Here is a 115,343-nt window from a genome sequence, read left to right as displayed (position 1 = left end):
ACGACAACCATGCACCATCTGTCATTCTGTTGACCTCCACTATATCTCTATAGCTTTGCAGAAGATGTCAAGAGTGGGTAAGGTTCTACGCGTATCTTCAAATTAAACCACATGCTCCACCGCTTGTGCGGATCCCCGTCAATTCCTTTAAGTTTCACTCTTGCGAGCATACTACTCAGGCGGATGATTTAATGCGTTAGCTGTGCCGATAGATTCTCTATCAGCTAATCATCATCGTTTACAGCGTGGACTACCAGGGTATCTAATCCTGTTTGCTCCCCACGCTTTCGTCTCTCAGTGTCAATATGTACCCAGTTAGCTGCCTTCGCCATGTTGGTGTTCTTCCTAATATCTACGCATTTCACCGCTTCACTAGGAATTCCGCTAACCTCTATACAATTCTAGCATGCCAGTATCCAACGCGATTTGGGGTTGAGCCCCAAGTTTTGACGCCAGACTTAACACACAACCTACAGACGCTTTACGCCCAATAATTCCGGATAACGCTTGCAACCTATGTATTACCGCGGCTGCTGGCACATAGTTAGCCGTTGCTTTCTGACAAGGTACCGTCAAGATATTATCTTTTCTTATAATATTTTTTCTTCCCTTATAACAGCAGTTTACAACCCGAAGGCCTTCATCCTGCACGCTGTGTCGCTCCATCAGGCTTTCGCCCATTGTGGAAAATTCCCTACTGCTGCCTCCCGTAGGAGTCTGGGCCGTATCTCAGTCCCAGTGTGGCGGATCAGTCTCTCAACCCCGCTAAACATCATCGCCTTGGTAGGCCTTTACCCTACCAACTAGCTAATGTTCCGCACCCCGATCTTTTAGTGAAACTTTGAAGTTCCTTTTATTTAAATTTCATGTGAAATAAAAAAGTATCCGGCATTAGCGATAATTTCTCACCGTTATTCCAAACTAAAAGGTACGTTAAGTACGTGTTACTCACCCATTCGCCGCTAAGTTCTAAAAGAACTCCGCTCGACATGCATGTATTAGGCACACAGCCAGCGTTCATCCTGAGCCAGGATCAAACTCTTGAAAAAATTGACTGTCATGTTTTTGTATATATCTAGTTTTCAAAGAACTTTTTTTGTTTGCTTGAATATTATAACACTAAAAATTTTTTTCAAAATATTTTTTTTAATTTTTATTCTTTCATTTTAAAATTCGTTAATAACATCTCTTATTATAATTAATAATAAAAAATATTTTAAAAGTTAGCACATAGCTAACTTTTAAAATATTAAACTATACCTTTTAATTTTAAAGTTTTTAGTCCTTTTGCACTAACTCTTAAAGTTACTTTTCTTCCATCTAAAACAACTCTGATTTTTTGTAAGTTAACATTAAATTTTCTTTTTGAAGCATTCATTGCATGAGAACGTGTATTTCCTGTTAATGGACCTACACCTGTTACTTGACATCTTCTAGCCATATATAAACTCCTTAGTTAAGTTACTTACGAATTTTTAATTCTTCAGTAACTTTTTTATATTCTTCAAAATTTGATTCTTTTAGGTGTTTTAATAAAACTTTACGTTGAGCAATTTTTGCTAAAAAGCCTCTTCTAGAGTGGTTGTCTTTTGGGTTGTTTAAAAAGTGTGGTTTTAATGATTCGATATCTTCTGTTAATATTGCAATTTGAACAGAAGAATTACCGGTGTCTTTTGAGTTTTTACCGAATTTATTTATTAATTCAGCTTTTCTTGCTTTTGAAACCATAATTTCTCCTTATATTAAAATTAATTATGTTTTAACCGAGCATAAATAATATTATTTAAACCCAGATTAAAATTTATGTTTGCAAATTATTGCTATAAAATTTTAACAAAAAATAATTATTTACATAATTCTTTTTTAATCTCTAAAATATCTTCTTTGTTTATTGAATCTTCATCATTTGTGTAAATAAATCTTATTTCTTTGACAATTTCTAAAATTACTTCACTGAATATATTTTCAAATGTATATATTGATGCATCATCAATTAAACTTATATTGAATCTGTCATTTTTATTTTTATGCATTAATATATTAAAACCGAAATCTTTATAATATAAATTGCAAAAATATATGCCAGAAGGAATATTAATTAAGTTACTTGGATAAATTATTTGATTCTTATTTAATTCACATGTTAAATAATAATTAAAAGGACAAATACTATTTATGAAATTAAAATGTCCGTTATATAAGGCTTCTCTAATTAGTTTAGTACTTATTTTTACATCATTAATTTTGTAAATATCAGAAATATAAACATTGGAGTTTTTTAAAATATTCTTTATATCATCAGAGGTTCATTTCCCTTGATATCCAAATTTAAAGTCTTTACCTACACTTATATTAATTGATTTATTTTGTGATAATTTTGCTAAAAATTCATTTCCAGTTAAGTTTTTTATTCTTGAAAAATTTAATTCAACTATTCCATCTATATCTAATTCACCAAAAGTATGATATCTATCAATATCATTCATATAAATATTATTATCATACTTAATTGGATAATCATTCATAGTAAAAGTGACTATAAACTTTCTTCCTACTTTATCTTTAATTTGCTTATATAGTTGGTAATGTCCAAGATGAAAACTTTCAAAAGAACCTATTATAAATGAATCATTTTCTTGGGTAATGAATTCATCAAAATCATAAATTATTAAATCGTTCATTAAATTAATTTTAATTCTTTTAATTTAAAAAATGCTCCATCATATTCACAATCCATTGCTACTTCTTTTGCAACACTTTTTATTTTTTCGTTAGCTCTTTGCATTGCAATACCATAATATGCATCACGAATCATTTCAAAATCATTAGAACTATCACCAAAAGCAATTAAATTATCCATTGATAAGTTTAAATGTGAACATAAGTTTTTTAATGTTGATGATTTATTTACATTCATAGGAGTGATAAAAAAACCACCTGACCATCTTGCAGAAATCTCCATTTTAAAGTTATTTTCTTTAATATAAGTTTCCATTTTATACGATAAGTCTCTTACATTTGTTGTATTTATTGTAATGATATATAAATCAGTATTGCTTAGTAATGCTTCATCATAATTTTTATAATTTTCTTCAAATGGTTTAATAAATCAAGAGTTTAAAGGAGTTTGTGGTGACTTATAAACTTTATTAAAATCAGTTATTAAAAATCCTTTTATTTCACTTGAAAATGAATCATATAATTTAACTACTTCATCTTTATTTAAAGTATTTTTAAAAAGAAATTTCTTATTTTGGTTATCTCAAACAAAAGAACCATTAGCACCTATAAAATAATCAACAGGCTCAAGCTGGTCTAAAAAATCACCAATTGTAGCAAATTCTCTAGCAGTAGAAATAACTGTTGTTATACCATTATTTTTTAATAAACCAAACATTTTTCTTGTGTTGTTTGAAAATTTCAAACTGCCGTTTGGTAAAATAGTTCCATCAACATCAAATGCTGCAATTTTTATTATATCTTTAAGTTGTTTCATACTAACCTTTCATTAAATACTTTCTTTGGATAAAAAATATTATCTTTAACTATTCCAACACAACAAACTTCTTTTGTTATTGGATTTAATAAGAAAACTAATTCATTTTTAGTTTTTATTTTGATACTTTGTCCGTTCATTATTATTTTTGCTTGTTCTTTATTTATAAAATACATTTCAATATCAAATAAATCATTTAAAGAAATTGCTTGATATTCTTTTTCTTTTAAATCATCAAGCAAAACATTTCCAACACCCGTTCTTTTTAAAGAACTCATGGCACTTACTGTGTTTAGTTCTAGAGAAATATCATATAATAAAGTTCTTATATATGTTCCTTCTGATACATTAAATTTAATAATATATTCTTGTTTTTCATAATCAAAATTTAATAATTCATATTCTAAAACTTTGATTTTTTGTTCTTTGATTGAAAATTCTTTATTTTCCCTTGCTAAATCATATGCTCTTTGACCATTTATTTTTTTAGCACTATATTTAGGAGGTATTTGTGTAGTTCTAGAACATACTAATTCAATTGCTTTTTTGAGTTGTTCTATAGATACTTTTTTGTTTTCTTGATAAGTTAAATTACCTGTTATATCTAGGGTTTCTGAGTTTCAATGCAATTTAGAAGTTGCTATATAGACTTTGTTTTTATTTGCTATATACTCTAATAACTTTGTATCATAATCTGTTGCAATTATCATTAAACCAGATGCTAAAGGATCTAAAATACCGGTATGTCCTACTTTATTAACCTTTAGTTCTTTACCTAGCTGTCTAATTGTTTCATTAGAAAATGCATTAGTTTCTTTGTGGTATTTATAAAACATATTATTATTAGTTTAACATTTTATAAATTTTATTTTACTACAATAAAATAAAAAAATTAAAATGTTATAATAAGCACAATTATGACAAACAATATTAATATTAAACAACCGATTATAATTTTTTCAGGACCAAGCGGAGTTGGAAAAGGTACTATTGAAAAACTTTTATTTAATTTTAAGGAGTTAAATTTAGCTTTATCATGTTCTGCAACCACAAGAAAACCAAGACCTGGTGAAATAAATGGTAAAGACTATCATTTTTTAGATGTTGATACATTTAGAGATAAAATTAAAAAATATAAATTTATAGAATTTTCTTATCATCTAAATAACTATTATGGAACTTTGTATTCAGAGTTAGAAAAAATACATCAAAATAAACAAATACCAATTTTAGAAATAGAAACAACTGGTGCAAAACAAATAATAAGTAAATTTTCTGTCCAAGAATTACAAGAAAAATATAATCTGATTACAATTTTTGTTTGTCCTCCTTCTATTGAAGATTTAAAATCTCGAATTATTGCAAGAGGTTCAGAAGATAATGAAACCCTAAAAGATAGATTAAAAAAAGCTGAAACAGAATTAATGGATTCAATAATTTTTAAATATCGTATTACTAATGACTTACCAGAAAGAGCTGCTCAAGAAATAAGAAATATATTACACAATGAATTAGGAATAAAAAATTAGTTTTTGCTAATTTATTTTTTAATATGGAATTAGACAAAAATAACATTTTAAAAAATTCTGAAGTTTATAAAAATTACGAAATTATAAAAAACTTGGGGAAAGGTGGAATGTCCTATGTTTTTTTAATAAAAAATATAAAGGCTAATAAATTATATACACTTAAATATCGTAATTTAGATCATAACGAAAACAATAAAACGAAGTTCTTTGATGAAATACAAATATTAAAAGAATTAAATATAAGAAATATTCCACAAATAATTGAATATGTCTTTAATGACAATGAACAATTTTTTATATTTGATTATATAGAAGGTATATCATTAAGTCAGTATATTCACAAAAATAAAAATATAAATATTGATTTAGCAAATCATTTTATGCTTCAACTATTAAAAATAATAAATAATTTGCATAAAAATAAAATTATTCATAGAGATATAAAGAGTCAAAATATTTTAATTTCAAAAAATTATGAATTACATTTAATTGATTTTGGTATTTCAATGCATAATGGAAGTAAAATAACTTCAAATACTAAAATAAATTGTTCTCCTTATTATACAGCTCCTGAATATAGTAATCAAGAAATAGTTATTTCTCCCTCTCTCGATATATATGCATTAGGTATTTTGTATTTTGAATTATTAACGGGATTTTTACCTTTTCAAGGTAAAAATGAAATAGAAACTATTTTAATGCATATTGAAAACGAATTTCCTAATATAAAAAAAATTAATAAAGAAATACCTGATTCGATTCTTTATATAATAAACAAAGCTACACAAAAACTTCCGAACAATAGATATAAAAATATAAATGAATTTTATGAAGATATTTCCAATTCATTACAAATAAAAAATAATGCTTATAGAGTTAGTTATGATAATAAAAAAATAAGAAGTGTTTCTAAATTAATTTGAATTATTTTTACATTAATTTTATTACTATTAATTTTTTTATTAACATTTATCATCATATTCAAAGTAAAAGGTATTATATAATGGAACAAATATATAAAATTTTTTCAATAGTATCAGGAAGATACTTAATTAAAAATAATGAAAATGAACAATGAGTTTATGCAGCAGGTAAGCTAAGATATCAAGAACAAACTCCTTTAGTTGGTGATGATATAATCTTAAAAAATAATACTATAACTAAAATATTAGACAGAAAAAATAGTTTTATTAGACCTAAAGTAGCAAATATTGATCAAATATTTATTTTTATGTCTATTAAAGAACCAAATTTTCTATCATATTTAGTTGATAAATATATGTCTATTATAGAAAACAAAAACATTATTCCTATATTATGCATAACTAAAACTGATTTAGATACAAATCAAGCAAAAGAATGAGAAACTCAATACAAAAATATGGGGTATGAAGTTGTTTTAATAAATAATGAAAATCCTTCATATATTCAAAAAATAAATAAATTAATGACTAATAAATATAGTGTTTTTATGGGTCAAAGTGGTGTTGGTAAAACTACTACCTTAAATATCTTAGGAAATTTAAATTATCAAACTCAAGAAATATCTAAATCACTTGGTCGAGGAAAACATACTACAAGGACAACATATATAACTAAAATTAATCAAGGTTGATTAATTGATACACCTGGATTTTCTTCTTTTGATTTAAATATTTCTAAATTAGAATTAGCTCAAAGTTTTAAAGTATTTAATGAATTATCAAAATTATGTAAATTTAGAAGTTGTTTACATTTAGAAGAAGAAACCAAAGATTGTGCTATTAAACAAAAGATTGATACAAAGGAAATTCCTTTGTTTAGATATCAAAATTATGTAAAATTACTTACAGAAATACAAAATGAAAGGAAATAAAATTCTTATGAAAAAATTTGTAACTCCCAGTTTGTTAAATGTTAAACCTGAAGATAGATTAGAATTAGCAAATACACTAATTGATGCAGGAATAAGTTGAATTCATTATGATGTAATGGATGGTGAATTTGTACCAAATACAGCAATTAAAGTTCAAGAAATAGAAAATATATCAAAAAACGGAGAAAAACACCTTAAGGATGCTCACTTAATGGTGACCAATCCATATGATTATGTAGAAAAATTATCTGATATTGTAGATATTATTACCTTCCACTATGAAGCAATACAAGATAATTTTGATAAATTTGAACAATTCTTAAATAATACACAACACGATTTAAAAATTGGTTTAGCTATAAAACCAGATACTTCTGTTGAACAAATTGAAAGATTTTTAGATAAACTTGCATTAGTTTTAGTTATGTCAGTTGAACCAGGGCAAGGAGGACAAAAATTTATGCCAATTGCACTTGAAAAAATAAGAAAATTAAAATTAATCAGACAAAGAGATTCTCTAACTTTCTTAATTCAAGTAGATGGTGGAATCAATGATCAAACTGGACCGGAATGTTTTAAAAAAGGTGCAGATGCTTGTGTTGCAGGAACCTTCCTCGTGTCAAATCCAACAAAAGAAAGAATAGAAAGTATTTTCGGTAATAAATAAAATATTAAATTTAAATCAGTATTATTTAATACTGATTTTTATATAATATAAATAAGTTTAAATTTTATAAATTTAAAACTGTTAAAGGAGCTGAATGTTAGATATTAAATATATTTTAAATAATGAAAATAAAGTTAAGGAAAAATTAAGAAACAGAGGGTTTAACATTAATATATATAATGAATTTGTTGAATTAGCAAAAAAACGTGGACAAATGATGTTCAATGCTCAAAATAAAAAAGCTGAGTTAACTCAATTAACTAAATCTTTTCAAACTTATAAAAATGATTTACAAAAAATAAATGAAATTAAAGAGCAAATTAAAATAATTAAAGAGCAAGAAGCATCATTAAACAAGGAAGCAGATTTACTAAATCAAAAAATTAATGAAATTCTCATATCTATCCCTAATTTACCACTAAACGAAATTCCAGTAGGAGAAAACGAAAATGAAAATCAAGTAATTTTTGAAAAACCTAATTTAGGTAGAGGGTTAGTTTCAAATGTCTTACCTCATTATGAAATAGCACAAAAACTTGATATTATCGATTTTGATAGAGCTACCAAGTTATCTGGTTCTAGATATATAATTTATAAAAAACAAGGGTCAAAATTAGTTAGAGCTTTGATTAATTTTATGTTAGACTTACATATTTCAAAAGGTTATACAGAATTTCATACCCCTGTTATTGTTAAAGATAATATTTTATTTGGTACTGGTCAATTACCTAAATTCAAAGAAGACTTATATAAAATTAATGATTCGAATGAATATTTAATTCCTACTGCCGAAGTTACATTAACTAATTATCATAATAATGAAATAGTTGATTTAAATTTACCATTTAAAGCAACATCATACACTGAGTGTTTTAGATCAGAAGCTGGAAGTTCTGGAAAAGATACTAAAGGTATTTTAAGACAGCATCAATTCAAAAAAATAGAATTAGTTAAAATTACAAATAAAGAGGATTCTATTAAAGAATATGAATTAATGGTCCAAGATGCTCAAGATGTTTTAGAAAAATTAGAAATTCCATACCGTAGTCTTCTTTTGTGTACTGGTGATATGGGATTCTCTGCGCAAAAAACTATTGACTTGGAATTATGATTACCTTCAGAACAACGTTTTAGAGAAGTATCAAGTATTAGTTATGTTGGAGATTTTCAAGCTCGTAGAGCAATGATTAGATATAGAAATAATGAAGGTAAAACAGAATATGCATATACAATGAATGGATCTGGTTTAGCTGTAGATAGAGTTATAGCTGCTATTTTAGAAATATATCAAAATCAAGACGGAAGTATTTCAATACCAAAAGTTTTAATACCATATATGAATGGAGTAAAAGAAATTAAATAATGAATAAAAATAATTGAGTTTTTGCTTTTGATTTAGATGGTACTTTATTACAAAGAAATAATAAAGCAAATGAATATACTTTAGATGTATTAAAAAAATCTAAAGAAAGTGGAAATATTAATATAGTAGCAACTGGTAGAGGTGTAGCTAAAACATTACCTTTATTAGATTCTAAAGCAATTGACCATATGGATTATTTAGTATGTTCAAATGGTACTGTAATTTATGATGTAAAAAATCAAAAATCTATTACATTAAACTCTTTAGATAAAAATGTTTTTGACATAATGAAAAATATTGCCCAAGAAAAGAAATTAATAATTGCAATAGATACAAATTCAGTCAATGCAACTTCATTGCCAAAAAATAAATTACCAGAATGATTAAATGATGTAGATATAATGGATATGAATATCCTAAATTTAATGTCTTTAGATGAACTAACAACTTTAGTTCATCATCCAGATACTAAATTAACACAAATTGCATTTAGAAATCCGTTAAAAGATGCTATCAATAATACTGAACTAGTAAGAAAATTAATTAGTAATTATCCATCGGAAGTTTATTTAACAAATTCTATTTATACAGATATAAATCCTAAAAATACTTCTAAATACAATGCAGTTAAATATATTCTAGATTTATTAAATAAAACTAATGAAAACTTAATTTCTTTTGGTGATAGTGGGAATGATTTAGAATTAATCAAAAATTCTAAAATAGGAATTGCTATGGGAAATGCTACAAATGATGCAAAAAGTATTGCAAAGTACATAATTAGCGATCATAATTCAGATACTATCGGAAAATTCATTCAAAAAGTCTTAGACAATAAAATTAATTTAGATTAAATAAACAGAAAACAACTTTAAAAAAACCTTGTTTTCTGTTTTTATATTATATTTTGCTTTAATCTCATTATTAATAATTTAAAATATAAATAATTTAATAAATAGGAGAATAAGATATGGAAAATAAATCAGAATTATTAGCAAAATTTAAAGATTTATTAGATGAAATTTCATCTAAACAATTAAACAAAGACCAAAAAGAATTAGCATATGAAATATTATCTAAATTTCCTGATAATAAATTGGAATATGTATTCCAATTTATCTGTCAAAGAATCAAAACAGGATTTAGATTTGATATAGCTCCAGAAGCTAATTCGAAAGTAATTGGTATTTTACAAAAAGATCAATCAATGAGTTTTGAATTAAATCCAAATAGATCAAATCAAAACTCATTGATTATCAGTGAAAATTATGATGCATTAAAGAATTTAATAGTAATCGAGAGAGAGAGAGAGAGAGCAGGGTTAGAATATAAATATGATTTAATCTATATCGATCCTCCTTATAATACCGAATCATCAAAAGATGATGGAAATTCAATTGCAGATGATAAAGAAACTATCAAAGCAAATAAATTTATTTATCGTGATAAATATTCTCGTAATGGTTGATTAAACTTAATGAACGAACGTTTAAGATTAGCAAGACAACTTCTCAAAGATGATGGAGTTATTTTTGTATCAATTGATGATGCAGAACAAGCATATTTAAAAGTATTAATGGATGAAATTTTTGGTGAAGAGAATTTTGTGAGTTGTATTGTAAACAAGAAAGGAGGGGGAAAGTCTGATTCTAAATTTTTATCTAACAAAAAAGAATACATTTTAGTTTATGCAATTAATATAAATAATTTAGAATTCAGAAAACAATCCTCGCCTATTGAAAATTACAAATATGAAGATAATAAAGGCAAATATTCTTTAATAGGATTTGACAGGCAAGGATTAGATTATACAAAATCACTTGACTACCCTATTGAAGCCCCTGATGGAACATTTATTTATCCAGGAAAAAGTTATGAAAAGTATATAGAAAGAAATAATGGTAATTTTCAAGAAAAGGATTGGCGTTGAACTTTAAGCAAAAAAGAATATAATGATAGATTACAAAAAGAAGAAATAGTTTTTCTTAAAAAAAAAGGTGAATGAAGAGTTTATTATAAATCATACTATGAGGGAAAATCTTTCCCTTATTCAGATTTATTAACAGATTTTCAAAATACAAACGGTGCTAACGAACTTAAAAGTATTTTTAAAACAAGAGTTTTTCCTTATCCTAAACCGGTGAATTTAATTAAATTTTTACTTAATTTAAAAATTAATAAAAGAATTAGAATCCTAGACTTTTTTGCTGGAAGCGGTACAACCGGTCATGCTGTTTTAGACTTAAATAAACAAGATGGTGGAAATCGAACTTTTACATTAATTACTAATAATGAAAATAATATAGCACAAAATATAACATATGAACGTTTATATCGAATTAATCAAGGAAAAGGTACAGAAAATCAAGCTTTTCCTTGATTAAAAAATAATGAACCTTATTTAAATAATTTAAATGTATATAAAATAAATTATTATAATGTTGATTTATTTAATAACAAAAAGAATATCGATCAATTAATTCAGTTATTAACTGAATTATTAATAGATTTTGGATTAAATAAAGAACAAATCCAAAATCTTAAAGAAATAGATTTATTAACTGATTTAAGTTCATTAAAACCTCTGATAAAGGATGAAGATGGAACTAACTAAAGCACAAAATTCAGCAGTCTCTAAATTAGTTGATTTTACTTGAAATAAATTAATTACTCATAAAAAAGATTCATTATATTTCAAAGCACCAACTGGTTCTGGAAAAACCTTTATGATCTTAAATTACATTGATAAATTAATTGATTTATCTAAATATGAAAATAACTTAGATTTAGTTTTTGTTATTGCTACATTATCATCTGCTGAATTACCTAAACAAATGGAAGAAAGTTTTTTAGAATATAAGTATTATATTAATAATACAGATTTAAATATCCAAAGAATTGAATCTCCATCTAATACTAAGAAAAATACAAAAGTAGAAAAAAATTATCAATTCTTTGCTGAAAAAAACAATGTTTATATTATGGGTGGAGCTTCTTTTAAAAAGAATTCAATTTTACGAGAAGAACAAGCAATTGAATCTTTTTTAAATGAAATCAAACAAAAAGATTATAAATTAATTTATATTCGTGATGAAGCTCATATTGGTGGAAATATCATTAAAAACAAAGATGAAGTAAAATTTGAACAACAAATGCAAGATAATGCAGATTTTGTTTTAAAAATGACAGCAACTCCATCTTATGATGGAATGATAGTAGAATTATCTGAAAAAGAATTAGAATCAGATAAAGTTAAATTATTAAAATCAAATAAACAATATAATCTAAATTTAGAATCTAATAAAGATTATGATAATGAATCGATATTAAAACTTGCTTGTCAAGAATTTAAACTAATCAAACAACATTATAATGATCATATTAATGAAAAAGGATTAATTGGAATTAATCCTGCAATGTTAATTCAAGTAGACAATGATAGTCAAAACGAATTAAAAAATCAAGAATTCAATCAACAAATTAATCAAATTATCAATATCTTAGAAGAAAACGGATTAACTTGAGTTAAATATTTTGATTCAAAAGATAAAAATACAAATATTAGAACAAAAGATAATTGAACTCTAAGAGATATATCTAAAAATACTTCACCAGTGGATGTTATTATCTTTAAAATAGGTCCATCAATAGGATGAAATATCCCTAGAGCTTGTATGTTAGTACAACTTAGAAATATTTCATCTAAAAACTTAAGTATCCAAACAATAGGTAGAATTAAAAGAAATCCTAATCCTGGTTTTGACTTTAGTATAAACTCAATTTCTAATAATTATTATATTTATAGTAATTTAAATGTGATTGATAATAATACCACTACTGCTATAATCAAACAAAAATACGTTCAAGAAGAATTTCCGTTTGGTTATTTACAAAGCAATTCTCATTCTGTCCAAGAAGGAATTATTGATATACAAACATATGAACAAAAAGTAATTGAATTTTTAAACAAAAAGTTTAAAAATTCTGTTAATGAATTTATCTATAAATCATTTTTTAATAATTCATATGATGAATATCAACATAAATATCAAAAGAATAATTTTATTTCTTTTGAAAGCCAATCATATGGAACAGCTAACTTTATAACTTCTAAAATCATAAATATAATAGATTTACAAATATATTTAAATAAATTAAAAAACAAACACAAAAAATACTTTACAAAGAATATAAATGATTATTTAAACAATTTATTTAGTCAAATGAATAAACATATGTCTAAACAATGATTCGATTATTTAGTTTATAAAAACTTAACAAATGATTTTAAAAGTATTTATCAACAAATAATCATAAATCAAATTAATAATCAAACTACACAATATAAAATTGATTTCAATAAAAATCTTCCAATTAATATTTTTATTGAAGATAAAGATGACAAAAATATTGTTAAAACAGATGAATACTTTGTTTATCAAGATTTAAGCAAATCTGATATATCAAATTTTTATTTAGATTCATTAGCGGAAAAAATGTTTGTTGATAAACTAAAGATTTATAATGAAATATTGAAAATTAAATTATGGTCTAAAAATCCATTACCAGATGGTATTTCATTTCAATACTTAGACGATAATTATGAAACTCATAATTCATATCCTGATTTTATTATTAAACATAATAATCATTATATTTATCTAGAAGTTAAAACATATAAAAATGATATTGATGAAAATAAAACAAAAACTTTATATGAACAATATAAAAAATATACTGAATCATTAAATGATAAGAAATACAAATTAACAATGTTAATTTGTTTAGTAGATAATTCTACTACAAATCTATATTTTGCAGGAAGCAGTTCAATTCCTGAATTAAATGAGAAATTATCAAATGTATTAGACAATCAAAATCATATTCATGATAAGATAAAAAGTAATTTTGTTAATAGTTTGAATGATATATTTAAGTATTAGAGTAGTAAAAAAATAAAAAACTATTAAATAAATTGAATTATTATTAGTATAAATGTTTTTATAAAAATTTTCTAGTATAAAAAGTTTTGAATTTTGTAATATAAACTACTCTACATAAAACTATATAAATTATGATATAAAAATTAATTAATGTCGCCTTATAAAGGCAATAGTTATTTATTTTAATTGTGTTTAAATAAAAGAATATAATTATAATATTAACAATAAAAACAAAATAAAAAAGAAGTTAAAATTCTCATTATAAAATCAATTTATAATATTTAAAACATACGGTTTCTTTTATTGATTTTATAATAAACAAGATAATTTTAATGAAGTGGAGGTAGCACTTACTTATGTTATTAATTAAAAAATTCAAAAAACTTGCTTTTATTTTAGTTCCTGTTTGCACTCTATTACCTATTAGTTTAGTAAGTTGCTCAAAAGATGATAAAAAAGAAGATTATTTATATTTTAATTCAGATAAAAATGTTTTAACAATTGAAGGTAAATTGTTCAATATAAATTTAGAATCTGACAGAGATGTATTTAAAACTTCTGAATGAAAATTTATTAAAAATCAAAATGAATTACAAGATTTAATAAATTCATTTAACTATGATATAAATAAATTCAGCGAAAGTAAATTATTAAAAGAAATAAAATCCTTAGATTTTTCTCAAAAAAGTATACTTTTTATACCTAATATTTTAAAAAGACACTCTATGTTTGCTGGATATAAAAAATACAAAGGTTGAAATATTAAATCATTCAACCAAACAAATAATTCAATTAAAGTTATTTTTGAATTTTCAGAACCCGCAAATTCAAATGTAGGTAATGATAGTGTTTGGGAACAATGAAAACATTACTTCCTAGTTTTAGATAAAATTAATTCTGAAAATGAAATATCATTAAGTTTTGAAAATATTAACTAAGAGAATAAATTATAAATAATACTAAAAGAAGAACGCAACAATAATTTTGAAATGTTCTTCTTTTTAAAAAGGAAGTGTAGTTAATTTTGTGTAAATTCTCTTAATAGCAAATATTTAATTTAAAATATTTATATTAGGAGATTTTTTATGCAAAAGAAAAATACATTTAATCTTGATACTGAAAAATTATATAATCAGTATAAACCAAAGACTATTGAAGACGTTCAAGAAATTCTTAAGTCTCAAACTAAAGATTTAATTGAAAAAATTTTACAAGAAGAGATGAAAAATTATCTTGGTTATGATAGATATGAACATGAAAAAGCAATTAAAGATAATTACAGAAACGGTTCATATGATAAAAAAGTTAGATCACAATTTGGTGATATAAATTTAAAAATACCAAGAGATAGAAATGCTGAGTTTGAACCACAAGTAGTTCCAAAATTTCAATATGATATTTCTTTTATTGAAGGTGCAGTAATTAAACTTTATAGCAGCGGTATGTCCACAAGAGATATTTCTTCAACATTACATGAAATTTATGGTATTGATGTTGAACCATCATTTGTAAGTAGAATAACAGATAAAATAATGCCACAAATAATTGAGTGAAGAAACAGACCATTAGAAAAAGAATATGCTATGGTTTTTATAGATGGGATTAGATTTAAAGTTAAAGAAGAAAATAGATTGGTTGAAAAATCTGTTTATATAGTTATGGGTTATACACTTGAAGGACAAAAAGATGTCTTAGGTTTTTGAATAGGTGAATCTGAAAGTGCAAAATACTGAATGCAAGTACTAAATGACCTTAAATTAAGGGGTGTACAAGAAATTTTTATTATTTCAAGTGATAACTTAACAGGTATATCAAATGCTATTAAAGCAGTTTTTCCTAAAACCCAAATACAAAAATGTGTAGTTCACCAAATCAGAAACTCAGTTAAATTTGTTAATTACAAAGACTTAAAAGAGTTTACAAAAGATATGAAAAATATTTATCAGGCAAATAATATTGATGAAGCAACAAGATTTTTACAAATTTTTGAAGATAAGTGAAAAGATAAATATATGTATGCCATTAAAAGTTGAAGAGATAATTTTGAAGAATTAGTTACATTTTTTAATTTCCCAAAAGAAATAAGAAAGTTAATTTATACAACTAATATTATTGAAAACCTTAATAGAAACATAAGAAAAATTACTAAAACAAAAACTTCTTTTCCAACAGAAGAATCACTTATGAAATCAGTATATTTTGCTATAAATAATCAACTTGCAAAATGAGATAAAATTACTCCAAACTGAGGACAAATCTTAAGTCAATTATTAATAATATTTAAAGAAAACAACTAAAAATTGTTTTTAAAATTAAAGTTTTTTGTCTTACTTTTTTTTCAAAAAAGTAAGGTCTCCCTTGATTGCAATCAAGGGACGGAAGGGTTAAAAAAACAAAAACCAAACAAAATGTCAAAAAAACGGAAATGACATTCCGTCTTTTTGACATTTTGTTTGGTTTTTTCTGTTATATTAGAACCAGATTTGTGTTTTACTATCACTTTTCTCTTACTTTAAAAAGTAAGTTAAAGAGAATTTACAGAAAATATAATACAGTCCCTTTAAAAATTTACTTCCTTAATAACAAATAATTTAAAAATAAATTTTCTAGAATGTTGTTCTTTGTAGTTTCTGGATTAGTTAAAATAAAAAGTTGGTTTCCTCTGTTTTACATTGTATTTCATTTGGTTTATATAAACTTCAGAAATATAATTTTAGCAACAAAAAATCACAATCATTTTCAGATTGTGATTTTCATTATTCTTCTACAACTTCTGCTGTTTCTTCGTTATTAGAATTAGATGTATTTGATTGACTAGTTGCATTTTGTTGTGCTGCATAATTAGCGAAATTACGCATTAAATTTTCTACTTCATCTAATTTTGTTTTTAGAGTTTGAATATCTTTTTTATCAATTAACTCTTGTAATTCTTTAACCATTTTATCAGTTTCTTCTTTAGATTTTTCATCTAGTTTATCACCTTGTTCAGCTTTACCTTTATTAATTTGATCTATTAAACTTTCTGCCCTTACTATTGTTTCTACTTCTTCTTTTCGTTTTGAATCTGCTTCTTTATTTGCTTCTGCTTCTTTAATCATTCTTTGAATTTCTTCTTCAGAAAGTTTTGAAGAATTAGAAATTGTTATTTTAGCATCTTTATTTGTTTTTAAGTCTTTAGCAGTAACTGTTGTAATACCATTAACATCAATCGAGAATGAAACTTCAATTTGTGGTTCACCTCTTCTTGCTGGTTCAATACCACCTAAATTAAATTGTCCTAGTGTTTTATTATCATTTGCCATTTGTCTTTCACCTTGAACAACTTTAATTGTTACTTCAGTTTGATTATCAGCTGCAGTTGAAAATATTTGACTCTTTGTTACTGGTATTGTTGTATTTCTTGCTATTAAAGGAGTTGATATTCCTCCAAATGTTTCTATTCCTAGTGTTAAAGGAGTTACATCTAATAATAAAATATCATCAATATCACCTGCTAAAACTGCACCTTGAATTGCTGCTCCAATTGAAACAACTTCATCTGGGTTAATTGAACGATTAGGTTCTTTGTTTAATGTTCTTTTTACCATATCTTGAACAGCTGGCATTCTTGTAGAACCACCAACTAAAAGAACTTCATGTAAATCAGCAGCTGTAATTTTTGCTTCTCTTAATGCATCTTCAATTGGTTTTCTTGTTCTATCTAATAAGTGTGAAGTCATATCTTCAAATTCACTACGTTTTAATTCTAGTTCAACATTAATTGGCCCATCTGGTGTTACAGCTAAAAATGGTAAATTAATAGTTGCTACAGATTGACTTGATAAATCGATTTTAGCTTTTTCTGCTGCTTCTTTCAATCTGTTTTTAGCCATTTTATCATTTTCTACATCATATGAATATTGAGATTTAATTTTTTTAGACATTCATTTTACAATTTCATTATCTCAATCATCTCCACCTAAATGGTTATCCCCACTTGTAGAAAGTACTTCAAATGTTCCGTCTTCTAACTCAAGAACTGAAACATCAAAAGTTCCTCCTCCTAAGTCATATACTAAAACCTTCATTGATTTATCTGTTTTTTCTAAACCGAAGGCTAATGCTGCTGCTGTTGGTTCATTGATAATTCTTAAAACATCTAAACCAGCAATCTTACCTGCTATTTTAGTTGCTTCACGCTGAGCATTATCAAAGTATGCAGGAACAGTTATAACTGCTTTATCAACTTTTTTTCCTAACTTAGCTTCTGCATATTCTTTCATATATGAAAGAATCATTGCTGAAACTTCTTCTGGTTTATATTCTTTATTATTTGCTTTAACTGTTTTATTAGTTCCAATTAATCTTTTAATAGAAACAATAGTATTTGGGTTTGTTTCTACTTGACGTTTTGCTGCATCACCTACTATTATTTCTGAATTTTTAAATGATACAACTGATGGTGTAGTTCTTTTTCCATTTGGATTTTCTAATACTACTGGATTTTTTCCTTCGATTATAGAAACAACTGAATTTGTTGTTCCTAAATCTATTCCTAAAATAATTTCTTTTGCCATTTTTTCTCCTTAATATTTTTTCTTATAAATTTATTATAACACAATTTAGCAATTAACAAATTTAATTGCTAAATTTTTTTGTCAGGATTACTTTTGCTGGTGTGATTAATCTTCCATTTAATTTTATTCCATAACTTACTACTTTTTTAATAATATTATTTGTATTATCTTCAATAAAATCTATTACTTCTTGAACATCAGGATTAAATTCTGATTCCAAGTCAGGTTTAATTAATTCAACATTATGATTATTAAATACATTTTCGAATTGTTGTAAAACAATATTGAAACCTAAATTATAATTTTTAACTTCTTGAGACGTTGAATTACTTCCCGCATTAACTGCCATAGTTAAATTATTAAAAGGCATCATAAAATCCTCTAAAAAATTTTGCAATGCAAATTGTTTAATAGTTTCTTTTTCTTTCTGAAGTTTTTCAAATAGTAATTCTTTTTCTTTATCTATTGTTTCTTGTGCTTTCTTTGTTATTTCTTGAGCTTTGGTCTTGAATTCCTGAACTTGTTTAAAAATTTCATATTCCTTAATAGATATTTTTTCTCTTAAAGAATTTAATTCATTTTCTTTGTTTTCTATTTCTTTTTCTAATTCTTGTATCTTATTGTTATCATTTAGTGTTTCTTCTTCTAGAATTACTAAATTCTTTATTATTACTTTTGCCGATTTACCAGCTAGTTCTTTATTTTCATGATGTTTAGGATAAATATATGAAACTTCCATTTCTTCTTTATATTTTCTTCCTATCAAGAAATTTTCAAAAGTATCTATGTATGAGTTGTTGCCAAGAATTAATTCTAAGTCTTCTTTTTTATAATCTAAAATTAGTTCATTATCTAAATATAATTCAAAGTCTCCTTTAATTTTTGTTCCTTTTTGTAATTTTTTTACATTAAACATTATTTCTTACCTTTCTTTAATATCATTTCTAAAACATTTAATGCTGTTTTCATTTTGTCATAATCAGTTGCTGATGTACTTAAAATCGATATTTCTGTTGTATTAGATTTACTTTCTATTTTTTTTGACATATAAGTTCTTGATGAATCAATAGAAATTTTAAGATTTTGTTGTTCATCTGCTGTTTCTTCTAATTTTTCTCAAACAGAAAAATTCTCAATTAAGTTCAACATTTCACTTAAAGACTTTCTATCTATTTCTTCTTTTAAAATCAAGTTGTTTTTTCCATAAACCTTATTTTGCATATATATTTTTAGTTTTTCATTAAAAACTTGACTAATAAAGGAATTAATAACATCTTGATAATTTTTTACTTCTTGAGCCAATACTTCTGCTAGTGTATAAATAAACTTAGGTATTTGTTCTAAATCTATATCAAGCAATCTTTCATTAAATATACGTATTGCTATCCTTAAATCTTGTAATTTTATACCTTGTGAAATATTCATAATTTTTGAATACACATCACCAGTAGATACAACTAATACAACTGTTACTTTAGTTTCATCTAATGGAACTAGTTGAATATTTTTTAACTTAACTGAACTTTTAGTTACAATTGTAAAGTCTGTCATTTCTGTTATAACTTTAACTGCTTGTTCTACTGTTAAATCTATATCATCATTTTTTCTTGATAATTTAGCATTTAACTGAGTTAAAAACTTCTGTTCATAAGTTATACTTAAATAATTAGCATAATAATTTAGTCCCTTAGGTGTGGGTATGCGACCACTTGAAAAGTGAGGTTTTGTTAAAAAATCTTTCTTCTCGAGATTAGTCATTATATATCGAACTTTGGCAGAAGAGAAAGTAATTTCTTCTGGATAAGTCTTAATTAAAGTTTCACTGCTTACAGATTCACCTTTTTGAGTATATATTAATACAGTATATTTTAAAACTTTTTCTTCATCGACTTTTAACAACTCTCTTTTCATAAGATAATTTTAGCATAAAAGAAAAAAATTAGCAATTCTTTTTTTTAATTGCTAATTTTTGTTAACCGCTTTTGATTACTAAATTAAGACATGTATTTCATAATTCTGGAGTTTTTATTTTTTGAATAGAAGTTGTGTTTAAAAATCTAATTGCTGAATGCACTAACACTAATAAAGCTTCATTTGAATTGTTAAAATGATTCCTTTTAGTCTCTAATTTTTGTGGACTTCTTAAATAAAAGTAAAGACATTTTTTAACTATGCTTTTATAATAAAGTTTAATAGATATTTTTCTTCATAATAAAGTACTAGATATATAGTCTTTAAATCTTATATGTTGTTCTTCATAATCTTTTTTTCTTTTATGTTTTACAACTATATAAGAATTTTCAACATCAAAATCCTTTATTCTATCCAAATTAAAATCTTGTATTTCATTTGTTGTTAAATATGAATTTATTTTTGATATATATCAAAAATAATAATTGAATAAAATGACAGGAACTAAAAAGACAACTAAAGATAAATAAATTCAAAAATGATAAAGTAAAAAAATATTATCTGTTTTTTCTAAAATATCAACATTGTTAAAATCATAAATTGATATACTTTTAGTTCCAATTAAAATTAATAAAAGAAAGGGTGGAATTAGTAAAAAAGATAAAATTAAAGAATTAATTAACATTCATTTTTTAGTAGTTTTATAAATAATATTTTTTAAATAAAACTTTCTTACTAAAAACGCATCTTTAATAAATTTAATACTTATAATTATTAAAATAGCAAATAATGCTACTGATAAAGTTTCATACATTATATTCCTTAAATTAAATATTAATTTGAATGGTTTTCTTTATCTATTAATTTTTTAGCATCATCTAATTTAACGCTAAAGACTGATGTAACACCTCTTGTTTGCATTGTTGCACCTATTATTGCATCTACTCTAGACATTGTACCTGGTCTATGTGTAATTACTAAAAATTGTGTTTTAGATTTTAATTCTTGAAGATATTCTGCAAAACGAACAACGTTAGCTTCGTCTAATGCTGCTTCTACTTCGTCTAGAATACATAAAGGTAAAGGTCTTGCTCTTAGAATAGCAAATAATAAAGAAATAGCAATTAATGACTTTTCTCCACCTGAAAATAGTTTTAAGTTTTTAATACTTTTTCCTGGAGGTTGAGCAAAAATACTAATTCCACTTTCTAATATATTTTTTGGGTCTACAAATTCTACTTTTGCAGTTCCTCCACCAAACATTGATGAAAACACTTTATGCATTTCTTGATTAACATCATCTACTATATTAGTTAATCTCATTGTAATTTTGTTATCCAATTCATCAATAGCTTGTTTTAATATCTCAATTGCTTGGTAAACTTCATCCTTATTAGCAACATGTTCATCATATCTTTTTTGAACTTCATTTAATTCTTCAATTGAATTTAAGTCTACACTTCCTAATTGATCTATTTCTCTTCTTAGGTCTTTAACGATTTCTCGAGCTTGTGAAAGTGAAATAGTTAATGGGAAATGTTCTTTTGCATATTCTAAAGTTAATTGATAATGTTCACCAAGTCTTTCTTTGTGTTTTTCTAATTTATTTTGTGTTTTATTAAATAAATTTGTTTTTTCAAAGAATGAAGTATTTAAAGCGTTAGATAATTCTACTAATTTATCTTTTTGTTCATCTAAAACACTTAAATCTGCTTCTACTGATTCTTTGATTGCTAAATTTGATTGAATGTCATATTTAACTACACTTAAGTCTCTTCTTAGTTCAGCTATTTTATCTTCTGATAATGAAGAATCTGATATATTAAAATCTTTATTATGTTCTTTTGATAAAGATATATCAGTTTTAAATTTAGTAATTTTGTTTTGAGCACTTTTTAATTCTGATAAGGTTGTCATTACTCTTGAATCATAATTAGAAAACATTACTCTATCATTTTTTATAGTTTGTTCATAATTTGAAAGTGATTTTCTTAGTTGATGAAGAACATTTTCTAACCCTGGTTTTTCAGCATTTAGTTCATCAATATGTGCCTGAATACCTAAAATATTACTAATTTCTGCTTCTCCACCAACCATTATTCCACCAGTTCTTATAACATTTCCATCTAAAGAAACTATCATATATCTATTTTCTAGTGTTTTAGATAATTCTGCTGCTGACTGAATATCTTTTACTATTAAAATATTTCCAAGTAAATAATCATTTAAAATTTGATGTCTTTCGTCTATTGAAACTAATTCACTAGCAATTCCTACAAAAGAACGATGATTTTTTGCAATCATTAAATAATCATCACGAACAAATTTTGGTTTAAGCGAAGATAAAGGAATAAATGTTGCTCTACCACTTTCATTTTTCTTGAGATATTCAATTCCTTTGATTGCAACATCCTGATTTTGAACAACTATATTTTGGGAAGCATGTTTTAGAATAGTTTCAATTGCTATTGCATATTCTCTAGGAACACTAAACAATTCTGAAACTAGACCTATATATCCTTTAAATAAAACTTTATTTTGAACTATAGATGCAGTTCCTCTTGACAAATTAGTATCATGTCTTAACTTCTGTTTAAGATGTTCTAAACGTCCATTTAATTTATGCAAACGTGCACTAAGTTCATTTATTTTTCTATTAGTTTCATTTACTTGTTGTTCTGCTAATTTAATTTTATCTTCAGTTTCTTTTCTTTTGTTTTCTGATTCTGTTAATGATTCTTGCAAGTATTTTTCTTTAGATTCTCATGTTTGTAATTCTAAAATTATGGCTTGAATTCTTTCTTGTTCTGAAACTATAGATTGACCAGAAATAATTAAATTACGACGAATTCTTTCTTCATTCACTGAATCTTCCATATTTTTTAATAAAGATTCAATACCTTCTTTTTTACCATTTGCTTTTGATATTTTTGAATTTAATTCTTTTAAAGATTCTCTTTTTTGATGAATTTGTTCTTTGATAGTTTCTATTTCTCTTGAATATGAATCTTTAGTTTCTTGAACTCCTTCTAGTTCATTGCTAAGTTGTTCATATAATTCTGTATTTGATTCAATTTCATGTGCTAAATAACCTATCTCAACAGTTTTTAGTTCATCAAACATTGCTTTATATTTCAAAGCTTTTTCTGCTTTAGTTTTTAAAGGAATTAATTGTTTTTCAAGTTCTTTAACAATGGTTTCTACTGTTTTTAAAGAAGATTCAGAATTAATTAATTTTCTTTCTGATTCTGCTCTTCTAAGTTTATATTTTGAAACACCAGCTGCTTCTTCAAAAATTAATCTTCTATCTTCATCATTTGAATTTGCTATATCAGAAACTGTTCCTTGGGAGATTATAGCTAAAGAACTTTTTCCAATCCCTGTTTCCATTGCTAAAACTTTAATATCTTTGTGTCTACATTTTTCACCATTTAAAAAATATTCATTAGTTCCTTTTCCTCTTTCTAATAAACGAGAAATAACAACCAAATCAGTATCAATTGAGCATAATCTATCTCTATTATCAAAAGTTAATGTAACTTGAGCTTTATTCATTGGTTGAACGGTTTTAGAACCAGAAAAAATAACGTCTTCCATTGTATCACCACGTAATTCTTTAGAACTTTGTTCACCTAGAACTCATCTAATGGCATCATTAATATTACTTTTTCCTGAACCATTAGGTCCAACAATTCCAACTACACCACCATCAAAACGTAGTGTAATAGGTTCTGCAAATGATTTAAAACCTAATGCTTCTAATTTGATTAATTTCATTTTATTCTCCTTTCTTTATGTGTTTTTCTAATGCTTGTTTTGCTGCATTTGTTTCTGCTTCTTTTTTGGAATTTCCTATACCTTCACCATAGAGAATTCCACTATGATATACTTTTGCATAAAACTTCTTGTCTTCTATTTCTTCTAGAACATAATGTACACTATTTTTAGTCATACTTTGAAAATGTTCTTGCAATTCTGTTTTAGGGTCTTTATGAGTACTAAAATTATCTATAATATCTTTTTCGAGATTTGGATTTAATAGATGATCATAAATAAATTGAATTGCTCTATTTGTTCCTTGATCATAACAAATTGCTCCAACCATTGATTCAAAAATATCTGCTTGAACCTTAGGTGAGTTAATAACATCTTCCTTCATTTGTCCTGGTCCTGTTTTTAACAAAGGTAATAAATTTAATTTTTTTGATACTTCAGAAAGAGTTTCTGTTTGTACAGCAGAAGCTTTTCAACGAGATAGTTCACCTTGACTATGATTTGGCATTTTTTTAAATGCAGTTCATGCAGTTACAAAAGCCAATAATGAATCACCAAGAAATTCTAAGCGTTCATAGTTTAAAAGTTTTGTTTTATCTTTGATATTATAAGACTTATGAGTTGTAGCTAATATATATGTTTGTAAGTTTTTAGGCGTAATATTTTCTTTTTTTAAAAATTCTAATAATCTTTGATTATGATTCATTAATTGCACCTTTCAGTTTTTTTAATAAATCCTTATCAATAGCATCAGACATTTGTATTAATGCATTATAAATAGCTATTTCATCAGCAGAACCATGGATTTTAAGTGCTAAAGCATTAACTCCAATAACTCATGCATTTGCAACTGTTCTAAAATCTAGTTTTTTAGATATCTTTTTAAATGATTTTTTTAAAAGTAATGCGCCTATTTTTGATAAGAAACTATTCTTTATTTCTCTTTTTAGTTCATTTTTAAAACTTACAATTGCCCCTTCATAACTTTTAATAACTAAATTTCCACCATAACCATCTATGACAGCAACATCGATATTTCCTTCTAATAAATTTCTGGTTTCAGAAAAACCTATGTAATTTAAGTTACTATTTTTCAAAAGTTCACTTGCTTGTCTAACTATTTCTGAACCTTTATATTCTTCTGTTCCGATATTTAAAAGAGAAATTTTTGGTTCTTTTGTATTAAAAATGGTTTTGTGAAAAATATCACCTAGTCTTGCTCATTCAACTAAATATTCGGGTTTTACTTCTATGTTGGCTCCTACATCTAACAAAATCATTTTAGAACCATTTAAACAATTTACAATAGGCATAAATGCAGGACGCGAAATATTTTCTATTCTTTTGGTTTTAAAAGTAAGTGAACTTATGTATGTTCCTGAATCACCACCAGAAATTATTCCATGAGCATTATTTTCTTTTAAGTATTCTATTGCTTGATTTATTGAAATATTTTCTTTTAATGTTTCCCTAATATTTCTTGGGTTACTTGGTTTTAAATCATTTTGTATTATTTTAATGTTATTAGGAAGATTTGAGATATTTTTATTTTTAAAGTCTCCGATTAGAACTACATTAACATTTTTTTTGTTTATAACAAAATCAAGAGTTCCTTTTAATACTACATCTACACCTAAATCAAGTCCGTTTGCATCAAAAACAATTGTTTTTTGCATTACTCAACTCCTATTAAAAATTGATAATTTGGTTGATTTCCTTCAATTACTTCAATTTCAACTTCATAATGAGATTCAATATAATTAGTTAGTGATTCTACATCAAAAGAATTAGCATTATCACCATAAAAAATTGTTATTACTTGACTTGATTTTTCTACCATTTTATCAATTAAAGTTTTATATGTTTCTTCTATTTCAGAATTAGATGTAATAATTTTTCCGTCTACTATACCTAAATAATCATTATTTTTAATTTTAATATTGTTTAATTTGGTATCTCGAACTGCTTGTGTTATTTCTCCTGTTTTTATTTCAGTAATTGCATCTAACATTAATTCATTATTTTCTTCTTGTGATAATTCAGAATTAAAATTAAAGATAGCAGCTAGTCCTTGTATTTGAGTTTTAGTAGGAATTACTATAATGTTTTTATCTGTTATAACTTGGGCTGCTTGTTGAGCTACTAAAATGATGTTTGAGTTGTTTGGTAAAATGAAAACTGTCTTAGCTTTAACCTTATTTATTGCATTAATTAAATCTTGTGCAGATGGATTTTGTGTTTGACCAGATTCAACTACATAATCACAACCCAAATCCTTCATTCTTTGAATGATACCTGAACCTAAATTACATGAAATAATTCCACACTCATTTAAGTCTTCTTCATTTGCTATAACTTTTGCTTTGGAATTATTTGCTTGTAAAGTCATATTTTCTGATTTTATTTTTATGAATTCACCATATTTTTGAGATACATTTAAAAAATCACCTGGAGTAATTGTATGTCCGTGAACCTTTAATAAGTTGTCATCAGATACAATAACTAATGAATTAGAAATTTTCTCTAATTCATTAGAAAACATTTGTTTATCAAATTTATCTGGTTCTGTTAAATCGATTAATACTTCAGTACAATAACCAAATTCACCAGAATATACCTCAGTATCACTTAAGAAAACTGAAACTTCATCGCTTTTATCTTTCTTTTGAACAAAATTACCTTTTAAATACTCATAAAAACCTACAAAAATTGTGTATAAACCTTCACCACCAGAATCTGTTACACCTACTTCTCTAAGTGTTTTTAGTTTGTTAGGAGTTTCATCACAACTTTTACGAGAAAATTCAACGACTTTTTTTCAGAAATCTATTAATGAAACATCTGTCTTATCTTTAAATTCATTTGATAATTTTTCTGATGTTTCTCTAATTACTGTTAGAATAGTTCCTTCTACTGGAGTGAATACAGATTTATAAGCGCGTTCTGTTGCTAGATTAAATGCTTCTAGTAATTCTGGTAATGTTAAATATTCTTTGTTTGAACAACCTAAAGAAAATCCTTTAAAAATCTGGCTTAAAATAACTCCTGAATTACCCCTTGCTTCATACATCATATTTAATGCTAACTCTTTTGTAATTTCACCTATTGACAAATCTTTTTTTTGTTCGAGTTTAGATATAGCTTGTGATATAGTTGAAGACATATTAGTTCCTGTATCACCATCTGGAACAGGGAAAACGTTTAATGCATCTATTTTATTTTTTGCATTCACTAATGAATTTGATCCAGATAAGATACCTAAATAAAAATCATTAGTATTTAAGAAAACTTTTGACATTATTTAACTCCTTTTACTATAATTGTCAATTTATTTAAATTACAATCAATTTTCTTAAGTTCATATGCTAATCTTTGGTGAAATTCAGCTACAACTCCTTTAACAGGGATATCTAGTAAAAGGGTCACTGTAATGAAAAAATCATAACCATCTTTATTTTTCATTACACTAACTCTTTCTTTTTCTATTATTTCACTTTGATTTAAGATAGTGTTATCAAGTTTTGATAAATTATGTATTTCTTTAATCCCAGGGATAGATTTAGCAATATTCAAAAATAAATCTAAAATTTGTGTTTGTTCCATAATAACCTCAATTTATTGATAAACTTTTTAAATTATACCAAATTCATTATATTATATATATTGCTATAAATTATTATAATTTAAATATGGTGAGTTTGATTAATGGGATTGTTTTAGAAATACATCAAACCGGAGAAAATGATTTCTTAGTTTCTTTTTTTACTTCCAATGGCTTATTAACTTTATATACTCAAGGTCTAAATAAACAGACATCTAAGAACCGCAATAACTTACAAATAGGTTCAATTGTTGAAATTGAATATTTTAAAGCTAGACTAAAAGATAAAATTGGAAGAATGAAAAAGGTAAACCTTTTAGTTAACATTTCTCTAATTGATATTAAAATTAACTTATTTGTAAGTGATATAGTTAAATTATTTAAAAATATAAATCAAAAAAATCATTTATATAATGAGTACTTAACTCATATAAAAAAAATAAATCAAGATAATGTCGATTTATTTTTAGCTTATTTTTATGCTCAAGCCACTACTTATTTTGGTGTCCAACCTAGTTTTAATAAATGTAGAACTTGTTTTTCTAATAGGAATTTAGTTGACTTTTCAATTATAGAAGGTGGTTTTATTTGTTCTAAGCATTCAAATATTATATATAAATCAAATGATGAATTAATTTTGTTTTGATCTCTATATTTTAATATAGATAAACTTCTTATGAACGGATATTTTAATCAAATCAATACATGAATAAATGAACTAAAGTATTTGATTAAAAATGCTGGATATTATGTATAAAAAAACAAAGTACTTTGTTTGAAGTACCTTGTTTTTTTATTTTATGATAGGTTCTTGTGAAGCATTTATAACATCTTTAAAATCAGCTCCACTATTTGCTAAAACATAAGCAGAAAATCCATTTTCAATTAATGCTCCTTTTGAAACAAAAATTTCTTTGTCTGTTATCATTGAACAAACTGATTCAGCAGATAAGGTAGCAGAACCTAAATCAGAAAAAATTATAACTTCTTTGATTTCTTTATAACTATTAATCAAGTCCATTAATGCAATAGGATCTGTACCTAGTTCTGAACCACCATTTATCCCACCAATTGATTGTAAAATAATATATTCATTATTTATTGGAAGCATTTTTTGAAAATAATCTTTAATAGTAGATGCTAATTTTTCATAATGTGAAATTATTATAAATAGTTTTTGCATTATAAATTATTGATTATGTTTTTTAAAATTATATAACTTGAATAAGAACCTGGATCAATTGTTCCTGTTGATCTTTCTTTTAAATACGATGCTCTTCCTTTTGTTGCAATCATATCTTTGGTTTTTTGAGCACAATCAAAAATAAAATTAATTAAATTATTTTTTATATCTAAATTTATTTCATTAATATTAACTAAATAATCATTTATTGGTTTTCAAACGTCAAACATTGTTTTTTCATTTTCTTTAACTTTACCCAACATAGTTAGAGTATTAACAAAATTTTGAACAAGTATTTTTAACTCTTTTAAAGTAAATGATTGGCTTTCTTTTATATTGTTTGCTGTATTCATAAAACACATTCCATATAAAGGGCCAGATGCTCCACCTACTTTAGACATTAAGGTTCTCCCAATTAAACTAATGTAGTTTGATAAACTTAAATTAGTATGATCTAGTTTAGCTACTTCATTAAACCCACGAGACATATTTACACCATGATCTCCATCACCTACTGATTGGTCTAATTCAGATAGTCAATTTTGATTTTCATTGATTTCTTTACTTATTTCTTTAATAGCATCAATAAACTTTTGATATTCTATTTTCAATTTCTTACCTCTGTTGGAAAGTCTAATAATTCTTTTAATTCATTATCTAATTTTAATAATGAAATTGACATTCCTTGCATTTCTAGTGAGGTCATAAAATTACCCACATGAGAACTGTAAATTTTAATATTTTTAGATTCTAAATAATTATGAATATCATTAGTAGCAATGAATAATTCCATTTCAGGTGTACCACCTAAGCCATTAACCATTAATGCTACTTCTGAGTTATTATAATCATAATCTTTTAAAATTAAATCTAGCATTTCTTTAACTATTTCTTTAGATGGTTTTATTTCTTCTCTTTTAACTCCAGGTTCACCATGGATACCTAAACCAAATTCTATTTCTTTTTCACCTAAAGTAAATGATTTTTTACCTGTAGTTGGAATATAAATAGAGTTAAGAGAAATACCGAAACTATGAACATTTTTTATAACTTTTTCTGCTATATTTTTTACTTCTGATAATGATGCGCCTTTATCCGCTAAAGCTCCTGCAATTTTATGAACAAAAACTGTACCTGCTATTCCTCTTCTTCCTATTGTTCAAGTTGAATTTTCTACTGCTACATCATCATCAACTAAAACTGTTTCAACATTTTTACCATTTGCTTGTGCTAACTGTTGAGCTATTTCAAAATTTAATTTATCACCTGTGTAGTTTTTAATAATTAAAAGGGTACCTTTTTGTGAATCTACCGCATTTATTGCTGCTTCTACTTGGTCTGGAGTTGGTGATGTAAAAACTTCGCCTGCTATTGCTCCTGATAACATTCCTTTTCCTACAAATCCCATATGTGCAGGTTCATGACCTGAACCACCACCTGAAATTAAAGCAACTTTTGATTTATCAAAATCTTTATTGTAAATAACATTGAAATCTCGATATTGCTTTACTTTTTTATTTGTTTTAACAATACCTTGTATCATTTCTTGTACGATATTTTCTGTTTTGTTTATAATTTTCTTCATATTTTCCTTATATTAATGAAAATAATCCTATTAATAACCCTCCTGTTAATGGTGCTAAAACCGGTATTCATGAATAACTTCAATTTCCACCTACAAATTCTTGTTTTCTGTTTTTCATTAATAATCTTTCTGTTAAATAATAAATAACTCTTGGTCCGAAATCCCTAGCAGGATTAATAGCATATCCAGTTGAAGAACCTAAAGATGCACCAATTGCAATAACTATTAAAGTAACAGGAATTGGTCCAAATGTAGCTAAACTCGAAACATTACTTCCTTTAGAAAAAGCTAATACTAATCCAACTAATAGCATTGTTCCAACTAATTCATATGCAAAATTAAATACTGAGGCTTTTTCTTTTCCTGAATATGCTGGACCTGTACAATGAGAACCACGTACACTTCCTAAATCTGTTTCTTGAATGTGTTTTCAATTAATGAAGTTTAATATAATTTGACCTGACATTGCTCCTAAAAGTTGCACAGGAATATAAACTAATTTAAGAGGATCATTAAATTTCGATGCTACTAAATCAAAAACTGTAACTGCTGGATTTAAGTGAGCAGAACCTCCTAGTGATTGCGAAACAATAACACCAGCAAAAACTGCTAGTCCTCAACCTAAAATAATTACAACTCATTTTCCTGGTTGATTTCCAAACATTCTCTTCCCTGAAACGCTATATACTACACCATTACCAAGTAAAATTAGTACTAATGTTCCTAAGAATTCAGATAAAATATCTAGTCTTTCTAATCCCATAATTATCCTTATTTTATATCTTTTGTTCAATTAAGTGTTTTTTGTACTGCTGTATCTCAACCTTTAATTAAGGTATCAATTTCATTTTGATTTAATTGTGGTTTAAATACTTTGTCAGTTTTATTAATTTTTTTAATTTCTTCAATATCTTTTCAATATCCAACTGCCAAGCCAGCTAAATATGAAGCACCAAGTGCAGTAGTTTCTATATTAAATGGTCTTTCAACTTTTAGATTTGAAATAGATGATTGGAATTGCATTAAATAATTAGATCTAGATGCTCCTCCATCTACTTTTAATAAAATAATTGGTTTTTCTAAATCTTTTTCCATTGCCTTAAGCAAGTCATTTGATTGATATGCAATCGAATCTAATGTTGCTTTAATGATGTGTTCTCTTTTTGTTCCCCTTTCTAAACCAAATATAGCTCCGCGTGAATATGAATCTCAATATGGTGCTCCTAGACCTGTAAATGATGGAACAACATAAACTCTTTGATCATCATCCACCAATGAAGCAAAGAAATCTGATTCAGCTGAGTTATATAAAATTCTTAATGAATCTCTTAATCATTGAATTGCAGCACCTGCAATGAACACTGATCCTTCTAGAGCATAAACTGTTTTTTCTTGTCCTATTTTTCATGCAATAGTAGTTAATAATTTATTTTTTGAATTAACTGGTTTTGTACCTGTGTTTACTAATGTAAAACATCCTGTTCCATAAGTATTTTTTACCATACCTACTTCTGTACACAACTGTCCAAATAAAGCAGATTGTTGATCACCTGCTATCCCTGTAATTGGAACTTCACCAGTTGCTTTATTCGATCAGTGATGAGGTGATACAATTCCGAAATGTCCTGATGAAGGTTTTACTTCTGGAAGAATTTCTCTTGGTATTTCTAATAATTCTAATATTTCTTTGTCTCAATCTAATGTATGAATATTAAATAGCATTGTTCTTGAAGCGTTTGAAACATCAGTTGCATGAACTTGACCATCTGTTAATTTTCACATCAATCATGTGTCAATAGTTCCTGCTAATAATCTGCCTTCTTTTAATTTTTCTTGCGCTTCAGGAATATTTTTTAATATTCAACGAATTTTTGTACCACTGAAATAAGGGTTAATTATTAGTCCTGTTTTTTCTCTAAATTTTTCTGAATAACCTTTTGCTATTAAAGTTTCACAATAATCTGTTGTTCTTCTGTCTTGTCAAACAATGGCATTATAAACTGGTAAACCAGTTTCTTTATCTCATAAAACTACTGTTTCTCTTTGGTTTGTAATACCTAATGCTGCTATATCTACAGATTTTATTTTGGCTTTATGTTTTGCACTTTGCATTGTTGATAATTGAACATTTCAAATTTCTAATGGATCATGTTCAACTCAACCTGATTGTGGAAAGTGTTGTGTAAATTCTGTTTGACTACTTGCTTCAATATTTCCATTGTAATCTACTACCAATGTTCTACAAGAAGTAGTTCCTGAATCTAAAGTTATAATGTATTTATCTTTCATTTTGACCTTCTATCGTTTTGATTCAAATTTATAATTGCTTATTTGAGCATAAACTATTTCGTCATTAAGATATTCTTTAAATTTCTTTTGATTTCTTAACGTTCACAAAATTAAAGGCATTCCAATTTGTTTATATCTATTTTTATCTTTATCATATAAAACTGTTCATGGATTTAAATATTGACAAATAGATTTCATTTCCTCAATTGAAACTTCTTTAAATTGAGTTTCTGTTCAAAATAAAAATGCTAATTGATATTTAGAACTTAGTTTTCTCATATTACGAAGTGATTGAAAATTAAATGAAGAAAAAACTATCTTAGAAAAATATTTTTCACCGTATTTTAATGATAATTTATGTAATTCTTCTTCAATTCCTTTATATTCTTTTTGATCTGTTTTGATTTCTACATTAATCAATTTATATAAATCTAAATATTTATCTAAAAATTCTTCTAATGTAAGAATAGTCTGTTTTTTAACTTTATATTTAAAAAATAAACTATGATCATCTTTTTTAAGATCGTTTAATGTACTAAATTCAATTTCTTTATTAGTTAAAGCTGTTCTATTAGTTGTTTCATCATGGATAATAACTAATTTTTTATCCTTAGTTAAATGAACATCTAATTCAACACCATCAAAATTATATTGATATGCCATTTCAAATGCTAAATCTGTGTTTTCTGGAGCAATACCTGAATAACCTCTGTGAGCTAAAATTAATTGTTTAGGCATTTTCTAGTGTTCTCCATCTGTAATTTGTTTTACCTAATTTTTTAAGTTCTTTAGTATTAGCAATATGAACTGCTAGACCAGCTAATAAACCTACTAGAGCAATTGATAAAGTTATTAATAAAATAATTTGATATCCTGTAATCGAAGTATTTGTTGCACCTTCAGGAGTATACGCTTTACCTACTGCTCCTGTTACATTGTATAATCATGCATCTGTTGAAAAACCAATAAATGATAAAACTGCCACTGATGATGCATATGAATTTTTTTCTATATGTATTTCTCCTACTTGTGCATATCTTAAAGTAACCATTCCTCAAGATAGAACTCCAGCTAAGATATATAATGTAGAACTTAATACAATTAATGTAATATTTTGACTTTCTGGTAAATAACCAAGTAAGATAATTGCACCAACAATAATAATTCCTATACCAAGTATAATAATTAAGAACAATACATATGATCTAAATTTATCTGCTCATCTTCCAACAAATGTTGATACAGCAGTTCTTAGAGCATATGTTCTTACTCCTCCAATTATAGTAACTAAAATTGCAGGAGCTAAATATGCATTTTGAAGAAGTTGTAATAAGTAATATGCAAAAACACTTTGGAAAGTATACATACCCATTACAAAGATAGATAAAGCTCATAATTTTCAATTTTTAAGTGCTTTATACACTTGTAAAACTGACTTTTTGATTCTTTGAAATGTCAATTTCTCTGTATTTTTTTCCATTTGTTTTTCTGGGACACCAAACAATACTAAAAATGATGTTGCAACTAAAAATCCTGCTATTAAGAAAGCATATGTAGCAAATGGGATTGTTGATGATTCTTTAGATACTGTAGGGAATCAAACATCTTTTACTAATAATCCTAATACAAAGATTAAGAAAAATCCGATAATACCATTAGAAGTTCCTTGAATCCCATATGCAAGACCTTGGTTTTCTTTAGTTGTTTGTTGAGAAACTAATTTTCATAATGGAGTTCAGAACACTAATGTTGAACTAACTCCTCATAATCCTCAAATTATTGCATATTGAATGAATAATGAATCTGGTGATTGAGTTGATGAATATAAGATATTAAATCCAAATCATATTGTTATAATACCTGTTGAAAACACAGCAATAAATAACAATCATTTGGAACTAAATTTATTTGCTAAGAACCCCCCCGGTAATTGAGTAATTAAAGTTACTCATCCTATAATAGAAGTCAATGTTGCAACTTGATCTTCACGGATATTTAAATAAGTATGTAAATTTGGAATAATATTTTTAATATAGTAAGGTGCAGCGATAACAAAAACATCTGCTGCAGCCAATATAATTAATGCTATTATTTGTTTCCAAGTTAAACCTTTTAATTTTTCAATCATAATTCTCCTTAGAATCTAACTTTATATTTTGGATTATAATTAGATTTCTTTTCTAATTTTAATCCTGCTTCTTCTACTAATTTAGCAATTTCTATTGCAATTGCTGGTGCTGATGCAATTGCTGGTGATTGCATTCCTGCTGCATTAATAAATGCTTTATTATCTTTTGCACTACGGATAACAAAGTCATTTGTTTCTATATCAATTGGACGTGAACCAGCAAGTGTGATTTCTGTTTTTTCAAGTCTTATTGAAGGAATAATTTCTTTTCCAATTTGCCCAATATAATCAAATTTTTCTTTAGTTACTAATCTGGTATCTTCTTTTGGAACTCCTTCTTCAGCGGTTGGTCCAACTAACACACGACCATCTAACATTGGTGCTACAATAACACCTTTACCGTGGATTGTAGGAACTTTAAAGCAAATTGAATTAACAATACCTGCTTCTGTTCTTGATAAAATACGATATTCACCACGTCTAGTAGTTTGTTTAAAATCACCATATCCTGCTTTTTCTGCTAAAACATCTGCATAATGTCCAGCGGCATTGATGATTACAGTTGAATAAATTTTTTGTCCATCTCCTAATGTAATTTCAAATTCATTGTTTGAGTATTTAATATCAACTACATTTGAATTATTTCTAACTTCTGTTCCATTTTGTTCACTAGCTCCTAAGAAAGCATATGTTGCTCTAACAGGATCAATGGCTCAAGAACTTGTACATAATAGTGCCCCTAGCACTTTTGGATTTACATTAGGTTCTTTTTTAAGAACTTCTTCTTTAGTAATTACTTTAAGAAATTCTTTTGGAACTTTGTTAATTAATCCTCTTTCGTATAACATATGTACATGTTTCATTTCTTCTTCATTAAAAGCAAGTATCAATGAATCTACTTGAACTTTAGGAAAATCTAAATCTTTAAAGATTTTAGTTCTTCATAGTTCATTACCTAAAACATTTAGTTTTGCTTCAATTTTTCCAGGATCAGGATCAAAACCACCGTGAATTGCTCCAGAGTTTCCTTTAGATGTTTCATCAGCGAAAACTGGGTTTTTTTCTAATAATAAAGTTTTTAATTTATATTGAGATAGTTCGTAAGCTATACTAGCTCCAATGATACCACCACCAATAATAGTTACATCATATTTCTGTTTCACAATAATTCTCCTTAATTAAATTTTGTGCTTAATAATTATAAATAAATTTAAGGTTGACCAAGAAAATAGGGGGGGTAGGTTCTTGAAAAGAATAAAAAAATATGGAAAAAAAGTATTTTTTCCATATTTTTTATATTTGGGAAATTATTCCATATGTTATTCCATAAAATTAATTACTTATATAATTGATTTATATAAATAATGAAGAAATTCGTCTACCTGAACTAGTTGTTGTCTTTGGTTTGAAGTTTTTTAATACTTCTTTGTCCAGCGCTTCTTTTACAGATGATTTTAATACTTCATAAATAAACGGAGGTTTAGGATCATTAACTCTTACAAATCATAGTTCTCCTATGTATTCTTGGACTCCATTATAGTATTTATGTTGATTTCCTTTTCAAAAATCACTTCCGTAAAATTCATGTGTTAATAATAATTTTGCTTTTGCTTCTTCATTCAATTTAATCGATGTAACTAATTCTTTAAGATCTAAATCATCTAAATATTCTTTAAATTCTGCAGATAATTTTGGATTATTTTTATATTCTTCAATTAACTCATTTAATGAAGCCTCTAATACTAATGGATATTCATCAAATAATTTGTTATTTACTTGATAGCCTCTTTCTTTTTTATCAACTAAAGAAGTAAAGGCATTATTAAATCTAATATATAATTCTTCCTCTGAAACATTAAGACCTAAAAGTTCATTGCTTGATTTTAAGTAATCATCTAAAAATTTAATTGCTTGTTTGTATTCATCTTTTAAATTTTTGGTTGATTTATCAAAGATATCATTATATTTTGCTAAATTATTATATGAATATATTGAATTATTAAGTGGGTTGTTTATTTTTGGTAAAACTAAATTATCTACTTCTCCTGTTTTTAAATCTCCATCCATTGGTTTTGGTTCAGGTGTTGGACTTGTTTCTGGAGGTGTTTGTGTGTCATCAGAAGGATTTTTAATAGGTGTATCAACTTCTGTAATAGGTTTTTTGCTTCCTGATTCAGATGTATAGCCACACGAAATTGCACCAAACATTGCAAAACCACTAATAAATAAACTTATTAATCTTTTTTTCATATATTTTCTCCTTTTTTGCATTAATTATATATATATATATATAAAAATCAAAATAAAATTTTTAAAAATAATAAAAAACTATGTTTGTTTAGTTAAATTTAGTATTTTTTGTATACTTTTGTTTAATTGAAAAATTAGTATTTTTTGAATGCAGAAGAAAAAAATATTTTTGGTTCTTTTAGTTTCTATCTTAATATTAAAATTATTTAAATAAAAATCATAATACAAGAAAGTAATATATTCATTTTGATTTTTGTCTTTAATTATTAATTTTAAAAATGTATGGTCATATATTGTATTTAAATCTATATTAATACTTTCTTCTATATAAAAAAATTTATTTAAAATTTTTTGAGACTTAAATAAATGAATAAGTTGATTATTTTTCTTGTATTCGAATTTTGTTGAATAATTTTTAACTATGTATTTATTCATATATTTTTTCATCTTTAAAAACTTATAATCTAATAAATTATTATTGTTTTTATATGAACTCAAAATAAAACAAAAGTTTAAAACAAATTGAACATTATTAAAAGACAAATATTTATCTATTTCAGATGAAAAGAATTTATTTTGATTTGCTAAGAGAACTTCATTAGTTTTTAAGTTATTTAAAAAATCATAAGGAATATTGAAGTTATTGAGTAAATTTAAGATGCTACTTGAAGTGTAATGTGGGATAAAAATTTTATTCCTTTCTAATACTTGATTTTGCTTTCATGTTAAATAATAATAATTAATATATAGATAAGTTAACTCTTCATCTTTTATTAAAATAAATTTGTTTTTTATTTTTAAATAAATTGATAATTGATTAAATTTATCAATATATATTAATAAATCATATTTATTTAAGTTGTAATTTAATCATTTAAAATAAATTCATAAATATTTTTTGATCTTTGTTTCTCATTTAAATTTTTGAATATTTCTTTTTACTAAATAACCAAATTTTCTCAGCAAATTTAATAAGATATATTCTGATTTTGGATCTTCTATTGTTATTTTTATATTCAAAACATCTTGCTTAAATTCTGATTTGGTTATATGATTATTATTTTTATTGATATAATAATTTAAAAATTTATCTATATTAAGTTGAATTGAATCTTTATTTTCTGATAACTTGATTTCTTTATCAAAATTATGTGATTTGTTTATTAATTCATTTATTTTTTCTTTTGATAATAATCCATCTTTATTGTATATTTTTAAATAATATTTATTATTTATCTCATTTTTATATAAGTAAATTGCTAAATCCAAATCCATATCTGATAATGTATTTAAAACTATAAAATCATTAACATATGAAATGTTATACTCAAAAACTTTAATATTGTTTTTATTAAAAAACTTTTTAAGCAAAATAATTTTTTCTAAATCTATGTTATTATCTTTTCCTAAAAATATTTGTTTTTTTCTTTTATTTATATTTTCAGATAAATAAATGTCTATTAATATTATTAAATAGTATATGTTAAAAGAATTTAACTCATAAATATTATTATTTAAAAATTCAATACCATCAAATGTTATTCTAGGATTTTCTAAATTTAATAAATTATCATTAATTTTTAATAAAAATTCCTTATATGTTAAATGAATTAGATTCTGATCATAATAAAAGGAATATCAGTTTTTTAATTGATTTTCACTTAATTTCATTAATTAATTATATTATTTTATAGTTCTAAAAAGCGAAAAATAAAAATTAATAATTTATAATGTTCTATGCATATTTTCTTAAAATTATTATATATAATAATAATTATGAAAAAACTAGGAATAATTGTTGATTCTTTTTCAGGATTAACACAAGAACAAGCAAATGAAAAAGGTTATAGATTTTTACCTTTAAGAATAGAAATAGATGGTGTTTTTTATGAAGATGGGAAAGAAATAGATTCTCAAGATTTATTAAAAAAACTGACTACAGAAGCTAAAGTTAAAACTTCATTACCAAATTACAACCTAATAGTTCAAACAATTGAAGAAACATCAAATGAATATGATGATGTTATTTATTTAGGTGTTTCAAAAGAATTATCAAACACTTTTTCACAATTTATTAGTGTTGCATCTGAAAAAAATAATGTTTATGCAATGGAAAATCATTTATTTGGTAACCAAATAATAAGAGTTGTAGAATATTTTAAAAAATTATATGAAAATGGTGCAAGTATAAATGAATTATATTCAAAGTTAAATGATATAAATGAAACATCTAGAACATTTATTGTTCCTAAAAATTTACAATTTATAGTAAATGGTGGTAGATTATCAGGATTAAAGAAATTTATTCTATCTTACTTAAAAATGTTCCCTATTCTTTCTTATGACTTAGAAGGGAAAGTAAAATCTATTTCAATTAAAAAAACATTCAAACAAGCAGTTTATAAAGCATTTGATTTAGTCAATGATTTTATCGAAGAAATAAAATCATATAACAAAGAAGCAAATGTATATGTTGATTTAGTATCAGGAATTGATAATGAAGTAAATAACTTGATTACATCTGATGAATTTATCAAACCTACTTCTAAAATAAATACACCTGCATCAATAGCTGCACACACAGGCCCTGAGGCCTTTGCTGTTTCTGTGATGTTAGAATTAGATAAATAATATGAAGATAAAAAAAAGAAAAGACAATAAAAAGAATGAAATAGATCAACACTATACTTCAATGTTTGATTCGATAATTCAAGAAAACACCTTACCTCCAGAGGCATTAAAAACATATAAAAAAAATACTAAAATATATGTTATTTCTATTATTTCAGTTATTTTAATTTTAATTCTTCTTGGAATACTAATATGACAAATTATTATAGTTAATTAGAACATTTTTTATGTTCTAATTTTTTATTTAATAAATTTGAACAAAAATCAAAATAATGTGGTATTATATATTAGCGTGGTCGCGTAGCTCAGATGGACAGAGCACGAGCCTTCTAAGCTTGTGGTCAGAGGTTCGAATCCTCTCGTGATCGCCATTTTTTTATACCCTTTTTTAATATATAATTTAAACAATATGAATCAAATTAATTTAAAACGTAAAGAATCACAAGTTCATCAATTAGTAGCAAGCATAATTCAAAATAACTTAACAAACGTTAATATTATTGATCCTGTTGTAATGGATGTCAAATTATCCTCAGATTTATCAGTTTTAAAAGTGTATGTTAATTTATCAGAAAATGTACAAAAAGGTATCATTGCATTAAATAGTTCAGCAAGTTATGTTCGTAAAATACTTGCAAAATCACTAAATTGAAGAAAAGTTCCTGAAGTAAGGTTTTTTATAGATGAAGTATCTGCAACAGGTTCTGCAATTGATGCAATATTAAGGAAAATAAAAGAAGAAAACTAGAGCAAAATATTTTGTTCTAGTTTTCTTGTGTTAAATTTTTTATAAATTTTTATATCTAACAGATTTAGTAAAATCATATTTATCTATAAAATCTATTGTTTGATTTAAAACCTTTTCATCATTAATATCATTTGTATTAATAATATAGTAAGGAATATTATATTTATTTACTAAAAATAAAAATAATTCTTTATATGAAGAGTGTAATCTTTTGAAATAATCTTCATTCATCTCAAAATTATCTATTTCAATCTTTCTTCCTCTACTTAGTATTCTACTTTTAATAGTATCAAAATCAGCATCTAAGAAGATTGCTAAATCAGGGTTATCATTTAAATTAATAATATGTTCGAATAAAGCATTAAATGCTTGTGTATATCTATATGGTTTTTTTTCTAATGTAACAAGTGCAAAAATATAATGCTCTAAGTTAAACCTATCTAGAAACATATAGTGTTCTTTATGATTTCTATCTTTTAAAAATAATTTCTCTTTTTTAGCAAAAGTATCTGATAGTGATTCAATAATATATGATTGAAAAGCAATATCTATATTTGGTTCTTTTTCATAAACTCATTTCAAAAAAGTATTAAAAACATTATCATCTTGAGCAAACTCTTCTAACAAATAAGATTTATGATAATGTTGATTTAAATGTTTTGATAGTGTTGATTTGCCAGAACCTATCATTCCACTAATTGCTATAACCATTATTTTCTACTTACCTTTGATAAATCAAAATTATCTATGATAGAAATTGCTTTTTTTAAAACTTCTTCTTCTGTTAAATTATTTGTATCAATAATTACATAATTTAAATTATATTTATTTGCTTGTTTAATAAATAAGTCTTTATAAACATTAAATAAATTTTCAAAATAACTTTTATTTTGAAAATAGTTATTTGTTTCTACTTCTCTCCCTCTTAAAAATAACCTTTTTTCAAAAGTTTCATAAGACACATCTAAATAAATAGCTAAATCCGGTGTTTCTTCTTCTGTTATTAAAAAATCAAATAACGCATCATAACCGTTTAAATAATTTAATCCTTTAGGTTTTAAATTCACATGAGCAAAAATATAATGTTCTATACTAAAACGATCTAAAAAGATATGATCTTTTGCAAAATCTTTATTTAAATTTCTAAAAGTATTAAATAAATCATGAAGTTTAGTTGTATGATTTTCTACTACATATGTTTGAAAACCCATTGTTAAATTTGGTTGTTTTTCATACAACCACTTTAAAAAAGTATTAAATACAACATTATTTTCATCATATTCTTCTAATATCATTGAACTTTTATAATGTTCATTTAATTTTTGTGACAGAGTACTTTTCCCACTGCTTATCATTCCGCTAATCCCAATTAACATAATAACTCCTTTAATTTGATAGTTATTTATTATAAACAAAAAATATCTTTTTATTAAATTACTTTTTTCGATTTTTATCTTCAGCAAAAAAATTCGTTAAGAATATTAAATTTAAATAAAATGCTTTGAGAAATTGCAAAATGATAATATAATCTATTTTCAGACTTAGGAGGACTATGAATTTAAAAAGACCAGAAGGTACATTAGAAATTATTACTGGACCTATGTTTTCTGGTAAAACAGAAGAATTACTAAAAAGATTAAAAATATTAGAAATTGCTGAAGTTAATACAATTGTGTTTAAGCCTTCATTTGATGTTCGTTTTGATGAAAATAAAATAGTTAGTAGGACAGGTGCTAAAACCAATGCTATAGTAATAAAAGAATCTTCAGAGATATTAAAGCATTGAAACTCTGGGTTCAAGGCAGTAGCAATTGATGAAGTCAATTTTTTAGATGATGGAATATTTAAAGTAATTGACAAATTAGTTTTAAATGGAGTTAGAGTTATTATTAGTGGTCTAGATATGGATTATTTAAGAAGACCTTTTGGAGTAACCCCCGGTTTGCTAGCTATAGCAGATGATATAACTAAATTAAAAGCTGTTTGTTTGTTATGTAAATCAGATGCTGCTTTTTCATTTAGAAAAGAAAACAATAACAACTTGAATTTTCTTGGTGATTCAGAATATGAAGCAAGATGTAGAAAATGCCATATTTTGGGTGAAAACAATAAATTGAAAATATCTAAAAATAAATAGCAAAAGTTTCTAAATATGAAACTTTTTTATTATTAAAATGTATAATTATGAAAATTTAAAAGCAGGTTTATATGATTACAAAAATTAAAGGTACTAAAGATTATAATTTTATAGAATATGAATTAAAAAATTTTATTAGTTCTATTTTCGAAGAACTTTGTCTAAAAAATGGTTTTAAGTTCATTGAAACACCAATCATTGAATCAACTAATTTATTCAAAAGAACAGTTCAAGATTCAGAAATTGCACAAAAGGAAATGTATGATTTTCTAGATAAAAGCCAAAGAGAAATTTCTCTTAGACCAGAAGGAACTGCACCTTTTGTTAGAGCATATATTGAAAATAAGTGGTATAATGAACAAAATCAAAGGTTTGCTTACAATATGCCTATGTTTAGATATGAACAACCTCAAAAAGGTCGTTATCGTCAATTTTATCAAGCAGGAGTTGAATTTGTTGGAGAAAAAAACTATTTAAAAGATATTGCAGTGATTTATCTTGCTGCTAGTATTTTAGATTATTTAGAAGTTCCATATAAGCTAAAGATTAACTCTATTGGAAACCCAGAGTCAAGAAGAAATTATGAATTATGTTTAAAAAATTATTTAATAAAGTTTAAGGATAAATTAACACCAGAATCACAAAAAAGATTGCTTGAAAACAATGTATTAAGAATATTAGATGACAAGATAGATTCAAAACTTGATTTTATAAAAAATGCACCCAAAATAAGTGATTACTTATCAGAAGAATCTAAAACTTATTATAATAATGTAAAAATAAAACTAGATGAACTAGGAATTGAATATATTGAAAGTAATGAATTAGTTCGTGGTCTAGATTATTATGATGAAGTAGTTTTTGAATTTGTTGCAGACACAAAAGACGTCAGATCTCAATCAACCATAATAGGTGGTGGTAGATATTCTAATTTAATAAATGAATTAGGTGGGCCTGATTTATCAAGTGTAGGTTTTGGTTTTGGTATTGATAGATGTGCTTCTTTAATCAAAGAAAGATTTATCAAAAGCACTAACATAGAACAGGAAATAAATAATTGTGATATCTATGTAAGTTCTTCCTTAAATGAAACTAATTTATCTAAATTATTTGATTTGACTTATAAACACTTAATCAACTTATTTCCTTCTGTTGAATTTGAATTTAATATAATAAAAAGTAAAAAATTATTTGAAAAAGCAAATAAGAAAAATGCAAAAATCATTATTTATGATGATAAGATACTACAACCTAATATGTTTTGTGCTAAAAACTTATTAACTAATGATAAGATAATTTTCCAAAATAATAATCAAGGAGTTGCAGATTTATTAAGATTTCTAGAAGAGTGTGATTTAGATATAGATATCAATGAATTAGAAGAATATATTGAAGGATTAATTAGTAATGAATAAAACAATAAATAACAATGAATTAAACTTATCAAATTTAAACCAAGAAGTTATATTGTATGGATGAGTAGCAAACAAAAGAAAATTTGGTGAAATTAATTTTGTTGATTTAAGAGATAAATACGGAATAACACAACTTGTTTTTAATGAACCAATCAACTTTTCTAAAGAGAGCGTTTTAGAAGTTAGAGGAACCGTTAAAGAGCGTAAGGATAAAAATTATGATTTGCCTACTGGTGAAATTGAAGTTTTTGTTCAACAATATAAGGTACTTTCTTCATCAAAAGAATTACCATTCCAAATAAGAGATGATATAGAAGTTAAAGAAGAATTAAGATTAAAATATCGTTTTTTAGATTTAAGAAGACCTATAATGCAAAAAACAATTGCACTTAGAAATAAATTTATTTTTGCTGTTAGAGAATTTTTACAAAATGATGGGTTTTTAGAAATAGAAACTCCGATTCTTTCAAAAGCGACACCAGAAGGCGCTAGAGATTTCTTAGTTCCTACAAGAAATGTAAATGAATTTTATGCACTCCCTCAATCACCACAATTATTCAAGCAACTATTAATGATTTCTGGTTTTGAAAAATATTTTCAAATTGCACGTTGTTTTAGAGATGAAGATTCTAGAAAAGATAGACAACCAGAATTTACTCAACTAGATATTGAAGTTAGTTTCACAGATTTAGAAACTTTTCAAAGTAAAATTGAAAAATTATTTAAGTATGCAATGAAAAAAGTAATGGATGTTGATATACAAATACCTTTTCAAAGAGTAAATTATGATGATTGCATTAGAGATTTTGGTTCAGACAAACCTGATTTTAGATATGACAAAAAAATAATTGATATAAATGATTTTTGTAATGATTCTAATTTCAACATTATAAAAAACGAATCATCAAAAAGATTATTAAAAATTTCTGAAATCATAACTAAAAAAGAGTTTAAAATACTTGAAGAAATAGCAAAGAAAAACAAGGCAAATGCATTATTTTACTTTACTGTTCAAGATGGTGAAATTTTAGAATCAAACTTTGCAAATAAAGTTATGGAAAGTATTAAGAAATTAATAAATAAATTTGAAAATAAAGATGGAACTTATTTAATTGTAGCTAATAACTTTGAAAATGCATCTCAAAGTCTAGGAGCAGTCAGAGTTGAACTAAACAATTGATATAAATGAGCAAAAGATGAATTTAATTTCAAATGAATTGTTAAATTTCCAATGTTTGAATATGATAATGAAAATAATAAATGAGATGCAGCACATCATCCGTTCACTCAATTTGATAATACTATCGATGAATTAAGTACACTACCTAAAGAACAAATAAAAGCTAAAAGTTATGACCTGGTCTTAAACGGTTTTGAATTAGGTTCTGGTTCAGCAAGGATTTATGATAAAGATGTTCAAGAAAAAATGTTTGAATTAATTGGTTTATCAAAAGAAGAACAAGAAATGAAATTTGGTTTCTTCTTAAATGCTTTAAATTATGGGGTACCACCACACTGTGGAATAGGTTTAGGTATTGATAGAATAATTATGATATTAGCAAATTTATCAACCATTAGAGATGCAATTGCTTTCCCTAAAAATTCTAAAAACCAAGATATTTTCACTAATGCACCATCAGGTGTAGAACAAAAACAATTAGATGAATTATTTATTTCAGTTAAGAATTAAGAAAAATAAGGCAAATGCCTTATTTTTAAATATTGAACTTAAAGTAATTATGTTCCCTAAGTTTTTTAAATCTAAAAGTTAAAAAGAGTTGAATCTTTAATAAATTAACTCAGGCAATATTTAATGACTTCTTTTTATATTTAAATATAAAAATAAATTTGGTTATTAAGAATGTGTTTGTTCAGATAAAAAATAAAGAAGCAAAAACATTAAATATAATTGTGCCTATCTGAATAAAATTAGGTTTTATTAACATATAGATCCTGAGTTTCTGAGTTGAAGACCAAATTTTTAATTTTTTTAGAATCTATATATGTATACATATATAGAAATTTTTATTTTTTGTTTTGAATACTATGATTACAATGTATAATTATTATATGAAAGTGAATAATTACATAATTGGAAAAAGCAAAAGAGCAAAAGGAATATATATTTTTGCTGGAATTTCTGGTGGTTATGGTGCTGGTACTAAGAAACAAATTGGTTTGGGTTGGTTAGAACAATTAGAACAAATTAATCCTGATGTTATTTCTATTTTAAAAACAAAAGCAAAAGAACTTACAGAAGATATGGAAAAAGATTTCGTTAAACAAGAATTACTAAATTCTATTCAAAATCAAAAAATTACAGTTAATTCAATTAACTATGGAATAGAAGTTATTTATAAATTTATAGACAAACTACAAATCTTTGAATCGATATCAAAAACCAAGCATAAGGATTTAAAATCAATTTTAGAATATTGCATTGCTTCTAGAATAATTAATTCAAATAGTATCATTAGAAATTTTGAAATTAAAGATAACTTTATTAATACAATAAAATCACAAAAAGATGCATTTTATTCTCTTTTAGATGTATTAGTAGAAAATGAAAAAGGTATTTTAAAGAACTTAAACAATAAATTAAGTAAAATTACTAACAGAGAAATTGAACTTGTTTTCTTTGATTCGTCAACTGTTTATTTTGAAACTTTTCAAAGAGATGGATTGAGATTTCCTGGTTATTCAAAAGACGGAAAATTTAAAGAAGACCAAGTTGTTTTGGGTATGGCAACTGATATTAATGGAATACCAATTCATATGAAATTATTCAAAGGAAATACAGCAGATCCAAATACTTTTATCCCTTTTATTTTAGACTTAAAACAAACTTATCAAATTAATAACATAACCATTATTTCTGATAAAGGTATGTCCACAAATAGAAATATTCGTTTTTTAGAAGATTTAGGTATAAATTTTATTATTTCATATAGAGCAAAGTCAGGAAGCGCTGAATTTAAGAACTATATTTTAGATCAAAACGGTTATGTTGGTAATTCTGAATTTAGATATAAAGAAATTGAATATAAGTCATTATGAAACAACAAAAGATTTAACGGGAAAACTAGAAGAAGAATTATTACTTATTCAAAATCAAGAGCAATTAAAGATAGAGAAGATCGTAAAATACTCATAAATAATTTTGAGAAAAGACAAAATAAAGACGGAATTGTTAGAGGTGAACAAATGTTTGCTTCAAAAAAATATAAGTTTTTTAAACAAATAGGTCGTAGTGATTTTGAACTAAATTGTGAAAAAGTCTTAGAAGATAAAAAGTTCGATGGTATTTATGTATATGAAACAAATAGAACTGATTTAACACCACAAGAAGTAGTTCAAATTTACCAAAACCAATGAAGAATTGAAGAAAATTTTAGAACATTAAAAACAGCGTTAAAAGTAAGACCTGTATATGTATGAACCAATTCTCATATTAAAGGTCACTTTATCTTGTGTTATTTATCTTTAGTAATAATTAAGACAATAATTCACTTATTGAATGAGTCATTTAAAAAAGATGCAGGACTTATTGATTTTAAAATAACAACTGATAACTTTATTAAAGCTATATTAACAGCTAACAAAATAGTTAAAAAGGTTGATAACAAAATAATAGAGACATTATTTGAAACAAATGAAAATAACAAAAAAGATTTTCAGAATTATATATTAATTAAAAAATTCACAGATTTTATACATAGTAAATTAGATATATAAAAAGACGAATTTCCCTATTTCATAGGGTTATTCGTCTTTTTATCTTAATTAACTCAGAAACTCAGGAGAAGCAAAAACATTAAATATAATTGTGCCTATCTGAATAAAATTAGGTTTTATTAACATATAGATACCAGCTACTAATAAATATAAAGCAAAAAGATATAAAATAAAATAAAGTATTATTCTCGCTATTCTTGTTGAGTCTTGAAAATATAATTCACTGTATATCAGAGTTTTTTCTTTAATGTGTGTAACCTGCATAAATTATTCTACTGTATTTGTCTAAAAACATTCTATATTCAGATTTCTTCATCATATTATTTCAATCTTCTCTAACCTTGTGTAATGATCCGTTAAGTACTCATAAAGATGCTCAAAGTCAGTTATATCAATTCATATTATTAATAGTAGATATAATAAGATTTAAAATATCAGAGAATTTATCAAAATTTGTTTGATTTTCCTGAGTTTCCCAGTTAAAGAAAAAAATATTAAAATTCAATAAATTAAGAGATGTTGTTGATAAAACTTTTAGTTCATTAAAAACTAATATTGACTTTAAGAAAATTAATGCTCAATCATCAAGTATGTTTGAATAAAAATATTTATTTTTTATTCAAGTATTATTAGATCAAAATTATACAAAAAATTAAATCATATATTTCAAAACATTCATCTACTACTTTTGCAAGTGTTATGAACATTTTTTTAATAATAAAATTAAAACAATATTTTAAAAAAAGTATAAAATTATTATGAATGTTTATAAATAAAATATAAATATTCATAATAAATTCTTATATATATATATATTGAATTATATACTTATAAGAAAGGTATTTATTTAAATAAATAAATTATTATGAAAAAACGTAATAAATATTTTTTAATGGTTTCTAGCATAACTGCTATTACATCACCTATTTTTATTTCTGCAGCATGTGGAACTAAAAATAGTGAACCAGGTAAGAAAACTGAAGTTGTGTCTAAAGATAATTTAAGAAATAAAATAAATGAAGTAAATTCATTTATCGACAATTTAAATGATGCAAAATACTCATCAATTAAAACTGAATTAAATACAGAAAAAAACACAAGTTCAGAAGTTTTAAACAATGCTTCTGCTACACAGCAACAAGTTGATCAAGCTACTACTAGATTAGAAACTGCTTTGAACAATGCAAAAGCAAACAAACACAAAATTGATAATCCAAAGAAAAACGTAGATAAAAGTCAATTAATAAGCAAAATACAAGAATTACAAACTTATATTGATCAAAACTTATCTCAACAACAATATAATTCAATTAAACAAGAATTGTTGAGTGTTAAAACATCTGCACAAGCTGTTGTAGATAATAATGAAAGCACTGATGCTAATGTTACAGAATCTATAAATTCTTTAACTACTAAAATACAAGAAGCAAAAGTTTCTAAATCAAAAGTTGATTTAGAAACTGAAATAACCAAAGCAAATTCATTAATTACTTCATTATCAGAACAAAAATATACTCAAATAAAAGAAGAATTAAAAGAAGAAAAAGATAAAGCAACAACAATAAAAAATAAAAATAATGTTAATGTTGAAGAATTAAATTCAGCAAAAGGAAAATTATCTGCAGCAATAGCAAAAGCAAATGAATACAAAACTGAGTTAGATAAAGCACCTACTGTCGTTACAGCATCAAAATCATTTGAAGATGTGCAATTGGTTTTTGCTTTTAAAGATACACCAGTAAAAGAAGCATTAAAATCACTAATCGATCAAGGTTGAATGTTTGAAAATCTAGAAGAAGTATCACAACAAGACAATGCAGCAAATACTGATAATTCAGATACTTCAGATACTTCAGGTACCACAGGTACAGATAACTCTTCACAAACAAATGGAGATAATGCTCAACAAACAGGTACTCAAGAAAGCAATCAATCAGGTGAGGAAACACCAACAGCAAACACAAACACACCCGCACAACCTAGTGCAACCACAAATGTTGATAAATTAGTTAAAGATGGTTTAGAAACTTTTATTGGAAAAAAACTTAAAACAGGTAGTCAAACAGATTTTGATTATTTAAATGTGGTTCTTAGAGGGATAACAAAAACTGCTGTTACATATGAACAAGCTGATTTAAATACTCTTAGTGGTACTAATCATTTAGAAATCGATACCAATCAATCATTTAATCATAACCCAAAAAATAATGAATTATCAAAAATTGTTGACGGAAATAGAGAACAATCATCAAGCTGAGACACATGAGCTTTTTATGGTAGGGAACAAGATGCAAAAAATTATATAACAATTAAAATTAAAGAAAATGATGAAGGTGTTTTTGTTAGCAAGTTTAATTTATGAACTAGAGTCAGAGGATACTCACTTGGTCTTCAATCTGGTAAAGCTTTTCCAACCAAATATATTAAATTGTATTATTCATTAGATGGAACAAAATTTGAAAGAGTAAAAAATCAAGATAAAGAAACAAAAGAACAATTATTTACTTTAACAAATACTGGAGAAGTTTCTAATGTAAATAATAATAATAATACTAATACCGTAGAAATAAATTTTGACCCTGTAAAAGCAAAATATATCAGATTTGAATTTGAAGCTCCAGAAATAGAAGGTATTAAAGGACAAACTATACCAGAAACACAAGACAAAGCAACAACAAATTATGGTGTTGTCGGATTTAATGAAGTTGAGCTAATAAAATTAACAGATTCTGGTAAAACAAAATGAGAAAACTCAAACAACATTGAAACATATAAAAACTTAGATCAAATTAACATCCCTCAAAATATTGCTATTGAATTCAATAGTCAAAATAATATACCTAATTCATTCTTATTAGACATTAATAATAATTCAACTAAAACAATTCAAGTAAATGATAACATTGATTTATCAACATTAAGTTCAACACATATTACTATTAAAAACCGTGAAAGTGAAAATAATTCTAGTGCTTTACATAATAATTTAGGTGTTGTAATAGAAGAAATTCAAACTCAAACATTAAATAATAAAATCATTTCAAAACAATTTAAAATAACCTTAATTAAAGATAATGAAAATAAAAAAGTAATTACATTAAATGTTCAACATAACAACTAACATTATGTTATTTTAGAATTTTCTGCTAAGTATTGATGAACAGTAAATAGTAACAAAATCAAGAGAAACATAAACCTCTTTAGATTTAAAAAGTCATTTAAATACATTAAAAAAAAGCAGAAAAGAAAATTCAAATTAACCTTTTATAAAAATACTAAAATATTTATATTTTAGTATTTTTTGTACATAATTAGCTATTATCTAAATTTAATGAAGAAATCCTTTTATTCTCTTTATAAGATTTTAAGATATTCATAATAATAAATTTCATTTTCATTTGATATAAAAATATGAACACAGTTAAAAACAACAAATAAAAAAATAATTAAATTTCTTGTTGTTAATAGAGAACTATATTCAACTATAGAAGATGTTATAATTAACCTAATTATTCAAGAACTTACTTGTTCAAAATAAACGCACAAGAAACAAATCCATATAAAAATTAAAATGAATCAATAATGGATAAATAAAACAAATTAAATTAAATGATGCATTTTTAAAAGAACAAAATATATAATGATAAACAGATACAATTTAAGATTCTTAAATTCTTAAAAAGCACAAAAGTATAAAATCAAAATAAATATGAAAATCAATAATAAAAGACACATTTGAAAATGTGTCTTTTATTATTGATTTTATAAATGGCGCGCCCGGCAGGAGTCGAACCCGCAACCTTTAGGGCCGTAACCTAACACTCTGTCCAGTTGAGCTACGAGCGCTTTTATAAATATATGGAGGCACTAACGGGATTCGAACCCGCACTCAAGGTTTTGCAGACCCATGCCTTGGCCATTTGGCTATAGTGCCTATGTGAATAATTGCTTTTATATTATAATATCTTTTTTTATTTTTCAAAACTTTTAATATATATTAAAAGTTTGTGATTTTTAATTTTTTTTCTTATAATGTGAAATTTTCCACATTTTTTGACTAATATTTCTTATATTAAGATAAAAATCATTTATATATAAAATAAAATATTAAAATAAAAATATATAAGTAATTTGGAGAGAATATGAAATTAAAGAAAATCAAATATTTATTTTTATTAAGTAGCTCAATAACTATTATTCCTGCAATAGCAATGAGTTGCGATAAAAATGAAGAACCAGGAAATAACACAGGAACAACGGATAAACAAGTTACACCACCAATACCTGAGCCAAATCCGGCACCTACTCCTCAACCACTACCACCAATAAGCCCGGCACCAGGTAATGGTGGTGAAGATAGCAAAACACTTGACAATGATAATCCTACAGTTCATGCAAATGAAAACTTAATTGAAGAAATAAAAACCAATCCATTGCAAAGAGTAGAAGGAATAACAGACCAACAAATTTATGACAAAATATTTTCTAAGTTTACTAATGAAACTAAAATAAGGGGTTTACAAGTTTATAATGTGGATAATAATGTCTTTATTGGTATATCTGGTGGAGGAAATGATGTAGATAATAAACTATTTAAAGCTAAAAAAGATGATTTTTATAATTTGCTCACCGACTGAGATAATAAAGATGAAAAAAATATACAGAAAAGATTTAATCATTCTGAGTGAGATAATGAAAATAAAACATTAATTTTTAGATACAAAATTAAAGGTAATAAAGAAGATCAAGTTTATGAACAAAGATTTACATTGAATGTTGAATTAAAAGAATTTAACCCACCAAAAAAAGAGCAACCTTCTAATACTGAAAAACCGACTACTTCAACTGAAGAACCTAAACCAATAGAAGCACCTGTTGTTGAAAATGCAGATATTAAAGTAAATCCTTTACAAAAAATTACAGAAGTTAGTGATCAAAAAATATATGACAAAATTCAGTCTATGTTAAAATCAAAAAATAATATATTCCCGGGTATACAAAAATACACAGATAAAACTGTGAAGTTTTTCGGAATATTAAGCGGTTCTAATAAAGATGATAATAAACTATTTACATATACAAATCCTGATTTTGATGCAAAAATAATTCCAGCAACAGAAAATACCAAGAAAAATAATAATAGGTTTCCTGAATCAACATGAGACGAAGCAACTAAAACACTAGTATTTAAATATAAAATAAAAGATGACACAGATAACACCATTTATGAACAAAGTTTCAAATTAGAAATACAATCACAACCTGATAACTATGGTAATTCTCGTCAAAATGGCAATGGAGATAATTCAAATACACAACCAACAGAATCTCCGTCAGAAGTTCCTTCTGAATCACCAAGTAACAACATTCATTCAAACGATGCTACAACAAATAAACCAGAAGAACCAACAGATTCAGAAACACCTCCAGCAAATGTTTCTCAACCAAGCAACAATGAACAACCATCAACTCAACCAGAACCTGCTGTGAATCCTGGAGAACCATCTCCTTCACCTACAAAATACACAGCAAGTAATATAAACGAAGCTCTTAGATTAAAAGAAAATGTCACAAATCAAACAATAATAGATCAAATAAATAAAGTCTTGAATAGAAATAATAAAAAAAATAAATTTGAAGGTTTGCAATTATATAAAGTAAATTCAGAAGTATTTTTAGGAATAGCAAATGGGGGAAATAAAGTAGATAATAAATTATTTGAATTAACTGACCCTTCATTAGAAAGCAAATTTAAATATGAAGCAAAACCTAAAAATAAAAGTAGAAACCCTAAAACTTCTTTCCCTAAATCTACATGAGATGAAGCAACTAAAACATTGGTATTTAAATATACTTTAAATGATGGATCAGAACACGAACAAACTTTTAACCTAAATTAATGTAAGAAAACAACAAGAATGAAATCTTGTTGTTTTTATACTTTAATTAAAGAAATAGTTTCAACTGAATCACCTATTAATTGTCTACCCTTTAATTCCTCTAGTTCAAGTAAAACAACAACTTTTTTAACTATAACTCCTTGAGATTCAAGAAGTTTAATAATTGCTTTTGTAGTACCTCCTGTTGCTAAAACATCATCTACTATAACTGCAGTTTGCTGAGGTTTTACAAAATCTTTTTGAATTTCTAGTGAATTAGAACCATATTCTAAATCATATGACATCGAAATAACTGGTCCAGGTAGTTTATTTGGTTTTCTTACCATTATAAATGGTTTTTTTAAAAAAGCAGCAACCGGTGTTCCAAAAAGGAAACCGCGGGCATCTGGACCTACTATAATATCTGCATCATTGCTATATTCGCAAATTTTGTTAATTGTATAATTTAAAGCTTGTCCATTTGCTAAAAGCGGTGAAATATCTTTAAAAATCACTCCTTGTTTTGGGAAATTAGGAACATCTCTTATTAATTGTTTTATATCCATAATAAAATTATAAACTATTATTATTTAAAATTACTTAGTTTATGTTCTTTTGAACATAAACTCTATATTCTAATAAAGAAAAAGAATGATTATATTTTGGTCTTAATAAAATAGAGAATTTATATATGTAAAATTGCACTTTTCATAATATTTTTTCTTGTTTATTCTTTAATTTAATATTTAAATTAATTGTATTTAAAACATTATTTAAATCAAAATTTATAATATTTTGCTTTTTAGAAAAAGTTTTCTTGAATTCTTTTAAATGTAGTTTAAAGGATTCTTTACCTTGTTTTAGGGAATATGTTATTTCATTTATACCTTCAACTAAAACAAAATTAAATTTAGAGTTATATATTAAATTATCAGGATTTAAATCTTTAACATAAATTCTAATTTCTTTAGTTTTATCTGATATAAAATAAAAATAAAGAGATAAATTCATAAAAACAACATTAATTAAAATCACTGTTACTGATAAAAATCCAATTCCTCCAAAGAAAATATATGAAAAAATGTTTTTAACTAATCATACATATCAATTTTCTTTAAAACCTAATGATAACATTAATAAAGCTACTAATGATAATGAATTTATTAATGATATTAAAATTTTACCTGCTAATTGATAATTATAAAAAGAACCAAACTCCGATGGTGTTAAATTAAATATTATATTAAACAAATTGTTAATTGGAGAACTTAAAAAATAGAAAATTACTCAAAATAAAATTATTAAAACAATAAAGAAAGATCATGTATATATAGTAGATACAAAATATTCAAATTTAATTTGTTTTTTAATTTTTGTTTTAAAAAAACTAAACAATAATATTGGAATATACATAAATAAATTTATAAAACCATCAATAATTAATTGATTACTAAATGCAAATAACATATAAAAAACTGTATTTATTAAACCAAAGAAATACCCAAATTTTAAATGTCTAGCAAATGCATATAAAGATAAAATTCCAAAAATACCAGAAAATGCTACAAAGACATTAATAAATTTTATTCAAGTACTTTTGTTAGTTAATCAAACTCAATTATTTCCATCTACATCAAAAATGGATAAGAAGAATAAACTAGAAATATTTAGAATAACATAAAATATTTCTAGTTTAACTTTATGTTTTGATAAGAAACTTAACATTATTTTTTAAATACTTGATTTCTTGATGTGTAATATAATGCTTCTGCTATAGTTGGATGGGTATATATTGATTTTTGTAAATCACTAAATGTAATATTGTGATACATAGCAAATGCAATTTGATTAATTAATATTGATGCACCTTCTAAAAATATAAAACAACCTAATATTTGATCATCTTCTTTTGATACTAGGAATTTAATAAAATATAAATCATTTGCAAAACCTTCAGCATGTGCTCTTGGTAATGATTTACTTGATAAAAGAATTTCATTGAACTCTATATTTTCTTCTTTTAACTGATTAGCATTTTTTCCTACTCCTGCTATTTCTGGATTTAAATAAATAGATCAAGGTACTAAATTAGTGTTTAATAGTTCTTGGTATTTAGTGTTTAAAATATTTCTAGCAATAATATCAGCTGTTTTATAAGCAACTGAAGACAATTGCATTATCCCTGTTACATCACCTAAAGCATATATGTTATCTAAATTTGTTTTCATTTGTGAATTAACTTTAATAAAGTTTTTTTTGTTTAATTCAATATCTAATTCATTAATGCAAGATATATTAGCACTTCTTCCTATAGCAATCAAAACTTTATCAGAAAAAATTTCCAATTCTTGATCTGTTAAGATATTTATAGAATATTGATTAACTCTTAAAATTTTTGAATTTTCTATTATTTTTATTTTCTTATTAGTTAAATATTCTTTAACTTTAGTAGATAATGTTTCATCAAAATTACTCATAAATGACTTATTTGTTATTATTGTAACTTCTGAGTCTAAATTACTATAAAAATTAGCAAACTCAAGTGAAATTGGACCATCTCCAATAATGGTTAATTTTTTTGGTACTTCATTCAATGTTAATCCAGAATCTGAATCAATTAAGTAATTTGATAAATAACCTTCTTTTGAACCAGGTACGTCTAACTCATTGTTTTTAGAACCCGTTGCTATAACTAAATTTTTAAATTTAATATTTTCATCATTCACTGATACAGTATTATCATCAATTACATTTGCAATACCTTTAATTATTTCAACTCCTGAATTAGTTAAATGATTGTGAATTGCATTATTAAGTAATTCTTTGTTTTGTATTCTTCTTTCTTTAATCTTATTAAAGTCAAAACCATTATATTGACTTAATATACCGAATTTATCACTATTTTTTACTGTTTCAATAACTTTAGTGGACTTTAATAATGTTTTAGTTGAAATGCAACCTCTATTTACACAAGTTCCACCTAAATCCTCTTTTTCTATTATTGCTACTTTTAGATTATTATTAGATAAAATACCTGCTAGTGTATACCCACCAGGGCCTGCTCCAATAATTATTACGTCATAAATTTTATCTTCTTTTCTCATAAAAATTATTATATACATTAAAATGAAAAAACGCAAAAATTTATAATTTTTTTGCGTTTTTATAACTTTTTTATTAGACTAAACTTATTATTATAAAAATAATACTTAAAATTAAATAAATAAATAAATTAAAATAAAAAGGATAATTTGACTTAAAAACTTTTTGTTTTGGTTTTTTAATAACTTGTTCTAAATATACTTTTTTTTCTATTTCATTCATTTTTGATAGTTTTTTTTCTAGAGAAATTTTTTGTGATAAACTTTTTTGCTCTTTAAATTTTTCAAAAGTTCGTTCCATAAATCCTCATTTAAATACTAGAATTAATAAAACTAAACAAAAACTAACTACAGAACTAACTAAAAAACTATCAATTAAGTTATTTTTATAGTGTTTTTTTAAAATAATAGACAGGATCAAAAGACCAATGAAAATTAATAAATAAACTAATGAAATTAAATAAAAACGTTTGTTTTGGAATTGGTTTTTTGTTGAATTTATGAATTTAATTCACATAATTATTTAGTTCATTTATCAACTTGTTCTTTAGTTCCATAAACATAATGTTTATTTTCATATACTTCATGAACATAAGGAATATTTGGATATACTTGCTCAGACATATATGAAAGTTCAAACTTAACTTCTTGGAATTTTTCATTTGCATTTGAAATTTTCGGTATTGCTTTAAATAAATTAATTGTATATGGATGAATTGGTTTTTTGTAAATAGATTCAGTATAGCCTGATTCAACTATTTTACCTAAGTGCATAATTTGTACACGATCTGCTATATATTCAATCATTGATAAGTCATGAGCAATAAAAATCATTGCAATATTTTTTTCTTTACATAAATCTTTTAATAAGTTTACAACTTGTGCTTGAATAGAAATATCTAAAGATGCAATTGGTTCATCTGCTACTATAACTTTGGGTTGTGTTATTAAAGCACGAGCTATAACTATCCTTTGACGTTGTCCACCTGAAAATTCATGTGGGTATCTGTATGCAAATTGTTTTAATAATCCAACATCTTCTAAACTTTTATATATAGTTGTTCTTGTTAAAAGATTTTTGATTTCTCTTAATCTATATCACTTAGTTAAACAATTTAAATATGGTCTTATTTTTAGATTTTTAACTCATAAATCATATTTAGAAATACCTAAAAAGACATATATATTACTTAAGTCTTTATTTAAATATTTAGATTCAATATCAAAAGCTTTAATACTATTTAACTTGTCTTTTACATTTGATTTATAAACTTTTAAATCAACATTATATTGAGATAATTTATTTTCTAATTTTAAAATAGATTTTTTTATCTTTTCATTAGTAGAATTATTTTTTAATTCAATTTTTTTGTCTTTAATTAACTCTTTAGTTTTTTGAATCCCATTTTGTTTAAAATACTTAATGAACTCTTTATGCTTTTCAAAAAACTTAACTAATAATGCTTTATTATTTTCATTTAATTCTTTTGATAATACTTCCTGGTTATATATTTCTTTATTTAAGGATTCAATTCTTAAATTATAATCATTAACATAATGCTCTAACTCTTTTTTTCAATTATCATGTGCAGTTTGATAATTTTGTTGTGCTTGCTTGAAATTATCAATATTTTTGACTGGTTTTTTGAAAAACTCTATAAAAGTTTTCTTAAAGTTTCTGGTAAATGTTTGTACCGAATGCTTTCTTTGATCTTTATATAATTTAGTAAATTCTTTGGATTTTATTATATAGTTGTCTATATTCACTATAAATTTGGTTTTAATTAAAGTTTCTATATGTTTTTTATATTCATTTAATGATTTAAATGATAAAACTTCTATGTTTAATTCCTCTAAAAAGAATTTTAATGAAGCGCTTTCTATTTCTTTAATTAAACTTTGTAAATCTTCAAATTTTAAGTACAATAAATTTCTTTTTTGTTTTTTAAAGAATACAGCAGTATATTTGTTCAATAAATATAACTTTAATTTGTAAGCATAAAAATCTACATAAGGAGATGTATAAGCTTCATTTTTTAATAATTTAGCTTCATTTTTTAATTCAGCATATAAGTTATTTATTGAATTTAGTGAGTTAAAATATTCTTCTTTTCATTGAGAATAAACTGAATATAAAGTTTTAAAGTCTTGCTTTGTTGTTTCTTTATATTCATAATATTTTGATGTATGTTTTAATAAATCTTTTTGTTTTTTTAATTCACTTTTTGCATTTTTTAATTGTAGTTCATCAAAATCAATTTCACTATTTCTAAAATGATTTTGACTATCATTATATAAACTAATTAATTTTTCTGTATTTTTATACAGTGAGTTAATTATTTTTGAATTATTTTTGCTTTTTTCTTCTAAATAAGAAAAATAATGATTAAACTTATCTTCAAAACTTGATTCTTCTTTTTCAAAGTCAATTTCTAAAAGATACTTATTTCACTTTTCAACAAAAGGTTCCATTAAAGAATTTGCTATTTTAAGGTTTTCTAACTTCAATGATAAAGCAGATTCTAAAAATGTAAAATGAAAATTATCTTGAACTTGGTATCAATCTTTTTTAATGTCTTTAATTTGGTTAGTAATTATTTTATTTACTACTAAACTCTCTTTCAAGATAGAGAAAACTGTATTTTGACCATTTAGTGCTGCCATTGGGTCTTGGAAAATCATTTGAATATTTTTTCTCATAAATTTATTAGTTTTACGAGAAATCTTTTTACCAGAAATTAACTTTCCATCTAGTCTAACAAAACCATTATAATCATCGTATAATCTTAATAATGATCTTCCTATTGTTGTTTTACCTGAACCTGATTCACCGATTAAACCAACAATTTCACCTTCTTTTAGGTCAAAAGAAACATCATCAACTGCTTTATTAATAATATTTTTATTAACAAAAAACTTTTTTAAATTGTTAATTTCTAAAATAGTTTTTTTACTCATCTTTAAATACCTTTCTAAAGTTTTCTAAACGTTTTGTTAATTCTGGTGAAAGTTCAAATTTTGGTGCATCTGGATGTAATAATCAAGTTGCAGCAGCATGGGTATTTGATATTTCAAATAATGGTGGTTCTTTAATAAAATCGATTTCTAATGCATAATCATTCCTTGGTGCAAAAGCATCTCCGAGTGGTAAATTATTCATATCAGGTGGAGTTCCTTTGATTGAATACAATCTATCTTCTTTATTTTCGGGTATAGCTGAAATTAAAGCTCATGTATAAGGATGTTGTGGATTGGTGAAAATATCTTTCTTTGTTCCTCTTTCTACTATTTTTCCTGCATACATTACATATATATATTCACAAAACTTAGCAACTACTGAAATATTGTGGCTAATTAAAACAATTGCAATATTTAATTTAGTTCTAATTTCTTCAAATAAAGCTAAAACTGATGCTTGAACAGTAGGATCTAATGCTGTAGTTGGTTCATCTGCAATTATTAAACTCGGTTTTAAAGCAACAACCATAGTAATAACTATACGTTGTTTCATACCACCACTTAATGTGTGTGGGTACATATCAAAAACACTTTCAGGATTTCTAATTCCAAATTGTTCTAATAAACTAACTAAGTATTTTCTTTTTTCTTGATAAGTTTTTTTATTTCAATCTTCATTTTTATTTAAAGCATCCAATAATTGTTTTCCTATTTTACGAGTAGGGTTTAAAGATGTTAATGGATCTTGGGGAATATAACCTATTTTATGTCCTCTGACTGTTTGTCAAAATCTATTTGATTTTTTATCTGTTAAATCAATACCATCAATTTCCATTTTTTCTGCTGAAACAACCGCATTTTCATTAATGTTTAAAAATGATTTTGATGTAACAGATTTTCCTGATCCTGATTCACCTACTATTCCTATTATTTCTCCTTTGTGAATTGTTAAATCTATTCCACGAACAATTGTAATGAATTTATTATAACCAGATTTAAAACTAACTTTTAAGTCTTTTACTACTAGTAATTCTTCTTTAGACATAATGACTCCTATTTAGTTTTAATTACTTTCGGATCTAAAGCATCATGAACACCTAAAGCTATAAAGTGTAATGATACAGAGATAGAAAGTAATATTAATGATGGTAATAATAAAATTCAAAAGTTAGAACCTGCTTCAGAAGAAGCAGCAGATATGATTTGTCCTAAGTTAATATCTTTGTTTGTTTTGAAGAAACCTAAGAAAGCAAGTGATGAAATAGATAGAATAATTGAAGGAATACTTGAAACATATGAAGTTGCAATTTTACCTATAATACCTGGTAGAGCATGTTTGTATATCAATCTAGCTTTTGAAGCACCAACTGATTTAGAAGCAGTAATAAATTCTGAATCTTTAACTGTTATAATAAATAATCTGGTTCTTGCAACAAAACCAACTCAACCTACAAAAATCATTGAGAATGCTAATGTAGTGTCTGTAGTTCCAAACAATGAAACAAATAATAATAATCACACAAGAGTAGGGGGAGCAGAGAAAATATCAATTAATCTCATTATGATTGTATCAATTCATGTTCCAACATGAAAACCTAAATATGAACCAATAGCAACACCAATTAAAGTTTGGAATGTTGCAATAATTATTGCTAGTCTAATTGCTTTTCATGTTCCTACTCAAGATTGAGTTCATATATCAATTCCTGATTTAGAAGTTCCTAAAAAGGTATTTAAATTTAATTGAGGATTGCTTTGTAATGCTTCATTATAGAAAACTTGATATTCAGAATGTGTTAACCCTTGAGGTATTTGTGAGTTAACAAAAACTAAGAAGATGCTATGATGTGTATATCATTTGTAAGGATTAAATAATAAATTAACATTCCCGTTTATTGTTTCTGTTTTAATTATGTTTTGTTCATTTAACAATTTTCCAAAAAAACCTGAAAATTGATTTTCATCAAAGTATACTGAAGTAACGTTTCTAAATGTTGTATTACTTAAAACATCAGAAACATAAACAAATTCTTTTCATTTAGTTGGTAAAGCACCTGTGTATTCAGAAGAAGTTGGTAAATATTCACCTTTTTTATTTGCTATTAAATTCAAACCAACAGTATTTGAGACATTAATATTTGTATCATATGGTGAAGCAGAAGTTACAAATAATGAAGTTGATAAAACAAAAATAAAGACAACTAAAAACAATATAGCAACTCAGTTTTTGAAAAATCTTTTAAAAATTTCTAAAAGGAGTTTTTTAGGTTTCCCGGCAACATTAGTAAATGTGTTGCTATTGATAACCTGTTCAAAAGGATTATCAATACCTTTAAATGACAGTTTATATTTTTTATTAAATTCTTTAGATGTCATTAGTTGCTCCTTTATGTTTTAATAATTGAAATTCTTTATTTCTTAATATTTGATTTTTTCACACTAGTATGAAAATTGATGGTTTAGTTGAATATTTTATTCTAGGATCTAAGAATGTATATGAAACATCAACTAAAATTGTTGTAAAGACACCTAATAATGTAAAGAAGAATGTGTTAAACATAATAATGTTTATTTCGCCATTAGGGAAAGATTGAGCAATTATTTGTGATGTTCCTGGTACTCTTCAATATGATTCTATAACGATTCCTCCACTTAATAATCCAATATATGATGGAATTAATAAAGCAGCAAGTGGGATCGAAATATTTCTTAAGACATATTTAAAGAAAATTTCAACTGTTCCTAGTCCTTTTGATTTTGCTATCAAAACATAATTTGAAGTCAAAACTGAAATTACTTGATTTCTTGTAAATGTTATATAACCTGATAAAGAACCTAAGACTATAATAGAAATAGGTGGAATTCAAGAAGTTATAATTTGATTAGTTGTATATTTAGAATCATCTGGAAGTATAAAGTTTGGTGTAACGTTTGCACTTAATAAAATAGTTATTAAAATAGGTGCTATAACAAATGATGGTAGAGCAATAAAGAATAAAGCAAATACATTTATTGATGCATCTATTCAAGTACCTCTTTTATAACCTGATAAAATTCCTAAGAAAATACCTAGAATTGCACTTATAATAAAAGCTGGCACTGTGATTATCACAGAAAATCTAAGAAATTTAAAGAACATATGAGGGATGCTTGTTACTCCTAATTGACTAAATAATTTGTCATCAAAAGGTAAACCAAAAGGTTGTTCCTTATTTGTAAATAAATCATTTAATCAATATCCAAATCTTATGACTGGACTTAATTTATAAGTTAACCATTGATCTTTATATTCATTATATTGACCTTTTCATGATAAGGGCAAGAAGTGATAGTCAACTGACTTTTCAAATAATGTCCTTAATTTGCTAGCTGTATTTTGAGAAGATCCATTATTATTCCCTGATAAATCAGTAGCTTGTTTTAAAAATGGATTTTCTGTAAAATAAGCTGTTAGTAAAAAGACAACTATAACAATAATTAATAAAGTCAAAATAGCAAACCCAATACGTTGAAGAATATATTTTAACATATAATTATTTCCTTTTTATTTTTTAATAATAAACAATTAACTTAATAGTTAATTGTTTATATTTTTTATTTACCCAATACAACTTGGTATGATCTCATGTTTTCTGCTTTATCTAAGATAGCAGGTCTTACAAAGTTAGGATTTACTAAACTTTGTGTGAATGGTTCTTTTAAAGTTCCATATAGACCTAAGAATACACCAATAAGGTTTCTTGTTTCTTGTATTAAGTTTAATCAATCTAGTTTAGTTAATGGACCGCCAGTTTTTGATGCTTCAGTACCTAAATATAATCAGAATTTTCCTGTTATTTCACCTGCTGGTCTGTATTGTTTTTTCTCTTCTTCAGAAAGTTGAACTAATCTCTGATTAGTTTCTGTTATTTTACTATTTGAATTGAATGACGGATTTAATTTATATTCATTTATGAAATTGTAAAATTCTTGTTCATATTCATTTCCTAATTTATTTCACTCTGTTTCTGGGATTGATCATTGAACATTATGTTTTGTGATGTATTCTTTAAATAGTCCTGCTACTTTAACAAGTGTAGGATAAGCAGGTGTTAAAGCATTTTTATATTCTTCATCATTGTTAATTAATGATAAAACTTGAATTAAATTAGATTGATAGAATGAAAGACCATCAAAACCACCTGCTGTTAAATTAAAATCATATCCTCAACCTGAACGTCTAAATGGTATTGTACTATTGAAGTAATAATTAATAAATGGTCCTCTTTGTGTTTCAAATCTATAATGAACTTTCAATCTTGGATCAAGAGCGTTTAAGACTTTAACTTGTTCTTCGTGCGCAGTTTTATAGTTAGGATTATAGTTTGAAAAAATTGACATTGATGTAAATTCCACTGTATTTCCAACATTTGTATTTTCGGCAAAGAATTTATCTAATAATGCTTTCATTCTCTTTTGTAATTCTGGGAATGCATCTGATTTATATACATCAGCAGATTGTTTATTAACTGAGTTAGATTCAGTTGGATCTAATTCTGTTCCTATATTACCACCTAAATCAACTTTTTGGTTTGATTCAGAATCAACAACAAATAATGTATTTACTTTAACATAGTTAGGTCTTAATGCGTTATTTTCAACTGTTCTATCTTCTTCATTATCAGTTATTTTAACATCTTGAGCAAAACCATTTATTCATGGTAAAGCATCATTTGGTTTAACAAGTTCTTCAGCAACTTTAGATCAGTTAACTGCTGCACTTAAAATTTGTTTAAATTCTTGTCCCATTCCTGAAGTAGAAGCTTTTAAGGTGTTTTTTGCAGTTCCTTTTTTAATTTCCTCTAATGAAGTTCCTCATACAAGTTTTGCATAAGCTTCATTAACAAATTCTTCTTCATTATCTGATTTTTGTTTAGTTGGAACTAGTTCTGGGAATACCAATCCGGTACTTCCATCTTCATTTCTTGTTTGAACATTTTCTAGACCATAGTTTACTCTATCATTTTGAACAGTATGTTTGTTACTTTCTGATAATGATGAATATGATAACGAAGCAATTGAACCTGCTTTAAATTGGTTAAATTGTAGTTGTGAGAATGCACTTGGATCTAATTCAGAATTGAAATATTTGACATTAAATGATTCAATAGTTCTTGGGTTTTCTACATAAGATTTATCAAAATAATGAGTATTTAATTTATATGAATCTGTTGTTGTATCAGCATTATAACCTGCTGCATAATATTTACCACTAAATAATGAAGAATCTGAACTTAAACCGTATCAATAAATTCCCGCTTCTCTTGCTAAACTTGAAACATTTTTAACTTTATTTAAAATATCTGTTTTGTCTGCTTGAGTTAAATCAGATGAATCTTTGTAAAAGTCAGGATATTGATTAGTTGTTGAAACTTCTTGAATATATTCATATGGTGCTGGAGAAAAATCATAAGAACCATAAACTACACCGGTTAACAATTGTTTGAATCCAGAAGATTCGTTTTCATTTTTTCTTTCTAATGTAAAGTATTCTCCTGTACTGTTTCTAATTACACTTTGTTCTTTATTTAGGATTTTATCTAAATTAACATTGTATAAATCATATAAATATTTATTACCTCATGCCTTATTTTCTTTGAAGTGATTTGTACCATCTACTGCATATTTTTGATTTGCTAATTTATCTAATTCTGCACTTCCTCCATTATTTATTCTATAAGATGAATCATCAGATAAATAAGTTCTTAAGATTCCTAGATAGAAATCTTCTGGCACAACTTTATATGATGTTTTTTCACCTTTTGAATTTACTCAGAAATTATTTTTTCTTATTCTGAACGCTACTTTTGTTGCTTTTAATAAATCTTCACTAAATTGTGGGTTATTGATTGAACGAGGGTTTTGGCTCTTTAATTCAACTAAAGAAGTTGAATATGTTCCATCTGCTTCATCAGGTTTTACTAATAATTCTGCTGAGTCACTGTCATAAACTTTTTCTGTTCCATCTATAGTTAAAACAATTGCATCTGCTAATTGTAATGACCATCTTGAAACTGATGGTTTGTTAATTTTTCTTGTTGTCACTTTTTCTAGATTTTTCGATGGATCTAAAGTCACATTTTCTACAATTTCTGGTCTTCCATAATATTCTTTTTCGATTAATTGACCTATTACATTATCACTTTCTCGACCTGAATAACTACCAGTAGAATATGACGAATCATAATAACTTCTTAATGGTGAATATTTAATATTAACTTGAGTTTCATAAATATAGTTAAATGCATTTATGTTAAATGTATTTGATAAGTTATTATTGAATTTAATTTTTGGTAAAACAATATTTTTAAGTTCTTCTGTTGTTTGATATTTTGATGTATCTAGTGTTTGACCTGGTTGTAATTCAACGAATGAATATTCAACTTCTGCTTTTTCTCTTCTTGTTTTTTCTCCTGTTCCACAAGAAACAACTGTAGAAAGACCTGCTACTACAGATAATACAGTTCCTAATAATAATAATTTTCTTCTTTTCATAATTTTCCTTTATTTTATTTTAAATATTTTCTTTCCTAGTTTTAATCATTCTTGTATTAATTCTTTAATGAATGTAAAACCATCTTCATAAAATTGATTATCTTCTAAATCAACTCCTACTTTTTTTAGAATGTTAATTGGATAATCACTTCCTCCTGCACTTAAAAAGTTGTTAATATAGTTTTTTAAAGCAGTTTCTCCTTCTGTTTTATATTTTTTAAAGAAATATATTCCTACTAAATGTCCTATAGCATATTTATAAACATAAAATCCATAATAATAGTGAGGAACATAAATACTTTGTATTGTGTTCAGTATTGAATATTTTTGATTTGTTAATGAGTATTTTGAGTTGTTTTGATGGTAAACTTTTGAAATAGAATCATAACTGCTTGAAACTTGTCCACTAGCAATACCTTGATATAAATCATATTCGTAGTTTGCTCAATTAACTTGTTTTAAAACAGTTCCAATAAATCCTTGAATCATTGAATCTAAAATCTTAAATTTGAACTTGTCGTCTTTAGAATTTTTTAATAAGTAATCAGATAACATTAATTCATTGTATATAGATGCTATTTCTGCTAAAAAGATTGGATATTGAGAACCTTGTAAATCTTGATTTTTATCTGAAAAATAAGAATGCATCGAATGACCTAATTCATGGACTAAGGTTTCAACACTTCTTAAGGTACCTTCAAAATTCATTAAAATGTATTTTTTATTAATTCCATAAGTACCACCAATGCTATATGCTCCACTACGCTTAGTTTTAGTGCTCATATAATCAATTCAATTTTCATTGATTGCTTTATTTACTTGTTCATAATACTCGTGTCCAAAAGGTTTCAATGATTCTTTTGCTAATTCATTCATTTCTGATACTGTGTAATTAGTTTTTACATTAACTAATTCTCTAGCTGAATCTCATATTTTTTTATCTTTTTTAAATTTTATTTTATAAAACTTATCATTTCATTTTTTGTAAGTTTTTAAAATGATCCTGCTTTGAGATACTTTTTCAAACAATTTTAATAATATAGCATCTGAAACTTTATCTTTTGATGTTAGCATATTCACTGCAGATTTATATTTTCTTATTTCTGCTTCTGTTGTAAGTGATTTAAAGTGTTGGTATAAGAGTTCTGCAAATGTGTCTTTGTGAGATATATATGCATTTCAATACTTCGTATAAGCTTGCTTTCTTATTTCTTCATCAACATTTTTAAGCAATTGATGGTAGTTTGTTGGATTTAATTTAATTTTTTTTCCGCTCTTAGTTGTTATAATTCCATAATCTAGTTCACTATTGCTTAGAATACTAAAAATTTTATGTGGATCAGGTTGTCCTATAGATGTTTTTATTAAATACTCTTCAATATTATCATCTAATTTATGTTCAAAATCTAAAATTTGATCTTCTATATGTCTTTTATATGAAAGTAATCTTGGATCATTTTTTCAGATTTTCATTTTTTCTATATTTGCAAAAAATCTGTTTTCTTCTGAACCGAATCGCTTGTCTAATTCATGATTTAGAAAATCAAAATCATTATCTATTTTTTTATAAACAGGATTAATTAAATCTGTATTTAAATTATTAGAAATATAATTGTGAATTTTAAAAGATAAAATGGTTTCTTTTTCTGATAAATCAATATCAGCTAAATATTCTTCAATTGAATTATATTTTGAATCTTTAATTTTAATTCTTTGTTCTTTAATACTTTTAAATTCCTCTATTAAAGAATCAATTTCCTTACCTTTTAAAATATCATCTAAATCAAATTTATATTGTTTTGGAATATCTTTATAACTTGAAAATTGTTTTGCTTTCATATACCTCCTAATAAAAAAATCTTGTAGATGTATAAATCTACAAGATTTTATAAATTATTATTTTATTAAAACTAAAACATAAGATATAAAATTGTAAATCTATAGCACCAATGGTTTTACCAAAGAGTAGAAATCTTTTATGTTTTTCTACCAATCAAAATAATTGCCATTATTTTGATTTCGGCTTTTATACCCTTTCATTAACTTTCTTTGTATGCCTACTCCTGTTAATTACTAATGTTAAAAGCTCCTCTATAGTTATACATAACAGATTTCTTTGTCTAAGTAATCTGTTATTTTTTTAACTCAACAGATTAAGACTAAAAATTACGGTTGATGGTATTAAACATTCAAGCGTTATTAATAATATTAATCATAATAATAAATTGAGTTCTGTTTTTCATAAAGTTAATTATAACAAGAAAAAATAAAAACAAAAAAATTATTTAAACAAAAAAATTACAATTATTAAGTTCTATTTTAGAACCTTAATTAAAAAAAGTATATAATTATTATAGAAAGCCGAGGTACATAATAATGTATAAATATAAAGCCAAATTAATATCAAGTAGTGAAATCATTGCTAAGGCTAATTCTTTACAAGAATTAGAAGGTTTAATTAAAGGATTCCGTCGTGGTCAAAAACACGGTGTTCACACACAAGGTAATGAAAAAATTGAAATCATTCATGTTGAAAGAGATCATTTAAAAGGTGAACACTATTCAAAAGAAGTTGTAATTAAAATTGTTTAAAAATTAAAATAAAAGTACTGACAGTACTTTTATTTTAATTTCTTTTAGAGTAAAATTATTTTATGGGATTTTTTAAAAATTTAATAAATAAGGTATTAAAAAAAGAAGTAAAAACAGTTGAAGAAAAACAACTACTTATAGATAGTCAAAAAGAACAAGAAATTCTGAATAGTGATAAATTTAAAAAATACGAAAAAGGTCTTTCAGGAAGTTCTTCATTCGGGAAACAATTATTAGAATTACAAAATAAACACATTCAAATAAATGAAGAATTTTTTGAAGAATTAGAAGAATTATTAATTATGTCTGATATCAATATGAATCTTGTTGATGTTATGATACAAAAAATAAAAAAAGAAGTAAAAACAAATAATATTGATGATCCTAAACTTATTGGTGAAATAGTTGCAGACCAGATGATTTTAATTTATGCTAATAATAGTATTACTAATACTAATTTAAATTATCAAGATAACAGATTAAATGTTTTTATATTTGTAGGTGTTAATGGTTCTGGAAAAACTACTTCTATTGCAAAAATAGCTAATAAATATATCAAAGAAGGTAAAAAAGTTTTAATTGCAGCAGGAGATACATTTAGAGCGGGTGCTGTAAACCAATTAGGTATTTGAGCAAAGAGAATAGGTGCACAAATTATTAAACCAGATAAAGATGGCGAAGACCCTTCATCAGTGGTTTTTAAATCATTAACTAAAGCAAAAGAAGAAAATTTTGATTTGCTAATTATTGATACAGCTGGAAGATTACAGAATAAAGTTAATTTAATGAACGAATTAAATAAAATGGTTAGTATTATACAAAGATTCGAACCTACAGCTCCACATGAATCTTTATTAGTTTTAGATGCAACAACAGGACAAAATGGTTTATCACAAGCTAAATCATTTAAAGAAATAGCAAATTTAACTGGAATTATATTAACTAAAATGGACGGAACTTCTAAAGGTGGGATAGTTTTATCTATTAAAGATGAATTTGAATTAGGTGTTAAATATGTTGGTTTAGGTGAATCATTAGATGATTTACAAGAATTTGACTTAGAACTATTTGTTTATCAACTAACTAAGGATTTAATTAATGAATAATAAATTAGAATATTTAGCAAAATATCAAAATTTGTTTGAAAAATATAAAAACTTATTAACACAAAATCAATTACAAGTTTTTGAATTGTATTTTTATAAGGATTTATCATATGGAGAAATAGCAGAAATTATAGCAACAACAAGAACTGCTGTTTATGATACTGTAAAGAAAACACTTAAAAAGTTAGATTTATTAAATTCAAAAATAAATTTATAATTTTATTTTGTAAAAAATAAAAATAGTGTATTATATTACTAGTGCCAATAGCAAGAGGGATCACCTGATACCATTCCGAACTCAGTAGTTAAGCCTCTTTACGCCGACGATAGCCTAAAGGTGAAAATAGGAAGGTGCTTTTTTTTATATCCTTTTCACTTATATAAAACTAAAAAGTTTATTTTTTAAATAAAAACAATAAAAAAAATAACTTTTTAGTTTTTTATTATATAATTTAATTATCTATGAAAGGATTATTATGTTAAAAGAATTAAATAAAGAACAAGTATTACAAGAAATTCAAACTGGAAAACCAAAATTATTAGTTTTTTATGCACAATGATGTGGACCATGTAGAATGTATAAATCTTCATTAGAAGAAATTGCATCTAAGGATGGACTTGATGTTTTAAGAGTAGATATTGATGCTCATAAGGAATTTGCAGGTGAAGCGGGAGTACAATCAATACCTTTTTCACAAGTTTATAATAATGGAAAACTTGTAAAACAATTTACTGGTTTTAAACCATATGAAGTTCTTAAACAAGATGTACAAGAAATATTAAAATAATCACTTTAGAAAGTGATTATTTTTTATATGGTGCCGACAACTGGACTTGAACCAGCGACCCCTTCCTTACCATGGAAGTGCTCTGCCTGCTGAGCTATGACGGCAATTAATTTAATTATATCATAAATATTTTAATATAATTAAATTAATGAAAGTGATTTGGCTATATATAAAAATAATTTTTAAAACTATCTTTTTTCATATTTTTAATGCTTCACAAATTTCACATAATAATATCAAGATGAGTGAATTCAGTAAGAAGGATTTAATAGATAATAGCACAGTTATAGAAGATGATAAAAAATAATTTTTATTCGACTCATATTAATATCCTATTAATAAGATTAATATTAAAAAAACATATACTATAATCATAGGTTAACTTTGTTAGTATATGTTTTTTTAATTTAAATTATTAATTATGCTAATTCAACTGGTTCACTATTTTGATCTTGATATTGAACTTTATAACCTAAACTTCTTAATTGTTCATATAAGTTATTTTCACCACTAGGAACATAAATATTTGTAGTTTCTTTAGTGAAAGCACCATTTGAATATGCTATTAATGTTGAAAGGTTTGCTATTCCATCACCATCTAATTTGTGTCCTGGAATTCTAGGATTAATTTTAATATTCTTTGTATTATTTCCGTTTGAAAATACTATTTTACTTCTTGGTGTTCCGAACCCTTTATCTAGAATATATGCAAATTGAGCTTTATTTAAGTTATCTGTATCTGTTTCTCAAGTGCTTGATTCATTGTATAAAGCAATACGTTTTAACTTACGTAAGTTAACACCCTTACCTTTTTTAGAATCTCAGAATTCCATGTTTTTGAGACCTTTTGCTTGAGGTACTCTAGTTAAATCTATTCCAATTGGATAACTGTTTCCACCTTCATTGTGATCTGGGTTTAGACCTGGTCCAAATCCACCTTGGAAAATACGTTCATTATTTCTTACATAATATGCCATTCTTAAACCTAAGTTAATTCTAGTCATATCAGTTTCAGAAATTCAGTCAGATGCTTCAAATCCTAAACTGTCAAATGTTATACGTGAATAAATTCTATCATATGGACTATAACTACCTGAAACGTTGTAATCGGCCATATTAACATAAGCAGTTTTCTTTAAAGCTCATGGATTAATACTTCATTGTTCAACTAGTGAGTTTTGTGAAGTATAAAGACCTAATTCATCAATTTCTTTTTCTTCTAAAGCAATTAATGAACCGGTGTTAAAGCTTTCAAAGAATAGTTCAAGCAACGGTAATTTTTGTGGTAGTGCTGCTAGCACATCTTTTAACTCTTGACTTGCTCCTGAACGACCAATGTTTTTAATTCTATAACCTGTAATTTCTTTATTGTTTGCTTGTAATTTCTTAATAAAGTCAATTGATTTTTGATATCCGCTTGCATTAGAAACGTCAATTGAAACTAAATATCCATCTTTTGTCTTACTTGGGTTATTAGGTTGTTTAGTTAATTTTTCAACCTTGATTCCATCTGCAGAACCAACATTATATTCAGAAGAAAACTCATTTGTTACATCAGTTTTATTTCAACCTGGATATTCACCTTTTTCTATGTTTCCACTAGGTCTATTTCATTGTGAATCGCTTCCGAATACACGTTTTTCTAAGTTATTTCTTTTTATTTCAGTTACTACTGAATTAAATATTGGTGATACTGAATATGAGTTTAATTTTCCGTCTTTATCTACATAAATATTATCATTATCAGAATCGATATAAAAACCTTTATCTAAATCACGTTTTAATGTATCTGATAAATCTGTAAATTTATTTGGGTCAATATGCATAGCAATTCATAAATGACCTACTTTTAAATATTCTTTTCCATAACCTCTAACTGGAGGTATATATTCAAAAGTTTCTGGTTTATTAAATCATTCTTCATATTTATTTTGAAATTCATCAAGCATAAATTGTTTTGCATTACCTGCTTCAATTAATGCTCTATATTTATCAAATAATTTTAAAATAATATTTAAATCACTAGGACTTCTGTCTAAGTAATCTTGTAGTTCATCATGTCCTGCAACTTGATAATGTTGATTGTAAAATTGTGTAACTACTCCACTTTTACCAAAGAAAGTATTTTGAAATTTATTAAGTGCTGTTTTACCATTGTTTATAGAGTTTGTTATATTTTCTGCTGATGGTGTTACAGAAATAACATTTGGTGTTAGTTGAGCAATATAATCAATTCTATTAGTTATTCCTGCTTCTCTATCACTTTGATGTATTACTCTAGGCGGTTGTTCTTGATATACTACGTCTATTTTACCAACTGCTGTATCAATTGGTTTTGAAACAATGTCAGGTTCTTTTTTTTCTGGTGGTTTTGGAGTTGGTAATGGTGTTGGTTTTGGTTCAACTATTTTTGGTGGTTCTGGTTTTTCAATTACTTTAGGTGGTTCTGGTTTATCAGGAAGAATATTTGGAGGATTAATGATTTTGGCAGGTGGATTAGGTTTTTCAATTACCTTAGGAGGTTCTGGTTTAACTGGTAAATTAAAATCAGTTGATGCAATATTGGAATTACTTGTATCTACTCTATCATTATTAATTAATAAAGGTGAAATTTCTTTAACATTAAAATCAGTTCCTTTAGGAGTATCACTTGATAAGTGAGTTGTTATACCAACAAAAACAGCTCCTAAAGGTATGACTGCTAATGAACCTAATATATATTTGCTATGTCTTTTCATATTTCTCCTATTTATTTGCTGTAAATTGGTATTTTGTAGGAATAGTATCTAAACCATCCTTGAATAGTCATGTTCTTTTGTTTGGATATAAAGATTTAATGGTTTCTCTAAATGATTTTGCTTGGTCTTTTCCACCACCATAAACAACATCATATTGAGGTAAGTTATAACCATTAAATAAGTTTTCAAAATCAAATCCTTGACTTCTAATAGCTAAACCTGAAGTTAATACTTGTTGTAAGTATGCTGTTGTTACAAGACCAACTAATTCATTTCTTTGATTTCTAACAGATGACCCAGAAGCACCACCACCTGGAGCATATCCTTTATACAAGTATGCCAATCCACTTTGGTAATATGGTTTTCCATCATCATTTGATACATATGTTTTACCAACAACAGGAGCGCTTAAAAATCTATCATAAACTCCATGTTTTTCTTTAAATGTTCTTAATATTACTGAATGAGAAAGATGATTTCCTCTCTCTAATCTTTTTCTTTTTTCTTGATCTTGAGGAATTGCTGATTTATAAAGGTTATAATCTGCATTTGTTCATAATGAGAATGTGTTTTTTGCATTCTTAAGGGCATATGCATCTTCATATTGATCTAAGTAAAAATCTAAAAATCCATTTGAACTTGTTGCAGGATATGAAACACCATATAATTGATCATATTCTTCAAATGGTTTTTTATCCTTTTGATTTTTAATAATTGGAACATCTATTTTATCGTGTGAACTTAAATAATCATATGTAGGAAGTGATAACTTTTTATTTTCTGGTAAATTAGCATAATCATTTGTTACATATTGAGCAAATTCTTCTGGTGTACTTTTACCATATAGTTCATTAGAACCACTTAATTTTGAAAAGTCTACTTCAAATATTGCAATATCTAAGAATTCTTTTGTTGTATTGCTTTTATCTGTAGAAAAACTATTTGGATCTCAATTGAAGAAATCTCTTCCATCCATAATTCTCTTGAATGCTTTTTTAGGTAATGAAAAAGTATTTATTTTATCTTCTAAAAAGTTTACTTTTAGTGTACTAAATAATGATGGGTATTGTTTATCCAATCTTGTTAATCCAAAACCAGATATATTATTTTCATCAAAACCATCTACAACGTGATAATTAGTGGCAAAATAAAATTTTGTTGGATATTTACCATTTTCTGCTAATTCATAATCTAATATAAAACTTGTTCCATTTCCATTTACTTGATTTCTACTTGAATTTTCTAAGTTTGTAAAGTTTTCTGCTTTATCAATTTGTCTTAAAACAATTTGTTTTGTACTTTCACTTAATGTATTATTTGTATTAACGCGTTGTTTTAATTTTTCACGTTGATTTTTAACATACTCTGTATAAATGACAGCTGCTTTTTCTTGGTCGTTATTATTTTGTTTAACAAGTTCTTCTCATATTTGCGTTCTATATCTTTCTAAAACACCATGAGAACTATCTGGTTTTATTTTTTCTAAGATTTCTTGTTTTTTCTGTTCATCTGTTATTTTATTTGCTAATAATTTTAAATCTTCATCATTTTTTAATAACTGAGCAATTGTATTTCTTTCTGATTCATTATCAGAATATAATCATCTATTGAATGAAGTTTGAAATGTTTGCTGAGCAATATTAACATAATGTTCATTTGTTAATGTTCTTGCTAAACCTACATTTTTATATTGATCTTTTCCATATCAATCAACCCATGAATTTAATGTACTGTTACTTGTTTTTTTAATGTTTAAACCAACTAAATTATTTCCGGTTGTATCGTATTCAGGTACTGTTCAACCTAAATCATTCATTGTATCATAATCAGGAAGACCTAATTTTTTTGCTTTTTCATTAAATTCTTGTTTTTTAGTTAAATTAATATTTGTAGGTCTTGCATATTGTTGTGATTTGATACTAGATATTAATGCTTTAATATCTTTTTCATATTTTTCTAAATTACTTGAATTAAAATAATTAACTTCTTCATTTGCGCTAGGCCTTGAATTTGGATTTTGAAGTTTAGGTGTATTATCTACTTTAAAGCCTCTTAATGTAAAAAATTGATTTATATCATCATTGTCATTAAAATTCATAAATAATGTTATTTCATTATTATTTTCAGAATGATTTAAAACTCTAAACTTTAATCTTGGTTCTTTTGCAGTTATAGTTAAATATTCATCAATATTCTCTAGATATTCTTGTGCTGTTTTTGAATTAAAAGGGTATCTTGTTGAATAATCAAAAAGAGTATTGAAATCTTTATTTTTTATAAATTCTTTTGTTTCATTATCATTAAAGTAATTAATAGTAACAGTTGTATCTGTTCCATTTGTACTTCCATTTCCATTAGCAGGTGGAATTGGATTTTCACTTCCTTGTTTGTCTAATGGTTTAGAACCTTCTGGAGGTGTTGGGTTTTGAGGTGTTTCGCTCCCTGGTTTAGAAGGTTGTTTATCATTGCAACTTGCTGCTATTAGTAATGGTGACATCACTGTTAAACCTGTAAGTAAAAATTTAATTTTTTGATATTTTTTCATTTTAAATTCTCCTTTTGGTTACAATAACCTAATTTACCTCTAAATTATACTCTTATAAAGGTATATAACAATCAGTAGGAAAAAGACAATAAAAGCATTAAAAAATACTGAAAAATTAACTTTTATTACTATATTTAAGATATTTTTATAAGTTAGAAAATTTAAATAAAGTTGTTCAAAAAAAAAAAAAAAACACTTATATGAATTTTAATTAAGTGTTTTTTAGTTTTTTTTAATAAGTTCTTTTTTGTGGTTTTGTAGAAGAATTTAATAAACATAAATATACTTAAAATATATTTTATTTGTTATTAATTAAATGATTAATTAATATAATCTTTTATAAATTTTATTATAAGAATTATGAAATTTAAATGGTTAATTATTTAAATCAATTAGATTATACAAACATTTTTTGCAATAATGCTTCTTTAATTTGTTTGAGTTTGTTGAGTTTGGAATTGTAAAGATTGATTAGGGTATCAATCTTACTAAAGAAATCTCCGATTTTTTGTTGTTCAGAAAAATTTCTTGATATTAATATTATATTATCTTTTAACTGATTTGAATTCATACTTGGGATACCAGCTTGATTAAAAGAAAAATTAATTTGACTAACTGAAAGATTTAGAAAGTTAATATTCATGTTTTTATTATATGGTAATAGAGTTTTTAATCTTATTATAGGGGTGAAAAACATTTTTCTAACAACCGGGAAACCAATAGTACCAATTGAAGAAATTGTTATTGCTTCTGTGTTTATTGAATAATTGTCAGAAAAACCTCATATCGCATTAGCTTCTTGTCCATTTGAATATATAGGGTATTTATACATACCTACTGGATGTTTTGAGTTTTTATAGTTTTTAGGTGGTTCACCACCAGTAATAACTTTAAAAATATCATCCAATTTTTCCTCTTTTCACTCTCCTTCAAATCCTTTAAATCTTATTCTAGGTGTTTTTGAATTACCTTCCGGGAACATTTTTTGTAAGAGAGTTTCTTTAATTTGTTTGAGTTTGTTGAGTTTAGTTTGTTCGAGGGTGATTAGATTATCGATATTTTCTATAAGAATAGATATTTTTTCTTGCTCAAGTTTATTTTTAGAAAAATTGATTAACACTTCATGAAGAACATTTATCATTAATTTAGGATTTCCAGCTTTTATCACATGTTTTTTTACTTTAACATTTATTTCATGTGCAAAATATGAACTTGGTTTTATGCTTGTTTTTTGGAGCATAACACCACAAACATTTGTAGCATAAAATAAACCATCTCTGTATAAAACTGTTCCAGCATTTGCTCCATCTGTTGTTCAGGTTATACTATTTTTAAATAAAAAATTATTATAAAAGCCCAAAAGACCGTTATTTAATGTTTGAGAAGAAAAGACTGGATAAATATATTTACCCATCTTTTTACTTCTAATTTTGCGTTGAGATAAAACCTCGCCTCTTGTTAATTCAAAAACTTCTCCTATGTTACCTTGCTCTCACTCTTCACTAAACCCTTTGAATCTAACAGATGGAACTAAAACTTTTTTCATAATTACCTTTAATTTTTAAATTATATTAAATTTAATTATCAAATTAATATTATTTATTGAAATTGAATAATTTAAAATTCATTTCAATTAAGGATATAAACAAAAATAGAACAAAATTCTATTTGTTCTATTTTCTATATTTCACTTCTTCCTAATAAGTGGTTTGTTGTTTTTGGTGCTCTTCTTAATTTAACACCATCATTAATATCTGAATCTTGTTTAAATTTTGTAATAGGAATATCTATGTCAAAACTATTATCACCTTGATGTTCATATCCTATTTTGAAAATATGTAGTTTTAATTCATCATCAGAATTATCAAAACTCAATTCTACATTTGACGCAAATTCTAAAACATCATTTTCATCATTAAATACTAATAAGTTATTTGGGAATGTTAATTGATTTCCACCTCTTAATTGAATAAGGAAGTTATTTCTTGGGAATGTAATTAAGTTTTCTGGATTTTTGAGTTTTATGAATGCTTGATGTTTTGCTTGACGTTGAATTGTACTTTCATTTTCATCTTTAAATAAATCTATATAAGCATCAAAAATTTCTAAGTTAACTTCTTTTAAGTGTCATAATGGATTTTCATTATTAAAAGTTAAATCACTATTATCTTGAACTTTTAATAAAGGAAGAGAATCTAGATTGTCAATTTCTTTTCCATTTGTATTCAGTCTTAATTCTTTTAAATATAAAGCATTAGGTTGAATTTCTTGACCTTCTTGTGGGATTATTTGTTCTGAAGGTGCAATAAATTGGTATTTAACAGTATCATTTTCTTGTACTTTTGTTAATTTAAATTCTTTAACTATGTTATTTTCTAATTTAAATGCAACTTTGGAATTAAAGTTTAAATCTATTGATAAACCATTGTTTAATTCAAAATTAAATGTATATGATTTTGAATTAACATCATAAGTTCTGTTGAATTTTTTAACAGAGTTCTGTAATTTCTGTAATTTAAATTCTTGCCTTGATATTCTGGTTAATTCATGATCACCTAATAAGATTTTATCAAATGAAACTGATTGTAAAGTTTCTGGCTTACCTGTTACTTTTAGTTTTAATTTAATAGTTCTTGGTAAATTGTTGTTTTGGTCATCTTCAACTGAACTTCATTCACTAAATGGTATTTCATTAACTACAACACCATTAGGTATGTTATTTATATTTAATTTAATACTTCTATTTTCTTCTGGTTTAATTCTATAAATATCTAAATTAAAACTTACCTCGTGTTCTTCTGTTGAGATATTTTTAATTTTGAAAGTTTCTTCGTTTATAACAACAACTGATTCATTTAATATAGAATTTTGTAATTCTTTTTTGAATTCCTCAAATTCATCTCTAAGTTTAAATTCTAAATTAAGGAATTGATTTAATGTTGCATTTGCATCATTATTAATTGTTTCTAGTTGTTTAATAAATCCTTTGTATTTGAAAGAAAATTCTCTTGAATAATATACTGATGGATTCGTATTACCATATTCTATTATTTCATTTAATAAAGTTCTAGTTTTTAACAATCCTTGTGCTTGTTTAGGATCATTATTAGGATTTTGATCTTTTGCTTTGTTAAATGCCTCAATAACTTTTTTTAATTTTGCTTCTAATAATTCAATTTCATTCTTGAATCTATGGTTAGGTAAGTTTAATAATTCTGATTCTCTATTTTGTATTTGATTTTTTAATTCTTGAGCTTTTGAGATAACTATAGAATATTTTTTTGTATTTGTATCAGTAAAACTAGCAAAAACTTCATTTTTAGATCTTAAATTATTTAATATTTCAGTTTTTTGATTAGTAAATGAAATGAATTCATTTTTTAGTACTTCAATATCTTTGTTTGTAATATCATAAAATTCTAACTCTGGGAATTGAACTGGATAATGTCTTAAATTACCACTTGCATAACTTCTTGGAACTCATTTAAATTTAATGAATTTAGCAAAACTTGGTTCAAAATGAATAGTAACCAATTTCACACCTTGGCTATCATTATCTAACGAAGTATATTCAGAAGAATTTAAAGCAGTACCATTGTGAGACCCAAAATCAGCAAAATTAATTTTATCTTGACGCTCAACATCTTTAAAATTCACTCCGTCCGCTGAAACTTGAATTCTCATTTCTTCTGGTAAAACTAAACCACCTAAACTATTTGAAGCTTTGATATAAATATTTAATTGTGATATTAAAACATTTTCATCATTATTAACATTAAAAACAAATTCAGAAAGTTGGTTACTTTGATCTCTTTCTTTTTGATTTCAGTTATTTCAATATGAACCATTTGCTTTATCTTTATTTCCATCAATAAGTCTATCTAATAAATTAGTTTCTCCAGAACTATTAGATTTAGTTCTATCAACTGATAATTTAGTATTAGTTAAATTATTACCAGGAGCAGCAGCATAATTTATATAATGAACTTTAAATGTAACATTTAAATTATTATTTATAGCATCTGTTGTTTGATTTTCATTACTTTGAACTAGTTGATAATTCACAGTGAAATTTTTCTGAATTATTTTATTATTTGACTCATTTGTTGTATTTTGATTAGTAGCTGTATATGTTTGATTTGGAACTAAAGAATATTGTTTTTCTTTATAAGTAATTATATTAGTTAAATATTTACTAATTTTTTCACCATTAATTAAATATAAATAAAGTTCTTTATTTTCTGGTAAGTTAACTATTTCATTTTCTTGAACTTGCTCACTTAATCTTCTAACATTAAATAAGTTATTTCTTAATATTGCTAAATCTTCTAAATTAGGTATTACAGTATTTTTATTATTATCAATTTCTGGTGTTAAAGGATTTGGAACATTTATCTCAGTTACATTAACAGGAGCTGATTCTAAATTTCTTAATTGATTTGTATCAGATAAATAAATTCCTTTAACTGTATAATTTGTATTTTCAAAAACTCTAAAACTCATTAAAATACTTTGATTATTTGAATTTTCTTTAAATTCCTTTAAATGTAATTGTAAATTATGATCTACATTATTATATTCAACTAAAATTGAATCTGAAATTTCATTAACATCATCTAGTGGTAGAGTTGATGATAATTCAAATGTAATTAATCTAAAATCATTTCTATTTTCATATTGTACTGAATTAGGATTCTGAGAAATACTAAATAATAAAGAAGAATTATCTAGTTCTTCTTTGTCTTGCTGGGTTTTGTTCAATATTGTGTCTAAAGCATTAACTGCTTGATTTAATTTTTCTGTTAACTCTTCTTTGTTCGAATTATTAACATTTTGTGCTATTTCTAATGCAGTCAAAAGAGCAGATTCAATTCCTTGATTTAAAGAAGTCTTTAATTCTTTATATCTTTGTTTGTTTAATTCTTGTAAGTAATCTCTAGCTTGAGATATTTTTAAAGTTAATAAGGATTCTTTTTTATCATTTGTGCCAGGTTTCGGTTCTGGTTGTGGGTTAGGAGTAGGTGTTGGACTTGGATTAGGATCAACTGGTTGTTCTGGAGTTTGTTTTTTTGGTTTTGGTTCAACTTGAAATAAGTGTTCTGATTCATTCATTTGATTAGATTTACTTGCAACTGAAGCAATAACTGCTATAGTGGTAATTCCAAGTATTGATGAACCTAAAATAATTGAAGCTAATTTAACTTTCTTTTTATCTTTTAAAAATTTGTTTACCTTTTCTTTTAAATCATTTAAATTAATGTTTTTCATAAATTTTATTATACTAAAATATAAAAAAAAGCAGTGCTAAGCACTGCTAGTTACATACGAATGTTTCCATTTGTTCTTGGATAAGGTATTACATCACGAATGTTATCAATTCCTGTTGCATACATAACTAATCTTTCAAAACCTATACCAAAACCACTTGATTGCATATGTCCAAATCTACGCAAGTCTAAATATCATTGTAATTCTTCTTGATTAATGCCTAGTTCGTTGATTCTGGTAACTAGTTTATTATAATCTGTTTCCCTTTGACTTCCACCTATTAATTCACCGATTCCTGGAACTAATAAATCAAATGCAGCAACTGTTTGCCCATCATCATTTTGATGCATGTAAAATGCTTTAAATGATTTAGGGAAGTTAATAATTACAACTGGTGATTTATATAAAACATCAGTTAAGTATTTTTCATGTTCACTTGATAAATCTAATCCAAAGTGAATGTTTTTTTCTTCAAAGGTATCTTTAACTTTTTCTAATTCTTTTAATGCATCTTTATAATCAATTATTTTTAGATTTGAATCTAAAAATAAGTTTAATCTGTTTAATAATGTGCTATTTGATATTTTGTCTAAATATTCAAATTCAAATGGGTGTTGTGCTATGGTATTTCTTATTACTACTTTTAATAAATCTTGTGAAAGTTCAATGGTTTGGAATAAGTCATAAAATGCCATTTCTGGTTCTATCATTCAAAATTCAGCTAAATGACGCTTAGTGTTAGATCTTTCTGCTCTAAATGTAGGTCCAAATGTATAGATATTTTTAAACCCATTAGCATAACTTTCTCCATGTAATTGTCCTGTTACACCTAAAGTTGATTTATTACCAACACCAAAGAAAGGGTCATTTGTGTTTTTATCACTAACTATAAATGTTTCTCCTGCTCCTTCTCCGTCATTGCTTGTTATGATTGGACTATTCATATAGTAGAAATTTTTATAAATAAAATATTTATGAATTTCTTGAGCCAGTGTTGAACGAATAAGCATAACTGCTCTTAAAATATTTGTTCTATGTCTGAAATGAGGCACTTCTCTTAATGTTTCAAGTTTAATTTCTTGATTTTGAATGGGATAATCATCATCTGATTTTCTAAATGAATGAAGTTTAGTAGCATTCATTTCAATAGGTTGAGGTGCATTAGGTGTAGCATTTAATGTTCCTGAAATAACAATTGCTGAACCAGGTTTTAATGAATCTAATAATTCAAAATCAAATTCTTCACCTTTAAAAACTACTTGTAAGTTTTTAATAGTACTTCCATCATTTATTTCTAAAAATCTGATTTTCTTATTTCCTCTATTTGAAGCAACTCATCCTTTAACTTCTACATTTGTTCAAGTATCATAAAATACTGGTTTTAATAAAAACTCTTTAATTGTGTGCATAATAACTCCTTTGTTATTTTGAAATTTGAGTTCTGTTTATAATAAATAATTTATTTTGTTTATTTTCTTAATAACTTAAATAGAAACTCAAAATACAATAAAATTATATATAAAATCAATTTTTATTTAATTAATCTGATTGTAAATTGGTCACTTACAAAGTTATTATTTGGTTTTATAGTTAATTTATTATCAATTATTTGACTTGTAAGTGGAATTATTTCAAAATCAGCAACTAAGATTTGATTTTGTCCTTGCATATCAATTGACACATTATTTAATCTAATCAATTGTGATTGATTTGTGATCGGTGGATTATATTTGTTTTTAGTTATTTCTAATACTTGATTAAAGAAATTACTTAAGTTAGTCTTTTCTAATAAAAGTTTAGTTTTTTCTTTAAAATCATTTGTTTGATTAATAGTTTGAACTAATTCTTGTAAATTAGTATTCTTATCTTTAAAACCAAAATATCTATTAAAAATTTCTAAGTTTTTAAATGTATCTGGCATTGATTTAATAAATTCTTTGTATAAATTATTTTCTAATGTAAATCCTGATATTCAATTATTTAAGATTGAATTTTTGTAAATACTTTCGTTGCTTGCTGATTTATTGAATTTTGCAAGTATTTTATATTGAATCATATTTAGAACATTAAAAGGAGTAGTTTTTTGATTAGATGGACTACCTTCTGTTTGACCATATAATACTAAATATAACTCATGATTAGTAGTATCATATAATTTTAATGAATTATCAATATTAAAGTATTGACTTAATTTTGTATTATTAAATGGAATTTTATATAATGTTTTTGCGCCAAGTGAAGCATCAAGGTCATCAGTATCCTTAAATTCTTGAAATTCTTGATTAATTTGATTAATTGTAGCTGATCTCCCTGTATTTGTTAAGGTTATAATGTTGGTTAAATCAATATTATTTGGATTTTTTATAGAAAAATCACTTTCTTGTCAAAAATTATTAACAATAATTGAATATTCTTTTGATAAATTTTCATTAGATTTAAATTTAAAATTAATTCTTAATGAATTATTGTCAATAGTTGTATAGTTAATACTATTTTTATCAATGTCTAAATTGTCAAAATTGAAATCAAAGTTATTTAATTTAAATCTATTATTATTTGCTGTTTTTAAATTTTTAAATAAGAATACAAGTGGATTTTTTTGAAATTCCTCTTTATAAGATTTTATTCATCATTTATTTATGTTAATAAAGTTTTGTTCAGTTAATAAATTATTTAAAGTTTCATTCGGTATGGTTTGCGTGTTTGAAGTTAACCCAGTATTAATATTTTTTTCTATTTCAAAACTTTGACTATAACTTATTATTTTATTTATATTAAATGAATTAAGAAGTTTTTCATTATCTCAAACAAAAGTAATTGTTTTATTTTCTTGATTAATTTCTTTATGTTTTAAATAAATGATTTCTTGATTTTGTGAAACTTCTAGTTCTAAAGTAGTTGGTTGAACATTGTATTTTAATAATTCAAAATAATTTAATGTAATCAATTGACTAAATCCGTTATTAATAGATTCATTATAGATATTTAATATTTCTTTGTCAAATTCAGGTCTTGTTTGTTTTAAGATTAATTTTGTTGTATCAATGTTTGATTCTGGATAAATCCTTTGTTCATTACTTATTATTTTGTTTAAATAATAAGTGGTATTTAAATTAGCATTCTCAATGACAAATTTATAACTTCCATTTGTTTCTTTAGTTACATTTAATTTAAACTCTCCACCTAAATCATTGTTAATTATTACTTCTGGATTTTGTAATTCACCTGTTAAATTAAATGAACCTTCAATATTTTGTCCATTAATATTAAATATAAAGTTTGAATACTTTACCGATGAATCTAATGTATTAAGAATTAATGAAATATCATTTGATTTATTTAAAACAAAATCAAGAAAATCGTTTGCTCCTTGTTCTCTGAAATGTATGGAGTCAACTTCAAATTGTTTATTTAGTAAAATTTCAACTTGCGGATTATCTAAAGTGCTATCTTCTAAATCATATTCTTCAGTTAAAGGAATGATTATATTGTTTAAATTAGGTGTTGAACTTTTTTGATAATTAAATAAAACATAAGTTTTTTCTGAAGTTTCTTTATCATTTAAAACTAAAATACCCTCATAAACTAAATTTGGAAGAAACTTAGTAATTTCTGTGTTAAAGTTTAGTTTAATATTTTTATGCTCCTCTGATGTGTTTAACTCATAATCTAATGTTAATAAAGAAGGTTTATTTGTTTCTTCTTGTTTTGTATCAATGATAAATGATTGAATTGGTAGGTCTTGTCCATTAACACTTAATTTAAATACATCATAAAATGCATTTTCTTTTAGTGTATTTAATTCAAAACTTAAGTTATTAAATTCTATTTTTTTGTTTTTGTTAACTTTATATTCAAGGATATTATCACTTTCTAATACAAACAATGTAAATTTTAAATCATTATCAGAATTTATTACTTTACTAAATTCAACATTAATTGTATTATTATCAACATTATGTGATATTGTTTTAACTACGTAGTTATGCACTGGTTCTTTTGGATTTGGTTGACCTGTAGATGGTTCTTCTAAAGGTGTGGGTTCTTTTTGTTCTATTTGTTTACCATCTTTAGGATTTGGTTGTATATTATCTCCTGGTTTTGGAGTTGGTTCAGGTTTAGGTTGTGCACCTGGTTCCTGAATAGGCTCATCTGTTTTAGTTTCATTGTTTATACTAAAAGTAGTTTTTGCATCATTCTTTGCAACAATTATAATTTTGTTTTTGTTTTCATTATTAAACAACTCAATTTTTTGTAATTCATATCTTTTATTTTCTTTTATATTTATATTATCAATCAATAAAACATATTCATCTATTTTATTTTGTGTTTCTAAATTTAATTCAATTAAATTATTAGTTTCTATTTCTTTTAAATGAATGAGACCTTGATTAAATTTAATTTCAGAATTTTGAGTTGTAAATTTTATAATAACTTTATTTTCTTTTAATATTGATGTTAAATTACTAAATTCTAAATTATCTACTTTATTTTCTGGTTGTTTACAACTTATTGAAAAAGCAAAAGAGACCAGAGAAGAGTTTAACAGTATTGTATATAATATTTTCTTTTTGTTTTTCATATCTAACTTTCTTACTTTATGAAAAAATAGCAAACGAGTTGCTATTTATGTTTATTTTATTAAGCTTCTTTTGATAATTTAATTAACATATCAAAAGTTTTTGGTTCATTAATTGCTAACTCTGAAAGTATTTTACGGTTAATTGTAACATTTGCTTTTTTAAGACCATTGATAAATCTTGAATAACTCATTCCTTGAGATCTTGTTGCAGCGTTAATACGTGCAATTCATAATTTACGGAAGTTTCTTTTGACTTGTTTACGGTCTCTAAATGCATATGTTCATGATTTAATAACTGCTTGTTTTGCAACTTTATAACCTATTGATTTGTGACCAAAGTATCCTTTTGCTAATTTTAATCATTTTTTACGTCTTGCTCTTGTAACTGTTCCACCTTTAACTCTTGCCATATTTATTTTCCTTTCTTACATATATTTATATGAATCTTGTATGAAAAATTAATTTAACAAGATTAAATCAATGCTTTAAATCTTTTAAGATCACTTTTTGACATTAGAGCAGATTTACGAGATTGACGTTTTTGTTTTGTTGATTTATTTTGAGCTAAGTGAGAACGATATGCTTGTTCTCTCATAACTTTACCAGTTCCTGTGATTTTAATACGTTTTTTTAACGCACTTTTTGTTTTCATCTTTGGCATTTTATTCTCCTTCTTGTGAATCTTCGGTTTGGTTATTTCCTTGATTCTTTTCTTTTAAGTATTTGGCGATTTTTATTTTATTTGGTTGGAGATTCATGTCTAAGAAACGTTCATTAACTAATTTTGGTTCTGTTGTTTTATCTGCTATATTTTCTACTTGAGTAAAAAACTTGTTTAAAACATTTTCACCAAGATCTTTACGACCTATTTCACGTCCTCTTAATTTTACAGAAACCTTAATACGGTCTCCTTTTAAAAGAAATTCACGTGCTTTTTTACTTTTTGTTAGTAAATCATTTTCACCAATCATTGGTGTTAAACGAATTTCACGATTTTGGATTGTTGTTTGTTTTTCCTTATTTTCTTTTTGTTTCTTTTTACGGTCATATTTAAACTTACCGTAATCTAATATACGTGCAATAGGTTTTGGATCTACACTAATTAAAACTAGATCCATTTTTTCATTTTTAGCTAATTCTAATGCTTCAGACTTAGTTAATACTCCTACCTTTTGTCCATCACTACCTAAAACAAATAGTTTTGGATAAGGTATATCATTATTAACATAATGTTCTGAAGTTGGTTTTTTTCTTTTGTCTTGAATAATAATAACTCCTTAAATAATTAAAAAGCTTGACCGCTCTCCTACTAAAAAAGGTATCAGAAGTATGATACATTTAATTGTAGCTAAACCCAAGGATATGTCCATCAGGTGAGAAGTGATTTCTACTTTCTGCAATTAAATAAATTTATTGCTTTTTAATTTTATCAAATATTAAAATATTTGTGTGTAAATATACAAAACTTTTAATCTTATAAATTAGGAATAAAAGTACTTTTTAAAAAAATATAATTTTGTTAAATTAAATAAATACTTCTTTTTTTAGAAATTATTTAAAAATAAAAAAATTATATTTTAACAAAATTAATAAAATTATTTATAATATATATATATATATATATATATATATATATTAAATGAGGTTAAAATGAATATAAAAAAAGTTAGAAAACTCACTTGATGAAGTCTTGGTTTAAATATAGCAATGTCAGTTATTTTAATGGGATTTTTAGTAATATTAATACTATCAATTTTAAGTGCAGAAACAAACTATTATAATGATGATAATTCATTACTTGATAGATTTGATAGAAATACTTCTGGTACTGCTCCGTCTCTTACTAGTTTATTAATTCCTATTGCAATTCTTGGTGCACTTGTATTTTTTGTGGGTATAGCAAATTTTGTCATTAATATTATTATAATTAAAAATATTTACAAGGAAGAAGAGTTAGAGTTGTGTTTTATATTTTTAGTAGTAGGATTCTTTTTCCCTATTTTTACCTTAATATCTTTAATTCTTATTTTAGTAAAATTAAAAAAATTAGAACAAAGAAATGAACCACAAATGGAAACAATATAATTTTATTTATTTCTTAGTTAATTAATATAAAAAGACGAATTTCACTGTTTTATAGTGTTATTCGTCTTTTTGTTATTTTTTTTACTATGTATAAGGATTAATATCCACCTTTAGAATCTTTGCCTTCTACAATTGCAACTGAACGACTTGTTCCAAATCTTGTTGCGCCTGCTTGATACATTTTAATTAAGTCATCCATATTTGAAATTCCGCCTGCTGCTTTAATTAATAAAGAGTCTCCGCAAACACTTTTCATTAATTCAACGTCTCTTAAATTTGCTCCACGGAAACTAAATCCAGTTGATGTTTTAATAAATTCAGCACCTGATTTCATTACAATTTCAGTTGCTTTTTTAATTTCTTCTTCAGTTAATAAAGCAGTTTCAATAATAACTTTTAATATGTGTGTTCCACACGCTTCCTTAACTTTTTTAATATCATTTAATACGTATTCATAATCACCTTGTTTGAAACGTCCGATATTAATAACCATATCAATTTCATCAGCTCCATGATCTATGGCTAGTTTGGCTTCGTGAGCTTTTGATTGTGTAATCATTGAACCAAGTGGGAAACCAACTACACTTGTTATCCCTACTGAAGAACCTTTTAATTTTTCTGAAACATATTTAACTCATGAAGAATTTACACAAACTGTTTTAAAGTCATATTTTTTTGCTTCATCAATTAATTTGTTTAATTCTTTTTCTGTTGCTTCTGGTTTTAAATATGTATGATCAATCATTTTATTGTAATTCATTTTATCTCCTATTTCATTCTGTCTAAAATTACTTGATTTTCTACTTGATCTTGATTTATACGATATCCATTTTTTAATTCTTGAATAATACTTAAATCAATTTTACTTGATGAATAAAGTGTAAATAACACATCACCTTTTTCAACTTTTTCATTTGTTTTTTTGTTAATTGTAATTCCTGCTTCAAAATCAATTGAATCTTCTTTTGTTTTTCTGCCAGCACCTAGTTTCATTGCTACAATTCCGAAAGTTAAACTATCAAAGATTTCAACATATCCCGATTTATCTGATTGCACTTCTAATTTATATTTAGGGTTTCAAAAACTTGGGTTTTTAAGTGCTTGAACATCCCCACCTTGTGCTTGAACAAATTCATAGAATTTATCAAGTGCTTTTCCGTTTTTAATAACTTCATCAATTTTTTGAATTGCTTCATTATGATTTTTAACTATTTTTGCTTGTTCTAAAATAGTTGCACAAGATGAATAAACTAGTTCATTAAAATCTTTTGGTCCTCTACCTTGTAGTGTTCTAATTGCTTCAAGAACTTCATTTTTATTACCAATTTCACATCCTATTGGACGGTTCATATTTGTTATTTCTGCGCGAACATCAACATTTAATTCTTTACCTATATTAATCATTGTTCTTGCAAGGTTTCTAGCACTTTCAATATCTTTCATAAAAGCACCATTTCCACATTTAACATCTAATAAAATTGCATCTGAACCTGTTGCTAATTTTTTAGACATAATAGATGAAGCAATTAACGGTATAGATTGAACTGTGCCTGTTACATCTCTTAAAGCATATAATTTTTTATCTGCTGGGACTAGTTTTGAACTTTGGCCAATAACTGCTATTTTGTGTTCTGTTACTTGTTTTATAAAATCTTGATAACTTACTTCAACATTAAAACCTGGTATAGATTCAAGTTTATCTATAGTCCCTCCTGTATGTCCAAGTCCTCTACCACTCATTTTTGCAACAGGGGCTCCACATGCTGCTATAATTGGAGCTACAGCTAGTGTAGTTTTATCACCTACACCCCCGGTTGAATGCTTATCAACTTTAATTCCCGGGATAGCAGATAAATCCATAACTTCACCTGAATACATCATATATTTTGTCATTAATGCTATTTCTCTTGAGGTCATAGAATTAAATAAAACCGCCATTAAAAAAGAACTCATTTGATAATCAGGTGTTGAACCATCCACATAACTATTAATAAGAAATCTAATTTCTTCTTCAGTTAATTCTTGATTTAATCTTTTTTTATCAATAATATCAACTACACGCATATTATTTTGCTAAATTTAAAGCAATCTCCATCATTTTAGTAAATGCTGTTTGACGTTCTGCAGATGATGTTTCTTCTTTAGTTATTAAATTATCACTTATTGTTAATAAACATGCTGCTTCTTTTCCAGTTGCTTCTGCATTAGTAAATAAAGCATACGATTCCATTTCAACACAAATTGATTGAGTATCTTTAATTCTTTGTTCTAAAGGAACTACTGAATAAAATACATCTGATGAATGAACTCTTCCTTCATGTAATTTTGTTCCTAATTTTTGAGCAATTTCTTTAATTTCTTTGTTTAAATTGCTTGATGGTAATGAAATATTACCTGTTTTTCCTAATGCTATTCTTCTAAAAGCATCACTATCTGCAAAAGCTTCAGATGCTAGAACAACTTCATATAGTCCTAAGTCTTTTACATATGAACCTGCTGAACCAATTCTGATGATTCTATCAACATCATAAAATTTGAATAATTCGTATGAATAAATTCCTATTGATGGACATCCCATTCCACTTCCTGCAATTGTTACAGATTTTCCTTTATATGTTCCTGTAAACATAAACATATTTCTTACTTCATTTACTTGAATATAACCTGGATCTAAAAAGGTTTCAGCTATATATTTAGCTCTTAATGGATCTCCTGGCATTATTACTGTTTTAGCAATATCTTCTTTTCTTGCTGATATATGTGGTGTTTTCATTTATAATCCTCCGAATTTAAATATTAATAAATTTTTATTATTTGTAATAATCGTCTTAATTCTAACACTTAATAAATTTATGTGTATTTTTTTGCTTATAAATCTTTAAAAAAATTAGAAATAAAATAATTATTTCCATATTTTTCCATTATTTTGGTTTTTTAATTATATTTTTATATTTCATTAATATAAAAATTTCTGTGTTATAATTATTTAGCACTAAATGGAACAGTACTCAAGAGGCTGAAGAGGCGGTCCTGCTAAGACTGTAGGGGAAGCAATTCCCGCGGAGGTTCAAATCCTCTCTGTTCCGCCATTTTTTTATACTTTTATATCCCCTCATTTTTATACTTTATATTTTTTCATTTTATAATTTCAAATACCTTATAACAAAAAAGATCAAAATTAAATTTGATCTTTTTTGTTATATTTTTTTATAAAATCATTTAATCAGTTTGTATCATTATCTCCTAGATTAAAAATAGCTTTATTCTTAACACTTTCAAAACAATTTGATGTTAGTCCTGAAAATTTAGCTACATTAAACATTGTTTCATCATTCTCAGCATCACCAAAACAAATTGTTTTATTTAAATCTAAATTATATTCTTTAGATAATCAAGTTAATGAATTACCCTTTGATGCATTAATCCCCATAACATCTAAATAAGGTTCTTCTGATATAACTCCATATAATTGAGATTGTTTTTTTATATACTTTAATAATTCATTTCATTTTGTTTCATCATTACTTCTTCTGATTACTAAAAATTTACAGAATATTCAATTATTTATTTCTAAAGAAAAATTTCCTTCAGCATAATTTTCATTTCCTATTCTTTCTGGATATTTTTTATTTATAAAAAAATCTGTTTTATTTGTATTATAACCATATATTTTATCTGGAGTATAAACTAAAAAATCATATTCTCATTCAACTAATTTTTTATATAAATTAATTCCGGTTTCTTGATGTATATTAAAAAATTTAATAACTTCGTTATTATGTTTAATAATTGAACCGTTTGCAAAACTTATCGGAAGATTTGTTGGTATATCTTTAATAATATTTTCTGCAGTAAATCATGGTCTACCTGTTGAAATAATGATTTTTTTATTTAAAAATTTCAATGTGTTTAGTGATTGTAATTGTTCATTCGATAACATTGATTTTTTATTTAATAAAGTTCCGTCTAAATCAAATACAAAATTATCAACTGAATCTAAATCAAATGAAATTTCTTTAATTCTTAAAAAAACATACGATTGTGTTTTTTGAATATCTAAAACATTAACTATAGCTTCCTGATTGTCATCATATAAAACAATTATTTTGTTTATATAATCATTTTTTCAAGAAGGATTATTGTCTAATTTAATATGATTAGTTTTATTTATAAAATATTCAGGACAATAAAATCTTCTAAGCATTAAAATAACTCCATAATATTATCTATTTCCTCTTGACTTAGTTCTGTTTTATCTTTTAATATTGATGTAATTTCGTCATTTTTTGCAATATTTTCTTTTAAAATATACTTTCTATTAGTAATATTTAAAAAGGATTGAAACGAAATAAAGAATGTAGAAATTGATGCTATTAAAGACATTGCAAAGAAAAATGCCATTGTTTGTTTTGGAAAATCATTTCATCTAATTGAATATAAGTTTAAAATAACTATTGATGAAGAAATGAATATAGACAAAATACTCAACAAAATAAATGTTAAACGATATATGATGAATTTTTTATAAATCATTTTTTTTGATAATTGAATTTTTATATGTAAAGCTTTTTCTTTCATATTATTTTTTTTCATTATTTTCTCCTTTATTTAAATCTACATTAACATTTAATAAAACACTTGATTTGTATCTATCTGTTTCTAAAATTTGCAATGCTCTTTTATATAACATAAACTGATTTTGTTCATGAGTTCCATTATAAATATATAGTTTTGACATATAAATAGTTTTTTCAAAAACTAAAATGTTGTATTTTCTTTTATAAAATAGAAATCTTGTATTAATTACAAAAAATGAAATAACTCCAGAAATCAAACTCACTACAGAGTTAATTATGGTTGTTAGTAAAATATAATTAGTACTATCATTAAAAAATGGACTAAAATAAGGATTATTCCCTGGATAAGCATTTGCTCCACCAGGAAAGTTTTTATTATTTCCTGCTAAAAACTGTAAAGCTATATAACTAATATATAAAGCGGTAAATATTGAAACAGAATTTAATAAATAATAAAATACAGCATAAACTCATTTTTTAATTCTAGTTTGCTTTACTATTTTTTCATATAACTGAATTGGTTTTAAATGATTTCTTTTCATTATTTTGCTCCTTTTTTTAGTTCTGATTTAATTATTTCTGATATTGCTAATTTTTGTTTTTTTGTTCCTTTTTCTCATAATGTATCAATAATAGTATCTAAATCTTTGTCTGTTATCAAATTAGAATTATGCTTAATTTCTAAATATTTAATAGTATTTAAAATTCTTTTATATTTAACTGTTTTATCATTATGTTTCATAATTGATAAAACAATAGTTAATATAAATGATAATAAAATAAAGATTACTAGAACTAACAAAAGCACAAATGATACAGAAGTTAAAACATCTGGATTTTTATTACTTAATTGAACTAAAATAACTAAAACATAAATAGCTGTAGAAATCGAAGCAATAGATAAAAAAGACACAATAGTAGATATTATTGCATCCAAAATAGAATATAGTTTTAATGCCTTCTTATCTCTTTCTTTCTTTTTTTGTAATTTTTCTAGGATTAAATTCATAGTATATTTATTTTACATTAAAATATAAAAATTATTCCATTTAAAAGGTTAAATAACTATTATATTGATATAATAAAAACATGAAAAAATGAGCAATATTTAGTGATGTGGATGGAACCATCTATCCTTTTCCAAGTAAAGAATTATCTGAAATTAATCAAAATAAAGTTAAAGAAGTAGTATCAAAAGGAGTTGAATTTGTAATTAATACTGGTAATGGACCATATAAAAAAATACAAAAATTAGCAGCTTCGCTTGATGCTAGATATATTATTTGTTCTAATGGTGCACTTATTTTTGATAATGAAACTAAAGAAATATTAAATATAGAATATATACCATTAACAGAAGCACAAAAAATTTGAGATTTAGCTGATGAAGTTGGTATTGGACTTTATTATTTTGGTACACATCAATATTATTTAAAAAATCCTGCAAAAGAATTTAAAGAATTTATTACTAATTTTTGTGAATACAACGAATGAATTGAAACAGGAATAATTCCAAATGATTTACATAAAATTGAAACTTATGGAACAAAAGAAAAAATGAAAGAATTTTATGATAAAGCTATTCAAAGAAATATAGATCTTAATATAGTTCTATTAGATTCACATATCGAAATAACAAAAACAGGAATATCAAAAGGTTCAGGAGTAAAATGATTGTGTGAAAACATTTTAAATACAAGTATTGAAAATGCAATGAGTATCGGTGATAGTCAAAATGATATTTCAATGTTTGAAATCACAGGTTATTCATATGCTATGGAAAACACTGATTCATATTCAAGGAAATTTGCTAAATACTTTACTTCTACTGTAGAACAAAATGGTTTAGCAGAAGCTATTGATGATTATTTATATAGAAGTGATTTTGAATTAAAAAGAGCAATTTCTCAAGGTAAAATTAAGAAATAAAATAAAAACTCCGTAATTAAATTCGGAGTTTTTATATATATAAATTATAAAAATTCTATGGGGCGGTCGACGGGATTCGAACCCGCGCATGACGGGACCACAACCCGCTGTGTTAACCGCTTCACCACGACCGCCATATAATGAATTGCATTTATTATATCAAAAATATTTTTTTTATAAATATTATTTACTAATAATTAAAAATATCATCAAATAAAATTGATGATATGTTAGTTAATATAATCTTAATAATATAAAAAATTAGATATTTAATAATTTGTAGTTATTTATTGTTTATTTGACTTTGTATTCAAATATAAATATTTTTTAATATTAGTTTTTGTATAGCATTAATAAAGTTTTCTATAAAATTGAAATCTATTTGGTTGTTTTTTGTAGGAAGTGAAATAAATGAGTCTTTAAAAGTTTTATCTATATCCCTGACAAGAATATTCTTTAATTTTTGTTTTAAGTTATTTAGCATTACATTAAAAAATAAGAAATTTATACTATTCAAATTTTTATCTAAAAAACTCTTTGGTTTTATTTTTCTTACAAATTGACCTGCATACCAGGGTCTTTTTCTATAAAAGAAATCTAATTGCAAAAGTCCTAAACTTCATGTTTTTTGCTCATTTAAATGTTCATTATCTATAAAACCTGTAAAAGATAATATGCCTTGGTTTATTGAAGTTCTAGTAACATAATCAAATTCTATACCATCTTTTAATGAATCTTTGTTAAGACTGCTTGTAGAATATATTTCAAACAAATCACCAATCCTATATTCTTTCCAAGTAATATCATTAAAGTTATTTATAGCATCTTGTTCTAATGTAGATAATGAATAATTATTGTTTGTTTGTTTGTTTAAATACTCTTTTAATTTATTTAAAGATTCTTGTTTAATCAAAGAAATATACTTTTCCATAAAATCAAAATCTATTTGATTATTTTTTGTTGGGAGTTTAATAAAATCATTTTTTACTTTTTCTCAACCCGATTTGTTTCCTCAGTCATATTTTGCATATACAGTATTTAAAACACAGACAATAAATGGATGAATATTTTTTATATTAATTTTTTTATCTTTAAACTTAAATGCATAACTATCTTGTAAAACAGTAAAATCATATGGTTGATAAAATGCTCTTCCTGTTCCATTTGCAGTAGCACTAAAAACATTTTTTAATATAGTTGCATTTTTTCTATTTACATATCTTCCTATTTGATTATTAGTTAACAATGCAGTTGTAGCGGGCAAATCACCAGGTTCTACATTTTTATAAATATTATTTGTTTTTATTTTTTCGAACAAATCACCAATCCTATATTCTCCTCATTGAATATCTTTTAATTCACAATTCAATGAGGAATTTACTTTTTTATTATTTCATCTAAGTCTTGATTTTTTAATAAATTAGTAATTTCTCAATTTAAATAATCTACAACTGTTTTTTGAAAGTCTCCAAAAGTTGGAATAGTATTCATTGGTTTAGATTGATTTCAGTCTGCACCGTTTGTGGGATCTATTTTTCCTTCGAAATATTCATTTTCTGAAAATAAATTTAATTTTGTTTTTCCAAAACGAACTAAATCTGCTATCTCTTGATATCTTAAAGAAGCATTATCAATATCTTTTAAATTATTTGTAGATTTTCTTCTATTTGTTCTTTGGTATCCATCATTTGTAAAATCAATAAACTTAACCATTTCATCTTTATGATGAGGTTCATTTACTTTAAAAACATAAATATATGTTTGAACAGAAGATTTACCTATAAATATGTCAACTGGCATTTTAATACTTGCTAATAATGTATGTTTTTTTAAAATTTCTTTGTTTATATCTTTTGCTTTTCCTGACCCAGCTGAACTCTGAATAATAATTGATGCATAACCTGATTTTTGCATATTTAATGCCCTTTTTACGAATATCATTCCATTTCCTTCTTGAGAATATGGAGGATTTAGTAAAAATGCAGTGGCAGGGAAATCTTTGTCAGTTTGACCAAAACCATATTTTCCATCAAAATCTAATAGTGAGTCCATATTTAAAATATTAGAACTTCCATCACCCATTAAGATCATATTCAAAATAGCTAACATATAAACATTAGGTAATAATTCTAAACCTAGTAGTTGTTCAGCACGAATGGAATTAATTTTTTGTTGTAATTTTTCTGGAGAATCTTTTATCTTTTCTTTTGCATCTAAAATCATTTCATTCATTGCTGCAACTAATAAACCAGCACTTCCGGTTGCAAAATCTCATACATAACTATCTTTATTAATTCTTGCTAATTTAACCATTAATGTTGCAACATATGATGGTGTTAGAACAACATCATTCAGTTTGTCTTGACTAAAACCAAGTCATGAATACATTTCATTAAATAATTTACCTGTAAAATCAATTGATAAACCTTGTTTATAATATTGTCCTAAATCATCATATATTTTATTAAAAATTCTTTTTAATTGACTTTCACCATTTACTGGTTTATTAATATTTTCAGAAAGTAATGTATTTTTTAATGTCCTAATAATTAAATCAGTTTTCTTTTGAGGAAGTGATTTTTGTTTTAAAAATGCTTCAATTTTACGAATAATTATTTCTCCGTCAGTATTCCCTTCTTCGGTAGAAGATATTAAATCAGACTTTTCTAATGGAACAACTTTTCCTTCTATGCCTAGTGTTGCAATTATAGATGCAGATACTAAATAAATTCTATCTGTTTCTGATAAACCATTTTCATTTACATAAATTTCATTATTTAATTTGGTTAAACTTGCAGTTATTTCTTTTTCTCTTTGATTTTGTAGTTTTTCTCATTCTTCTTTTGTCAATTTAGTTTTTTGGACTTCGAAAATAAAATGATCAAAGTTTTCTTTTTTCATAAAAGAAAAATCTGAATATTCTCCGATTTTTTTCCCATAACCAAGATTTTCATTTGATACATAATAAACTGACATTTGATGTTTTAATTGACCTAACTTGTCTTTATAACCTGTCATTCCTATTGCAATAACGTTTTTATAACTAGTATAATGTAAAATTGCATTTGCATAATGAACTGCACCGTTTACTGCATAATTCTTAATATTATTATAGTTATTTTCATTAGTTTTTGTTTTATTTTCAACTTTATTATCTGAATCTAATTTAACTAGCTTATCTTTATAACCCTTGTATTCAATTAATACTGGATAAAGAATATTATGTTTATCTCTGACAAACAACTTTACATCTGGTCGGTTACCTCCATTGCCCCCCCTTTAGACTTATACTCATTTAATGCTTTATCTATTTCATCATTAAGTTTTTCTTGTTCTAATTTATAATCTAAACCTAGTTCTTTTAATCAACTATTTCCTAAATCAGCTATCATTGGTTCAACAGATTGAATATTTTTCATTTTTCTCCTTAATTATTGGTATAATATAATTAAATATTTTGGCTTTATTAAACTATTTAAATAGTTTAATAAAATCATCCTAGATGGATGACATCAAATCCAATAAAAGTTAATGTAAAAAATTTTTATTATTTTAAAATCAAAGAATTAAATTCTGATTCATTTATTATTTTGATATTTAATTTATTTGCTTTTTCTATTTTAGAACCTGGGTTTTCACCAATTAATAAATAATTGGTATTTTTTGAAATGGTATTTGTTACTTTTCCACCATTTTGTTCAATTATATTTTTAAAATAATCTCTACTTTCAGATAATGTACCAGTAATAACAAATGTTAAGTTTTCTAAAGTATTTGAAACTTTCTCTTGATTTTCTTGATATTCTATAATTTCATCTAATTTTTTAATTAAATTAATGTTTTCAGGAATACTTATAAAATTTTTAATACTTGAAATAATAATATTTCCTATTGTATTAATTTCTAATAATGTATCTAAATCTAATGTTAATAAATCAGAAATTTTATTCATTTTTTGAGATATAAGTTTTGCTAAATTTTTTCCAATATTAGGTATTCCTATAGCAAATAATAATGTATCAACAGTTGTTTTTTTAGACTGATTAATAGAATTAATTATATTGTTATACTTTTTAAAATCTGTATTTTTATTTTTTCTAGAAATACCAAAACTATTTAGTTGCACTATTTGTTCTTTATAATCTGATAATTTATAAATCGAAATAATATCAGTTAAAAAACCTTTTTCATAAAATGTTCTAATAATTTCACTACCTAGTGTTTCAATATTCAATGCTTGGTTAGAACAAAAATGAATAAGAGATCTAATTCTTTTTTCATGACAATTTTCATTGACACAAAATTGGTCTACAAAACCTTCTTTGGTTAATAATTCAAAAGAACAAGAAGGACATTTCTCTAGTTTTCTAAAAATTGTATCTGTGTTTTTTTTAACTAAGCTAATCACTTTTGGAATTATTTCGCCTGACTTAATAACTAAAACTTCATCACCTTCATTTATTTTCATTTCTTTGATAAATTCATAATTATGAAGCGTTGCATTAGAAACCATTGTCTGATTTAATTCTAAACTTTCGTTAAAATGGGCTAAATAAGTTATTTTACCGGTTCTTCCTACTGTTGCGGTTATTTTTTTTATTAATCCCACTTTTTCTTCTGTTTCATATTTAAAAGCTATGGCATATTTTGGAAATTTGGACGTTTGACCTAATTCATCTCAGTATTTTAAATTATTAACTTTGATTACAAAACCATCACAATCATAATCAAAAGAATTTTTTAATTCTTTAAATGCAATTACATAATCTCATATCTGATTAAAATCAGATATGTTTTTTATATAACTATTAGTAGGAATATTTCAAGATTTTAATGTATTCAATAATTCTTCTTGAGATACAAAACCTAATTCAGAAGCATTAACAATATCATACAAAAGAATTGAGAGACCTCTTTCTTTAACTGTTTCTGGATTTAATAATTTAAGTGTTCCAGAAGCAGCATTTCTTGGATTTGAAAAAGTTTTTTGATTGTTTTTTAATAATTGCTTATTTATTTTTTCAAATTGTGATTTTGATAAATAAACTTCACCACGAATTTCAATATCTTTTAAAAATGGAATTTCTTTCGGTAGTTCTGATATTTGGAAAACATTTTTAGTTACATCATCTCCTTGAACACCGTTACCTCTAGTAATTGCTTTGATTAATCTTCCGTTTTGATAATGTAATGAAATTGATAAACCATCGATTTTAGGTTCTAAACTAAAAGAGAGATTATTGATTTTTAAATTCTCTTTTGTATCATTTAAAAATTTAAATAAATCTTCCTTAGAAAATGCTTTATTTAAAGATAGCATAAGTTTTTTATGTTTAAATTTTGCAAATTTATTATTATTTCATTGTCCTATATTTTGTGTAGGAGAATTAGACATAATTAAATCAGGAAACTGTTGTTCTAGAACTTCTAATTCTCTATAAAAATTATCATACACTTCATCTGAAACACTCGGTTCATTTAGCATATAATATTCTCAATCTCACCTATTTAATTGCTCTACTAGTTCTTTAATTTTATTTTTTATATTCTTTGAATCAGACATATTTTAATTATACAAAATATACATTGCTATACTAATTTATAGTAAAATTAAAACAAAGGATAATTATGGAATTTATTATTACAAATTATAAGTTTTCTGGAAAAGAATGAATAAAAATTCAAAATGATGCACTTAAATTTTTACAAGAAAACAAAAACATAAAAATAACACAACAAAGTATTTTAGATTTTGCAAAAAATGGATTAATTGCTCAAGAAAAACAAAAACTATTTCATAATCAGGTTTCAGATAAATTAAGTGAGAAAATATTTTTTATGGGGATACCTGAAAATATTAATTCATCTGTTGTTGAATTAAGTTTTGATTTAAAAACTTATTTTGTTAATTATGATTATTTAAATCAAATTAATTTTGATTTTGAACCTCAGAGAAAGTTCAAACCTGATTTAAATCAAGAAAAAATAAATGATTTTATAAAACAATACATAGAAGAAAATAGATTTAAAGAAATTAAAACAGAACAAACAATTCAAGCTGGTGATATTGTTAAGTGTGAATTTTTTGACATTAAAACTCAAAGAAAAGAACAATTTGAATTAATAGCTCAAGAAACAGAAAATCACACTGTAGAGAAATTATTATTAAACAAAAAAGTTAATGATAAGTTTGAATTCAAAGCAAATGATGATTTTATCATTGATGTAACAATTTTAGAAGTCTCATACTTAAAAAAAGAAAAATTAACAGATGAAAATGTTCATAAATTAGGTATTCAAGAAATAACAGACATAAATTCTCTAAAAGTTTATATAGAAAAAACTGTAAAAGAAGATATTTTATCTAATGAAATTTTTAATTATGGTTATGGAATAATTAAACAACTTTATGAACAAAAATTACCTTTTGAATTTCCTGAAGATTTAATTACAAGTGACATTGAAGGATTTGCTTTTGATAACAATTTTCAAGGCGATCCAAGAACTGTTGTGTTAGATTCTTTAACTGAATATTTATGATTAAATGCAATATCTAAAAAATTTGATTTAATGGTTCATGCAAGTGAAATCAAAAGAGAAGAACAAAAAATAAAAGCAAACTTGCCTACTCACCAACATAAACAAATTAATATAAAGAGAATAGCAGACGGAATTTTATTTCAAAAAATAGGTGCAATTTACTTAAATAAATTAGATAAAAATTTATATGAATCTGTTAAAGAAAATTTAGTTTACAAGATTTAAAACAAGATAAAAGAATGTAATTTTATAGTTTATTTATGATTATAAAATTACATTCTTTTATGATATTTTTTATTGTATAATAATAGCACGTTTATATTATAAAAATATTTATTATATTAAGGAGGAAAAATGAGCAAACGTACATATCAACCTAATAAACGTAAACATGCAAAAGTTCACGGTTTTAGAGCAAGAATGAAAACAGTCAGCGGAAGAAAAGTATTAGCAGCTAGAAGAGCTAAGGGTAGAAAAAGATTAACAGTTTCAGATAAATAATTAAAACTTAATGAAAAAAGAATATCGACTTAAAAAAAACTGGGATTTTCAAAATGTAATTAAACAAAATAATTTTTTACAAAATAAATATTTAGTTATTTATTTTGTAAAAAGTGAAAAACTAAGAATTGGAATAACTGTTCCTAAAAAATTTGAAAATTCTGTAGGTCGTAATTTTAATAAAAGACAATTAAAAGCAATAATAAGAGAAATTAACATTTTTGATTTATCTTATGATTTTGTTTTAATAATTCGTAAAGAATTTTGTAATACATCTTTTAAAATAAAAAAAGAAGGTATTAAAAAACTTTTTGAAAAGTTTATAAATAATGAAAAAAACAAACAACTTTAATTATTTTACTCAAGACGGAAAAGATCAAGAAAAGAAAAAAGCGACAATTAAAAAAGTTTGAAAATGAATTAAGATAACTTTATACGCAATGTTATTTGGTTTAACAATAACAGGTTGCGTGCAGTCGTTTGTATTAAAAAATTCTTCTAATGTCGGAAACGGTATAGAGTTTTATATAAACCAAGAAGACATTGGACCAAAAGTTAATACTTTAACTAATCGTGAAACAAAATTAAATGTAGCTGTTGTAGATAACAACGGTAAATCACAAAAAGATAATGCTAACCAAGATAATAATTATGAATTAGCAATCTTAAATATTAATCAAGATAAAAACGTATATTTAAATAACAAAGAAGTTATTAGTAATTTAAATAAACAATCAACTAACAATGGTGGAAAAAACATTGGACAACCAAAAGTTTGATATTCTTCAGTTGCTTTAGATATACCTACAGAGGATTTAAAAAGATTAGGTTATAATGAAACTACACCATTTAACCTTGTTCAAAAACAAACAAATAATGAATCAAATCAATATTTATTTATTGGTAACGATTCTAATAAATATACTTATTTAAACGAAATTAAAGATATTATTTTACTAGACTTTCCAAAACCTGGTGAACAATACATTACTTTAGACACACATAGTATTACTGAAGATAAAAAAACTATAACAACAAATAAAGTTGACGAAAATAAAAACTTTACTTTATTAGGTTTTTCTGGCTTACAAAAAATAATAAAATATGATGGTTCTAATGAAAAACAAAAAAATGTTGCGTTTGCTCGTGATATTTTACAAACCTTTTATGATTATTCATTTGGAAAAAGAAGTAAATTCATTAATTCCTTAAATAATGTTATTTTTGCTGAAAATAAAAAAGCAGATAATTCAAATTACAATGATTTTAGTGAATATCTAATTGTTTTAGGTGAAAAACTAAAAAATAATCAAGCTGTCAAAATTTCTCAAATTGAAAGAGAAATGATTAACACTTATCAACAAACTATGGTTGAATACTTAAGTGTTCTTGGTTTATTAAACAAAGCAGATATAGGTAATGATAAAGAAGATTCAACAGTTGTTCCTGCTGCTAAAAATCAAGCAACTAAATATGATTATCAAGAAAATGTATTTACTAGATTAGGTGCACACATTAAAGATAAAACACAAATTAATGATATCAATACTCCTTTTAGAGGTGATTATCCAATTGAACCTATTACTAATTGAGGACAAGCTTGAGGATATGGGCCATTTTATGGTTTATTAGTTTATCCTTTATCTGCTTTAACTCAGTCAATGCGTCAAGCTATTCCTGAATTAGGTGGTTGAGGTTCAATTATAGTTATAATAATTTCTCTTGTTATAACTCGTTTATTAATGTTTGCAATTACATTTAAGTCAAAAATGATGCAATCTGTTCAAGAAGGTTTAAGAACTAAAAAAGCAGCAATTGAGGCTAAATATGTTGGTTTTGAAAAAAATAAAGCAATGAAAATGAAGAAAAATCAAGAAATTCAAGCTTTATATTCAAAATATAATATAAGTCCTTTAGACCAATTTGGAAGTATGCTTATAACTATGCCTGTATTCTTTGCTATGTGACGTGTTATCCAAGGAATTCCTGAAATAAAACAAACAGTGTGATTAGGACTAAACTTCTCATCTCAATCATGAACAAAAGTTCTAGGCGGAGAATTTATATACTTATGAATATTAATAGTAACTATAGGTATTCAAGTTCTTTCACAGATGCTACCAAAACTATTAGAGCGTAAAAAATTCAAACAAGCAACAACTATAGCAGAAGCACAAGCACTTAAAAAATCTGAAAGAACTCAAAAAATTATGGTTATAGTTTTTGCAGTAATTACAATTTTATTTACTGTCGGGGTTCAAGTTTATTGATTATTTGGTGGTTTATGACAAATACTTGAAGTTCTAATATTACATAAACTAAAAAGAACTAAATGATTTAAAGAAAGATATTCAAAGAAAATACTAAAAGATCGTTAATATAAAAAATGAAGTTTATTATTTAAACTTCATTTTTTATACTTCATTCATAAAGTCGAGTAAATTAACTGGTTTTTTATCATTAAATAAAACATCTAAAATACTTTTTAAGAAAGGTATATTATTTATTTCTTTTTCCTTAATCATTTTTTCTAATGTTTTTGCTGTATGATATCCCTCTACTGTTGAACCAGAATTTTCTAATGCTTTATCAACTCCGTTTTCATAAATTTGAATTCCTAGTGTAAAGTTCCTGCTTTTAACTGATGTACAAGTTAAGTAAACATCTCCAATACATGAATATGATAAACTGAAATCAATATTTTCTTTATTAGATAAATGTTTATAAATATGGTTAATTTCATTAATTCCCATAGTCAATAATGCTGATAAAGTATTTTTGCTTGTGTTTGTTGCATTTCACATACCAATACCTATTGCTAAAACATTTTTAATTGCGCCAAATATTTCAGAACCTAATACATTTGTTTCAGGAATAAGTTTAAAGTATTTATTTGTAAATAAACTAACTAACAATTCATTATATTCTTCATTTTCTGAAACTACATTTATAATCGTGTTTTCTCTTTGAAAAACTTCTGAAGCAAAAGAAGGTCCAGTAAGTGTTGCTAAATTTTTAATATTCTTATTAAATTTTCACTTTATGAAATCACTAAAAAACATTCCCGATTGATATTCAATACCTTTTGATAAATTGATAATATTAATTTTTTTAGAATTTAATATTTCTTTTATTTTTTTTAATGTTTCTCTCATTGCTGTTGAAGGTATAGCTAAAACTATATGTTCTGATGATAAAACAACTTCTTCTAAGTTATCTGTTGCATAAATATTTTCTTTTTTATAAAAAGGTATAGAACCAAAGTATCTTTGATTATACCCAGTATTTATATCATTGATTTCATATTCATTAATTCCATATAGAGCTACATTATGTCCATTTTCTGATAAGACATTTGCTAATGCACTTCCATATGAACCAGTTCCTATAAAACCGAATTTATATTTTTTACTAATTTCTCTCATAAGATTAATTATACTTAATTAAGAATATTATTAGAAAAAGTTATAAAAAAATGGCAGGAGTAGCAGGATTCGAACCCACAACACACGGGGTTGAAGCCCGTTGTTCTACCGTTGAACTATACTCCTAAACTTTTTTTATTATACCATAATTTGTTAAAGTTTTAACAAATAAAAACATATCTTTTATTAATGAATATAGAGAAAAATTTAGCATTTATGAATTAAAAAAAAAATCTACAGATTAATCTGTAGATTATAAAATTATTTAGAATTTAATGCTAATTGAACTAATGTTTTAACCATAACTCCAGTAGGTCTTCCACCTTGTTCTGCAGTTCCTGCTACATCTAAATGGATATATTCAACACCTTCTGTAAATTCTTTTAAGAACATTGCAGCAGAAGAACTACCACCACCCGCTCCACTTAAGTCTGTATTTTTTAAATCAGCAATAACTGAATTTTTAATTTCTTTTCCAAATGCATCATCTAAAGGCATTCTTCAAACTAGTTCGTGTTGTTCGTTTGCTGCTTTAGATAATTCTTCTCAACCTTTTTCTGTTGTGCTTCATACACCAGTATATGTGCTTCCTAAAGCAACTAAAATTGCACCTGTTAATGTTGCAACATCAACTATACGTGTAGCTTTTAAGTTTCTTACAGCATATGTAATACCGTCAGCCATAACTAAACGACCTTCAGCATCAGTGTTATTAATTTCAACAGTTTTTCCATTCATACTTTTTCATACTGAATCTGGTAATGATGCATCTCCATTAACTCTGTTATCTGTTATACACATAATTGCAGAAACATTAGTTTTTGGTTGTAATTGAGCAATAGCTTTCATTGCACTTGCTACAAATACAGAACCTGACATATCGAATTTCATTCCTATCAATGATCTACTTGGTTTTAATGAATACCCACCTGAATCAAAAGTAATTCCTTTTCCTACATAAACTGTTTTTTCTGATGATTCTGGATTACCATTATATTCAATAACTACAACTCTTGGTTCATACATACTTCCTCTATTTACAGAAAGTAATAATCCCATTCCTAATTCTTGAATTTCTTTTTTTGTTAAAACTGAGATTTTTAAATTTTTATATACTGATAAATCTTTTAATACAGTTTCTGCTAAGTATTCAGAATTACAAATATTTGGTGGTAAGATTTGTAAATTTCTTGCATAATTAACTGCATCAGATAAAACATTAGCTTCTTTTAATGCACCCTCGTATCTTTGTGTTGGTTCTTTTGATAATAAACTAATTTGATATCTTTCTGGTTTAGGAGATGTTTTTGCTGAATAAATATCAGCATTTACATAGTTATATGCATGTGTAAATGCTTTCGTTACACAAGGAATGCAAACTTGACCTTTAACAAATGAATCTAAATCTATTTGTAAATCTCTAACTTGGTTAGTAAATAAAGTTTTTGCAAAATTGAAAACTGTGTCATAATTGTAATTTTTTTCTTCACCTAAAAATACAACTGCTTCATTTTTATCGAAATATTCTGTAACTTTATTTGCTTTTTCTACTAAATTTTGAGGTAATTCATCCCCTTTAAAAACTGCTCTTAAAAGCATCATATTGTTTTTTTGATTTTCTACTTTTAACATATTATCCTTTCTATATTTTAATATTTTACTATTTAATTAAGAATTTAAAATATATTCAACTAAGGTACTTACTAAAACTCCCATTGGTTGACCTTTAATTTCTGCAGTGCCTGCTACATCACAATGAATAAAATCTATATCATTAGTAAACTCTTTTAAAAATAATGCTGCTTGATTTGAATCTGATTTAACAATAGATGATCAATTTGCTAAATCTGCAACTTTAGAAGATTTATTGCCTTTATCAAAATCTTTGTGGAATGGCATTCTTCAAACTTTTTCTTGAGCTTTTAGTGAAGCTTCTTTGAATTTTTGTCATTTAGTCTCATTAGTCGATCAAACTCCAGAATAAACTGTTCCTAATGCAACACTAATTGCTCCTGTTAATGTTGCAACATCAATAATTGTTGTTGAATTTAATTTACTTGCTGCATAATAAATACCATCAGCAAGAACTAATCTTCCTTCTGCATCTGTATCAGTTACTTCAACTCATTTTCCACTCATTGATTGGTATACATTTTCAGGTAATGAAGCGTCATTGTTAATTCTGTTATCTGTTATACACATAATTGCATAAGCATTAACTTTTGCTTGTAATTCCGCTAATACTTTAACGGTATATGCAGCAATTACAGAACCAGACATATCGAATTTCATACCTTCCATATGATAACCTTTTGTATTTACTCCACCTGTATCAAAAGTTATCCCTTTACCTACTATTGATGTAATTTCTTTTGATTCTGGATTACCAAAGTACTTAACAATAACAACTCTTGGTTCATGTGTACTACCTTTATTAACAGATAATAATAACCCCATGTTTAGGTCTTGAATTTCTTTTTTTGTTAAAACTTGAATTTCTAGATTTTTTATTCCTGAAAAATCATTTGTAATTTCACTTGCTAATTGTTCAGAATTTAAAAAGTTTTCAGGCATTATTTGTAGGTTTCTTACTTTTGCTATAGCTTTTGCTATTAATTCAACTTTATTTATTAATTCTTTTGTTTGAATATTATTTTCATTAACTAATAAATAAAGATTATTTATTTTGTTTTCTTTTTCTTTTATGGTTTTTTTAAATAATTCTGTTCTTGCAAAATAAGTATTTAAGATAAAGAATCTTATTAATTCTTCTTTTTTAAATTTTTGTGCAAAACTATTTAAATCAATTTGATAATCCATATCTAAATCTTTTGCAAAATTAATAAATCATGATTTTAAGTCATCTAAATTTATATTTTCTTTTTCAATATAAACATAACTTTCATTTGTTTCCAAGTTATTTGTTAAGTGAAATTTTTTGGTTCCTACATATTTAGGAAATTCCATTCCTTGATATGCTGCTTTTAACATTAATGAATTATTTTTTTCTTGAATTATTTTTATCATCTTGTATTCCTTTATTTAATATTTTATTAATAGTTAGCATACTTGCTTGTCTATAACTTCTAACTAATCCACCTGCACCTAATTTTACTCCGCCATAATACCTAATTACAACAACCAAAACTCCGAACAGGTTTTTTAATTTTAATAAATCATACATTGGTTTTCCTGCTGTCCCTTTAGGTTCACCATCATCCGAAAAACCTGCTATTTCAACTCCATTTTCAATTAATGAATATGCATAACATATATGAGTTGCTTTTTTATGTTCTACATTAAGTTTGTCTAAAATTTCTTGAACTTCTTTTTTATTGTTTATTTCATAAGTAATTGAAATAAATTTAGATTTTTTGATAATTAAATTATCAATATAAAAATTAGTCAAATGTTATTCCTTTTAAGTTTTTTACTCACTGTATAAAGTGATTATATGCTTTAATTAAATCTATTTTACCTTTTTCTTTATAAAAATTATACTTTTGAGCGTAATTATATAATTGATTGTATATTAATACATCCTCAAATTCTGGTTTTAAATCTAAGTTAATTAATAAATTTGGATAATATTTCGAAATCAGTGCATAAATTTTAGTAGCTACAAATTCTAGTGGAAAGTTTTCTAATTTAATTGAACCGATTGCTAGCAATTTAATTGCTATTTCTTGATCTGTAAATTTCGGCAATAAAATACCTGGTGTATCTAGAAATAAAAATTCTTTATTAACTACTCATTTCTTTTCTCTTGTAACACCTGGGAAGTTAGCAACTTTTAAGTTTGATTTTTCTGATACTAAATTGATTAAAGTGCTTTTACCACAATTTGGGATGCCAACAACAAATGACTTAATTTTAGTTTGTATAATTCCTTTGCTTAAATCTTTTTTAATTCTTTGTAAACTCATTTGTTTTAATTTAGAAAGAATAATTTTTTTTGCTGATTGTTTTCTTAAATCTAATCATAAAATCTCTGAACCGTAAAACCTTTTAGTTATCATTTCCTTCTTATTAACATCCATTAAGTCAGATTTAGTTATAATAAATAGTCTTTGTTTGTTTGGTGCAATTTGATCAAAATCTTCATTATATGAACTAATTGGACATCTAGCATCTAAAACCACAATAAAAATATCAGCTAAATTTGAAATTTCTTTAATCTCTCTAAATCCTTTAGCCATGTGACCAGGATATCAATTAATAAGCTGATCATAATCTTTTTTAATTTCTTCCATTTTTATCCTTTTTAAGTAATTGAAGTATGTTTTCTAGTTCTTTTATTTTAAATTCTAAAAGTTTAATTTTATTTAAAGATTCTTTATAGTTTTCTATTAGTTTGTTAATATAAACATCTTTTTCATTATCTAATTCTTTTATTATAGAAAAAGATAATAATAAATTATTTAAATAACTATCTATTTCATCAGTACTATAACCATTAAGTGAAAGTTTAAAATCTTTATTTTTAATATTATTTACTTCTGTATCTATTATTTTCTTTAATTCCACTATCCATTCCTTACTTTATTTAAAATAATAGAAGCACAACAAGCAACATTTAAACTCTCAAAAGAAATTGGTATATATACTTTTTCATCAGTCAATTCAATAATATTTTGATATATTCCGCTCCCTTCATTACCAAAAACTATAACAATATTTTCTTTTAAAAAGTTAACTTCATTTAATGCTTTAGAATCTTTATCTAATAAGGTTGCATAAATTTTAAAATTTTTAGACTTCAAATTTTCTAAATATTGTTTTAGGTCTTTTGTTGTTATTATATTGATATCAAAAAGAGCTCCTTGAGAACTTCTTATGACTTTATCATTAAATGGATCTAAATTTTCAATTATTACTGTATCAAAATCAAACGATTTTGCTAATCTAATTATTGTTCCAACATTTCCTGGGTCTTGTAAGTTATTTAGTGCAATAACTTTATTGAGTCTTGTATTTTTTAATAAAGTTTTATCACAAAGAGCAATAACACTTTGTGGTGTGATAGTTTCACTTAAATATTCAATAATATGATGAGAAACCTTATAAGTATTATTAAAAAAATAATACTTACTTTCTTCGCTTGAATCTAAAATTTCTACAACTATACCTTTTTTTAGTGCTTCTTGAACTAAATGCTCACCAGATACTAAAAATTGATTAGTTAAATCTCGGTATTTTTTACTATGTAATTTCTTAAGATTTTTTATATGTTCATTCGAAGTGCTAGAAATATATTTAGAATTAGTCATTAATTAATTCCTTCAAATAATTTTTTCCCTTTTCAACTTCATATAATGATAAGTCCATAAAATCTAATTGTCTCATTACTTCAAAACCTATAATGCACACAGAATTTGCTAAATTAATAGATCTCATAGCAGATACCATTGGTATTCTCGCACAATTATCTATATTCTTAGTCAGGATAGATTTTTCTATACCTGTAGATTCTCTTCCAAACATAAGTCATATTTCCTGATTTTGATTATATATTTTTTTATAATCAAAATCAGTATATTTTTTTAAACCATATCTAGTTATATAAATAATTTTTTTATCATTATATTTTTTATAAAACTCTTGATAACTAGAATGTATTTCATGAGGTATATCAGATAACATTCTACCTGCGCCATACCTTCTTAAATACTTTGGATGTAAATCAAATCCAATAGGTTTGATTATATGTAATTTTGCACCCAGAGCAAAACAAGTTCTTATGATATTTCCTGTATTAGGGCAAATTTCTGGTTCATATAAGACTACATTCAACATATTTTTCCTTTTTTATAATAAATTTGCATTTAAAATTGTTTTCTTTTATAAAAAATAAGTAATTTAGAAATTAAAATTTACTAAATTATTAATTTATGTTTTTAATTATAAACTATATATGTTTATAGATTTGAACAAAACTCAAATTACATTAATTTGATTCTTCTTTATTTAATTCATCGTAAATTAATTTAGCAAATTTCTTTCCTACTACTAATTCGATTTCTGAAAATTTAGCTTTCTTAATTTTTTCAAAAGTTTTAAAGTAATTTAATAGTTTGCTTTCTGTTTGTTTCCCTATTCCTTTTATTTTTAATAAACTCGATTTATTATTATTGTTTTTGTTTTTATTTAAATAAAACTTTGCTTTTTTATCTACTTTTTCTTGGATAGAACTTAAGAATTTGAAGGTTATATCATCTGTTTTGATTTGTTTTCCGTTTTCATCTATTAATTTATATGTTTTGTGATAGTTGTTCTTTACTAAACCAAATACTTTATTATTTAAATCAAATTGTTTTAATGCTTCTTTAATCTCTTTAATTTGTTGTATTGAACCATCAGCTATAAAAATATCATCTTCTTTTATTTTATATAAAATGTTTGAATTAAGATAACAAGCAGCATTATAGTAAGTAAATTGAACATCTGATTGTTTAATCATATTTAATTTATACTTTTCTAAATTATTAACTTTAGACATTTTTCTAACATATCCTGTTTGGTCATAAACATCAACTACACCGCATAATTCTTTTTTATTATTAATAAATGAATTATCAAAAATAAAAATTCTGTTTAGTGAATTTAAATTCAAGGAATTTTGGATATCAATTCAAATGTTATTTAAATTGTTTTTATTCATATATTTGTTTTTAATCATTACTATTGAATGATTTTGTTCATTTAGATTATCTATAATTTGTTTTAAAATACCTTTTTGTGGATAAAATATTTTTGAATTTATATAATCATTAAACATCAATTCGTTGTCTTTATAAATACAATCAATAAGTATTTTATTAGGGTTATAATTTGTATTTAAATAAAAATTATTTAAATACTGTTCAATAAAATCAGAGATTATTCCTTTTCATTCTTTATTAATATGTTCTACAAATATTAATGAACCATTTTGATAAAATCGAATTGAAATAAATACTTTATCATTATATTTTTCAAATGCAAAAAAGTGTAGTATTTGCATATTAGATATTTCTGTTATTTGAGTTTCTTTAATTTTGTCTAAAAAATTAAGACCTTTTTTATATTTTAAAGCTCATTCAAAATTCATATTGTCTGAAAATCAAATTTCTCTTTTTTGTAGTTCTTTATAAAACCAATCATCTTTAAAGGTAAAAATATTTTTAATTAAATCCAATTTATTATTTCAATAAGTATTATCCTGATTAATTATTTTTAATCCTTCACTATATAAAAAATAATTAATCAATATATCTAGAAAATCACTATATTGAGTATTTGGGGTTAAAGGGCCAAATTTATAATCATATTTTGTTTTATCTTTTATTTCACTTAATATTTTGATATCTAATTCGTTTTTTTGAATTTTAAAAACAAAATAAGGATAATTTCTCTTTTCTCTTAGTTTTATATTATAGATTGGATTATATTTTTTAATCTGATTTAGTTCTAAAGCAAAAGCATCTCTTTCAGTTTTTGCTATTATAAAATCATAATCACAAATAACTTCCATCATTATTGGCGTTAATCAAGAATTTGTATGACCTTCAAAGTATTGTTTCATTCTTTTTCTTAAATTAATTGCTTTACCTACATAAACAACTTCACCTGAACTATTTTTTCAAAGATAAACACCAGGGCTTGTAGGAACATTTTGATTTATTGAAGTGTATAACTTATTATCGATTAATTTATTTGTCATTTTTACCTTAAATTACCTAATTAAAATAAAAAAATAATTTATTTAATTGAAAAATTATTTTTTTCCTTTAAAATTAGCAATTAAAAATATCGAAAATTTAAATTATTAAATTTTTTATTATTATATAATAATACTAAACGAAAATAATATAAATTATTCAACTAAATTAAATTAAATAAAACAAAGAAAAAGAGGACATATGAAACGTTTATTATGTTTATACAAACCAAGCCAAGATAAGGTTTACCCTTGAATATTAAAACACCCAAAAGTTAAAACAAATTTAGCGCACTTTAAATCACGTAAAGATGCAATGAATTGATTTATTTCATTAGGATATGATTGTGCTACTTGATTCCAAACAGAACAAAAAGTGTTTGGTGGGATTTTTATTTCAGAAAATAAAGAAAACGAATACCAATTTGAAGTTAATGTTGAAAAATTCGATGGTAATGTTTTAGAATCAGATATTTTAGAAGAATTTTATGTAGACCCAGGAACAGGTCTTAGAAGTAATGGTGCAAATCAATATTTAAAAACAGTAGTTGATTTTAAAGAAATTAATGACCATAGAACATACTTCCCACTAGATGATGAATTTGTAATTGAAAGAAAAAAATCAGCTAAAGATACAGAAATCGAGGCATTACAAAAAGAAAACGAAGAATTAAGAGAAAAAGCTTCTAAAATTCCTACACATATTATTGAAGAAAAAATTAAAAAAGAAGTTGAAGTTAAAGAAGTAGTAAAAGAAGTTGTTAAAGTTATTGATAACACCAAAAAAGAAGTTGTTAAATTTGCTTATGTAAGAGATTTAGAATTCCAAACACAATTTGATGCATTAGCTGTTTACTCACAAAAATTAGAAAAAATCGCAGGCATTATTAACAATCAAGTAATTACATCTCCTGAAGAATTAAATGTTATTAAAAAACAATTAACAAATGTTTTTGAATTGTCAAAAGAACTGAATTCAGAATTATTAGATGAAAAATTACAAAAAGTTTACAAATTTGTTGTTAAGTCTCTTTCAGATTCTATTTCTAAACTATCTAAATTAGTTGTTGCTTCAAACGAAGTAGAAAACAACCCACAAAACTTTGTTTATTTTGTAAAACCTTGTGGTGAAAACGCGAGATTAGCACAAGAATTATCATATGTTTTATTTGATAAAAAACACGTTGCTTTTGTCTCTAAAGAAGACTATACATTCGCTATCTATGCAAAAGAAGTAAAAACTCAAACTCACTTATTCTACTTCCAAGATGAAGTTAAAAATGAAAATCCTTTTGTAGTAGAAAAAGAAGTTATTAAAGAAGTTATTGTAGAAAAAGAAGTACATTCTACACCAGCTGTTGTTAATACAGGTGTATCACAAAAACAAGAAGAAATTGTGGTTACAAAAGTAAAAGATGAAGAATCAATATCTAATTGATATCTATTCTGAACAATTTTATTATTATCGTTTGCTTTCTCAATCTTAATTGCTTTAGTATTCTTATTATGATTAGGTTATATACCTACATATTACTAAAAACATCTTTATGATGTTTTTTTGTTTATGAAAGAATAGAATAGTTTATTTATTTATAAATAATAAAATAGTATAATTACCAAATATGTTTAACACTAAGAAAAAAGACATGCAAGAGATTGTAAATCACCTAAAAAATTTTGGTTTTGTTTACCAAGGAAGCGAAATATATGGTGGTTTATCAAATACATGAGATTATGGTCCTTTAGGTGCATTATTAAAGGAAAATATTAAAGATTTTTGAAAAAGAGAATTCATTCTTAAAGAAACTAATAATTTTTTAATTGATAGCAAAATTTTAATGAATCCACAAGTTTGAATAACAAGTGGTCATGTAGGAAATTTTAGTGATCCTTTAATTGAAAATAAAGTTAATGGTAAAAGATATAGAGCTGATAAATTAATTCAAGAAATAAATCCTAATTTAATTCCTGAGAAAATGTCAAATGAAGAAATGACTCAATATTTAAATGAAAATTTAAAAGAATATGAAAACAGTAAAACTGATTGAAGTCAAATCAAACAATTCAATTTAATGTTCGAAACACAACAAGGTGTTGTTGAGGGAAATAAATCTAAAATTTATTTAAGACCAGAAACTGCTCAAGGAATTTTTGTAAATTTCAAAAACGTACAAAGAACAACAAGGTCTAAATTACCTTTTGGGATAGGTCAAGTAGGAAAAAGTTTTAGGAACGAAGTAACTCCAGGTAATTTTATTTTCAGGACACGTGAATTTGAACAAATGGAATTAGAATTTTTCTGTTTGCCTGAACAAGCAGAACATTGATTTGAATATTATATTAATAAATCAAGTAAATTTGTTCAAGATTTAGGTTTAAGTTCTGAAAATATTAAAATCAGATCTCATGAAAAAGAAGAATTATCTCATTATTCATCAGGTACAACAGATATTGAATTTAACTTCCCTTTTGGTTGAGGTGAATTATTAGGGATTGCAAACAGAACTAATTTCGATTTATTATCACATTCCAAAGCTTCTGGTGAAAATTTAGATTACCTAGACCCAAATACTAATACTAAAATAACTCCTTATGTAATTGAACCTAGTATAGGACTAGATAGATTAATGTTAGCTGTTATTTGTCAAGCATACAATATAGAGCAATTAGATCAAAACGATAGTAGAATAGTATTAAATT

The 115,343-nt window shown here is 24.9% G+C and carries 99 protein-coding genes, 7 tRNA genes, 2 rRNA genes and 1 riboswitch (2 of these 109 cut by a window edge); of the genes, 37 read left to right on the top strand and 71 right to left on the bottom strand.

Annotated elements, in window-relative coordinates; genetic code table 4:
* The 6 genes from RRG59_RS01575 to truB all read right to left on the bottom strand — a co-directional run.
* A 16S ribosomal RNA gene (locus RRG59_RS01575) occupies positions 1-1,049 on the bottom strand; it reaches 461 nt to the left of the window's first position.
* A gap of 200 nt (positions 1,050-1,249) precedes the next feature.
* The gene (rpmB, locus tag RRG59_RS01570; protein WP_036431018.1) at positions 1,250-1,441 is read right to left on the bottom strand and encodes a 50S ribosomal protein L28; all 192 of its coding nucleotides are present in this window, start codon (positions 1,439-1,441) and stop codon (positions 1,250-1,252) included.
* 20 nt (positions 1,442-1,461) lie between these two features.
* Positions 1,462-1,728, bottom strand: coding sequence for a 30S ribosomal protein S15 (gene rpsO / locus RRG59_RS01565; protein WP_051619556.1), 267 nt, complete (start codon positions 1,726-1,728; stop codon positions 1,462-1,464).
* Between the two features lie 116 nt (positions 1,729-1,844).
* Complete coding sequence (locus RRG59_RS01560; RefSeq protein ID WP_322902640.1) at positions 1,845-2,681, bottom strand: FAD synthase; 837 nt, start codon at positions 2,679-2,681, stop codon at positions 1,845-1,847.
* Positions 2,681-3,496, bottom strand: coding sequence for a YcsE-related riboflavin metabolism phosphatase (locus RRG59_RS01555; protein ID WP_322902638.1), 816 nt, complete (start codon positions 3,494-3,496; stop codon positions 2,681-2,683). The genes RRG59_RS01560 and RRG59_RS01555 overlap by 1 nt, the downstream gene beginning before the upstream one ends.
* The gene (gene truB, locus RRG59_RS01550; RefSeq protein WP_322902636.1) at positions 3,475-4,332 is read right to left on the bottom strand and encodes a tRNA pseudouridine(55) synthase TruB; all 858 of its coding nucleotides are present in this window, start codon (positions 4,330-4,332) and stop codon (positions 3,475-3,477) included. The genes RRG59_RS01555 and truB overlap by 22 nt, the downstream gene beginning before the upstream one ends.
* Positions 4,333-4,413: 81 nt before the next feature.
* Here truB and gmk point away from each other — a divergent pair, with 81 nt between their 5' ends.
* The 10 genes from gmk to RRG59_RS01500 all read left to right on the top strand — a co-directional run bounded on the left by gmk (position 4,414) and on the right by RRG59_RS01500 (position 16,150).
* Entirely contained in the window at positions 4,414-5,025 is a 612-nt protein-coding gene (gene gmk / locus RRG59_RS01545) for a guanylate kinase (protein ID WP_322902634.1), read from the top strand.
* A gap of 23 nt (positions 5,026-5,048) precedes the next feature.
* Positions 5,049-6,029, top strand: a complete 981-nt coding sequence (locus tag RRG59_RS01540; protein ID WP_322900684.1) for a serine/threonine-protein kinase — start codon at positions 5,049-5,051, stop codon at positions 6,027-6,029.
* Complete coding sequence (gene rsgA, locus RRG59_RS01535) at positions 6,029-6,880, top strand: ribosome small subunit-dependent GTPase A (protein WP_322900683.1); 852 nt, start codon at positions 6,029-6,031, stop codon at positions 6,878-6,880. Before RRG59_RS01540 ends, rsgA begins: the two co-directional genes overlap by 1 nt.
* A 7-nt stretch (positions 6,881-6,887) precedes the next feature.
* Positions 6,888-7,547 (top strand): ribulose-phosphate 3-epimerase, encoded by a 660-nt coding sequence (locus tag RRG59_RS01530; protein WP_322902632.1) that lies wholly within the window; start codon positions 6,888-6,890, stop codon positions 7,545-7,547.
* 94 nt (positions 7,548-7,641) lie between these two features.
* Complete coding sequence (serS, locus tag RRG59_RS01525; protein ID WP_322902631.1) at positions 7,642-8,910, top strand: serine--tRNA ligase; 1,269 nt, start codon at positions 7,642-7,644, stop codon at positions 8,908-8,910.
* Complete coding sequence (locus RRG59_RS01520) at positions 8,910-9,764, top strand: HAD-IIB family hydrolase (protein ID WP_322902629.1); 855 nt, start codon at positions 8,910-8,912, stop codon at positions 9,762-9,764. The genes serS and RRG59_RS01520 overlap by 1 nt, the downstream gene beginning before the upstream one ends.
* Before the next feature lie 116 nt (positions 9,765-9,880).
* On the top strand, positions 9,881-11,524 hold the full coding sequence (locus RRG59_RS01515; RefSeq protein ID WP_322902628.1) for a site-specific DNA-methyltransferase: 1,644 nt from the start codon (positions 9,881-9,883) through the stop codon (positions 11,522-11,524).
* On the top strand, positions 11,511-13,853 hold the full coding sequence (locus RRG59_RS01510) for a DEAD/DEAH box helicase family protein (RefSeq protein ID WP_322902627.1): 2,343 nt from the start codon (positions 11,511-11,513) through the stop codon (positions 13,851-13,853). Before RRG59_RS01515 ends, RRG59_RS01510 begins: the two co-directional genes overlap by 14 nt.
* Positions 13,854-14,209: 356 nt before the next feature.
* Positions 14,210-14,791, top strand: a complete 582-nt coding sequence (locus tag RRG59_RS01505) for a hypothetical protein (protein WP_322902625.1) — start codon at positions 14,210-14,212, stop codon at positions 14,789-14,791.
* A 147-nt stretch (positions 14,792-14,938) separates the two neighbouring features.
* Entirely contained in the window at positions 14,939-16,150 is a 1,212-nt protein-coding gene (locus RRG59_RS01500) for an IS256 family transposase (protein ID WP_322901548.1), read from the top strand.
* A gap of 459 nt (positions 16,151-16,609) precedes the next feature.
* On the opposite strand, the gene dnaK is transcribed toward RRG59_RS01500, so the two are convergent.
* From dnaK to RRG59_RS01455, 9 genes are all read right to left on the bottom strand, one after another.
* Positions 16,610-18,409, bottom strand: coding sequence for a molecular chaperone DnaK (gene dnaK / locus RRG59_RS01495; RefSeq protein WP_322902624.1), 1,800 nt, complete (start codon positions 18,407-18,409; stop codon positions 16,610-16,612).
* A 61-nt stretch (positions 18,410-18,470) separates the two neighbouring features.
* A complete protein-coding gene (gene grpE / locus RRG59_RS01490; protein WP_322902622.1) occupies positions 18,471-19,325 on the bottom strand; it encodes a nucleotide exchange factor GrpE in 855 nt (284 codons plus the stop codon).
* Entirely contained in the window at positions 19,325-20,320 is a 996-nt protein-coding gene (locus RRG59_RS01485) for a heat-inducible transcriptional repressor HrcA (RefSeq protein ID WP_322902620.1), read from the bottom strand. Before RRG59_RS01485 ends, grpE begins: the two co-directional genes overlap by 1 nt.
* Positions 20,321-20,381: 61 nt before the next feature.
* Positions 20,382-21,134, bottom strand: coding sequence for a hypothetical protein (locus RRG59_RS01480; protein ID WP_322902618.1), 753 nt, complete (start codon positions 21,132-21,134; stop codon positions 20,382-20,384).
* A 20-nt stretch (positions 21,135-21,154) separates the two neighbouring features.
* Positions 21,155-24,097, bottom strand: coding sequence for an AAA family ATPase (locus RRG59_RS01475; RefSeq protein WP_322902616.1), 2,943 nt, complete (start codon positions 24,095-24,097; stop codon positions 21,155-21,157).
* A 1-nt stretch (position 24,098) separates the two neighbouring features.
* Positions 24,099-24,800, bottom strand: coding sequence for a ribonuclease III (gene rnc / locus RRG59_RS01470; RefSeq protein ID WP_322900674.1), 702 nt, complete (start codon positions 24,798-24,800; stop codon positions 24,099-24,101).
* Positions 24,790-25,770 carry a phosphate acyltransferase PlsX gene (plsX, locus tag RRG59_RS01465; protein WP_322902615.1) on the bottom strand — a complete coding sequence of 327 codons (981 nt, stop codon included), beginning with the start codon at positions 25,768-25,770 and terminating at the stop codon, positions 24,790-24,792. The genes rnc and plsX overlap by 11 nt, the downstream gene beginning before the upstream one ends.
* Positions 25,770-27,392 (bottom strand): DAK2 domain-containing protein, encoded by a 1,623-nt coding sequence (locus RRG59_RS01460; RefSeq protein WP_322902614.1) that lies wholly within the window; start codon positions 27,390-27,392, stop codon positions 25,770-25,772. Before RRG59_RS01460 ends, plsX begins: the two co-directional genes overlap by 1 nt.
* Entirely contained in the window at positions 27,392-27,697 is a 306-nt protein-coding gene (locus RRG59_RS01455; protein WP_036430588.1) for a hypothetical protein, read from the bottom strand. Before RRG59_RS01455 ends, RRG59_RS01460 begins: the two co-directional genes overlap by 1 nt.
* An 86-nt stretch (positions 27,698-27,783) precedes the next feature.
* Between RRG59_RS01455 and recO the strand changes: the two genes are divergently transcribed.
* Positions 27,784-28,452 carry a DNA repair protein RecO gene (gene recO, locus RRG59_RS01450; RefSeq protein ID WP_322902613.1) on the top strand — a complete coding sequence of 223 codons (669 nt, stop codon included), beginning with the start codon at positions 27,784-27,786 and terminating at the stop codon, positions 28,450-28,452.
* Positions 28,453-28,488: 36 nt separating this feature from the next.
* On the opposite strand, the gene RRG59_RS01445 is transcribed toward recO, so the two are convergent.
* The 10 genes from RRG59_RS01445 to RRG59_RS01400 all read right to left on the bottom strand — a co-directional run bounded on the left by RRG59_RS01445 (position 28,489) and on the right by RRG59_RS01400 (position 38,801).
* Positions 28,489-28,878, bottom strand: a complete 390-nt coding sequence (locus RRG59_RS01445) for a PTS-dependent dihydroxyacetone kinase phosphotransferase subunit DhaM (protein WP_322902612.1) — start codon at positions 28,876-28,878, stop codon at positions 28,489-28,491.
* Positions 28,878-29,489 carry a dihydroxyacetone kinase subunit DhaL gene (gene dhaL, locus RRG59_RS01440; protein WP_322902610.1) on the bottom strand — a complete coding sequence of 204 codons (612 nt, stop codon included), beginning with the start codon at positions 29,487-29,489 and terminating at the stop codon, positions 28,878-28,880. The genes RRG59_RS01445 and dhaL overlap by 1 nt, the downstream gene beginning before the upstream one ends.
* Complete coding sequence (gene dhaK, locus RRG59_RS01435; RefSeq protein ID WP_322902609.1) at positions 29,480-30,463, bottom strand: dihydroxyacetone kinase subunit DhaK; 984 nt, start codon at positions 30,461-30,463, stop codon at positions 29,480-29,482. The genes dhaL and dhaK overlap by 10 nt, the downstream gene beginning before the upstream one ends.
* A gap of 7 nt (positions 30,464-30,470) precedes the next feature.
* Positions 30,471-31,226 (bottom strand): MIP/aquaporin family protein, encoded by a 756-nt coding sequence (locus RRG59_RS01430; protein WP_322902607.1) that lies wholly within the window; start codon positions 31,224-31,226, stop codon positions 30,471-30,473.
* A gap of 8 nt (positions 31,227-31,234) precedes the next feature.
* Complete coding sequence (gene glpK, locus RRG59_RS01425) at positions 31,235-32,752, bottom strand: glycerol kinase GlpK (RefSeq protein WP_322902605.1); 1,518 nt, start codon at positions 32,750-32,752, stop codon at positions 31,235-31,237.
* Positions 32,753-32,761: 9 nt separating this feature from the next.
* Positions 32,762-33,490, bottom strand: coding sequence for a glycerophosphodiester phosphodiesterase family protein (locus tag RRG59_RS01420; protein WP_322900666.1), 729 nt, complete (start codon positions 33,488-33,490; stop codon positions 32,762-32,764).
* Positions 33,483-34,880: an MFS transporter gene (locus RRG59_RS01415; RefSeq protein ID WP_419198139.1), complete on the bottom strand. Its 1,398-nt coding sequence runs from the start codon at positions 34,878-34,880 to the stop codon at positions 33,483-33,485. The genes RRG59_RS01420 and RRG59_RS01415 overlap by 8 nt, the downstream gene beginning before the upstream one ends.
* Before the next feature lie 8 nt (positions 34,881-34,888).
* Positions 34,889-36,043 (bottom strand): type 2 glycerol-3-phosphate oxidase, encoded by a 1,155-nt coding sequence (gene glpO / locus RRG59_RS01410; RefSeq protein WP_322900665.1) that lies wholly within the window; start codon positions 36,041-36,043, stop codon positions 34,889-34,891.
* 190 nt (positions 36,044-36,233) lie between these two features.
* Positions 36,234-37,130 (bottom strand): hypothetical protein, encoded by an 897-nt coding sequence (locus RRG59_RS01405; protein ID WP_322902603.1) that lies wholly within the window; start codon positions 37,128-37,130, stop codon positions 36,234-36,236.
* Between the two features lie 78 nt (positions 37,131-37,208).
* The gene (locus tag RRG59_RS01400) at positions 37,209-38,801 is read right to left on the bottom strand and encodes an MAG5620 family putative phospho-sugar mutase (RefSeq protein WP_322902602.1); all 1,593 of its coding nucleotides are present in this window, start codon (positions 38,799-38,801) and stop codon (positions 37,209-37,211) included.
* A 105-nt stretch (positions 38,802-38,906) separates the two neighbouring features.
* Between RRG59_RS01400 and RRG59_RS01395 the strand changes: the two genes are divergently transcribed.
* The 4 genes from RRG59_RS01395 (at position 38,907) to rbfA (ending at position 40,509) form a co-directional block, all read left to right on the top strand.
* Complete coding sequence (locus RRG59_RS01395) at positions 38,907-39,761, top strand: DegV family protein (RefSeq protein ID WP_322902601.1); 855 nt, start codon at positions 38,907-38,909, stop codon at positions 39,759-39,761.
* A 1-nt stretch (position 39,762) separates the two neighbouring features.
* Positions 39,763-39,978 (top strand): hypothetical protein, encoded by a 216-nt coding sequence (locus tag RRG59_RS01390; RefSeq protein WP_036430612.1) that lies wholly within the window; start codon positions 39,763-39,765, stop codon positions 39,976-39,978.
* Positions 39,979-40,055: 77 nt separating this feature from the next.
* Positions 40,056-40,132, top strand: a tRNA-Arg gene (locus RRG59_RS01385).
* A gap of 38 nt (positions 40,133-40,170) precedes the next feature.
* Positions 40,171-40,509: a 30S ribosome-binding factor RbfA gene (gene rbfA, locus RRG59_RS01380; protein ID WP_322875749.1), complete on the top strand. Its 339-nt coding sequence runs from the start codon at positions 40,171-40,173 to the stop codon at positions 40,507-40,509.
* Positions 40,510-40,548: 39 nt separating this feature from the next.
* Here rbfA and RRG59_RS01375 read toward each other — a convergent pair whose 3' ends face one another.
* Both RRG59_RS01375 and RRG59_RS01370 read right to left on the bottom strand, forming a co-directional pair.
* The gene (locus RRG59_RS01375; RefSeq protein ID WP_322902599.1) at positions 40,549-41,220 is read right to left on the bottom strand and encodes a deoxynucleoside kinase; all 672 of its coding nucleotides are present in this window, start codon (positions 41,218-41,220) and stop codon (positions 40,549-40,551) included.
* A complete protein-coding gene (locus RRG59_RS01370; RefSeq protein WP_322902597.1) occupies positions 41,220-41,885 on the bottom strand; it encodes a deoxynucleoside kinase in 666 nt (221 codons plus the stop codon). The genes RRG59_RS01375 and RRG59_RS01370 overlap by 1 nt, the downstream gene beginning before the upstream one ends.
* Positions 41,886-42,061: 176 nt before the next feature.
* On the opposite strand from RRG59_RS01370, the gene RRG59_RS01365 reads away from it, so the two are divergent.
* The 6 genes from RRG59_RS01365 (at position 42,062) to RRG59_RS01340 (ending at position 50,917) form a co-directional block, all read left to right on the top strand.
* Entirely contained in the window at positions 42,062-42,646 is a 585-nt protein-coding gene (locus tag RRG59_RS01365) for a thymidine kinase (protein ID WP_322902596.1), read from the top strand.
* A gap of 71 nt (positions 42,647-42,717) precedes the next feature.
* Positions 42,718-44,061, top strand: a complete 1,344-nt coding sequence (hisS, locus tag RRG59_RS01360) for a histidine--tRNA ligase (RefSeq protein ID WP_322902594.1) — start codon at positions 42,718-42,720, stop codon at positions 44,059-44,061.
* Entirely contained in the window at positions 44,054-45,751 is a 1,698-nt protein-coding gene (aspS, locus tag RRG59_RS01355) for an aspartate--tRNA ligase (RefSeq protein WP_322900655.1), read from the top strand. Before hisS ends, aspS begins: the two co-directional genes overlap by 8 nt.
* Positions 45,752-46,131: 380 nt before the next feature.
* Positions 46,132-47,796 carry an IS1634 family transposase gene (locus tag RRG59_RS01350; protein WP_322902592.1) on the top strand — a complete coding sequence of 555 codons (1,665 nt, stop codon included), beginning with the start codon at positions 46,132-46,134 and terminating at the stop codon, positions 47,794-47,796.
* Between the two features lie 281 nt (positions 47,797-48,077).
* On the top strand, positions 48,078-48,398 hold the full coding sequence (locus RRG59_RS01345; RefSeq protein WP_322902590.1) for a hypothetical protein: 321 nt from the start codon (positions 48,078-48,080) through the stop codon (positions 48,396-48,398).
* Between the two features lie 263 nt (positions 48,399-48,661).
* Positions 48,662-50,917 carry a hypothetical protein gene (locus RRG59_RS01340; protein ID WP_322902588.1) on the top strand — a complete coding sequence of 752 codons (2,256 nt, stop codon included), beginning with the start codon at positions 48,662-48,664 and terminating at the stop codon, positions 50,915-50,917.
* 648 nt (positions 50,918-51,565) lie between these two features.
* On the opposite strand, the gene RRG59_RS01335 is transcribed toward RRG59_RS01340, so the two are convergent.
* Together RRG59_RS01335 and RRG59_RS01330 are read right to left on the bottom strand one after the other, a co-directional pair.
* Positions 51,566-51,642: transfer RNA gene (locus tag RRG59_RS01335), tRNA-Arg, on the bottom strand.
* Between the two features lie 13 nt (positions 51,643-51,655).
* Positions 51,656-51,730, bottom strand: a tRNA-Cys gene (locus RRG59_RS01330).
* Between the two features lie 208 nt (positions 51,731-51,938).
* Here RRG59_RS01330 and RRG59_RS01325 point away from each other — a divergent pair.
* The gene (locus tag RRG59_RS01325; RefSeq protein WP_322902587.1) at positions 51,939-53,696 is read left to right on the top strand and encodes a hypothetical protein; all 1,758 of its coding nucleotides are present in this window, start codon (positions 51,939-51,941) and stop codon (positions 53,694-53,696) included.
* Positions 53,697-53,731: 35 nt separating this feature from the next.
* On the opposite strand, the gene RRG59_RS01320 is transcribed toward RRG59_RS01325, so the two are convergent.
* The 10 genes from RRG59_RS01320 to pepF all read right to left on the bottom strand — a co-directional run bounded on the left by RRG59_RS01320 (position 53,732) and on the right by pepF (position 68,107).
* Positions 53,732-54,241: an adenine phosphoribosyltransferase gene (locus RRG59_RS01320; protein ID WP_036430752.1), complete on the bottom strand. Its 510-nt coding sequence runs from the start codon at positions 54,239-54,241 to the stop codon at positions 53,732-53,734.
* A 34-nt stretch (positions 54,242-54,275) separates the two neighbouring features.
* The gene (locus RRG59_RS01315) at positions 54,276-55,400 is read right to left on the bottom strand and encodes a nicotinamide mononucleotide transporter family protein (RefSeq protein ID WP_322902585.1); all 1,125 of its coding nucleotides are present in this window, start codon (positions 55,398-55,400) and stop codon (positions 54,276-54,278) included.
* The gene (locus RRG59_RS01310; RefSeq protein WP_322902584.1) at positions 55,400-56,779 is read right to left on the bottom strand and encodes a dihydrolipoyl dehydrogenase; all 1,380 of its coding nucleotides are present in this window, start codon (positions 56,777-56,779) and stop codon (positions 55,400-55,402) included. Before RRG59_RS01310 ends, RRG59_RS01315 begins: the two co-directional genes overlap by 1 nt.
* A 73-nt stretch (positions 56,780-56,852) precedes the next feature.
* Positions 56,853-57,293 carry a hypothetical protein gene (locus RRG59_RS01305; protein ID WP_322902583.1) on the bottom strand — a complete coding sequence of 147 codons (441 nt, stop codon included), beginning with the start codon at positions 57,291-57,293 and terminating at the stop codon, positions 56,853-56,855.
* Positions 57,294-57,295: 2 nt separating this feature from the next.
* Entirely contained in the window at positions 57,296-59,734 is a 2,439-nt protein-coding gene (locus tag RRG59_RS01300) for an ATP-binding cassette domain-containing protein (protein WP_322902582.1), read from the bottom strand.
* Positions 59,727-60,779 carry an ABC transporter ATP-binding protein gene (locus RRG59_RS01295; protein ID WP_322902580.1) on the bottom strand — a complete coding sequence of 351 codons (1,053 nt, stop codon included), beginning with the start codon at positions 60,777-60,779 and terminating at the stop codon, positions 59,727-59,729. The genes RRG59_RS01300 and RRG59_RS01295 overlap by 8 nt, the downstream gene beginning before the upstream one ends.
* Positions 60,780-60,787: 8 nt before the next feature.
* Positions 60,788-62,110, bottom strand: coding sequence for an ABC transporter permease (locus RRG59_RS01290; protein WP_322902579.1), 1,323 nt, complete (start codon positions 62,108-62,110; stop codon positions 60,788-60,790).
* Positions 62,100-63,263: an ABC transporter permease gene (locus RRG59_RS01285; RefSeq protein WP_322902578.1), complete on the bottom strand. Its 1,164-nt coding sequence runs from the start codon at positions 63,261-63,263 to the stop codon at positions 62,100-62,102. The genes RRG59_RS01290 and RRG59_RS01285 overlap by 11 nt, the downstream gene beginning before the upstream one ends.
* 65 nt (positions 63,264-63,328) lie before the next feature.
* On the bottom strand, positions 63,329-66,268 hold the full coding sequence (locus RRG59_RS01280; RefSeq protein ID WP_322902577.1) for an OppA family ABC transporter substrate-binding lipoprotein: 2,940 nt from the start codon (positions 66,266-66,268) through the stop codon (positions 63,329-63,331).
* 9 nt (positions 66,269-66,277) lie between these two features.
* Entirely contained in the window at positions 66,278-68,107 is a 1,830-nt protein-coding gene (gene pepF / locus RRG59_RS01275; RefSeq protein ID WP_322902576.1) for an oligoendopeptidase F, read from the bottom strand.
* A 94-nt stretch (positions 68,108-68,201) separates the two neighbouring features.
* Positions 68,202-68,370: riboswitch (Lysine riboswitch) on the bottom strand.
* A gap of 274 nt (positions 68,371-68,644) precedes the next feature.
* Between pepF and RRG59_RS01270 the strand changes: the two genes are divergently transcribed.
* From RRG59_RS01270 to RRG59_RS01250, 5 genes are all read left to right on the top strand, one after another.
* On the top strand, positions 68,645-68,860 hold the full coding sequence (locus RRG59_RS01270) for an MAG6790 family protein (protein ID WP_036430781.1): 216 nt from the start codon (positions 68,645-68,647) through the stop codon (positions 68,858-68,860).
* A 62-nt stretch (positions 68,861-68,922) separates the two neighbouring features.
* Positions 68,923-69,966 (top strand): signal recognition particle-docking protein FtsY, encoded by a 1,044-nt coding sequence (gene ftsY / locus RRG59_RS01265; RefSeq protein ID WP_322902574.1) that lies wholly within the window; start codon positions 68,923-68,925, stop codon positions 69,964-69,966.
* The gene (locus tag RRG59_RS01260) at positions 69,959-70,183 is read left to right on the top strand and encodes a sigma factor-like helix-turn-helix DNA-binding protein (protein ID WP_322902572.1); all 225 of its coding nucleotides are present in this window, start codon (positions 69,959-69,961) and stop codon (positions 70,181-70,183) included. The genes ftsY and RRG59_RS01260 overlap by 8 nt, the downstream gene beginning before the upstream one ends.
* Positions 70,184-70,220: 37 nt before the next feature.
* A 5S ribosomal RNA gene (rrf, locus tag RRG59_RS01255) occupies positions 70,221-70,326 on the top strand.
* 116 nt (positions 70,327-70,442) lie between these two features.
* Positions 70,443-70,754: a thioredoxin family protein gene (locus tag RRG59_RS01250; protein WP_161552927.1), complete on the top strand. Its 312-nt coding sequence runs from the start codon at positions 70,443-70,445 to the stop codon at positions 70,752-70,754.
* Positions 70,755-70,782: 28 nt separating this feature from the next.
* On the opposite strand, the gene RRG59_RS01245 is transcribed toward RRG59_RS01250, so the two are convergent.
* Positions 70,783-70,858, bottom strand: a tRNA-Thr gene (locus RRG59_RS01245).
* A gap of 44 nt (positions 70,859-70,902) precedes the next feature.
* On the opposite strand from RRG59_RS01245, the gene RRG59_RS01240 reads away from it, so the two are divergent.
* Positions 70,903-71,061, top strand: a complete 159-nt coding sequence (locus tag RRG59_RS01240) for a hypothetical protein (protein WP_322902571.1) — start codon at positions 70,903-70,905, stop codon at positions 71,059-71,061.
* A 112-nt stretch (positions 71,062-71,173) separates the two neighbouring features.
* Here RRG59_RS01240 and RRG59_RS01235 read toward each other — a convergent pair whose 3' ends face one another.
* The 9 genes from RRG59_RS01235 to infC all read right to left on the bottom strand — a co-directional run bounded on the left by RRG59_RS01235 (position 71,174) and on the right by infC (position 87,152).
* Positions 71,174-73,492, bottom strand: a complete 2,319-nt coding sequence (locus RRG59_RS01235) for a putative immunoglobulin-blocking virulence protein (protein ID WP_322902570.1) — start codon at positions 73,490-73,492, stop codon at positions 71,174-71,176.
* A gap of 7 nt (positions 73,493-73,499) precedes the next feature.
* Positions 73,500-76,037 (bottom strand): Ig-specific serine endopeptidase MIP, encoded by a 2,538-nt coding sequence (mip, locus tag RRG59_RS01230; RefSeq protein WP_322902568.1) that lies wholly within the window; start codon positions 76,035-76,037, stop codon positions 73,500-73,502.
* A gap of 397 nt (positions 76,038-76,434) precedes the next feature.
* Positions 76,435-77,583 carry a restriction endonuclease subunit S gene (locus RRG59_RS01225; RefSeq protein WP_322902566.1) on the bottom strand — a complete coding sequence of 383 codons (1,149 nt, stop codon included), beginning with the start codon at positions 77,581-77,583 and terminating at the stop codon, positions 76,435-76,437.
* Between the two features lie 134 nt (positions 77,584-77,717).
* A complete protein-coding gene (locus tag RRG59_RS01220; RefSeq protein ID WP_322902564.1) occupies positions 77,718-81,305 on the bottom strand; it encodes a hypothetical protein in 3,588 nt (1,195 codons plus the stop codon).
* Positions 81,306-81,355: 50 nt separating this feature from the next.
* On the bottom strand, positions 81,356-82,714 hold the full coding sequence (asnS, locus tag RRG59_RS01215) for an asparagine--tRNA ligase (protein WP_161552922.1): 1,359 nt from the start codon (positions 82,712-82,714) through the stop codon (positions 81,356-81,358).
* Between the two features lie 122 nt (positions 82,715-82,836).
* Positions 82,837-85,887, bottom strand: a complete 3,051-nt coding sequence (locus RRG59_RS01210) for a hypothetical protein (protein WP_322902563.1) — start codon at positions 85,885-85,887, stop codon at positions 82,837-82,839.
* A 59-nt stretch (positions 85,888-85,946) separates the two neighbouring features.
* Complete coding sequence (rplT, locus tag RRG59_RS01205; protein ID WP_322902561.1) at positions 85,947-86,297, bottom strand: 50S ribosomal protein L20; 351 nt, start codon at positions 86,295-86,297, stop codon at positions 85,947-85,949.
* Positions 86,298-86,359: 62 nt separating this feature from the next.
* Positions 86,360-86,548 (bottom strand): 50S ribosomal protein L35, encoded by a 189-nt coding sequence (gene rpmI, locus RRG59_RS01200; protein ID WP_036430131.1) that lies wholly within the window; start codon positions 86,546-86,548, stop codon positions 86,360-86,362.
* Position 86,549: 1 nt separating this feature from the next.
* Entirely contained in the window at positions 86,550-87,152 is a 603-nt protein-coding gene (gene infC, locus RRG59_RS01195; RefSeq protein ID WP_084271891.1) for a translation initiation factor IF-3, read from the bottom strand.
* A 385-nt stretch (positions 87,153-87,537) separates the two neighbouring features.
* Here infC and RRG59_RS01190 point away from each other — a divergent pair, with 385 nt between their 5' ends.
* A complete protein-coding gene (locus RRG59_RS01190; protein WP_322902559.1) occupies positions 87,538-87,972 on the top strand; it encodes a hypothetical protein in 435 nt (144 codons plus the stop codon).
* Between the two features lie 97 nt (positions 87,973-88,069).
* On the opposite strand, the gene deoC is transcribed toward RRG59_RS01190, so the two are convergent.
* Genes deoC through deoD form a run of 3 tightly spaced genes read right to left on the bottom strand, consistent with a single transcriptional unit; the run spans position 88,070 to position 90,745 of the window.
* Positions 88,070-88,732, bottom strand: coding sequence for a deoxyribose-phosphate aldolase (deoC, locus tag RRG59_RS01185; protein WP_036430123.1), 663 nt, complete (start codon positions 88,730-88,732; stop codon positions 88,070-88,072).
* A gap of 8 nt (positions 88,733-88,740) precedes the next feature.
* Positions 88,741-90,036, bottom strand: a complete 1,296-nt coding sequence (locus RRG59_RS01180) for a pyrimidine-nucleoside phosphorylase (protein WP_322902557.1) — start codon at positions 90,034-90,036, stop codon at positions 88,741-88,743.
* Between the two features lies 1 nt (position 90,037).
* A complete protein-coding gene (gene deoD / locus RRG59_RS01175) occupies positions 90,038-90,745 on the bottom strand; it encodes a purine-nucleoside phosphorylase (RefSeq protein ID WP_322902556.1) in 708 nt (235 codons plus the stop codon).
* Positions 90,746-90,970: 225 nt separating this feature from the next.
* Between deoD and RRG59_RS01170 the strand changes: the two genes are divergently transcribed.
* Positions 90,971-91,061 (top strand) — tRNA-Ser (locus RRG59_RS01170).
* 89 nt (positions 91,062-91,150) lie between these two features.
* On the opposite strand, the gene RRG59_RS01165 is transcribed toward RRG59_RS01170, so the two are convergent.
* Genes RRG59_RS01165 through RRG59_RS01150 form a run of 4 tightly spaced genes read right to left on the bottom strand, consistent with a single transcriptional unit; the run spans position 91,151 to position 93,558 of the window.
* Positions 91,151-92,176 carry a Cof-type HAD-IIB family hydrolase gene (locus tag RRG59_RS01165; protein WP_322902555.1) on the bottom strand — a complete coding sequence of 342 codons (1,026 nt, stop codon included), beginning with the start codon at positions 92,174-92,176 and terminating at the stop codon, positions 91,151-91,153.
* The gene (locus tag RRG59_RS01160; RefSeq protein ID WP_322902553.1) at positions 92,176-92,565 is read right to left on the bottom strand and encodes a hypothetical protein; all 390 of its coding nucleotides are present in this window, start codon (positions 92,563-92,565) and stop codon (positions 92,176-92,178) included. Before RRG59_RS01160 ends, RRG59_RS01165 begins: the two co-directional genes overlap by 1 nt.
* Entirely contained in the window at positions 92,552-93,091 is a 540-nt protein-coding gene (locus RRG59_RS01155) for a DUF4231 domain-containing protein (RefSeq protein WP_322902552.1), read from the bottom strand. The genes RRG59_RS01160 and RRG59_RS01155 overlap by 14 nt, the downstream gene beginning before the upstream one ends.
* On the bottom strand, positions 93,091-93,558 hold the full coding sequence (locus RRG59_RS01150; protein ID WP_322875714.1) for a hypothetical protein: 468 nt from the start codon (positions 93,556-93,558) through the stop codon (positions 93,091-93,093). The genes RRG59_RS01155 and RRG59_RS01150 overlap by 1 nt, the downstream gene beginning before the upstream one ends.
* Positions 93,559-93,638: 80 nt before the next feature.
* Here RRG59_RS01150 and RRG59_RS01145 point away from each other — a divergent pair, with 80 nt between their 5' ends.
* Positions 93,639-94,478, top strand: a complete 840-nt coding sequence (locus RRG59_RS01145; RefSeq protein WP_322902550.1) for an HAD family hydrolase — start codon at positions 93,639-93,641, stop codon at positions 94,476-94,478.
* Positions 94,479-94,536: 58 nt separating this feature from the next.
* On the opposite strand, the gene RRG59_RS01140 is transcribed toward RRG59_RS01145, so the two are convergent.
* The 5 genes from RRG59_RS01140 to ligA all read right to left on the bottom strand — a co-directional run bounded on the left by RRG59_RS01140 (position 94,537) and on the right by ligA (position 100,041).
* Positions 94,537-94,612 (bottom strand) — tRNA-His (locus tag RRG59_RS01140).
* Positions 94,613-94,761: 149 nt separating this feature from the next.
* Positions 94,762-95,847 (bottom strand): restriction endonuclease subunit S, encoded by a 1,086-nt coding sequence (locus RRG59_RS01135; protein ID WP_322902548.1) that lies wholly within the window; start codon positions 95,845-95,847, stop codon positions 94,762-94,764.
* 8 nt (positions 95,848-95,855) lie between these two features.
* Positions 95,856-97,721, bottom strand: coding sequence for an HsdM family class I SAM-dependent methyltransferase (locus tag RRG59_RS01130; RefSeq protein ID WP_322902546.1), 1,866 nt, complete (start codon positions 97,719-97,721; stop codon positions 95,856-95,858).
* Positions 97,722-97,723: 2 nt separating this feature from the next.
* Positions 97,724-97,897, bottom strand: coding sequence for a hypothetical protein (locus tag RRG59_RS01125; protein WP_322902545.1), 174 nt, complete (start codon positions 97,895-97,897; stop codon positions 97,724-97,726).
* A 128-nt stretch (positions 97,898-98,025) separates the two neighbouring features.
* On the bottom strand, positions 98,026-100,041 hold the full coding sequence (ligA, locus tag RRG59_RS01120) for an NAD-dependent DNA ligase LigA (protein ID WP_322902544.1): 2,016 nt from the start codon (positions 100,039-100,041) through the stop codon (positions 98,026-98,028).
* Between the two features lie 65 nt (positions 100,042-100,106).
* On the opposite strand from ligA, the gene RRG59_RS01115 reads away from it, so the two are divergent.
* The 4 genes from RRG59_RS01115 to yidC all read left to right on the top strand — a co-directional run bounded on the left by RRG59_RS01115 (position 100,107) and on the right by yidC (position 103,897).
* A complete protein-coding gene (locus RRG59_RS01115; protein ID WP_322902542.1) occupies positions 100,107-101,243 on the top strand; it encodes a trigger factor-related chaperone in 1,137 nt (378 codons plus the stop codon).
* Positions 101,244-101,372: 129 nt separating this feature from the next.
* Positions 101,373-101,519 (top strand): 50S ribosomal protein L34, encoded by a 147-nt coding sequence (gene rpmH / locus RRG59_RS01110; RefSeq protein WP_260622336.1) that lies wholly within the window; start codon positions 101,373-101,375, stop codon positions 101,517-101,519.
* A 10-nt stretch (positions 101,520-101,529) separates the two neighbouring features.
* A complete protein-coding gene (gene rnpA, locus RRG59_RS01105; protein WP_322902540.1) occupies positions 101,530-101,871 on the top strand; it encodes a ribonuclease P protein component in 342 nt (113 codons plus the stop codon).
* Complete coding sequence (gene yidC, locus RRG59_RS01100; RefSeq protein WP_322902538.1) at positions 101,849-103,897, top strand: membrane protein insertase YidC; 2,049 nt, start codon at positions 101,849-101,851, stop codon at positions 103,895-103,897. Before rnpA ends, yidC begins: the two co-directional genes overlap by 23 nt.
* 36 nt (positions 103,898-103,933) lie before the next feature.
* Here the strand turns inward: yidC and RRG59_RS01095 are convergent, their stop codons facing one another.
* From RRG59_RS01095 to RRG59_RS01050, 10 genes are all read right to left on the bottom strand, one after another.
* Positions 103,934-104,944: an NAD(P)H-dependent glycerol-3-phosphate dehydrogenase gene (locus RRG59_RS01095; RefSeq protein ID WP_322902537.1), complete on the bottom strand. Its 1,011-nt coding sequence runs from the start codon at positions 104,942-104,944 to the stop codon at positions 103,934-103,936.
* 51 nt (positions 104,945-104,995) lie between these two features.
* Positions 104,996-105,070 (bottom strand) — tRNA-Trp (locus RRG59_RS01090).
* A gap of 135 nt (positions 105,071-105,205) precedes the next feature.
* The gene (locus tag RRG59_RS01085) at positions 105,206-106,576 is read right to left on the bottom strand and encodes a M17 family metallopeptidase (protein ID WP_322875705.1); all 1,371 of its coding nucleotides are present in this window, start codon (positions 106,574-106,576) and stop codon (positions 105,206-105,208) included.
* 36 nt (positions 106,577-106,612) lie between these two features.
* Complete coding sequence (locus RRG59_RS01080; protein WP_322902535.1) at positions 106,613-107,971, bottom strand: M17 family metallopeptidase; 1,359 nt, start codon at positions 107,969-107,971, stop codon at positions 106,613-106,615.
* Positions 107,943-108,353 (bottom strand): IMPACT family protein, encoded by a 411-nt coding sequence (locus tag RRG59_RS01075; protein ID WP_322902533.1) that lies wholly within the window; start codon positions 108,351-108,353, stop codon positions 107,943-107,945. Before RRG59_RS01075 ends, RRG59_RS01080 begins: the two co-directional genes overlap by 29 nt.
* A complete protein-coding gene (gene ylqF, locus RRG59_RS01070) occupies positions 108,346-109,197 on the bottom strand; it encodes a ribosome biogenesis GTPase YlqF (RefSeq protein ID WP_322902531.1) in 852 nt (283 codons plus the stop codon). Before ylqF ends, RRG59_RS01075 begins: the two co-directional genes overlap by 8 nt.
* A complete protein-coding gene (locus tag RRG59_RS01065; protein ID WP_036430090.1) occupies positions 109,184-109,471 on the bottom strand; it encodes a hypothetical protein in 288 nt (95 codons plus the stop codon). The genes ylqF and RRG59_RS01065 overlap by 14 nt, the downstream gene beginning before the upstream one ends.
* Positions 109,471-110,214: a TrmH family RNA methyltransferase gene (locus RRG59_RS01060; RefSeq protein WP_322902530.1), complete on the bottom strand. Its 744-nt coding sequence runs from the start codon at positions 110,212-110,214 to the stop codon at positions 109,471-109,473. The genes RRG59_RS01065 and RRG59_RS01060 overlap by 1 nt, the downstream gene beginning before the upstream one ends.
* On the bottom strand, positions 110,207-110,740 hold the full coding sequence (locus tag RRG59_RS01055; RefSeq protein ID WP_036430086.1) for a tRNA (cytidine(34)-2'-O)-methyltransferase: 534 nt from the start codon (positions 110,738-110,740) through the stop codon (positions 110,207-110,209). Before RRG59_RS01055 ends, RRG59_RS01060 begins: the two co-directional genes overlap by 8 nt.
* Positions 110,741-110,891: 151 nt before the next feature.
* Entirely contained in the window at positions 110,892-112,646 is a 1,755-nt protein-coding gene (locus RRG59_RS01050) for a GIY-YIG nuclease family protein (RefSeq protein ID WP_322902529.1), read from the bottom strand.
* A 199-nt stretch (positions 112,647-112,845) separates the two neighbouring features.
* Between RRG59_RS01050 and RRG59_RS01045 the strand changes: the two genes are divergently transcribed.
* Positions 112,846-114,180 (top strand): MAG3090 family protein, encoded by a 1,335-nt coding sequence (locus RRG59_RS01045; protein WP_322902528.1) that lies wholly within the window; start codon positions 112,846-112,848, stop codon positions 114,178-114,180.
* Between the two features lie 109 nt (positions 114,181-114,289).
* Positions 114,290-115,343, top strand: partial view of a glycine--tRNA ligase gene (locus RRG59_RS01040; RefSeq protein ID WP_322902727.1) — the 5' portion only. 287 nt of this gene lie beyond the right edge of the window; only the first 1,054 of its 1,341 coding nucleotides appear in the window; its start codon is at positions 114,290-114,292; its stop codon lies off the right edge, out of view.

The sequence above is a fragment of the Mycoplasmopsis felis genome (assembly GCF_034647055.2).
GTDB lineage: Bacteria > Bacillota_I > Bacilli_A > Mycoplasmatales > Metamycoplasmataceae > Mycoplasmopsis > Mycoplasmopsis felis.
This window is presented reverse-complemented; position numbering and strand designations above follow the sequence as displayed.